This is a genomic window from Vibrio sp. 03_296 (genome assembly GCF_002265885.1).
This window is the reverse complement of sequence record NZ_NPKW01000102.1, coordinates 1-105,394: the sequence shown is the minus strand read 5'-3', so window position 1 is coordinate 105,394 and position 105,394 is coordinate 1. Positions and strand designations below refer to the sequence as shown.

Sequence of the window (105,394 nt, the reverse complement as noted above, 5' to 3'; positions counted from 1 at the left end):
GATAAAAATACGTTCGAAYACATCCGTGCCATTAAAGCGACGAATGCGGTTTTGGCTTAGAGTAGAAGCGTGGATGACTTTCTCTGTTAATGACATCCGTAAGAACCAACGGTAAGCGACATTCACTTCAATTTCTTTAACGAGCTGACGCTCACTTTTTATACCAAAGATATAACCAAGCAAGATGATTTTGAAGAGACGAACAGGGTCAACTGGTGGACGCCCATTATCTTTACAATAAAGATGAGCAACTTCATCACGAATGAATTCGAAGTCGATAGCATTATCGATTTTGCGCACTAAATGGTCTTTAGGAACTAACTGTTCCATCGTCACCATTTCCAGTTCGTATTGTTGCGGGGTGGGTTCTTGAAGCATATCGGAGTGTCCATATTTCGATACCCCTATTAGATCAAAGGTCTAGCTCGAAAGCTAGACCTTTGTCAGCAGTCTGAGGCAGAACCCAAGTTCTGCCTTTTGCTGTTTAGCCCAATCTCACTTTGAGTTTTGGTGAGTAGTTACCACTTCATTTCACCCATGCTCACCTTCGCCCCAATGGTAACGCCTTCATCTGCCGTCAGTAGTGGGTATTGCGCCGTGATCTTTTCAATCAATTGCGTCGAGTTGCTTGATTGCTCTACATAGCGCTGCCAATCCACCACATACTGTTTCGTGAAATCAACCGCCTCTACACGAGGGGGAACTTGCCCTAAGTAATGGCCTGGGATCACGCGCTTTGGCTTCAATTGCTTCATACGATCGAGTGATGCAACCCACTCAAGACGTTCCTCTTTGGTTTGACTATCAGCCATCCAGACATGAATGCCACTGTAAGTGGATACCCCACCCAATGCGGTTTTGAGAGACGGGATCCAGTAGTACGCGTTATGCGTACCCGCTTCTTTTAGCTCAATCTTTTCACCTTCAAGCACGATGTCGCCGTTGTAGACCTCTGGCACATAAAGCTGACTTGGCGCACCTTCGCCAAGAATTGGCCCCCAGTAACCGATCTTTTGATCTTTTGTGTGATTGATGTGATCAACGATGGTTGCCGTCGCTTTAATCTTTACTTGAGGAAAGGCTTCCACGATCGGCTGAAGACCAAAATAGAAATCTGGATCACCACCAGTAATGTACACCGTTGTGAGTTCTTTGCCCGATTGACGAATCAACTCCACCAGCGCTTTACCTTCGGTAGTACTGAATTGTGCATCGAACAAAATGGCTTCTTTTTTCCCCGAAATCAGCGTCGAGCTGACCGGAAAAATGGCCTTTTCTTGTGGGTTATAAGTGGTCAGTTTCAGTGCAGCCAATGCTGGCTGGCTCAGGGTTGCGAGTACCGCAACGGCAAGTATTTTCTTCATAGAGTTGGCCCTTTGAGTTATCGGTTATCAACGGGCTCTAATGTATTTCGTTTTATTTGCGCGAAATAGCCACACATACACACATCACTAGTGTGAATTATGCACTAATAGTTCACACTCACCGTTTATCGTTTATAACGCCTGCCACAGCGGATCGCTTGCCATTCGCTGACAAATAAAATCAATAAACTGCCGATGTAACGGCGTGATCTGCTTACGGCTTGAATAGACGAGGTAAACCCCTAGTTCATCAGGCTGCCAATCCGGTAAGACGGGCAATAGACGACCTTGTGCAAGATGTGGCGCCACCGCAGCATAGGGCTGCTGGCTAATGCCACTTCCATGCAGTGTTGCCGATAACACGATCGTAGAAATATTGGCGGTGATAGGGCCTTGAATATCGATACTTTCTCGGCGGTTATCTCGGGTTAAATACCAACGGTTTTTGCCAAAGTAACTGAAGCTTAAACAACGGTGTGCTGGCAAATCGCTGGGCTGCTGCGGATGACCAAACTGTTCAAGATACGCAGGTGTGGCAACAAGGGCACTACGACACACACCCATTTGCCTTGCAATAAGCCCTGGGGCCAAATCATTGGTAATTCGTACCGCCAGATCCACCCCCTCTTCAATTAAGTGGGTGCTGCTATCGGCCACCAGCAGTTCGATCTGAACCTCTGGCCATTGAGCACAAAACGCTTCCACGGCTTGCAACAAGAAATGCTCAATTAAAGAGTAGGCCGAAGCAATACGAAGCTTGCCAGAAAGCGTATTGTTTTGCCGATCTCGTATCGCGCTCACTTCATTAGAAAGGGACAGCATTTGATAGGCGAGTTCGAGCGTTTGCTCTCCAGCATCCGTGAGGCTTTGTTTACGGGTGGTACGGTGAAGCAAACGGCTTCCAACCCACTCTTCCAACTCACTAAGATAGCGGGATACCTTGGTCCTCTCGATTTCGAGCACGTTTGCAGCGCCAGACAAACTGCCTTGTTCTGCAATTGCAACAAAGGCCCTGAGAGCCTCTAATCTGTCCATTTCTCACCTCATCTCGAGAGTATCTACTCTAATTCATTACATTTCATTACATACAATCTTTTATCTCTATTAATCAACAATTTAATTAATAAAAAGTTACATCCACTCACAGACTCATAGATTGCATGAATTAATTGTTTCACTACACTGCCCACCGAACGACAACCAAGCATAGATAAAAATAATTTGCGTTAACAATGTCTTAACGCATCGATCTGAGCGATTGGCGCAGATTGGATTCTTTTTCTTGGCAACTTTTATATTGCTTACCCAACAATTTGGCTACACATGCGAACCATCCACATTTTGGTCGTGGTGACTTCTCACTCATACGCCCAGCGTTACGACTAGGCTGAGTATCGTCAAATGGGTATACCACAACACAACAAATATTATGATTACTATTACTTCGGATTCACTCAATATCGCTTTAGCGCTTCTTAAAGAAGCAAACTTTACTCGTGACCAGATTTTTTATAACGACGGGGTACGCAGCCATCAAGTTCTGGGACTGAATGTTAAATATGAAGATTTTGAAATCGGTGGAATGTATCTCAGACAAGAGACCCGTTACACGTTAGTTTTGCACGCAGCAGACTGCATCGAGTTCTGGTTTGATCGAGAGCAGGTTCGCTTCGAATCACGCAAAATCGTTCTGCCTCATTCTAATGTGGGTCTTCCTTCCGAGCTTGCTCAGCATAACTTTTAAGTCCTAATATCTTCTGCAGGATAGGCTCTGAGTTATTCTCACCTGTAGAAGCGATAACCCGAACTTCCAAGGAGAGGAAGAACGGGTTATCCATTACCCTCTCTCTAATCTGCTACGTAAGCGCGCAAGAAGATACGCACCATTTCATTGATGTGCGCCTGTTGATCTTGCTCGTTGGGCTGCGCAAGGTTTGCCACCAATTGCGGCCATAGAAATTGACCGTGGAACAGATTTAACAAGGTAGCCATGAACTGCTGGCTATCGCCAGAGATGAGCCTTCCGTCACTGATGGCATTTTCTATCCATTGTTTGAGTTCTACGTCTTTGCCCCCCATCAAGGCGAGGTATCGCTGTGCCAGCTCGGGCTCTCGAATGAACTCACCCACGATCATACGCACCACAGGCAAACCCACTTCACTGTAGAGACCGGTCACTTTGCGCTGCAAGTACGCTTTGAGCTGCGAGTCCAGCGCCACATGAGCTTGATAAACAAAAGTGGTGTGCTCTTTTTGCTTTTCCACCATGGCATTAATGGCTGCAGTGAACAGCAGCTCTTTGCTTTCAAAGTGTCGATACAAAGTGCGTTTTGAAGTGGATGCTTTTTCGCATACGCGATCCATGTTGGCGGCATTAAAACCAAATTCTATAAATTCATTTTTGGCGGCCTCAATCAGGGCAAGCCGTTTTTGCTCGGTAACTTTCATAGCCATCCTCTTTTAATGCCGTTTAGTATAGAGCAAAAATAACAAAAGTACACTTTCAAGTTTACTTGTAAAAAATTAGGTGTATGATCGTCACAAAATGGCGTTCAACGGATGAGAGACCATTGACAGGTGCCTAAGCCAAGGCGATGTACAACAATGGCTGAACCGCTTATGTCGGTTTTGCTCTATTTATTGATGTTTAACGAATGAAAAAAGCCGTTCTGCTCTCCTTACTGTTTGCTGCTTGCTCCACCCCAACCGTAGCAGACTCCTTTTCACTGCCTATCTGGAAAGAAGACGCAGAAGCGCTTGGTTACACCTTGCCAAAACCGATCGGCTTTAACTTGAGTTACATGACGATGGAGCAAGGCATCAATGTCGATTCCATCGATCTGCAAGGGTTGGACTTCATTCAACTCAACGCGGATCCTGGTAAACAGTACACCGAGGTGCTGACTCTACGTGCTGATGTTTGGCTGCTTCCCTTTTTAAACCTCTATGGCTTAGTCGGCAAACTCGATGGCTATTCAACAACCGATGTCAACTTAACTGTTGGCTCATTTCTCAGTACAAAAATCCAAGACTTTCGTTTGGATCTGGATGGCTACACCACGGGCTTTGGCGCGGTGCTAGTCGGCGGTTATGAAAACTGGTTTGCGTTGGTGGACGCGAGCTTCACGCAAAGTCGTTTGACCGTTATCGACGGCACCATTGACGCGATTGTTATCTCTCCCCGCGTCGGTTATGACTTCAATCGCCACGGGACACCGCTGCGTATTTGGGCTGGTGCCATGTATCAAGATGTTGAGCAAACACTCAAAGGTTCGCTTTCCGATCTTGGCTTGCCCTCGTCCTTAACCTCACTGCTGCCTAGTGATGCTCGTTTCGAAGTTCAGCAACACTTGCAAACCCCATGGAACCCCATTGTGGGTATGCAGTATCAAATTAATGAGAGTTGGTATCTGCTCGGTGAGTTTGGTTTTGGTGACCGCCAGAGCATGTTCTTCTCAGTCGATCGGAGATTCTAACCCATGGGCAAAGTTGGGTATTGCGCTCTGCTGGCTCTCACCAGTGTCAGTGCCTTTGCAAAACCACAAAGCAGTTGGGTAGATAACCTACTGGAGAAACTGGGTGCCAGCGACACGGTCGATACCAGCAAACTGATCGACTGGGGCGTGTTACCGGGCCCCTTTGTCAACCCAGAACAAGGGCTCGGCATCGGCATCGCGGCCGTGGGATTGTATACACCAACAGGCTGGCAATCTACAGATCCTTACTCCACCTTAACCCTGACCTCCTACGCCTCTACTTCAGGCTCTTACGGATTAGGGGTGGAAAATCGCACCTATCTTTGTGGCGATCGCATTCGCTTACTGATCGATGGTTGGCTGAGCCATACGCCCGGTTATTACTGGGGCCAAGGCGAAAGTGCGGCGCAGACCGACAGCAACAAAACTCAGTACAATGCGCAACGTTACCAGTTCAACCCGAAAATCGCTTATCAGATTGCGCCAAACGTCTATCTCAAAGCGGGATGGCACTGGCAAACCTACCAAGGGGTAACTGTTGACGATGAGACCCCTGTGGCCAAAGCGCTGAGTAACGGCAGAAGCAGCGGTATGGTGCTGGGTATGGAATACGACAGCCGCGATTTCGAGCCCAATCCGGCAATGGGCAGCTATTGGAATCTTGAATGGAGTGACTTTCGCCATCAGTACGGCAGTGATACCAACTACCAACAATGGTTGATGAATGTACGCCATTACCTGCAAGTTTCCTCACAAACCATTGTGGCGATGGAACTCTATAGCCAAGCGTTTACCGGTGACGTGCCTTGGTACGATCAAGCCATGCTGGGCGACGACCAACGGATGCGCGGCTATTATCAAGGCCAATATCGCGATCGCAATCAGCTTTCCACCCAAGTGGAGGTGCGCCATAGCTTTAATCAACGTCATGGGATGGTGGCTTGGGTCGGCGCAGGCACCATTGCCCCTCACTACAACGAGTTGCTCGAACAATCTTGGCTCCCCACCGTCGGCATCGGTTATCGTTTTGCCTTCAAAGCGCGTATCAATGTCCGCGTCGATATGGGATTTGGCAAAGAGAGCAGCGGTTTCTATTTTCATGTCAATGAGGCGTTTTAGAAAATCATGATGAAAATGAACAAAACAACTCTTCTTCTGTTGCTCGCCAGCTTCTCTTCCTCGGTGTTTGCCGAGGTCGGTGCCCCCGTGGGTGTGCGCCCATGTTGCGCCTTTGGTTACGACCTAAAAGCCCAGTTGGGAGGCATTCCCGTCCCGTTCTTTTCAGTGGGTAACGTGGTGGACGCCGACAAAATTGGCCAGCACCGCTACAACGATGGCTCACAATCCGTGTCGGGCAATTTGCTCGGACTGGGCGATGAAAGCAACGGCCTCATTTTTACCCAACACGCTGGCTTTATTGATACCGCCCACGTTCGAGACACCGCGGATTACACCTTCTATCTCTATCAAGAAAACCTCACCCATCTTGGTCAGGAATATCAGGTTGAGCTCAAACAAGAGCTGCGTGTGCGGCAGATCCATTGGCAGCCTCAGTTTCAGGCGGAGTCTCTGAGTCAAGCCGAAAAAGTACAACGTAGCGCTGACGCGGCCGCGTTCATCGCCTTTCAATTAGCGCAATGGCATGAAATTGCCCAATGGTTTGGTTTGATGTCCGTCGGCGGCTTCGACGAGTTAGCGTCGGCCTTCTCCCCAGAAGATCTCTACTCCAACATGCTTGGCGCACAACTGGCGAAACAGGTGATTCTTGCCACTCCTACCTTGGATAAGAAAACCTTCTCCAAAAACGTTGATCACGCCCTGCAACAACGCCTAAGCGAACTCAAAGCGCAATCGAAAAAGATCACTCAACAGAAGATTGAAGCGCTCGATGGGTTATGGTGGGACAGCGCACGTCGTTTGCCTGACAAATGGTTGCTGCTCAAGCGTGACTACCAGCTCGCTTACACCCTTCAGCCTAATTACCCGGGAAGCGAGCATACTCTGTCACTCAATGCGCACTTTTCTGATGGTAGTCCGATTTCCGATTGGGTCAATTTGAAACTGATTGCCAGCAACGAGGAGAAGCACTTTTCAGCCTTGCCTGACACCCTGAAAAAAGCGCAAGTCTGGACGCATCAGAACTTTGCGAGTTTGGCCGATTTTGCTTATCAACAAGATGCTCGTCATCACCCTAAGTCATTCTCTCCTCAGGTAGGTGAAGAGTAATCAAGTGCATAACTTTCGCTTGTTTATGCAAAATCAAGAGGCATATGCATAGCGATTATCATCTGGTAAGAATTGATGGGTTTGTTTATCTATCGATAAAAAAGATAAACAACCTAATTCAACAGATAAATATTCTAGCTTACTTTGTTATCACCTTGTGAATATACTAAAATTTCAGGTGATATAGATCACATCTATTAATCCAATTCATCAATTTACTTTTTTATTTTTAGTGGACACTGCTACCCTGCAGCTCCCCTTGAACTGAACTCAAGGTGCATAACTATAAGGAGTGTTCATATGAATACCAAGAAACCGATGTCGCTAACCGGCCGTGTAATTCTTGGCATGGTTGCGGGTATCTTGACAGGATTCGCGATTCGCGCGCTATTTGCTGACAATGGATTTGTTGACGCATACATCGTAAATGGACTTTTTGAAGTCGGCGGTAAAATCTTTATTGCCAGCTTAAAAATGCTTGTTGTACCACTGATTTTTGTTTCGCTTGTTTGTGGTACCAGCTCACTTAAAGATATCTCGACCCTAGGTCGTATGGGTGGTAAAACCCTGGCGTTTTACATCACTACCACCGCCGTTGCTATCACGCTCGCTCTGACCATGGGTACGGTATTCCAACCTGGGGCAGGTGCAGATCTCACCGCAGCAAGCTCGTTCAAATCGGCAGAGGCACCGTCATTGGGTCAAGTGATCATCGATATGTTCCCGACCAACCCAATCAGTGCGATGGCCGAAGGCAAAACGCTTCAAGTGATCGTCTTCGCCCTGTTGTTTGGTATTGCCATCAGTGCAGCCGGTAAACCGGGTGAGCGCATTGCGGCGATCTTCTCTGACCTTAACGAAGTGATCATGAAGCTGGTTGCGCTACTGATGAACCTAGCCCCTTACGGCGTGTTCTTCTTGATGGCGAAACTGTTTACTGGCCTAGGTTTGGGCGCAATCATTAATCTAGGTGAATACTTCCTAGTGTTGACGGCGACACTGCTCATCCATGGTTTGGTCACTTACAGCTTGATGCTAAAAGGCTTCACTGGCCTAAGTCCATTGACTTTCTTGAAGAAAATGGAAGATGCCATCATGTTTGCCTTTTCAACAGCCTCGTCTAACGCGACCATCCCTGCCACCATGGAAACGGTAAAAAACCGCCTAGGCGTAGACAACAAAATCGCCTCGTTTACGGTTCCGTTGGGCGCAACCGTCAACATGGATGGAACAGCCATCATGCAAGGTGTGGCGACTGCGTTTATCGCTCAAGCATTCAACATCGACCTTAGTATGGGTGACTATGTGATGGTGATTCTCACCGCAACATTGGCATCTATCGGTACCGCTGGTGTTCCGGGTGTTGGTCTGGTCATGCTGGCGATGGTACTCAACCAAGTGGGTCTACCACTGGAAGGTATCGCGCTGATCATGGGTGTCGACCGTCTACTGGATATGATCCGCACGGCTGTCAACATCACTGGTGATGCGTGTGTTTCGGTGATTGTTGCGAAATCAGAAGGTGCCTTAGATCTTGACCGCTTTGCCGATCCAAAAGCAGGCGAGAAAGAAGAAGAAGTACACCTAAAACGTGCAGACGCTTAATCAGCAATTGCATCGTTAATAGGCACGAACAAACAGCGAAAAATAAACCCCGTAGAGAGAACTCTCTGCGGGGTTTTTACTTGGGGTCACGCTGACCGTGATGCCATCCACAGGCTATGAAAGCACCATGCGTTGTTGAAGGTATTCTATAAAGGTTTTAATCTGCTGCGGCACGTACTTTGACTGCGCATATTGCGCCAAAATCTGCCCTTGATAATTGCCGCCAAGGTGCCAGTCACTGAGTAACTCGGTCAATGCTCCCGACTCAATATAAGGACGAATCGCAAACTCAGGAAACACCGAAATGCCAAATCCTCTCAGCACCGCTTCACGGCGAATTTCACTGTGATTGACCGCAAATGAGCCCTTCACATTCACCGAAATTTTTCGGCTGCCGATGGTAAAATCCCACACCCTATCCCGCGGATTTTCTCCCAAACACAAACAGTTGTGGCCCACTAAATCATCTGGATGATTCGGCGTGCCTTGCTGCTGCAAATACTCTGGGCTTGCACACAACACCAAACGGCAGCGACCTAAGCTACGAGCCACTAACCCTTCGGTTGGTTTGTCGGTGATTTGGATGATCACGTCCACCTCATCGCCTATCGGGTCGATATAGTGATCCGCGACTTTCAGTTGCAGCGCCACTTTGGGGTGATCAGCAATGAAATCGAGCACAAGCGGCATCAACACCTGACGAGATAACGCTTTCGGCGCGGCAATGCGCAGTGAGCCCGATGCTTCACTTTTGTCCGTTTGCGCGGCGGAAACCGCCATCTTCGCCGCATTCATCATATCACTGCACAGGCTATAGACCTCTTGCCCCGTCGCACTCAACCGCATTTGTCGCGTTGTGCGCTCAAGCAGTTTCTTTTCCAGCACATTTTCCAAACGAGTTATCGAGCGACTGACCGAAGACGGCGACACACCAAGCTTTTGCGCGGTTTTCGAAAAACTGCCAGATTCGACCACATTAACGAAAATTGCCATCTCAGAAAGCAGTGGAATTAGCCTATTTGTGTCCATGGCGCAATTATCCTTTGCATTTTCACTGTATTGTTCCGTTGAAGTTACTTATAGATACTAAATAAGTCAATTGACATTAGTCAGACAACATCAAGGACAGAGAGATGAAGAAAATCAGAAGTATTGAGGATGTACAAAACGTCGCGAGCCAAGCCAAACATGTGTTGACGCTCTTTAGCGGCGGCTTAGATAGCTCTTACTTGCTCGAAATTCTCAAGAACAGCCGCGCAAAAGTCACCGCGGTGGCCATTGATCTTGGCGATGACATCGAAGAATCCAAACTCAAGCTCATCACCGATCATTACGGCTTCAATTTAAAAATCCTCGATGCAAAACAGGAGTTTGTTGAACACAGCCTCTTTTGCGCCATACAAGCACAAGCGCTTTACCTAGGTGACTATCCGGTCAGTTCCTCACTCTCTCGACCAATCATTGTTAAAAAAGCGGTCGAGCTGGCGCAGAACCTCGGTTGTGACGCCATCATCCACACCGCAAATCAATCGCAAAATAGCTTACGCCGTCTCAATGGCGCGATTGAACGTTCAGGCTACCAAGGTTTCTACGGCTCGCCTTATGAGTATTCCGCCATCAGCCGCGAAGAAAAAGCTCAGACGCTGTTTCACTCCGGTTTGGTTGGCTTTAAATCTCGTAATGTCAGTGGCGATTCCAATTTATGGTGTCGCGAGTTTGAATCCGGCATCTTGGACGATCCGGAAAACTTCACCCTCACTGATTCGCTTTTTACCTGGTCGCGTTGGCAACCAGAGCACCATCTTGAAGGCAACAGCATCAAGATCGGTTTCAAACAAGGTTATCCGGTTACCTTAAATGACAAACCGATAACTCTACTCGAGTTAATAGCGTTTATTAACAACCACGTTGGCGCGTATGAGATAGGTCGTTATGTAGGGTTCGACCATCTCGATCAAGACGAAAAAGTGTTAGAGGTGCGCGAAGCACCCGCCGCAACTCTCTTGATGAAGGCTTATAAGTTGCTGGAAACGGCCACTTTACCTACCGATGTTCTCAAAGCCAAAGCATGGCACAACGAAACGTGGACTCAAGAAGCGGTCGAAGGTCGCTTCGGTAGCCTGTTGCAAAATGCCAGCTATGCGTTCATCGCTCACACTGCCGAGCATGTCTCTGGCAGTGTCCTCTTTCAACTTTCCCGAGGTAATGCAATCGCCACCAGTATTGTTGCAGATAATGCACGATACCTGCGTGATCGCGACAATTGGGAGATAAACGTGGCGCATACCCGCAGTATGCGCTCGGTTCAACTTGAACCGACATCTGATAAACAGCATCAAGTCGCGTAACGGAGGCGCAGATGACAATGACAGAAAGCACGACTCATAAAACCAAGCAGAGCGTTCTTCCCATTTCGCAACAGCTGAAAAAGTACAAATACGTCTTTATCAATGGACGACAAATGACGTTACTACTCAGCACTCATGTTGGCGAAGTGATTCGATTCAAAAACTGCTGGAACCAACTAGAACGTGATCGCTATATGGCTGACGGTGGAACATACCGTTATCGCCGCTATGGTCAGTTCACTAAACTTGCGCGTAGCAAAGAAATTGTAATGATGCCGCACGAGCCCTATGTTCAACCGTCTTACATCAACACACTCAATGGCGATATTGAACGTCACTTTGAACCGTTAACCGACCGCTTTGTGACCTCCCCTGTACTAGAAAAACTGCTCAAGATGATGAGCGAAATCTATGACGACGTCGAAGGCGAACCGCAAAACTGGAATATCCGTTTGCACCCCTATCGTATCACCGCAACGGAAGCGGAAGCAGGCGAACCAACGCCTGAAGGGTTGCATCGCGATGGCGTGACTTATATCGCCTCGATGATGATCAACAAGATCAATGTATCCGGTGGCGAAACCCGCATCACCGATGACAATCAAAATGAGCTCGAGCGCATCACGCTCGACAAGACTTTCGACATCGTCATGGCAGATGATGCCGCTACGATGCACGAAGTCTCCACTATTACCCCCGCGAGCAGTGAAACATCAGCATCTAGGGATGTACTCGTTATCGCTTTTACAAAAATGGAGAAATAACATGACAATAGCGACGAGTTCGTTAAAAAAAGGAAGTTTTAAGTTTCCCCTCACTGAAACACTGCTGCTGTTAGTGGCCGTGTTTTGGGGAACCAGTTACGGGCTCACCAAAAGCGCTCTTGTGTATACCAGCGTTTTGCTCTTTATCTCGATTCGTTTCTCGATCACTTTCCTGTGTATGCTACCTGTCGTGATTCGAGACTTTCGCCAAGGACTCAATAAAGACTGGAAGATTGCCATACCGACCGGCTTTATCCTCTCGGCGATTTTTTTCTGCGAAGTGTTTGGGGTTTCACAAACCTCTGCATCCAATGCCGCATTTTTGATCAGCCTCACCGTTATCCTAACGGCGTTTGCGGAACTGGTGATCAACAAAAAGCGCATTAGTAATACCTTGCTGGCTCTCACTGTGTGCAGTGTCATCGGTGTACTCTTGCTCACCAGCGAGCAAGGCATCGAGCTTTCACTCAACACTGGCGACTACTTTATTTTAACTGCGGCACTGCTGCGTGCCTTAATGGTCACCATGACCAAACGTTTCACCGAAGGCAAAGAGATCACCACCACCACCCTGACCTCTCTACAATCTTTTGTGGTGGCCAGTTGTGCAATCGTCGGCGTGTTGGTGTATGTGCCAGCTGCAGAGATCGTATTGCCCGTCTCGTTGGAGTTCTGGTTAACCGTCGCCTACTTAGTATTGTTTTGTACCCTGTTTGCTTTCTATGTACAAAACTACGCCGTGAGAAGAACCTCACCGACTCGCGTTTCACTCCTGATGGGCAGTGAGCCATTGTTTGGTGCTATTTTCGCCATGGTATGGCTACAAGAATCCCTCACCGCGCTGCAACTGCTCGGTGGCGCACTCATCCTGTTTAGTGTGATTGTTACCTCGACTCGGGATAACTGATCGGATTCCCCCTCTTTGAATCCATCACTTTAAGACAAACCAAAGCGAGCCTCGGCTCGCTTTGGTTTATTTGTCTTATTTGGCTTATTTGGCTTATTTGGCTTATTTGGCTTATTTGGCTTATTTGGCTCACTATGAGCCTAGACATTATCAACTTGCGCATAGCCAGGGAGCTAGGTGAAAGCAACAAACATCAGCTACTGAAAATGAAGTTCTCTTTGTAACCATTCCTTGAAAGCGTTAATCCTTAACACGCGTGATGACGAAGGATCACTGATCACGGAAATGCGAACGCCAGGTTTGAGCCCGATGTTAAATGGCTTGACCAACAAGCCGCGCTCAACGAAATCGGCGGTAATGCTCTCTGTCGCCAAGCATGCACCATGACCCGCAACAACGGCATTAATCGCCATATCGAACGTACTGACTTCCATCCATTGGATCCTTTCACGCTTGGCCAGAACATTGGCACAGTGAAACCATTGATCCCAGTTGAAGGAGGCCGAGTTAAAGTCAATCAGCCAACAGCGTAGCAGTTGTTCTGGCTCAGTAAACTTCATGGATTCTGCTAACTGTGGTGAGCAGTAGGGAAAAATGGCCTCTTCAAATAACGTCTCTTGCTCAAGCTCAAGATGCTCGACGGTGTCATCACCTTGCCAAATGAGCACATCCGTTTCTGTGTGGCGGATATCAATCCCCTTAGCGTTTTGCACACGAATAGGCACATGAGGGAATTCCATGGTGAATTTCCACAATCTAGGCATTAACCAGCGAGTCGAAAACGAGCGAGGGGCGCTGACATTCAACACGCCTTCAAGCGGTTCGTTTTGAATTCGATTGAGCCCTGTGACAATGTTTTTGAAGCCATCATTCACATGCTTTTGCAGGATCTGACCTTTATCCGTGAGATGCATTTCTCGCCCACGACGAACAAACAATTTGCACCCTAAACGATCTTCAAGCTGGCGTAATTTTTGGCTAATGGCGGCTTGGGTAACATGCAGCTCTTCGGCCGCTTTGCTGTAACTTTTTAGCCGCGAGGCCGATTCGAAAAAACGCAGTGCTGAGAGATAACGCAGTCGATTGTCCATAAGCTGAGATTATAGTTCCTTTAATAAATCGTTGTTCGTAACCCATTTTGTTTGCCTTGATAATAGCGCTATCTGATAAGTAATCAAGGACACCACAATGAAGCCAGCTAAATACATTCACATCAAGAAAATGTTTAATGTATTGAAATTTAGACTAATATTTTCAAGTTCAAGCAGAAAAGAAAAGTGTACGACCACCATGAGTGACCATCTCAAGAAAGACATCGGACTAGAGTGTGATGAGAAAGATAAATCACACCACTCTAGGTTTTTATAATGTGAACTAATTTACTAATGAAGATGAAATATTCATCCAATTAAAGAGAAGCGGTTTTGTATCCACTGCCCTTTTCAGCGGGAGCAAGTAAAAACTACTCACTGCTCTCAAGAAAACGTCTGAGCTGCTCTTCGTCGACAATCTCTAAACCGTTTTCTCCTTTGCTAACCAGGCCTTTGTCCATCAGTTCTTTGACGGCACGACGGTAAACGCGGCTTGAAGTGCCAAAACGCTCGGCTTCTTGGTTGACCTTATCAAACCCACCGAGCATGACTGGGTGCTGTTTTTGCTGCAATAAATCAAAAGCGATGTTGTACGCAATGGGGTGAAGCAAGCGGCTAGTGTAGATCTCCATCGAATCTTGATAATCTTCCGCCAGTGCAGAGGCAAAAAACACCATCATTTCCGGCTGCTGCTCTAATGCTTGAGCCAAACGATGAATGCAAATGAGGTCAACTTGCAGATGTTCGTCAGCCGTAACCGTCCATTGACAAGGCGTTTGCGTAAAGAACTCCATTTCACCGAAAATATGGTCATCGCAGTTCGCTTCTCCGAGCTGAAAGCGTCGACCATTAGCCGCTATGATGTTCATAGAAACGCGCCCCACTGGCACAACAAACAGTTGTTCTAGCTTTTCCCCCTGACGTAAGATCTCCGTCCCTGCATCAACGTAGTAACTGCTGACTTGGCAACGGTAGATCAGCTCTCGAAAAGCTTTGCTCTGCTCTGCTAGATAGGCAGAAAAACGGCCTGTTGAGGAAGGCGGGATTCTCATGTTTCACCTCTGTGATGCGTTATAGGAAGAGTACGTTTCCTTGGCCAAGATGTCATCCTTTTACAAAGAGTTTGACGCTCTAGCGCTATCACGATGCAACCAACGTCGAGATCATTTGGCTTCAATCGTGCCTAACGATGTTCCTTATAAAGGGCGATATCTTTTCTAAGGCGTGTTTTGTGATGAAATTTATATGCCAATGATTGCTTAAAGTGTTATAAGACAAATCCAAAGACATCACCATGGGATAGCGAAGGATGGCAATAAAAGGCCAAATAATAGAATGGAATGACGAAAAAGGTTACGGGTTCATTTCTGCCATTGGTGGAGAACTGAAAGTATTCTTTCATATTTCTTCGGTCACAAACCGTGGCTATCGCCCCAAAATAAAAGACAGTGTCACTTTCGACGTGGCTGAAGACAAAAAAGGGCGATTCAACGCTGAAAATGTTGTCGTTCTTGGTGTGCATGGTTTCCCTTTTACCGTTTTGTTTGGTTTTAGCTTTTTAGTTGCAGCAACCGCCTCCGTTGTCCTATTCGATGGGGCAAAAATTCTCATCCCATTGTATGTAGTGTTGAGTATGTTCACCTATCTGATGTTTGCTAAGGATAAACAAGCAGCACAGGAGAATAGTTGGAGAACGCCAGAAAACACCCTGCATCTACTCTCACTACTCGGTGGTTGGCCTGGGGCACTGTTGGCTCAATTTTCGTTGCGACACAAATCGAAAAAACAGCCTTTCAAACTCATTCTATGGCTGACTATCACTCTGAATATCGCCGGTTTTCTTTGGCTATTTACCGAGTCAGGTCGACACCTTGTTCAGTTTGTTTTTGACGCATTTTTACTTTAGGGTATTTTCACCCTAACGCCGTGAGTCAATCGATCTCAAACCATCGATTCCAAACACTGGTTCTCAGCAATAGCCGTTATTGGCTAACTATAAGCTTCACTGAAATTTGGCTCTGCACTCACACCCTTTTCCAAACAAAAAACGGCATCCGAAGATACCGTTTTCTATTGCAAGAAAAGACGCTTGCCTATTGGCAAGAAAGCGCGGTTAGAGCCGCCAATGACGCACGTTTTTCGCCCGCCATCATGGCGTCATCATCATTCACGTATTGGCTTACTCCTTCTTTCACATCTTGCTGGTAGCGTACGACATTATTCAGCACAGAAGCCACGTGCAAACCACGTAAACGACCCACTGTAAACAACGCCGAGGTTTCCATATCGGCTCCCAAGATGCCTTTTTTGTTCCAGTATTGGCACAAAGTTTCTTCATCATCGGTATAGAAGCTGTCGTGAGAACGCACTACGCCCATATGGTAGGGAACAGTTTGCATTTGCAAATAGCCATCCAACCCTTTGAGCAAGCTAAAGCTCGCATAAGCAGGGTAAGCCGCGTCAATGTAGGCTTTTGACCCCCCTTCATCGCGCACAGCCCCTTCCGCTACGATCAACTCACCCAGTGCGATATTCGGTTGCATCGCACCTGCAGAACCAACACGAATGATGTATTTCGCGCCGCATTGCTTGAGCTCTTCAACGGCAATAATCATTGAAGGTGCACCAATGCCCGTGCTGCAAACGGTGATGGCTTTACCTTGAAACTCACCGTTGAAAAGGCGGTATTCACGGTTCTCTGCTATCAGTTCGGCGTTTTCTAGTAACGCTGCAATTCGGTTCGCGCGATCCGGCTCGCCACACACGATCACTCGTTCTGCGACTTGCGTTTCATCAACACACAGATGAGGCTGTTTACTCATGCGACTGCCTCATCGGCCGATTTTTCTGACTTCTGTTGCGTCGATGCTTGGTTACGCTTCGCTGTACGTGCCCATTCACGCGTACCATTCGCAGCAATAAACATTAGGATCGCGTACTGCAGTGACATCGCATACACCCCTTGCATGGCGTAGATGCCGACACTAATGATGTTGATCACCACCCAAAGCACCCAGTTTTCAACATATTTTCTGGTCATGAGGATTTGCGCCACAATGGACAATACCGTCATCGTCGAATCCCAAAATGGGAAAGCGTCAGGCTCCAATACTGGCTCAGCAAGCCCAGCGCCGAACACATTCATGGTGTCCACTGCGATATTTGCCAATGCGAAGAAAAATGGATCGATGTACACGGTCAATAACGCAATCGCACACACGCAGAGGCCCGCCGTGATCACCATTTTCTTTTGGCTCAGCCAGCGCACTTCCAGCAAATCCCCTTCGGCATTCGGTCTTGTCCATGCATACCAGCCATAAACGTTAGCACAAAAGAAAAACAGCTGTAGCAAAAGCAATCCATATAATTGAATTTGGAAGAAGATCACCGCAAATAGCGTCACGTTAATCAAACCAAATAGATAGTTGATGGTTTTTTCCTGGCTGGCAAACCAAATGCAAAGCAAACCAAAAATGGTCCCAATGGCTTCAATCCAGCTCATCGCATAGCCATCACCAATCGGAATATTCACAAGCGTATTATTGATATCAAATAGGGAGAACAGCTCCATATTAGGTCCTTTTTATCGAGTGTTATTGGATAGAAAGATGGTATATCCCGCAACAAGCAAAAAGGGAGGACATTTGTCCCCCCTAACTGGTGTGCGATCATAATTTGAATCAATCGTTCTTTCTATGATTAATTCGGTTCTCTCTAATAGGTCATGCAGCAAAGAACTGTGTTCAGTTGATTTTGCTCCAGCTCGAGACTTTGGTGTTGATAAAGCCACATTCGATCAACGCCCGCTCAATGGTCCCCTTTTGTCTAAGGATCGCGATGCCTTGATTGAGCGCTTGAGCCAGTTTTTCGCTTTCAGGGAATTGTCGGGAGAGAATGAAATGGCGCGAACCAGTTAAGCCAATTTTCACTTTCGGAATAGGGTAAAGCTGAAAACCTCGGGTGGTAAACGAAAGATCATCAGACACCTGAAATGGTGCCAGCAGGAAATCGACTCGGTGGCGGCCCACCATATCAACCATATTGCCCCAATCGGCCACATTGAGTAAGTTACTCAGCGGCAAAGCTTTTAAAGTGTTCCAATCGCTCACCCATTGTGAACTACTGACGGCAGAGAGCTGATCAATATGAATGGGCTGCTGCTCGTTGAGCAAGTCCTCGCGGGTGCTAACGGTATACAGGCCCGCTTCAAACTCCCCTTGGCGAATCACCGCATCACTGACCCATAAACGATCGCCATCCCCACCCACTGCGGAATCCCAAATGGTGTTCGCTGCCATGGCATAATCGGGCAGCATCGACATACGGCGAATACGTTCAGCCACCGGGGCGGTATGAAACTCTAATATGACCGGCACCCCACCCAACATAAACGCTTGTTGAAGCAACACAATTTCTACCGTACTGCGCCGGGCTTTGGGGCCAGTAAAATCGTCGATCGTAAGCGGGTCACGATCATTGACGAAAGCTAGGTAATCTTTCAGCACCTTCTCTTCAACCACGACGGGCAGAACAAGTGCAAAACTCTGGCTAGAAAACAATAATAAAATCAGCAACAACCGCATCATTTTGCTCTACTCTTTCAATTGAGAAAAACCAGCCACTTAATTCTAAATTTATGATTAATGCTATTAAGCGTAGCACGCCCTACTAATCTAAAGGAGATTCGCCTAGATGACTGTCAAGTTGAAGCAAACTGCGGCCCAGTTTGCATTCCATTGCTTGCTTGAAGTGTTTGCTGCAAACCGGCTTGGAATACGCTACTTAATTTTACCTTCAACTCACCACCGCGTTTGCGTTGTGGTGCAGCCGAGTTCGGCACATTCGCTGAACTCGGTACGTTGGCTAAAGCGCAGTGTTAGCTGAGAAGGATTGGCATATGTGTTTTTGCGATGTAGAAAATCATCACAAATAAAATACACGTCACCGAGGTAAACACCATGCGCAGTTGGCGATTGAGCTGAGGTGTAAACGCCAACAGCGCAAACCCCACATAAGCCACCAGCAATAGCAATTTTTCTGTTAGCCAGGTATCGGCAAAGGGATACTGGCTGATCGTTAGGCACAGGGCGATAGCGGAGATCAACATCACCAAAGTAATGACTTTATGCACCTTCAAGGGCCATTCTTTCATAAGCCAAGTCGACGCTTTGAAGCCCCAATAGGCTCTCAGGGCAAAGCTGAAAAAACTTAATACGATCAATCCAATATGCGCTTTAAGCAGAAGTAAATACATCATCATCCCTAATTGATTTCATTTTCAAACGGATGTTTAAAGTAATTGCTCTTTTCAAGCCGCGTCTTGATGTAAATCAAATGATACCAAAATGTTTAATTTGTAAAACAAAAGGCATTTACAGCTCACCTTTCAATCAACTTCGCAGGCTGCCATCGTCTGTTTCTCGGTATCGCCATGATCCCCACTTCCAAACTCGACGAGAGCGTTGCCATCAGGGTTCTAAGATAAAATAAAGAATAAAATACTGAGTCAAGAAGTTTAAATATAAGTTAAAAATCAAGTTAGATATTTTTCATCAAAAATAAACAAATAAAGATAAATAAAATCTGCTTATTGGGTCATCAATATAAATAATTTAATTTGTAATGGCCCTATAGATATAGTTCGCGCGGACTTTATTTATGGATATTATAATGACATTACAACAAAATAAGCGATCCATCCTCGCTCTAGCCATTATTTTAGGCTTGAGTGGTTGTGGTGGCGACTCTGGTGGTAGTTCCTCTTCTCCAACCGTACAACCTGATAAGCCCGATACGCCAACGACCAATCCGGATGATCGTTTTACCAAATCCGGCCAATGCGCAGCAACTCAGCTTATCGCTGACACATCAAGCTTTGCATCTCAAATCGCGAATGCCGATTACGATTGCATGAGTTCATGGTTTAGCGCCAGTCAAATCGAAGCTGATGCCTTATTCTCTGAGAAAAACTTAACACTGGTTAATGAGGCGTTATTAGAGACCGTTAATCAATATCAAGGCGAAGAAAAAACTGCCAAACATATTTACTATTTGGCAGAGTTCATCAAAGCTGCCTATAAAAACCGTCACGATACGTATGCGAGAAAATTAGCTCCATTTAGTACAGAGTTAAGCCAGAATATCGCAACAACATCAGCTACCTTCCTACGTAATACCCATGCACTTGAAATGGGCGACGAACAGATGAAAGCATTGGGATCGATGTTGATCATCGTCGACAGTGTGCGTCAGTTGCATGTTGCAGCAAACGATGTTTTTGCTCTACTTAACCAATTTGAGCAGCGTTTGACGGAAAACTACTACTACCGCAAAGCCATCAATAACATTTTCGTTGCGATGGCAGGCCACTCACAGAGTGATGGTTTTTATCAACTCTTAGCCAATGATCACCGTTATATCGATACCTTGTCGACTTTTGTTAGCCAAAACCAATGGGCGCTAGGCACCGACAGCGAGTTTCTCATTGGCAATGCTGCGAGAGAGTTGGCGCGCTTAATCAAAACCGATGATGACAAGCTAAAAGAGAAAATGACGCAAACTTTGGCGGCGCTGCTTCAACAATTTCCTCTTGGCGGGCAATCGGATCGCGTCTGGGTCGGCATTGCGGAGATGGTCAACGCTTATGCCCCAGAGCGCGCAGCGGAACTTGGTCTGCAAGATGCCAAAGAGCGCCTTCGCCAACGTATCATGACCTTTAGCCACGATTGCCAAGGCCCAGCACAAATTCTGGCGCAAACTATGACACTCGCCCAAGCAGAACAAGTGTGTCGTACGCTGAATGACAAAGAAGTCGATTTCCACACCGTCGCAAAAACCAATCAACAACCCGTCCCCGACGACAATAGCGATAAAGTCGATGTCATCGTTTTCAAAACGAAAGACGACTACAGCACCTACTCTTCGTTTTTATTTGGCAACACCACCAACAACGGTGGCCAGTTTCTCGAACGCGATCCCTCCCAAGCCAACAACGTTCCCCGATTCGTTGCCTATCAAAACGGCTGGGATGACGATTTTTCGATTCTGAATCTCGAACATGAATACGTGCATTACTTAGATGGCCGCTTCAACCAGTATGGGGACTTCCATACAACGATGCGTGAAGGCCACATTGTTTGGTGGCTCGAAGGCTTCGCCGAATACATGTACTACAAAGAAGGCTATCACGCTGCATTGGTGTTGGGTAAAGAGAAAACCCACACCCTACCAGAGGTGTTTGCCACCAGTTACAACGATGGAGTGAACCGCATTTATCGTTGGGGTTATTTGGGCGTACGCTTCTTATTCGAAAAGCACCCTGAAGCTGTGGAACAATTGCTTCAGCATTCTCGTCTTGGTGAATACAAACAGTGGGTCGACTACCTTGATCAAATTGGCCCGATTTACGCCAACGAGTTTTCGCTGTGGTTAGACGACGTCACTAAAGATATTGATGACACCGTGACGCCGCCAAGCAAAGAAGAAAAACCGCAAGAATTGGCTATCAATACACCATTTTCCGTCAGTGGCGCGCAATTTGCTGAGAAGCTTTTCTTTGTCGATGTTGCCGCCAACACACGCGAACTTACGTTGACGATCCAAGGTAGCGGCGATGCCGATCTTTATGCCTGCTTTGATAAAGAGTGCCATTACCATGACTATCAATGGACAAACTTTGCCCAAGGCAGCAACGAAAGTATCCAGATTGAAAAAGAATCCGATGGCTATGTGAAAGCCGGACGTTACTATCTGAGCATCAGCGGGCGTGAAGCGTTCGATGTGCGCGTCACCGCGCAAGCGCAGTAAGTGATCCGAACCGCCAACGCCTCACTGAGGCTGGCGGTTCATTCTCCCCGGCTCTCTCTCCGACTGTTTCTCTCTCTTTTCTATCGCTTGCTTGAGCTCATCAATCATCCGCTTGATATTGCTCTGAGTCTCAGGATGATAAAGCGCATAAACACCTGCAGGAATGCGTTGTTTTAATGGAATAAAACGAACTTGAGGCCAAGATAAATTGGCATAACTCTGCGGCACAATCGACACGGCCTGACGCGCCGAAATCACCGCCAAAAGCGTATTCGGTTCCACCACTTCTTGCACGATGTTAGGCCGATAGCCAGCCTTGGCGCAGTACTCAACAATTAGACGCATGGACGAAGAATTCTCTTGCTTTAGCATCACAAAATCGGCCGATTTTAAGTCACTTAGCGTTAACTGCCCTCGTTGCGCTAATGGGTGCTCATTGGGTAATGCCACCACCATGAATTCTTGGTAGAGACACTCACTCATGAGTGGCGCCACATCACGGGTATCGGCAAAACGCACCAGTCCCAGATCAATTTGGTGCATCAACAACTGGCGGACCTGCTTCTCAGGAGAGATCTCAAGTAAGTTCAGCGTGGCATGCGGCATAAGCTGTTGCAGTGCATGAAAGGCGGGGCCAAAACCCGCCCAGAAGATCGAACTCATCAATCCGATATCGAGTTGCTGCTTCTCTTCGCGCGCGCACTGCTTTACCCGATGAACCGAGCGCTCAAACTGCGTAAACAAAGTGATGCATTCTGCCTGCAACTGCTCGCCTGCCTTAGTCAGTTGTACATTCCGCGTGTTTCTCTCAAACAGCGCCGTGCCCAACACCTCTTCCAACTCTTTGATTTGTGCACTTAAAGGAGACTTGGTGATATTGAGCTGCTCCGCCGCCCGACTAAACTGCCCCAACTGCGCCACTTTATCAAAGTAACGCAACATTTTAAGCGTGATCCTTTCTTCCACTTACCCACCTCACTTTGTGCCATTATTCAGCACAATCATGCCATTTTAAGCGATTTTTGCCATGCAACATTTGCGCTAAAGTGTTCATCAGATAACAAGAAAGAGGAAACACTATGACATTTGATCCAGTCAACAAAGCGCTTGAAACCATTTACAGCTACAAACCCAATTACCAACCTAAAGTCGCGTTTATTCTCGGCTCTGGCCTTGGCGTGATTGCTGATGAACTCGATGACAAAATTGTTATACCGTATCAAGAACTGGAGGGTTTTCCGGTTAGCACGGTTGAGGGGCACAGTGGCGAGTTGGTTCTGGGCAAACTGTTCGGTATCGATGTCATCTGCATGAAAGGCCGAGGCCATTACTACGAACATCAAACCATGAAAGTGATGACCAACCCTGTGCGCACCTTTAAGCGCTTAGGTTGTGAGTTTCTTCTGGTCACCAATGCCGCGGGTTCACTGCGTCCCGAACGCATCGATGTGGGCTCCTTGGTGGTCTTTAGCGATCACATCAACACCATGCCAGAATCCCCGATGACGGGCCCCAACGACGACGCCTACGGGCCAAGATTTTTCAGCCTTGCCAATGCCTACGATAAATCGCTGCGCAGCGAAGCACTGACCGTCGCCGAGGCCGAAGGCATTCATCTCAATCAAGGGGTCTTTGTCTCATACACTGGACCAAACTTTGAAACCGCCGCGGAAATTCGCATGATGCAAATCATCGGTGGTGATGTGGTGGGCATGTCGGTGGTTCCTGAGGTCATTTCAGCCGCTCACTGCGGCCTACCCGTATTGGCCTTGTGCGCCATCACCAACATGGCAGAAGGGCTCAGCGACGTTACTCTCTCTCACGCTCAAACCCTCGCCTGCGCAAAACTGGCCGAAGCGGATTTCATTAAACTGATTAAAGCGTTTATTAAGAGCCATTTTTCACTCTAGTTCGCTATAAGCGGATAAAACAATCTCAGATCCCCAGAACCGTAACCCGTTCTGGGGATGCAGAGAAAGCTCGCAACAGACCATTTTCTCCTATCTCAATCGTTGCTAGTTATAAGCCCGCGCTAACATTCCGTCACCCTGATATTGGTAGACTTTAGAGTCATTGGTGATGAAGACTGACTCCCCAGCTTTGAGTGTGATACTCGTTTCTGCTACCGTCACCGCCACACAACCTTCAACACAAAAAACGATCTCCGCACCTCGCACAAACTGCTGTTGAGTGTCTTGATTCGAGTACAAAATATCAAAACCAAAATCATCGACAGAAATCGGATAGCTGAGTTTATTCTCCTTGTGGATGGGGGCGAGTTTTATCTGCTCTGGTGGCGTAATATGGAACGAGGTATTTTCCACTAATTCTGCAACATCGATGTGCTTTGGCGTTAACCCAGCTCTCAGAACATTGTCCGAGTTTGCCATGATCTCTAGCGCCGTCCCTTGGACATAAGCATGGGGCGTTTCCGCTTGCAGGAACATCGCTTCGCCTGGTTCTAACTCAACAGTATTGAGGAATAGCGGTGACAGCAAACCAATATCGTTGGGGTAATGTACCTTAAAATCCGCGACATAGCTGAGCACTTCTCTTTCTAATGCGCTTTTGGGGCCTCGTGCCAATGCGAGGTCCAGTTCCAACAACGCTTGGTGCTGACGTTCCTCACAAAGTGACATAATCGAACTGAAGAAGGTGCGCAGGCCATTTGGGTTTGGTTGGGCTTCAAGGGCGTCCAGCTCTTTCTCTAGGCTGCAGATCGCCAAATGGCGAAACAACGAGAGCGTCTGTTCTATCGGGCGAAATCCGTTCATCGCTCGATAGAACGTTAATGCATAAACCAGTTCTGGCTTGTGGTTGGCATCTTTGTAATTACGATGAGGCGCATTTAACGCGATCCCCAGTTCATTTTCGCGCGCAAATCCCACTTCCGCTTTTCGCTTACTCGGATGCACCTGAATAGAAAGGGGGGAGTCAGCAGCAAGCACTTTGAATAAATACGGCAGCTCACCAAATCTCATCACTGTGTAGTCACCAAACATATTTTTTCTATCTTTGGCAATGACATCCGACAGCAACTCCCCCGTCGCGGCAACTCGTGAACAGCCATTCGGATGCGCACCCATCCAGATTTCAGCTTGTGGCTGAGCATGGGTGTTTTCAATACCAAACAGTTTTGAAATCGACTCTTTGCTTCCCCACGCATAATTTTGAATCACATTATCCAGCTTTAGCAGTGACATCTTAGATACCTCAAACGTCAGACTCGCGTAACAACTTAATCGCACCGATCAACGACTTCACTCCCAACTCGACTTTCGAGCGAGGACAGCCTAGGTTGAGCCTCAAATAGCCCTTCCCCACCTCGCCATACACGTCCCCAGACATAATGGCGACGTTAAAGTGGTCAATCAGCTCTCGATTCAACTTCACCATATCGAGATTGAGTGGAGAGAGGTCGATCCAAGCAAGATAGGTGGCCTCAGGGATGACGTAGTGAACCTCTGGAAAGGCCTGTTCGAGAGAGTCTCGGACAAACTGATGATTGGCTCGGACATAATCCTTCAATGCGTCAAGCCACACCTCACCTTCACGGTAAGCCGCCATCGTCGCTAACACGCCAAGTATGGAAGGAGAAGAAAGCCCATCCACCGCTTTCAGTTTGTGTAAATACTGCTCACGAGTTGATTGTTCGGAAATCAGCGCGTAAGCCCCGTTTAGCGCGGGAATATTAAAAGACTTCGAGGCGGAAGTGACCACCGCCCACGGCTGCCGCCCAAAGCCAACATAAGGGGTATGACATTGGAAGCTAACGTCCATGTGGATCTCATCAGAAATCACCTTAACATCATGTTTGTCACAGAGATCGGCTATGCGTTGGAGTTCTTGTTGGCTCCAAACTCGTCCTGTTGGATTGTGAGGGCTGCACAGTAAAAGCACCCTATTATTTGCATCAGCTAACTTGCTTTCCAAATCTTGCCAATCAATCTCAAAGCGATTTCGTTGCTTGATGAGAGGAGTGCGTACACACTGTCTCGCTTGCCCCTCAATCATGTTGTCAAATGCATCGTAAGCTGGGGTGTGAAACACCACGCCTTGACCAGGGGTCGTCCACAACTCTATCAACTTGGAGATAATGTAGATAACCGAAGGGCCATAAACCAGTTGCTCTTGGTCAATCGAACAATCAAATCGAGTCTGATACCAATGGCTGATCGCCGATTTAAAATCATCGTGATTCCAACGGCTATAGCCCAATACGGGATGTTCCAATCGTTGTTTCAACGCTTTCAAAACCACAGCTGGCGCTGCAAAATCCATATCTGAAATGGTAAAGGGCAGCAAGCCAGACTTACCAAATCTGTCTTGAACATAATCCCATTGCGTACAGTAGGTACCTGTGCGTTCAATCGGCGTATCAAAGTCAACATTCTGATTCATATGAAAAGTCCGAAGTTAGAGCCCCTCAGCACCCGGGGGTAAAGGCGGTGCCAAGGGGGAGCATCAAGAAAGGTGAGAATTAACTCGCAGACATGATGGCTTGCATCTCATTTTTCACTAGGTGAACTTGTGTGCCAATCACCACTTGTAAGTTGTGTTCATCAAGCTTCACGACACCCAATGCGCCATTCGCTTTCAACTTCGCATCATCGACCAAGCTCATGTCTTTCACTGACATGCGTAAACGAGTAATACAGTTGTCTAACGCGGTGATGTTTTCTTTTCCACCTAACGCCGCCAATACTGCCGCACCTTTACCAGATTCATTGATGAATGCGGCTTCTAGCTCTTTGTCTACTTCCGCAGTATCCACTTCACGACCAGGTGTTTTAAGGTTGAACCTTGTGATCGCAAACTTAAATACTGAGTAGTAAACCACAAACCAAATCCCCGCCACGACAGGCACCAAGTACCATTTCGTCGCTGTACCTTGCAAAATACCAAAGACGAGGAAGTCAATAAGGTTGCCATCGGTGTTTCCTATGGTGACATCCAACATACCCATCACCATAAAGCCTACGCCCGTCAAAACGGCATGCACGAGGTAAAGTGCTGGCGCAACAAACAGGAATAAGAATTCTAGCGGTTCGGTGATCCCACCCACCACACAAGCCACCACACCAGAAATGAGCAGCGCTTTGATTTTTGAGCGGTTTTCTGGACGAGCACAGTGATACATTGCAAGTGCCGCGCCCGGAAGGCCACCTAAGAAGGTCGGCATTTTTCCTTGAGACAAGAACGCCGTCACTTCTGGTGTGAAGTTGGTCACTTCAGGGCAAGAAAGCTCAGAATAGAAAATGTTCAACGCTCCGGACACGGTTTGTCCACACACTTCCATTGTGCCGCCTGCTTCCGTGAAACGGATCAGTGCAACGAGAATATGGTGCAAACCAATGGGCAGCAGCAAACGCTCACCAGTACCAAACAGCATTGGGCCAAAATCACCCGCACCTTCAATCACATGACCGATGCCATTGATACCTGCAGCGAAGTAAGGCCAAACGAAAGGAATAAAAACACCCACCACACCCAATACGATAGCAGAGATAATGGGAACAAAGCGCGCACCACCAAAGAAGGCAAGTGCATCTGGCATTTTGAAGGTGTAAAAGCGTTGATGCAGCTTGGCAACAATGACACCAACGATCACTGCGCCAAGAATACCGGTATCAATAGATTCAATACCAATGATGCTTTTTACGCCATACGCCGCGCGCTCAGCTTGGCTATCCAGCACACCAGCCACAGTGAGAAAGAAGTTAATCGCCAAATTAAAGGCTGCGTAGCCAACAAAACCGGCAAAACCAGCCACACCTTTTTCTTCACGAGCCAAGCCGAGCGGAATAGCGACAGCAAACATCACTGGCAAATAGATGAAAGCGACCAGACCAATTTTGGTCATCCACATAAAGAGGTATTGCAACAAGGTGTTGTCTAAAAGGGGGATCGCTTCTTTGATCGCTGCGCTAGAAAATGAGCTGCCGACACCAAGCAGAATACCTGAAAAGGCGAGCAGCGCGACAGGTAACATGAAGGTCTTGCCGAGGCTTTGCAAGAATTCCCACATTGTTGATTTGGTTGAATTAGACATAGTACGTCTCCGGGATTTGAGAACTTGTAGGGTTCATGCACATCACTTGCGTTGTGCATAACGTGTTTTTGTTATGCGCTCAATATACGCCGCTAAAAAAGTTGATAAAACGTTTTACCAACATATCTGTGATCAAGTTAAACAAGTTTTTCCATGTTCGGCGTAGGGCTTTTAAAATACGGCTAATGAGGTTAAAGTTTGGTGATAAAACGTTTTTCTAATCCATAAAGTGAATCTATGTCGTTAAAAAAAGTGACCATTACAGAAGTCGCTAAACACGCTGATGTCTCTGTTACCACGGTTTCGATGGTACTCGGGAATAAAGGGCGAATTTCACCTGATACCATCGAAAGGGTGAATGCGGCGGTAGAAGAACTGGGTTATATCCGCAATCGCGCGGCGGCAAACCTTAGATCTCATACCAGCGAAATCATCGGACTGATCTTAAAAGACATCAGTGATCCTTACTATGCTGAAGTCGCTGCAGGACTCAGCGAAGAGATAGAGCAGCAAGGCTACATGCTGTTCCTCGCTCAAAGTGGCGATAGCCAAGAGAAGTTTGAGAAATGTGTACTCACCATGGCGCGCCAAGGTGTGGGTGGTATTGCTTTTTGCCCAATAGGCGAGAGTCAGCAATTTAATGTCGAGAATCTGAAACAGCATAGCCTTCCGATGGTTTGTATCTCACGAGCATCGGTTGACAAACAAATCGACTACGTTGGGCCGGACAACATGTATGCAGCCAAACTGGCAACCGAGCACCTTATCAAGAATGGACACCGTCGAATCGCTTATGTGGGTGGAACGATCAGCTCATTATGTCGCGCTGAGCGCATCGGTGGCTACTGTTCAACACTGATGCAGTTTGGCCTCCCTTTTAAGCCAGAGTGGGTTGTTGAGTGCGGCAAAAGCCAAGCAGCTGCTGCGCAAGCGGTTCAGCAATTACTCATTGAGCATCCTCATGTCACTGCCATTCTATGCCATCACTCTTCAACCGCATTAGGGGCAGTCTACGGAATTCATCGAGCCGGGCGATCCATTGGAAAAGATCAATTCATTGGCGAACAAGTTTCTGTCATCGGCTTTGACGACGTCGAGGAAGCCGAACTCACAGAACCTTCTCTGACTTTCATTAACTCCAATGCTCGCGAAATGGGTAGGCAAGCCGCCAAAAGGCTGATTAATCAGTTAAAACAAGAAGACAGTGAACCATACAGTTTGATTCTGCCACCCAAGCTGATCGTTCGAGAATCCGCGTAATAATTCAGAGTTTGAAGACAAAAACACCAGCCATGTTCGTGGCTGGTGTTTTGTATCCTTATCTTGATCATTTTACTGCATCAAATGATGCACCTTGAGGGTGTTGACCATAGCCTCTGTGTCTTCACCGAGAAACTCAATGGTCACGGCTTGGTTTGCCAGTAAAGTGATGCTGGAATCACTGAATCGCCCCTCGGTATCGCATTCTAAATGGACATAAAAGGCCGGTTTGTCTGCGATCAAGGTGATGTGATTACCTTCAATCGTCACCTCAATGTCTGCTTTGGCCATAGGCAAGCTCTTGAGTTCGTGAGTGGAGAACCATGTGTTATTGAGTGGAGACAAGGTCGTAATGGTATCGCCATTCACACTGGCTTCAACGTAAAAGAATCCGTGTTTGAGGTGCGCTAAATCCAGCTCATGTTGCCACACCACTTGATTGCTATCTGCGCCCGCACTTTGCGTAAAACACCAGCTTTGCTCTACCTCACCTTGCCAATTGATCCAACTGACCCGTCCGCTCACTTCACAGGCTTGGCGGGTGTCGTTAAGCAAATGCAAGTTCAACGCTGCGCCGCGCGCTTCATTCTGCGACGTTTGGGGCTGAGAGAAGATCAGATGCACTGGCGCGAAGAAGCGTTTCGCTTGATAGTGAAGCTGTTTCCAGCGGCCACTGTATTCCAGACTCGACCACGAGCTCACTGGCCAGTTGTCGTTGAGTTGCCAGTAAAGAATGCCTCGACAAACTGGCGAGATGGCGCGCCAATGTTCGCTGGCGGTTTTTATTGCCATCGACTGCTGCACTTGGCTGAGATAGAGCATCTGTTCAAAACTCGTTGGGAAACGGAAGTAACGCGTGAACATCTCGGTGATGATGCTATTGCCTCTTGGGTTCTTTTGGTGCACTTCAAAAGTAGGCGAGGTGATGTTCCAATCCTCCTCTGGTACAAAGCTTTTGACTTCCGCCAAAGAAGGCCAAGACTGAAAACCAAATTCCGAGCAAAAACGGGGGTTAACGCTTTGATAAGCCGTAAACGGTTTGCCGGAATGCCACACATCCCAAAAGTGCATGTCGCCTTTGTTGTCGTCGTGCCACGCGTCACCAAAATCGAGTTCACCGTTACAGGGGGAGCTTGGCCAGAACGCTCGGCTGCTATCAATACTGGCAATGGTTTTTTCAATATGGCGATTGAGGCGATCGTAATTGACCGTGTATTTCACTTTGTTTTGTCGCGATTCGTCGTACCAACCAATCGCGCCAATGACTTCGTTATCACCGCACCAAAGCGCAACACTCGGATGCTCTCGTAACCTTGGGATTTGATACGCCAGTTCTTGGGAGACCTCGGCCAAGAAGGTGTCGTGACTGGGGTAAAGTGAGCACGCAAACATCATGTCTTGCCACACCAGCAAACCAAGCTCATCACAAAAACGGTAGAAAACGTCGCTTTCGTATTGCCCACCGCCCCACACGCGAATCATGTTCATATTGGCATCCACCGCACTTTGTAAGCGCTGGCGATAGCGCGCCGGTGTTTCTCGAGATGGCATCGCATCGACGGGGATCCAGTTCGCCCCTTTGGCAAAAATCGGCACGCCATTGACGACAAACTCCATTGCTGAACCAATATCGTCTTGTTGTGTATTCAGCGACAGTTGACGTAGGCCAATCCGTCGGCAGAGATGCTGTTCCTCACAACGCACAGAAGCGGTATAAAGTGGCTGTTCGCCATAGCCATTTGGCCACCATAATTGCGGTTTTTCGATCTCAAACTCGCACACAACAACGCCCGTTTTACTCACTTCTACTACCCGCTCTTGCTCTGCTAAACGGAACTGAAGTGACGTCGGCAACGTCGTTTCGATCTCGGCACTCAGCAACACCTTGACACTGCCATCGTCATGCCATTGCTGCTCAGTAGTGAATGATTTCAGCCAAGTGTGATTGACCACTTGCAGCTCTATGTCGTCGTAAATGCCAGACACCATCAAGCAGATACCCCAATCCCAGCCCGAGTGGCATTGGGTTTTGCGGATTAAGTTCATGTGCGGCAGTTGATTGTTGCCCATCGCAGAAGGAATCACAAAAGGCAGTGCTTTGGCACGCTGATTCGCCTCTTCGTCTACTCGGCGAAATTCTGCGCGCACTTGGTTTTCCCCTCGCTGCAAAAAGGGGCGAATATCGACTTGATGACGCGCAAACATGTTGCTGCATTCAAGCACTTTGTGTTCGTTAATAAACAGCGTCATCAAGGTATCAACACGCGTGAGGCTCATCCATATGGCTTGGGCCTGAAGGAGAGATTCATCAAGCCAAAGCGAGCGTTCAATGTGCCAATCAACCTCGGAAATCCATTGCGCTTGTTTTTCGTTTTCGCCCCAATAAGGGTCATCGATGATGCCCGCTTGCAAAAGTGCGGAGACGTTATCACCAGGAATGGGCATGGGCACGCAAATGTCAGGGCGCTGAGGAGAAGTGAGTCGCCACTCACCATTTAAGTTTATTTCGGCAGAATGTAAGCAATGGGAAGCAGATGTAGAATGCGAGGGCATAAGAAAACCTATTGTGTTGTTATCGGCTTTGCTCAGTTTAGCGGCGCATATCCCTGATTTTTTCATGGCATTGTTAACGACTGATAAATTGCGGCGCACTTCAAGAAATTAAAAAGGCTCACACTGGGTGAGCCATTAAGTATTGGGAGTTGCGAGTTAGCCGTGGCTTACTCCACCAGCGCAGTGTGCAGTTTCTCAATGCGTACCGCCGCCACTTTGAACTCTGGGATCTTCGCATGAGGATCGGTCGCCGTGGTGGTGAGTCGATTCACTGGCGACTCAACAAAGTGGAACGGGATGAACACCACGCCCGCTTGCATACGCTTAGTGACAAACGCCGCGATTTCAATTTCACCGCGACGGGTTGAGACTTTCAGCATGTCGCCATTGCCAATGCCGAGCGCCTCGGCATCTTGCACGCTGATCATCGCTCGTGGCCCCGCAAGATTGTTCAAACCCTGCGTTTTGCGCGTCATGGTACCGGTGTGGAACTGCTCAAGAACACGCCCTGTGGTCAGCACCAGTGGGTACTCTTCATCAGGCAGTTCTGCGGCATAGCGAAACGGGATCGCCTCCATCTGGCCTTTACCACGGGTAAACTGCGTTTGGTGCATGATGCGCGTACCAGCAGGGTTGTTTTTGTTGCTCGGCCACTGCACGCCCTCTGGCGTGATATTTTCCCATTTTAGCCCTGCGTATTGCGGCGTCACGCGAGTAATTTCGTTGGTGATGTCTGCCACCGAACGATAATGCCAATCGCTGCCCATCGCATTGGCGATCTCTTGAATGATTCGCCAATCTTCTTTTGCTTCACCAGGCGGATTCACCGCAGGAGAAATGCGCTGAACGCGGCGCTCCGTATTGGTAAAGTGACCCGATTTTTCAGCAAACGAGCAAGAAGGCAACACCACATCGGCGTATTGTGCGGTTTCCGTGAGGAAGATGTCTTGCACCACCAAGAAATCCAGCGCCTCCAATCCTTCAATCACATGCGCCTGATTAGGGTCGCTCAATACTGGGTTTTCGCCCATCACATAAAGCGCTCTTACATCACGGCGACACGCCCCATCGATGATTTCGGTTAAGGTCAATCCTGGCTCCGCAGAGAGATGAGGCGCATCCCATTCAATGACAAATTTCTCGCGCACCAATGGGTTATACACTTTTTGATAGCCCGGGTAGTTGTTCGGCAACGCGCCCATATCACACGCGCCCTGCACGTTAGACTGCCCGCGCAATGGGTTGATGCCCCCACCCTCGATACCAATGTTGCCACACAGCAATTGAAGATTGGCGATAGAGCGAACGTTGTCATGCCCCGTGGTGTGCTGGGTGATGCCCATTGAGTAGTAGACGGCGGTGCGCTTCGCGGTACCGATCATCCGAGCCATGGCAAAAATATCGTCGGCTTTTACGCCCGTCACCAGTTCGACTTTGTCGAGAGAATAGGCCGGCGACATCACCTCTTGCAGCATGGTATCAAAGCCATCGACACGTTCTTCGATGTACTCCATATCGTACCAGCCGTTTTTGATGATTTGCTGCATCACGCCATTAATCAACATCACATCCGTGCCGGGGCGATGCGCCAAATAGAGCTCTGCGTGGTCCGCCATGCCGATGCGTTTGGGGTCCGCCACGATCAAACGCGCGCCATGATGACGAACCGCTTGTTTGATATGAGACGCAATCACCGGATGCGCCGCCGAGGTGTCCGAACCAATGATGAAGATGACATCCGAGTGCTTAATGCTTGGAATGTCGTTGGTCATCGCGCCACTGCCCAGCGACGCTTCCAACCCCGTAACGGTCGATGCGTGACAAAGCCTTGCGCAGTGATCGACGTTGTTGGTACCCAGTTCACGACGCATGAATTTCTGGAAGGCGTAGTTATCTTCATTGGTGGTTTTCGCCGATGAGAATCCCGCCAATGCGCGGCCACCGAAATCTTGCTTGATGGTGCTGAACTTATCCGCAATTAAGCGGATGGCTTCTTGCCAGCTGGCCGGCTGCAACCAACCATCTTTACGGATCAGCGGCGTAGTGAGTCGCTCTTCACTGGCGACAAAATCGAAACCATAGCGCCCTTTGACACACAACATGCCTTCGTTGACTGGTGAATGCGCCCCTTCGACATAGCGAATTTGGTTAGCTGCTTCGTCAACATGCATGGTCAACTTACAACCGACCCCACAATAGGTACATATGGTGTCCACTTTCTTCAAGAGCGTTTCTCTGCCTTGCGAGCGATCGCGTCCATCACTCATCGCCCCCACAGGGCACGCTTGCACACAGGCACCACATTGCACGCAGCGTGAGTCGCCCATCATCACTCCCTGACCACCGAAGTTCGGACGGCAATCCGGACGCACCACAGGGCGGCCTTTTTCAAGGTTCATGAAACTCAATACACCTTGCACCGACTGTTCACGGCAAGCTTGAATGCACTGACCGCAACTAATGCAGCGGTTAGCATCAAATACAATAAACTCAGAGCTGTGGTCGATCGGGTATTTATGACGTGGGTCGTTTTGACGCAATGCTTGCCACTCATCATGGCTTTTGATGTTCACCGAATAGTGGAAGTGTTGTTCCGCGCCATACTCAGTGGCGTAATCGCGCAGGTCACACGACGTGTTGACTTGGCAACCACATTCTAAACAGCGTGCCGCTTCCGCCATCGCTTCGGCGTTATCAAAACCCAACTCGACTTCTTCAAAGCTTTGCTCGCGCTGCTGAGAGGTCAGCTCAGGCATGATGGTACGCGCCACTTTTTGCAGGTGAGAAAAATGAAGCGGGTCGACCTGTTTCAACTTCTGCTCTTTACGAGAATTGAAGGGCTTAAGGGGAATATTTTCCATGTCGCCATCGAAGAAACGATCAATGGCCTGCGCAGCGATGCGCCCATCCGCCACCGCTTCAACGGCGGTGGCTGGGCCACGGCGAAAATCGCCAATACTGAAGATATTGCCAGTGCCACTGTGCATGGTTTCTGGATTTGCATCAGCGGTATTCCAACGAGTCAGAGGTAGCGTTAACGCTTCCCCTTGCATAAAGCTCAAATCGGCTTGCTGAGAAACCGCAGCGATCACGGTATCAAAGGCTTCGGTGAAATACTCGCCCGTCGCTTCAGGTCGACGGCGGCCAGAAGCATCGGGCGCACCCAGCGCCATTTTTTCCAGCTTCACCGAGCACACTCGCCCATGTTCGTCGGCGATGTTCTCTGCAGGATTGGTCAGGAAGTGAAACTTGACGCCTTCATGCTCTGCTTCTTCGATTTCGTAATCTTCTGCGGGCATTTCATCGCGAGTGCGACGATAGATCAACGTGGTATCCGCCCCCGTTCTCACTGCCGTCCGTGCGCAGTCGATCGCCGTGTTACCACCCCCGATCACCGCCACTTTTTTTCCTGTGATAAAACGCTGCTCGGTGACGAAATCTTTCAGATAATCCACACCTAAATAACAACCATCAAGATCGCTACCCGGGTAATCCATCGCCACCGCTTTTGAAGCGCCTACCGCCAAACACACCGCATCATAGTCTTGGCTTAACTGCGACAAACTGATGTCTCGACCCAGTTTTTTGTCGGTATGAATCGCCATACCGTTGCGACACATCAACTCGATCTCTTTATCGAGAATGCTCTTAGGTAGACGATACTCGGGAATGCCATAACGCAGCCAACCACCCGCTTGTGGCATCGCTTCAAACACATCCACCTGGTAGCCTTGATTGGTGAGGTAATAGCCTGCAGTTAAACCACCTGGGCCACTGCCCACAATCGCAACACGTTTGTTTTTGTCCGCTTTTTTCTCGGGCGTGTAGGCTTCTTGCGCAGCAAGGTCGGCGTCCGCGGCGTGGCGTTTCAGTTGGCGGATGGCAATCGCATCATCCACCAGCGAGCGGCGGCATTCGGATTCACAAAACGCAGGACAAACACGGCCAATCGACAAAGGCATCGGCAGCGTACGTTTGATCACTTCAATCGCTTTTTGATGGTCGTTTTGCGCAATGTGGTAAAGATAGGATTGAATGTCCACGCCCGCAGGGCACGCGGTTTTGCACGGCGCTTCGCAGTCGGCATAGTGGTCACTCATGATGCGGTTGAGCGCTTGTTTACGATGCGCAGACAACGCTTCGGATTGCGTTTTTACCGTTAGGCCGTTGTAGACTTCAAGCTCACAAGCTCGGCGAGGGCCGCCACTTTCAACCTCAACAACACACAAATCGCATGGAATCTTCTCACCGGAACGATTCATGCCACACAGAGACGGAATCTCAACCCCACACACTTTGGCGGCTTGCAGAACGGTTTGCCCCGCCTCAACGATACGGTATTTACCGTCTATGACAATTTGGATCATACGTTACCCCTTAGGCCGGGATGTTTCACCGGACTTTGGCAGCAAAAAAGCAACGTCGTTACTTTAAACGAGGCCACTTTCCAGCCTCGTTGAGCTACTTCAATTGTTATCATTTTTAACCCTAGTAAATTTAGGGGAATCTCCGTGTGACATCATACTCAATATCCATAACTTTCCTAGGGAAATGTCATGCAGAATGTGAAGCGGATATAAGCAAAAAGGCGCCGCACAGCAGAGCCTTTACTCTAATTTATTCGAATGATAGACGAGGGAAATAGCAGAAGAATTGAGCATTAGTTGAGCGGTTGTTCACTTTCCTTGAAGCGCTGATCGGCCAAACCAAACTCACCGAGCACATAAACAACACTCCCAATCACGGCCAGCGTTTCATTCGGCTCGCGTGGCGGTGCATCGGCAGTAGGGACAGTGCTGCGCATCCCTTTTTCCAAACAAGCGTCGCTAAAACATTCCGGCGGAATGGGCGCCTCTTCAAGTAACTTGGACTCGGTTAATTGATGTAGAAAAATCTCTGACTCTTGCGCCCATACTGGCAAAGAAACAGCGCATAACACCGCAAATAGAGACTTCATATTCAACACCCTCAACTTATTGATGCAAGGAATGATAGCAGTTCAATTTAATTTTGCACGGCGTTTTTTATTTTTAGTGACCTCAACCAAACACTCAGAGGCGAGAGCCGTTTCTCCCGACGCACAATAACTCGCGCAATAACTGGCAAAAGCGCCTGACATAAACCTGCAATAGAAATGAAGTAATCTCATCACACCATGCTTGCTCCTCTCTCTGCGACAGTCGAGCCAGCCAACACCAACCCAAGAGATGTGATATGTCTTCACCCCTATATGTATTTGACCTTGATGAAACCTTAATTCAAGGCGATTGTGCGATGATCTGGAATGCGTTTCTAGTGGATAAAGACATTGCCACATCTGCGGATTTTATCGCCGAAGACCGACGCCTTATGGCGTTGTATGCACAGGGAAAAATGGACATGGAAGATTACCTGCGCTTCTCCATCGCTCCCCTTGCAAACCTGACCACCAGTGAGGTTGAGCAGTTAGTCAAAGAGTGCGTTGAAACGCGCATTATGGATAAGCTTTTCCCGCAAGCGAGCACGCTCATCAACCACTTGGCTAATGAGGGAATAGATATGCTGATCATCTCTGCCAGTGTCAGTTTTTTAGTGGCAGAAGTGGGGCGATGTATCGGGATCCGACAAACTTTGGGCATCAATATGCGCGAAGTTCATGGCCGCTATAGCGCAGAAATTGAGGGCGTGCCGAGCTACCGCCAGGGTAAAGTCACTCGGTTACAACAGTGGCAAGAAACTCAGCCAAAGCACTACAGCGAGATTCACTTCTATACTGACTCCATCAACGATTTACCCTTGTGCGAGTACGCCGATTTCGCCTATTTGGTGAATCCCTGTCCGCAACTTAAGCAACATGCCCATCGCCCAAACTGGACGGTACTGCATTGGGGTTAGTTTGTTCGTCCTCCTTTTTACTCACGAGTGTGATAGCTTGGTTGTGGTCACTGACTATCGCGCTATTTTTCAAGCGAAAATGACAAACAATATATAAAATCCACTTCAATTACGCTCAATTCCGATCATCTTTTACAGAATGACTTCCATCACACTTAATTACGTGTGGTACAAAAGTATAGTGAGTGAATTATTTTTGCTATTTCGGTAAAACTCTACATCCATTAATTTTAGCTCATCAGTTAAATACTTTATGAGCAAATAAATGATCACCGAACTCACCAACGTCAATTTAATTAAAGGCAACCTTCAAGCAAATAATAAAAATGAAGTCTTTGCTGAGCTAGCAAAAATGCTATTTGAAAATAATCGAATCAGCAGCAAAGAGGCGTTTTTAACCGACATTGAAGCACGCGAAGCATTAAGCATTACGTCAATGGACGGCATCGCTTACCCACACGCAAAAAGCAAAGCGGTTATCGAGCCTGCCATCGCTGTTGGCGTAAAGCGCGAAGGCATCGAGTATGGCGACGAAGAGGGCGTCAAACCGACCGTATTCTTCATGATTGCCTCACCCGATAACGGTGCCGACCACCATATTTATGTTCTTCAAGAATTATTCGGAAAATTTAGCGAAGAGTTTATTGAAGATATCCATAACGCAAAAGACGAACTTCAAATTCTTAATATTTTAATTCAATCATAAGGCGTGAAATTATGAGTACCCTAACCGCTCAAGCTACTAATAATAGTAGCGATTTCAAAAAAATTCTCAGTACCATGAAAGGTCACCTTTTATTCGGTACTTCTCACATGCTGCCATTTATCGTTGCGGGTGGTGTACTACTGGCGCTGGCGGTAATGGCATCAGGTAAAGGTGCGGTTCCTGCGGACGGTTTATTGGCTGATATTTCTAATATCGGTATTAAAGGTCTGGTGCTGTTCCCAATTATTCTTGGTGGCTTCATCGGTTATTCCATTGCAGACAAACCAGCACTCGCTCCAGCAATGATCTCTTCTGGCATCATGGCTGACATGGGCGGTGGTTTCCTTGGTTGTATCGTAGCGGGCTTCATCGCAGGTGGTGTGGTATTCCAACTTAAGAAGATCCCTCTTTCTGCTAACATGACTGCGTTGGGCGCTTACTTTATCTACCCTCTTATCGGCACGCTTATCTCTGCAGGTATCGTTCTATGGGGTATCGGTGAGCCAATCAAGATCTTCATGGCATCTATGAACGAGTTCCTAGCTTCTATGGCGGGCGCTTCTAAAGTGGTTCTAGGTACGATTCTTGGTGGTATGACGGCATTCGATATGGGCGGCCCTATCAACAAAGTCGCAACGCTATTCGCTCAAACTCAAGTGGACACTCAACCATGGTTAATGGGTGGTGTGGGCATCGCAATCTGTACGCCTCCTCTAGGTATGGCGCTAGCCACATTCCTATTCAAGAAGAAGTTCACTAAGCAAGAGCAAGAAGCAGGTAAAGCGGCAGCAATCATGGGCTCTATCGGTATCTCTGAAGGTGCTATCCCATTCGCAGCAAACGACCCAATGCGCGTTCTTCCTTCAATCGTTGCTGGTGGTATCGTTGGTTGTGTGTTCGGCTTCCTAACAGACGTACTACTACACGCACCATGGGGCGGTTTAATCACAGCGCCTGTATCAAGCAACATCCCAATGTACGTTGTAGGTATCGCACTAGGCTCGCTAACAACCGCTCTTATCGTTGGCTTCTGGAAACCAGTTGCTGAAGAAGAAGCAGAAGACGAAATCGCAGAAGCAGCACCAACGCAAGCTCAAGCGGCTCCAGCAGCAGGCGAAGGCGAGTACGACATCGTCGCCGTCACCTGTTGCCCATCTGGCGTAGCACACACATTCATGGCAGCGAAAGCACTAGAGAAAGCCGGTGCAGCAGCGGGAATCAAGATCAAAGTAGAAACTCAAGGTCAAAACGGTATCCAGAACCGCATCACTGATCTAGATGTCGCAAACGCAAAACTGGTGATTCTTGCTCACGATATCCAAGTGAAAGACGCTCACCGCTTTGCAAACGCGAAAGTCATCGAATGTTCAACCAAGGAGGCGATGAAAAAAGCCGCCGAACTTATCCAAGCTTAAACCTTAAGCTCCTCCCCCAGAGCCCTTTCCCCCAAAGGGCTCTTTTTATTTCCGGCATTAGGTTTTGCTGACTTGGTGAGAATAGCGTGACAACGTTTGCCCCTTGCCTGTCGGTTTAACAATCAGACCGATTCCGACAAAAAACAGGACACACGCGAAAATTTGCGCACTACCAAGCACTTCATCATACATAAAATAACCAGAGATTAAGGCAAACACAGGCACCAACAAAGTCAGTGGCGCCGTGGTGCTGAGTGGGTAGCGAATCAGTAGTCGGTTCCACACCCAATAGCCAAACAAGGTGGTGGGATAAGCTTGAAAAACCACCGCCACAGTGGTGCTAACATCCCAGACGTTCATGGCATGTTCAATTATCTCAGGGCCATAGAGAGCCACGGCAAACATCACCAGCGGAATGGGTGCAAAAAGCATCCCCCATACATTGAAAGCAAACGCTTGAGTGGTTTTAGAGGCTTTGACGATCATTCCCATCACCGTCCAGCACGTGGCTGCGATCATAATAAACATCAGCCCCTGCATGGTAATGTTGCCATTCGTCGCGGAAACCAGTATCAGCAGAGCGACCAACGCCATGCCCGCACCAAGTACTTTGCGCTTGGACGCCGACTCTTTATGAACCAAGATACCAACGGCCATACTAATCAACGCATTTGATGACAGTAAAACCGAAGACATACCCGATGAGAGGCCAGCCGTGATCGACCAAGAAGCCATGCCCCATATGCCCACGCCAAACACCACGCCATAAGCCAGTAGATAACGCCAAGCAACGTTAGGACGGGCAATAAAAAATATCGCAGGGATCACCGCCAAGCTAAATCGCGCCGCCGTCGCCAATAGTGGATGCACGTCCGTAATCCCCAACTTGATCATCGAGAAGTTAAATCCCCATATCGCCATAACAAAAATGGCTAAAAATAAATCGCTTCGACTCATCACTGTCCTCCTTTTAGTTGAAAAAGAGTATTACTTGGGTACAGTTAACGGTACAGATACAATTTTTTACGCAAAAACCAGTACAGTTGAAGGCAATGAGCATTTACAGAACGTTGGCCAATCAGTTTATTCGTGAAATCGAAACAGGAAAACTTGCAGAAGGAAACCGAATGCCTTCGCTCCGTCAGCTGTCTAAGCAGCAGGGCGTAAGTATGTCGACTGCCGTCAGTTGCTATCAGGAATTAGAATCCCAAGGATGGATTCATGCTCGCCCGCAAGCGGGCTATTACGTATCTCCGCAGCGCAGCAAACACAAAACGCCAGAATGGGCTCAATTTGTCAGCCAGATCTCAACCGTCAATCAAAGCTTCGCGATTCACTCTCCACATAATGGGCCGCTCGGCATTTCCAGCACCAATATCGATGAAACTGCGTTAAACGAGCTGGAGCGTAGTTTTCGACGTGCGAGTAAACGGATAGGAAAACGCCTCAACCAATATCCGAACACCCGCGGGGAGCCATCTCTGCGTCATGCGCTGAGCGATCATTTCGCCAAACTCGGACTGCATATCAATCCGGATGAATTGATCATCACCTCAGGCTGCATGCCAGCCATCAAGGCAGCACTGGAAGCCTGCACCCAAGTGGGTGATGCCATCGCGATTAGCTCACCTTGCTTTAGTGGAATTTTGGATTTGCTCGGGCAAATGGGACGACAGATCGTGGAGATCCCCTCTTTGGACGATGGGATCGATCTGCCACAGTTGGAAGCGCATTTGCAGCAAGGCATCGTAAAAGCGGGCGTATTTTGCACCTCGCACATGAACCCTCAGGGGATCACCATGTCGGCGCAGCAAAAACAAAAGCTGGCCGAGCTCGCCAATCACTATCAAGTGCCGATGATTGAGGATGATGTCTACTTAGAACTATCCTATTCTGAGCACACACCTCTGCCAGCGAAATGCTATGATCAAGATGGTTTCATCCTTTGGTGTGGCTCTGTATCTAAGAGTTTGTCGCCCAGTTATCGTCTCGGCTGGTGTCTACCCGGACGGTTCATGGAGCGCTATCAGCAACAGCACAGCGCAGCCTGTTTTGGTGTCTCTTTACCAATCCAACTGGCCATTGCCGACTTTATCGAAACGGGTCACTACGCTAAGCAGTTAAAGCGCCGTCGCAGCAAACTGTTGGCCTTACGACAAGCCTATCTCGCCTTTTTATCAGAGCGGCTACCAAGCAAAGTGAATATCAGTCACCCACAAGGGGGCATGGTGCTCTGGCTGCAAGTTCCTGGTTTGAATCTGAACCAGTTCGCTGCGTTGATCGAAGAGAACCGTATCGATATCCGCTTAGGGCAACTGTTCAGTACGTTGTCGCTCTACAACGACTGCCTGCGCATCAACATTGGGTTTGAATTAACCCAAGAAGTGCAAGATGAGCTGAGCCTGCTTGCTGCAGCAATAGTCCAATCTCAATAATAAACACCATTTTTCCAAACATAACAATTACATTAAAATAAGATAAAAGTCACAAGAAAGGAGCGAATTTATATTTAAGAGGCGGTAAACAGACATCTAAAACCATTAAACCCTATGTTTTACGCATGTAATTAACATCCTATTTAATTACAAAAAAATTGTTATATTTGTCTAGGCACGAACATTATTGTGTAGAGATTTAATTTTCATTTGATAGTTTACAGATTTTAAATTAGCGAGATCATTTTATGACTTGGAAACTGATAAACCAAAATCCAACTGTTAGCAATGCTAGAGATGTAATACCTATCAATGAAAGCTGTTCACATTTAGCAAAGCTAGGAATAAATCCAAAAATACTAGGTGATGGAGAAATTAATTTAACTAGGCAAGCTCTGATGGCTTTTAAATTAATGACTGATTTTGATAAAAAGAACGTTATTAAAGATATTAAATATGTAATAAAAAATCCAAATAGTGCATGCCTTGTAAAACATAAAGCAAACCCATTTTGGCGCATAGCAAGAAATATCAACCCTTTCAAAAATTATCATTTCATGATAATTTACAGGTTGACAGATTCTGGAAAAATAGTAATTGAAGATATTGTTTTAGATACATCATTACATGGTCGACGTGTTGAATCTAAGCATCAACGTACTTTGTTATACGATATTGAAAAAGTAGGAAAAGCTAGATATAGCGAAGAAAATTGTCTCAAAAAAGATGTACAAAATGCTTTAGAGGCTTGGAATACAAATGGATCAAGGATTGTTCCAAAAATAAACCGAGAACATGTGGCCGTTAATGGTATGAACAATGATTATAATACAGCAGCTAAGTTGATGGGTGTTCATACTGATATCGCATATCAAGATGATAACGTAGCTAGATACAACCTATTTCATAATCCTACAGATGGAGCTGGATATGATTTAGTTGAATGTCTTTTCGATAAGACTAGAATATTTAAAAGTAGAAATTCTCAACAACTAGCATCTCTAATATTAAAAGCACAATCCGAAAAAAGAAAAGTAAAATGGACCGTACACAGTCAAGGGGCAATAATATTTCGTTCAGCTCTAGAGCAAGTACTACTAAAGAGGCCAGGTTTATCGCTTGAAGGACATGAGCTTGCAGTGCATGCCCCAGGGAGTCATTACTCAATTTTGTCTATATTAGCAAAAAGTCTTAGAATGAATGTTCAAAAGTTACGCGCAAATCCGGGTGACTTCGTACCAAATATAATAGCTTTCAATGGAATTACAAGCTTAACTAAGTTAAAGCTAAGTTCAAATCCGGACTTGATCCGTGCGTGTCTCCACTCAACAACAGAAGGAGGAAGTCCACACACGCTTCCTTATCTTGGCCTTAGGACCTACGAGAGGCAACTAAGAGAATTGGGGCTTGAAAAAAGAGCCAACTTAATCTCAAAATACGAGAAAAAAGGCAAATACTAAATGAGCATACTTTCATTTTTAAAAAAGAAATATCGATTTGGTGCTAACATATTGCAATCCAAAAGTAAACTATATCGCCTTGGGGATTTAATTTGCGAAATTGAAATACCATTAGGATTTCATGAAGGGATTAGTAATGAAAAATACTTACAAAATAAAATAGAATTCGATGTACTTAACAATGAACTAAACTCTTTCAAGCATGAAGACTATATATTAATCGACTTTTTAGATTGGCAATATCATACATTATTTCCTTACCCTATGGGTTACAGTTTTTTAGGAAAGCTAATATTCAATTTAAAGCTAGTTCCTTATGTTGATAATGCTAAAAAGCATAGAGTGTTAGAGGATATAAAACAAGACATTGAACATAGATATAATAAATTTTATCATGCTGATAATTATGACCCCGATACTGGAAGAGGGTATAATAAACACCAATTACGTCAAATACATGAGCAATATAATGAATCATCCGTCGCAAATGAAGACGTTAGAAATGCTTTTATTCAAGAAGAAATAGATCTTTCATTGGTAAAAACACCTGATACAAAAATATCTACTCATTATGTAAAATATGAATCCTCACGTAACTTGACATCGTTAAAAAATCATTATTGTTTTTTGTTCAATAATGACTACTACTTAGTCATTGACTTTACTCACGACGGATGGAATGACTCATATATGGCGTTGTGCTTAGATGATGCTTTGAGAGCAGAAGAAATCGTCATTTCATCATTCCATCTCACTGATTATTTAGAGCAGGGAGCTTAAGCTCCCCTTCTCCCCCATCAACGTTTCATCTGCATCAATGCCGCGGCATTTAAAATCGCGTCTTTGGTGGTGACGTCGATGACCTTGATGTGCTTGAAACGCTCGGGTTCTTTGATGGCGACGTCGTGGGCAAAGATCACAAACTTAGCCCTTTGAACATCTTTGGCCGTAATTCGATTAATGATGCCGTTGGCACCTTGCGTTTCCACTTTGATTTTCACCCCAAGTAGGCATGCCGCCTTTTCCAGCGATTTCGCCGCCAAGAAAGTATGCGCCACACCAGAAGGACACGAAGTGACGGCAAGAATATCGGCTTGACCTTCCCCCACTACCGAAGAGTACGCCAGTGTATCGCCTTGCGAATTCTCATCTTCATTGACGGTTTTCTTTAGAGCAATCGCAATCAGCGCCGTGGTAATGGCACCAGCAAGCGTGCCGACAATATAGCCAATTTTTCCATCGACGACAGGAAGCACAATCCAGCCGCCCCAAGGCGCGTGATTGAGTACTTGGAAGAGAAAACCAATTACATTGCCGACAATACCGCCAGCAACAATCGCCGGCAGCACACGTGCGGGATCCGCCGCGGCAAATGGAATCGCCCCTTCACTGATACCAATCATGCCCATAATGCCGGCCGCTTTGCCCGCTTCACGCTCATCACGCTTGAATTTGCTTGGTGACAACAGCGTGGCCAGCGCCATCCCCAATGGAGGGGTACAAATTGCAATACCGACTCCGCCCATCAACCAAGGTTGGGTGTTCACTTGCGTTTGGGCAAACAGCGTGGCGACTTTGTTGATAGGCCCGCCCATATCAAATGCGGTCATCGCCCCCAGCACCGCGCCTAAAGCAACTTTGCCAGAATCGGCCATCGAGGCCAGAAACTGATTAAGCCACAACATGCTGCTGGCGATAGGAGAACCAATCACCCACATGATCGCCCCACAGGTAATAAACGTTCCGAGCAGAGGATAGATAAAAATAGAACCGAGCGAGCTCATGCTGTCGGGAAGCTCGATCTTTTTCAGCTGACGCACCACAAAGCCCGCCCAAAAGCCCACAATGATCGCGCCTAAAAAGCCCGTATGGTATTGATTGACCGCAATCCAAGTGCCAATCATCCCCGGCGCTAAACCCGGTTTGTCTGCCATGGAATAGGCAATGTAGCCGCCGAGCACCACGGTAAACAAAGTCAGGCCAGCAATGCCCATTTGCGCTATGTCCGCCAATACTCCCTGCTCTGGCACCGCGCCATGGCCAGAGCTCATCACAGAAAGCGACAATAGCACCCCGCCCGCGACAATAAACGGCATCATATGAGAGGTGCCAAACAGCAAATGCTCCTTAATACGCGCGACGCGTTGTGCCATTGGGCTAAGCGGCTGATGAACAAACTCACCCATGCCATGCTCTTGCAGGGTATCGACACCATTGTGACCCACAAACAACGCTCGCGCCTGATCGATATCTTCCGCGGCTTTGAGCTTCTCGACAAAACCCTCTTCAATCAATTTACTGGAGATTTGTGCCAACACTTCAATGTGGTGATGATCTTCGCCATCGGGGGATGCGAGCATAAAAAACACATCGGAAAGCTGACCATCTTCCGCTCCGTAATCAATCCCTTGGCGGCTGATCCCCACCACCACAGCAGGTAAGGCAACGGCGTGACTTTTGGCGTGGGGAATGGCAATCCCCTCTTCAAAACCGGTATTGCCAATCTCTTCTCTTAGCCAAATATCCCTTAAAAATTGCTGTTTATCGGTCAATTTTCCTGCTTTATCCAGCATCTCCACCAATTCGATCAGCACGTCTTCTTTGCTGTTGGCTTTCAGATCTAAGCAGATGACTTCGGGTTCGATCAGGTTGGTCATATCCACGATGGCTTTACCTTGCGTTGTCCATACTATCCATACTTACTCATTGAGGCGTGTATTGGTTCGCGCACGCGCGCGTAGGCTAGAGTAACCAGCCAAGCGGTTTCAAAACATAGGACGAAAGATGCAATAACTGGATTTTTGTAACATCAAAAGCGAACTGTGAACTGGGTCTGCTGTGAAAAAGCCGCATTTGCCTTACGCTGTGCTAATATCCTGCCAAACGTTACCACGAGATAGTCCGATGAAAGTTGTTGCGGTCACCGCTTGCCCAACGGGCATTGCCCACACCTACATGGCGGCCGATGCATTAACCAAAGCCGCACCAAAGTACAATGTGCAGATCAAAGTTGAAACCCAAGGTGCGATGGGGATCGAAAACCAACTGACGCCTTATGATGTGGCCCATGCAGATAAGGTATTGATTGTCTCGGATATCGAAATCGAACAGCCAGGACGTTTTGAAGGCATGAACGTGGTGAAACTCGCCATCGAAGATGTGCTGCTCAACGTCGACAAAGTGTTTCTTGTCCACTGTCGCTGAACATCAGCATGATGCATGAATATCAAGTCACCTTCTTGGTGAACGATGTTAACGCCAGTGCCCATGTGGCCCAACCATTGTCTCGTGTTGCGCGAAAGTTCAAAAGCACCCTACATATCATCAACATCACGCAAAATCGCAGCGCAGAGTTGGCAAAGTCACTCTCGGTACTGCAAGTAGGGTTGCAAGAAGGGGATTTTTGCCAAATCACCGCCATTGGCATTGATGCCGAACTCGCCTGCTTTGTGATTAAAGATATGCTGTCGGATCACTTCACCGTGGTCGGTTCAAAGATCAACTATGAGTTCTCCAGCCATCTGGCCGAGCGGCTACCGCAAATTTGCCCACCAGCCGAGGTCAAATGGCACTATGCCAAAGCACACACCGAACTCACCAAATTCGAGTGTTTGAAAGGGTTAGCGCAACTGATCTACCCCGTTTCGCCCGATGAGCTGATTTTGGCGTTTATTAAGCGAGAAGAGCGCTCTTCCACCTGCGTCGCTCCCGGCATCGCGATTCCTCATGTGATGTTTGAAGGCATTGAACACATTGCTGTGGCGGTGATCAAAAACGATGAATCGATGGATTGGGCTTCCAAAATGGGCGACGTGCATTTAGCCATTGCTTTGGTGATGCCAAGCAAGCCCAATCGAGAACAGATCATCGCTGCGACCAATTTAACGCGCAATTTACTGTGTGATCAAATGGTTGAGCGCCTACTGCTGACTCACAGTGGCGTTGATCTGCAAGCACTGCTGATGTACGCCATGTCGCGCCTACTAAATTGAGGCGCGATAATCGCTTGGTGTGCGCCCTGTGCGATTTTTAAACACGCGGCAGAAGTAGTTCACATCCTTAAACCCGCAGCGCAGCGCCACTTCATTGAGCTTAAAGTTATACTTCTTGAGCATAAACTTGGCGCGGTCTACCCTTACCCAAGTGATGTAGTCAGCCAACGTCATATGCCCTTGCTGACGAAACAGCCGCGATAAATGATTGGCGGAGATGCTAAAACGCGATGCAATGCTTTCACGGGTAATTGGCCGATGGAAGTTCTCTTGGATATAAATGCAGATCCCTTGATAGAGATCTTGCACACGGTTATGCGACTGTTCAACCGGTGCATTGAGCATGGTTTTGGCGTATTGCAGCAAGGCTTGCAGCAACAACTCGTCCATCGGCTTTTTGTGATTTTCACGCGCCAATGAGCTCAGAGCTTCTAAGATGTTATCGATGGCAAAACCTGAACGGGTTTGGATACTGTGCTTTTGGATATCGTAAAAGTTGGCTTCGCCTTTACGTTTGCTCACCAAACTGAGCCCCAACTGGCGGCGACCAAACAACATACTCAGCACCGAACAATCGGTATCCCAATTCGGCTTATTCCAACAGTTAGAAGGTATAAAAATCGCATCACCCGCTTTGGCGACAATTTTGCTTACTTTGCGATCGTGGCTTTCCATTTCATTAATGTATTCCCCATCCAATACTAACTCCAAACGGGGAAAGTTAACCTGATAGCTAAATTCAGGTGGCGTATGAAAATCACCAGCGAACCAAATATGATGAAAGGATTCACGTTCATTTAGTACCGATGAAATCAAATCATCAAACATCATCTCTAGGCTCTCATCGCATTGCTCAATTTCGTTTCGGCGTAAGGTATACAACGATTCTTACCAGCGCTCCTTGAACAAAATCACACTCTCGCCCAAATGATACAAAAATCCAGTATCAGCACCAATTCTCTAGTACTCATCCTGTTATTTAAAAACAATAAACACACTTTAACTTAATGAAATAACAGCAACTTAACATCAATAATGGCCATTTATTCGTCCAAAATGTTTACAGAATCTCATAGCGATCCAAATCACATTCAACTCATACCGATACAATTGTCCAGTAAATGTTCTATTTCTTCACTACTCGCTCGATCCGCAAAATTAAACAATATCTCTGACAAATACCCAGGCCACTTAGCGCAGCTGCGTGAGACCGGCGCGGGATAAAAAAGACAAAACACAGAGGTTTCTATGATCAACCAACTGATTAATGCCAATTTAATTCAGCTTGATCTGCAAGCAAATAACAAACAAGCCGTTTTTGAAGAGCTGATTGATATCCTGCATTCGCAAGGACGTATTTCAGATAAAGCGGCCTTCCTACAGGACATCCAAGCGCGTGAAGAGTTAGGCAACACCGGATTTGAAGACGGCGTCGCGATCCCTCATGCGAAAAGTGCCGCCGTTACCCAACCTGCCGTCGCCATTGGCGTGTGCAAACAGGGCATTGAGTACGGCGCAGAAGACGGTTTGCCTTCCAAACTCTTTTTCATGATCGCGTCACCCGATGGAGGCGATAACCACCATATTGAAGTGTTGGCTGAACTCTCTTCCAAGCTGATCGAAGAAGGTTTCATCGACACATTCCTCAATGCCGAAAACGCCGAGCAAGCACTCCAGTTATTGCTGAAAAAGGCCGAACCTGCGCCAGACACTACCCCATCAGAGAGCAAAGGGTTGATCATTGGTGTGACGGGTTGCCCTGCAGGCATCGCCCACACTTACCTCGCGGCGGAAGCACTGGAAAAAGGCGCGGCGGCGTTGGGCTACGAAATCAAAGTGGAAACCAACGGCTCGATTGGGGTGAAAAACAGCCCAACCGCAGAAGAAATTGAACGTGCAGAGGCGATCGTTGTGGCGTGCGATAAGCAAGTCGACATGGCGCGCTTTGCCGGCAAACGTGTCGTCAAAACCAACGTCAAAGCCCCCATTCGCGACGCTCAGAAGCTGATTAATGAAGCGTTAAACTCGCCAAGCTACCAAGCCGAAAGCGCCAACACGCAGTCGGTGGCGAACAAAGCGTCCCAAGCGCGCTCTGATCTCTATCGTTTCTTGATGAACGGCGTGTCTCACATGATCCCATTCGTGGTCACGGGGGGCCTTCTAATTGCCTTAGCCCTTGCGGTCGGTGGCGAGCCAACCGAAGCCGGCATGGCGATTCCTCCAGGCAGTATGTGGAACCAAATTCTAGAAGTGGGCGTGGTCGCCTTCACGTTGATGATCCCGATTTTGGCAGGTTACATTGCCTACGCGATTGCAGACCGACCAGCACTGGCTCCGGGTTTAATCGGTGGTTGGATTGCCAACAACGGTTCTTTCTACGGCGCTGAAGCAGGAACAGGCTTTATTGGTGCCATCATCGCAGGCTTGCTTGTTGGCTACTTCGTTAAGTGGATCACCTCAATCAACTACCACAAGTTTATTCAACCACTTGTTCCGATCATGATCGCACCCATCACCGCATCGCTTTTCATTGCTGGTCTGTTCATCTTCGTCATCGGTGCACCCATCGCCAGCCTAATGGACGGTTTAACCGCACTGCTCACCAGCATGAGTACAGGTAACGTGATTCTACTGGGCATTGTGCTGGGTGGTATGGCCGGCTTTGATATGGGTGGCCCATTCAACAAAGTGGCGTTCTTATTCTCTGTCGGCATGATTGCCAGTGGCCAAACCCAATTTATGGGCGCGATGGCGTGTGCCATTCCGGTTGCACCACTTGGCATGGCGCTCGCCACCGCGATGGGTCGCAAGTTCGATTTGTTTGAATCGTCAGAAATTGAAGCGGGTAAAGCGGCAGGCGCAATGGGCTTAGTCGGTATCTCGGAAGGGGCGATTCCATTTGCGGCGCAAGATCCGATGTCGGTGATTCCTGCCAACGTATTGGGCTCTATGGTTGCAGCGGTAATGGCGTTTTCTTTCGGCATCACTAACAGCGTGGCGCACGGTGGCCCTGTTGTGGCGCTACTTGGCGCGATGAACTACCCGTTATTGGCGCTAATTTGCATGGCTTCAGGCGCTGCGGTTACAGCAATCACTTGTGTGACGCTGAAGAAAATCCGCGCACAAAAGCTAGCGGCCGCAACCGCCTAACTTCCCCCTCTTTTCACCGTATGGCTTGGGCGCACGCTCAAGCCATCTTTCCGATGGTGACTTTTCTGAAGGTCACTTTTCTAAAGGTAACTTTTCTGAAGGCAAGAAAGATGTCTGAGATCCTAGCTTCGCAAGCAACCCTGCCGCTGGCGGTGTTCTTCCCTATGACCAACCCGATACAAAACTATGCGTGGGGCAGCAAAACCGCCATGCAGCAACTGTTTGCCATCGAAAATCCAACCAATGAACCCCAAGCCGAACTGTGGATGGGCGCGCATCCCAATGGTTGTTCATGTGTCACGATGGCAGGCCAAGAAGTTAAATTGTCTGACTTTATTGCGCAAAATCCATCGCTAGTTTTAGGTGAGCAGACCGCCGCACAGTTTGGTGAGCTGCCTTATCTATTTAAAATTCTCGCCGCTGAAAATGCGCTGTCGATTCAGGTGCATCCCAACAAGCAGCAAGCAGAATTTGGCTTTGCCCGAGAAGAGCAGCAAGGTATTGCGTTGAGCGCAGCCAACCGCAATTACAAAGACCCAAACCACAAGCCAGAGCTGGTTTACGCACTAACAGAATACCAAGCGATGAACGGTTTTCGCGCTATCGGCGAAATTCTCAATGTCTTTGTCGAGCTGGCCATTGACGAGTTGAGCCCATTTGTTGATGCCCTCTCAAGTGACCCAACCGAACAAGGGTTGAGTGACTTTTTCTCCGGCTTACTTTCATTGCAAGGTGAAACGAAAAACAACGCCGTAGCGGCTTTGATCCACCAAGCAAAACAGATTGATTTGCCGCTCTTTGCCTTGATTGTTGAATTGGAAAAGCAGTATCCCAACGACATCGGCCTCTTCGCACCATTGATGCTCAATGTGATTACCTTACAACCAGGTGAAGCGATGTTCTTGCAAGCCGAGACGCCGCACGCCTATTTGCATGGCACGGGCTTGGAAATCATGGCCAACTCCGACAACGTGTTGCGCGCGGGTTTAACGCCAAAATACATGGATATTGATGAATTGGTGGCATGCACTCAATTCAAACACAAGCCGTTTGAACAACTGCGCCTTGAGCCAAACCTGAGTGACGGCAGTCTGCACTACCCCATTCCTGTCGACGACTTTAAATTTGCGATTTTACCGCCCGCAGAGAAGCTGACGATCAACGTAGCCAGTGCGGAAATTTTGCTGCCTTTGGATGGCGTTCTCGAACTGAACCACGCCAATGGCGAACGTTTTTTAGTCCAAAAGGGCGAATCGGTTTTCATCCCCGCTTACAGTGAACAGTACACCATCACCAGCCAAGGCCGAGTCGCAAGAGCGTTTAGTTAAGCACATTCAAGGGGCGCACCTCGCCCCTATTTTGGATGCGAAAAAGGGCTGGGTTGCTGAACTCAGCTCACTTGAGCGCTCTAGTTCAGAGTAAAACTCCGAATGACTTTAGCAACCAGTTCAGCCTGATTACGGGTTGCAGTCTTCGCCAAACAGGCTTTAATCTGCTGTCTAATGGTGTTGCTCGTTGCATCACGTAGCACGGCAATTTCATCAACCAAAGAGCCTGAACAAAGTAAACTGGTCACTTCCGCTTCCGCTAAGGTCAATGAAAACAAAGACATTATTTCTTGAGGATGAATTTTAAATCGGCTCGCGCAAGCTTGCACCATCACTAAACAACAAGCGACATTGTGTGGCCCAATCGGCGTCACGACTTGGTAAAACCAAGGCTTTAATGTCACTCGATAAACCATATGCGCATCCCAAGCATAAAAACGCTTATCAAACTCTGCGCCAAGGATAGCCGCGGATTGATTCAAACCGAGTTTAAATTGAGCATCTGTCTCCGCTAAAGCGAAGCTTAATCGGCGTGAAAAGAAAGCCGACGATTGAAACAACGTGCTGTCAGACAATAAGCGTTGAGCCGATGCATTTAAGTAACGCAGCTCTGCATGGTAGTCACAAACAAAAATGGCCTCAGGTAACACATCCAGTAACGCATGCTGTGCGCCTGCCGCGTTGCTCTGCTGCATACGCAGTGACATCCCTAGAGCGTGATCAATGTGAGGAAGAAACGCATTGGCCGCCGCCACCTGCTGCTGAGAATAGTAAGCCGTGTCAGGCCCTGACATAAACGCAATTTCGGTGATCAATTGGCTATCCGGTTTAGCGAGTAAACAGCCAATTGAATTTCTGATCGCCGCGGGCTTCGCAAAATCCGAGTAAATTTCGGAATCAACAAAATCCTTATCATTGCAAACCAAATGGCTAGCATGAAACTGGTTGGCATCATGTCGTGCCAATCCCTGCGTCCACAAATCTACTTTATAAAAATGCTCTTGATAGGTTTCAAAATGGCCTGATTCAAAGCCATGAGCAACAAATCGAGATGGCGAATGATCGACACTCGATCGGCTAGCAATAAATGCGTGCGAAGACCCTAATACTTCACTCAGGCGGACCAACACCTCTTGCCATAATTCAGGTTTCTCAATGGTGCTGTAAATCTGTTTTACAATATCCACCTTATCAACTTGACTCATATCCACCCATCAATCAGAAGCCGTCAACTGCGCAAAAAGTATTAAACCTCCACTCCGCATTGTCAAATAAATGTGAAAAATGTTAATAGCATTACCCATATGGGTATTGTTGGGCAAAATGCTCGATGAAATACTCGGCTTCGATGACAAGACAAGGGTTGCCTTGTGCAAAATAATAAAATCGATTGGAGCACATATGAAAATACGACTACTAACAGGATGTGTAGCACTTGCTTTGGCAGGGTGCGGCGGCAGTAGCGATTCATCTACCCCGACACCACAAACCAAAACGGGTGTCTTTTTAGATAGTCCCGTCATAGGCATGAATTATCGCACTGCAACCATCAGTGACGGTATGACAACGGAAGACGGAGAATTCACCTATTTAGAAGGTGAAACGGTCACCTTTTACCTTGGCGATCTCACCTTTCCAGACGTCAAAGCTGGTGCTCAGGTCACGCCGGCTGATATCGGTGGAGGGCTAGCCACCACCACCACGGTTAACATTTTGCAATTGCTGCAAAGCTTGGACGATCACGGCGATCTCTCGGATGGTATCACCATTATCGATACCAGTAAGGATGCTTTTGTCGGCACAGGATTAGATCTCAGAAGTGATACTTTTGACGCGTCTGTTAGCGCCATTTTAACCAGCATAGGCAAAACCTTAGTCACTGAAGAGGCCGCTCAAACTCACTTTACCGAAACCTTAAAAGGCCAGTTGACCGGTAGTTGGTTATTTAGTGAAGGCGCAGGCAAGCGCAATATACTTACCTTCTTCAACGACAATAACTACATCATTGTGCATGAACATTCCGACATCCCTGACGATGGCGACCAACCTGCTGGCTCGGCTGAATACGGCACTTATACCTACGATCCTGCCACCCAAATGTTGGCGCTTAACGTGATCCGCGAATCGGATAATTCCGGCGGATTAGCAGACGACTTTGGCTCAATCACTCTCGAAGTTCAGGCCACACAAACGACTCTAGACATCACTTTCGCTGATGAAGCCGGTGAACAGGTTCGGTTTAGCAAAATCACCGACAGCAGTAATGCTATGGTGGGTGCTTGGTACTTGAGAGAAGATGACATCAGCAGCGATAACATCTTGACCATACTGCCGAATAATCAATATGTGATTGTGCACACCAATAACCAAGAAGCCTACAATGGCGCAGAGATTATGGCCACATCTGGCGAATTTGGTAGCTTTAGCCTCAATGGTGGTGTGTTCACCGTCACCAGCATCACTAGCGAAGCAGACGGTCCGGGTGGGTTATATGATAAAGATAGCCCCATGTTTAGCGCGACTATCACGGTAACAGACAATGAAAGCCTCAACTTTACTAACTCGGATGAGAATTTCACCTTCAGCCGTATCAAGTAAGCTTCTGAGAGAGAGTTTCTGGCTGGCAACCGATGCCTTTCAAAAACAACTGATCTTGCGAGCATTAGAGTCGAACCAAGGTAACTGGGCCGCCACCGCAAGGCAATTAGAGCTCGACAGTGGCAACCTCCATCGTCTAGCCAAGCGATTAGGTATTAAGTCACAAAAGGGGCTCAATGAGCCCCGAAACATAACGATGTAACGAATCTACTGCTCACCTTGGCTTGAGATGAACACGATCTCGTGCTCAGTAGAGGCATCCACCAAACGAGAAATATCCAATGTTTCGAGTATTTTATGCTCGAAGGTTTCATCCGAAGAAAGCAGCCACTTACGGAATTTTTTCTTAGACGCTTCGCCTTCTAAGCGATATTTAAACAAAAAGCTCAACATATAGTTATCTTTGAGCGGAAGGTTGTACACGCGTTGGAAAATATGTTTGTAGTTAATATCACCTTCAACGTACTTAGAATATGTCTGTTTACCTATTGTTACCGTTTCACAGCTGATAGGTGGAAAGGACCTAAAATAATCGTCCAACAAGAACTCTTCTCTTTCTTTTTTATCTTCCTTACTATCCGGAAACTCTCCCCATACTTTATTTGCATATTCAAAGGCGTGATTCATATCCTCTGTATGCCGACCACGCAACGTTCTTTCTACTGGCACAGGATCATGATAAAAATCTAGATATTCTTTTTCTATCACTGCGTTCAGCGATTCAACACCATCAAATGATTGTGGCACTTTTTTAAGTCTCACGATCACTAGCAATAAGCCTTGACTATTATAGGGATCGATAGGGTTGATAATGACGTTGTGAAATCGATATGAGAAGAAACCCAGATCAACTTTATGCTCAAAAAAGTTGGGATCAGCACTGCCATTAAGTACGTCTAAGTTCGTTTCCTGAAGATAGTATTTAAAACTAGAGCAATTATCAGGAAATGAGAATTCATAGAGATGATCATCTATTCGATATCGAGCATGAGCTCTGCTTACAAAATTTGGTTTTCCTCTAAATCCATCTCTAAAGCTTTTGATAAACATCACTTCACTCCAAATTCCTTTATATATTTATCAATATCTTTTACCCTTTTTAAAGCTTTAGCATTACCCGACATAACAAGTTGCTTGCGATATAGCTCCAATCCAAAATAGGGCAAAGTATGAGGACTAGCTGTCATAATATTTCCTTTGACCAATCCGACAAATTTAATACACCGCATCAAACTACTTGTTGTTAGCTTATCCTCTCTCGCAGCTAAGTTTGGTACCAAATCAAAAGGATTCGTCCTGGTTTTGTGACGATTGACTTTTAATCCCAGTAATTTTGCATTGCGATCAATTTTACTTGTTCTTGTACCCCCTGCATGAACTACGACTTCTTGATTAGCCAATCTCAGCGAAGGATTTTTTGTGTAGACAAACTCTAAAGCTGCGTTAAAAATGATCGCCCCTTGACTATGAACAGTCCATTTTACCTTCTTGCCACTCTGCGCACATTGCTTCATAACAGCGGCTAAGTGCTGAGCATTGTGCGAGGTAAAAATAGTTTTATCAAAAGAACACTCTATTAAATCTAATACACCACCATCACTTGGATTGTGAAAGAGCGTATATTCTTTGGGAGCATCTTCCTTATAAGCAACTTCTGTATGTACTCCCATTAATCCGACAGCTTTAGCATAAGGATTTAACATACCATTTACTGCTGCATGCATTGTTCTTATACTGGTTGCTGGCTTGACGCTACCACTTTCCCATTCACCTAACATTGCAGCAACCGTTGCTTCATCTTGAGTTCCATCATAAACACCATAACTTTCAATACCCTTCTTTACATGATACATTTGGGTTCGTTGATGAGATACTGTATCAATTTTTCTTCCATGCAATTTTGTATCAAATGAAATATCATGAATAACAACTTTACCACTCTTGAACGTAATCGTTAGTAAGTAATGATAATTTTTAAATGGATAAGTAGTACGAAAAACTCTCCAAAGAGGGTTTCTTTTATGTCGAACGATTGACTTAGCACTCGGATTAGCCGTAACGAAATACATTTCTCTTACAACCTGCCTTTGATCGTACTCATTCAATGATGCCAACATGAGCAGAGCTTGACGAGAAATACAAATTTTCTTCTCACTGAATAACGAAGCACATAACATTTTACCAACTACTTGATCCAGCTGAACTCCTGAACGATTATTTACTTCAATGTAATCAAAAGCCTCTTCTCGGCCTGCGAATTTCCAAGTCATTTTTCCATCCCTATTAACTATGTTGGATGGAATACTAAACCAACGAAGATGTAGTAAATTAGTGAGAAAAACACTCAATTTAATTAACTTAGAAATATGCCTATTTTTATGATAATTAACAAACATATAAATTTCATTTGAAGTTATATGCCTCGCAATTATTATTATATTGGGGTCGTCATTTAAGGTGAAGAGCCCAACTGAACGAGTATTGTAAAACTTAAATTCATCGCACCTTTTCTTGATGATCTACGGGGCCCTTTATTGCTTGCAAGTTAGACATATCCCCCAGCTCACAAGCCTTTAATGTTTGTTCGTGGAAAGCCTGGGGCAATCCTGGCAAAGGGTTCCGTTGCGGCACTTGTATGCTAAACAACAGCTCATCCTAATGTGTTTGAGCCCGCTTTCAGTGTCTTCTTTGATTAGACTCGCTAAGTGTTTGTCAGATAAATGAAATGCATCCAACCAAAGTTTCGCTTGCTGCTCGATATAGCTATTGTCGAGTTCAGGTCTCATGGATTGAAGCTTGATCAGACAACTTAAAATCAGATCGGCGAGCAAGTGGTTGGTAAATCCGGGGCGAATTCGTGTCCATTGGTTGATTTGTTGACGGTATTGTTCGAACAAACGTAATAACTGCTCACCAGCTCTCGGGACCAATACCTCCGGCTCGCCATGCCAGTGCATTTCAGAGGCAAAGCGGTATCCTGCAATAAAACCACGATGCTGGAACTGGGCAAAGTTCGCAAAATCTGGCAACGACTTTAGCCCATAGATAGAGAGAAAACTGAGATAGATAGGTTGCCAGCAGAGCAAGTCCCAGGTGCGTGTTAACCAATAACCGCTGCCCGCTTCTGGATTGGCCTGTGCAAGTTGGTGATAAATGCTCTGTATGATGGCAGTGCTGTTTGGATTTCCGACCAAGATGCACGCTTTCGGCAACTCACCGAACGAGCCTTTTAAATAGGGGGAAACCTGCTTCGAATGCGTGAAAATTAATTGATAAATAGCGGGTGGAGGCGGACGAAACCAAAAACGTTTGAGCCATTCTGGGCGCATAGACAACAAATATCGAGTGTGAGTTGGTCAATACCTTAACGCAGCGGGAATTGTAAAACTTAACAATACGGTGCAAAATGATAACCATTCTCTTTTGATTGACTTAACAGTTGTACACTGAGGCCACCCTCATGGTTGAGGTACAATTCAATCCGCATGGTTGGTATTCATTGTGGCAACAGCACAAAGTAAAAACAGATCGATCTCGACATTCAATCGCATCAGCAAGGTGTTGTCGTTTATTCATAACAACCTGGATGCTTCACTGTCACTGGAAGAAATTGCGGAGCAAAGTTGCTGGTCACGCTGGCAATTGCAACGCGTCTTCCAATCGGAAACGGGCTTAACCGTCGCGCACTATGTACGTGAGTTGAAACTGAGCACTGCCGCTGAAATGCTGTTGGACACGGATCAGCGAGTCATTGATATCGCCCTTTCCCTTGGCTTTAATTCCGAGATCGCCTTTAGCCGCGCATTCAAGCAGTTGTTTGGCGATAGCCCTCGCCTCTATCGCAAGCAAGCGCAACGCTTTGGCCTAAAGAAACCCATCGAAATATCAGAAGTTAATCACGCTGGCATCAATACAAGCTCGTTTGTTGAAGTGAAAGTCGACACCAAAGAAGCGTTTTTGCTGAAAGGGGTTCATGGGGAAATTAATGGCTTATTTTCTCTTAAGCCCAATTTCGCGCAAGTCGTCCCTCTGCTTTGGAAAAGCCTTGAAGAGGCGGCTACAAACCTTCCGCCATTAACGAACCGAAGGCTTGGTGTCGTGGATGTGACCCAAGCGAGTTTCGATGGTAGCCGCATCAAGTATTGGGCGGGTATCGAACTTGATTCGAACATCTCCCTTCCTGAACGACCCAGTTTGATTTCTGATCAACTCGAAACGCTGGCAGTGCCCGAACAAACTTACGCGATCGTAAAACACAAAGGCCCGATTGAGCGACTCCCAAGAACGCTAGAATGGTTCATTATTCATTGGCTGCCAAATTCTGGCTATCGCGGTATAGATGGTTATGAACTGGAAGTCTACCCCTCTGACTATCAACTCAACTCACTCAATGCTGAAATGGAGTACTGGGTACCGATCCAAAAAGTATGAGGTTATCCAAGACCATGCGTATCCCAAGTGACTTTAAGTTTGTGTTGAAGTTGCACCAAATTGTTAACTATCTTTTGAGTCGCCCAATACAATGCAAATGAGAATTACTACCATTAAGTATGCATTGGTATTTAGGGACAATATGAACACAACAACTCCATTTAAAACTTCCTCTATCGCGCTTGCGATCATGGCGACGTTTACCACTCCTCTTGTTGCTGGCGCGCAAAGCAGCGTCGAAAACACTCAGCCTGAAAACACTCAGCTTGAAACTACCCAACTTGAAACCATTACGGTTCTTGGCAAGGTCTATCGCAATACGGCGACCAAAACGGCGTTAGAGCCCGAGGAGACGCCACAAGGTGTGACGATCATTGATAAAGAGCTGCTGGATCAGCGCGGTGTTAAATCGGTCAATGAAGCCCTACGCTACGCTCCGGGCGTAGTGACGGAACAAAAAGGTGCTGCGGTCACCATGTACGACAACTTTTCTATCCGCGGCTTTGAGACCAACAACCAGAACTATTACGATGGTTTGATCCTGCCTTACTTAGCGGGATGGAACTTGCATCCGCAAATTGACCCAGTCGCGATTCAGCAAATTGAAGTGTTTAAAGGCCCAACCTCGGTGCTCTACGGAACCATGCCTCCGGGCGGCATGGTCAACATCATTGCCAAATCACCTCAACAGGAGCAAAGCACATCGGTAGGGCTGGCAACGGGCTCACGTCATCTTGTGCAAGCGTCTCTGGACTCTGCTGGGCAAATCGGTGACAGCAACCTATCCTACCGACTGGTGGCCATGGCACGTAAGCAAGATAGCCAAGTCAATGGTGCAGAAGAAGAGCGTTATCTCATCGCGCCATCTCTCGACTGGCAAGTGACCGATCGCACTCTGATCAACGTGAATCTTTACTATCAGAACGATCCCGCCATGGGCATCAACTCTTCCATGCCTGTTGAAGTGGTGAAAAGACAATCACCTTCGGTCTCGATGGGGGATATCAATTGGAGTACCTTCGAGCGCGACGTACTCATGCTTGGCTATAAACTCAATCACGAGTTCAATGACAACTGGTCATTTCTACAAAATGCCCGTTATACCGATGCCTCGTTGTACCAAGAGAACACTTATCACCTCGATACCGGCTTTACAGCGGCGACGGGTGCGCTGTCTCGAAATATCTATACTACCGATGAAAGCTATAAGAGTGTGGTGATAGACAACCAGCTTTCTGGTCTAGTGACGATGGGCAATTGGCAACACAACTTGCTGGTTGGCGTCGATTACCAAGATCTCGATGGGGATTCTTCATACAAAGAGTTCGCTGGCAACGCTGCTTTTTATACCTTCAACGCCTATCAGCCAAACAACCATCTGTTAGACAAAAGCCAACTCAACGAAGTCTATTCAGAGCGCCACGACATTGGCTTTGAACAGCTGGGCGTCTATTTCCAAGATCAAATACGCCACGGCCAACTGATTTTGCTGGCGGGTGGACGTTACGATCTGTTCAAATCCCACGATGATAAGACAAGTACTGCGCCAACGTATGATGGCAAAGAGACGTCCGATCATAACCAGTTCTCCTACCGTGTTGGTGCTTTATATGAGCTTGGCAATGGCCTGTCACCCTTTGCCAACTATGCCACCAGCTTTGAACCCGCGGCAGGCACCGACATCAATGGTAAGAGCTTGAAACCGCAAACGGGTGAGCAGATCGAAGTCGGCTTTAAGTACATGTCTGCCGACATGGCCAACACGCTGACCGCGTCTTACTTCCACATTACCAAATTTGACTCCATTGCCGCCGACCCTAACGACCCGACATTCCGTGCAAAAATCCAATTGGGCGAAGTGACGTCTCAAGGTGTCGAGCTTGAAGGGCAGGCCTATCTTGCTGATAACTGGGATGTACTGGCCTCTTACACCTACCTTGATATGGAAGTGAAAAAAGCCACCGATGCCACGCTTGTCGGGACGACCCCAATTTATGTGCCAAAACACAGCGCAAATCTTTGGACCAACTACTACCTCACTTCCGGCGCTTTAAGTGGTGTGCGCATTGGTGGTGGTGTACGTTATGTGGGCGAAATGGAAATGGACGCGACCAACACCCAAGGCAAGGTGCCATCGTACACGGTTGCTGACCTCTCGCTTGGTTACGACCTGGGCAACGCGAGTGATTCGCTCAATGGCGCGCAAGTCAACTTGGTGGTGAACAACCTGTTCAATGAGCAATATTACTCATGTTACAACCAGACCAACTGCTGGTTTGGTGCGGAGCAAACCGTCGAGCTCAACGTGAATTACGGCTTCTAACCAAATAGAATCGCCAACAAGTAGGGTGAGGCATTGGCCACCTCACCCATCTATACAGAGCAACATGTGCTAATTTTTATACTGTTAATGCGCTTTCCATTCCACATGGCGGCGAGCATATGCTCTCCTGCCACCAAGTAACATTCTCACTCTTTCCGTTAGATTTCTGCCTGACTGGCTTGTCAGCTTTGCTGCAAAAAAAAGCCGCTTTGTTACAGCGACTGGTCAAAAAAGGAGCATAACTTAAAGACCGAAAATAATCTGAACCGTAGATAGCAGTATTAGTTCAGACAGGGTTTAGTTAAAAGCCCGAGCAAGTCTACCTTCACCAAAGTATTCGTAAACTTTTGTAGAATTACAGACAAAAACTGATTCTCCGGCAGCAACAGTAACGACATCGGAACCATGACGAATAGCACAGTTGCCTTCAATGCAAAAAAGAATTTCAGCACTCCGCACATATTGCCGACGTTCAGTCGTTTCTACGTTGACGATCTCAAAGCTGAAATCTTCGACTGGGATAGGATACGCAGTTTTGTTTTCAATATTGAAAGGCTTGAGTATTAGCTTATCGCGGTCTGTCGAAATAAAGTTGGTATTGGCAATCAGTTCAGCGATATCCATATGTTTTGGCGTTAAACCCGCTCGCAGCACATTGTCAGAGTTGGCCATAATTTCTAAGCCCGTTCCTTTGACATACGCGTGAGGTGTTTCTGCATGCAGAAACATCGCTTCGCCAGGTTCAAGCTCAACAATGTTGAGCAACAATGGAGAGAACAAACCAATGTCATCTCGATAATCTTGGCGAAACTCTTTTATCAGCTCAAACGCTTCACGTGCTTTCGCTGTTTTTGCTGGTTGATCAACTGCTTGTAACAACTCAGCAAGAGCGCGTTGTTTACGCTCAGCAGAGAGATTCATCACAACATCAAAGAAGGCTTTCAACCCCGTTGAGGTAGGCTGAAGAATGAGCTTTTCAAGGTCTACACGGAGTGTTTCAACCTTAGCTTGGTCAAATAGGCTGACGATTTCTTCTATGGTACGAAAGCCGTTCATCGCTTTGTAGAAGGTCAGCGCATAAACCAGTTCTGGCTTATGGTTGTCATCTTTGTAGTTACGACTGCTATCGGTTAGTTGGAGGCCTTGCAAATTCTCTTTCTGATAACCCTCTATCGCTTTTTCTCTACTAGGATGAACTTGAATAGAAAGTGGCTTTTCGGCTGACAGCACTTTAAAGAGAAATGGCAAATCCCCAAATCGTTCAACGGTGTAATCACCAAGCACGTTCGCGGGATCAGATTGGATGAAATCGGACAACAGCATACCTGTATGAGCCAATTTTGAGCATCCATTTGGATGTGTGCCCATCCAAATTTCAGCTTGAGGTACTTGCTCTGGGTTATCGATGCCAAAAAGTTCAGTGATGGCGGTTTGGCTACCCCAAACATAATTCTGAATGACATTTTCAAGTTTAAAGATAGAGTTATTCATTTGACACTTCCACACTGGCAAAGCACATCCCCAAACGAATCGCTGAGGCGATATTTCTTGAGGTTCTAGTTACATTTTTCTCAGCTTCTTCTAAAACGTTTTCTAGCGTTTGAGGCGCGCGAACGGTCCCAAATAGCGGATCGATTCGGCTGTAAAGTTCGTCCACTTCTTGACCGAGAGATCCCGCCACACCAATGACAGGAATGCCTCTCGCGTGTGCACGTTTTGCAATGCCAAATGGCGTTTTACCTTGCAAGGTTTGGTTGTCCATTTGTCCTTCGCCAGTGATGATCAGATCGGCATCTTTGATGAGTTCATCGGCATTAAGTGTATCGAGTACCATTTCAATACCCGATTTCATTTCCATATTGAACAACAAAGAGAGCCCTAATGGTGTTCCTCCCGCAGCGCCAAAACCAGGTTGAGATATGGGATCTGCGCTCTGATACGAGGAAGAAACATTAGCGAAATTTTCCAATGCTTTATCGAGACTGACGATCATTTCGTCACTTGCCCCTTTCTGCGGACCGTAGACATGGCTAGCGCCAGCTTTACCACATAAAGGGTTGCTCACATCACAAGCAACAATAAGTTGTACCGATTTACATCTCGGATGGATTTTTTCAAGATTGATCGACGCCAGATGTTCTAACGCGGCGCCTCCTTTGTCGAGTTCATCTCCATTGCTATCGAGTAACATTCCGCCAAGCGCTTGCACTATCCCAGCACCGCCATCGTTTGTTGCACTGCCCCCTAAACCAAGAAGAATTTTATCAACACCGGCATCCAGTGCGAGCCTCAACAACTCTCCGGTTCCGTAGGTTGACGTTATCATTGGGTTTCGTTCGCTTGGCAGCAGCAAATCCAACCCTGATGCGGCAGCTACCTCAATAAGTGCTGTTTTTCCTTCATCCAAGAGCGACCACTTGGCATAGGTTTTTACTCCAGTTGGCCCATCTACTAGGGAGACTTTCCATGAACCGTTGAGGCCAAGCGTCAAAACATCCACCGTCCCTTCGCCACCATCGGCTAACGGCAAATGCTCGTAGCTGGCCATCGGAAAAATATCGCGAAAACCCCGTTCAATCGCGACGCACACTTGCTTCGCTGTAAGCGATTCTTTAAACGAGTCGGGAGCAATAACAATTTTCATGTGATTAACCTTAATACGAGACAGAGAGGTCAGGTCAAACACCCCATATTTTTATGAGGCGGAGACTGCTCTAGAACTTCACTTGGAAAGATTTAACCTGACACGGTTTCAGCGTGCCAAACGATGCCATTTCTACCTCATTTGGTAGTACTTTCTCGTCTAGCTGTGTTTCTTTCCATGACGTTACTTCTGAAGTAAACGTCACTGCATCGTTAATCACTTCGCTCTCTGATGGGTTATAGACGCGCAGGATGAGTGCATCCTCGTCTTCCGCTTTCTTCAGTACGCTCAGTACCGCGCCTTCAAGCGTTTTGTTTAGCAAGCTGTGCGTTAGTGGTAGGTTTTGCTCGCCTACGTTCAGCTTCATCGCGTTGTAAGGGATCTTGTTGTAGCACTGGATTGGAGTCACGTTGTCACGAGCCGCTGCCATTACGTTTGCTTCGATGTGGTTGCCCGCGAAGCCGAATAGCGCAAACTCACAAACGATCTTGCCGCGCACTTGTGAATCTGGCGTCGGGATCTTGATACCAGATGGACGACCTGGACGAAGCAACAACTCTTCTTTACCCAGTACGCCAATACCACGTAGAAGGGTTAGGGCGAATGTGTCACGCTCTTCATTGCCTTGGCTTGAAATCACTTCAAACTCACGCAGACCGTTGCTCATCAGTGCCATACCACCTTGTGCGTTTTCAACCGCGGCAAAGTTCATTAACTGGTAAACCGGCACCGGTGCTTCTTTCCAGCCATCTGTTTCCCAATTCGCCATTTCTGGATCGTTCGTTGGGCGAGTGATCAAACCAAACTGGTTGTCTGCTACTACGGTCTCAGACACAAACGGCGTTGGTATCAATACGCGAACGCGGTGGTCGTCAGCTTGGTTATCCAACTCCATGCGAACTTCAATACGGCGTGTACCTTGTTTTAGAATCACTTGGCAGTTCACGTCTAGGTAACCGTTTTGACCTGTGCGCTCTTCACGTTGTTGTAGGTTCTCTGGCAAATTCATGCGCAGCTTGATGGTTGCCACAGATTGGAAACCTTCGTGCTTCACATTCACTTGTGCATCAAATTCGTCTGAGTAGAGTCGCCACTCTTTACGAGAAGGTGAGTAGTCGTATTCGTCGCCATCGTCAGAGCCGTCTTCAATGCGCAGTGCTTGTTCGTAAAGGTGCTCTGTCTCTTTGTCGAAGATGTTCAGAGTGCCGTTTGCATTTACGTTGATGCGGTAGAATTCGTTCTCCAGCTGGCTATTTTCATATGAGAAAGCTTTCTGCTCAGCCACTTTTTGCGTGCCTTTCTCATTCGCTTGAATGTGTAGGGTAGTGAAGCCCATCGCTGGCACAGTGTGCTTGATTTGAATGTCGTATTCGATGAACGGGTCGTAGTTACCGTAGTGAACGATTTGACGGTCAATCTTACCTGGATCGATTACGCGTTGATCTTGGATGAAGTACTCAACTGGCGTGCCGTTTTCATCAAACAGGTTGAACTGTTCTGCACGGATAGTGATGGTGGTGTTTATCACTTCTTCACGAGCATATGGCGATAGGTTGAATAGTGCTAGCTTGTCGCAACCTTCGCGCGCTGGCATGTGGTCAACAATCTTACGTTTGTAGAAGTTGATCAGGTTGGTCGCCATGTCGTCCGCAAGGATGTAACGATTCAAGATCTCTGCGTGTACTTTGTCTGAGCAGCAGCAGCCAATCGAGTCGTGAGCATGGTTCTTCATGCTCTCTTTCCACATCTTCTCGATTAGACCGTGGTGGTATTCAAAGCCCAGTGTCCATGCGATAGACGCTAATGGCTCAAGGATATTGACGATCTTGTTTTCTACTTCGGCGTGGATCAGTTTAATGTCCATACGCGTTGAAGAAATAGTACGGTGAACACGCATGTATTTACCGTCGTTGAACTCGCCTTTGATGGTATCAAGCTGATCGCGCTCGGCTTCAATACGCTCAAACACTTCTTCAAAGCGGCTCATTTTGAATTCTTTGTCTGGGTAGATTTCACGTAGCTTATCCATCACCTCGAAGATGTCTTTTTGGATAGGCATTTGGTCGTGACCGTTTGGTAGCAGGATGTCTTTGGTTACCGACGGTTTTTCTAGCACTGGGAAGTACTTATCTAGACGTGCGCGCAGACCTTCTTCGTCTTGCGGTAGGTATTTACCAATCGCGTAGCCCAGTGGCAATACTTGCGCAGAGACTTCGCTGCCATCGTTTGATTGCCACAAGAACTCGGTTTTATCTGTGCCGTGACGCTCTGAACAACCACGCCAGAACATGGCGCGATTGATGCCAAAACCGTTGTAGATAGCAGGTAACTGAGAGCTCATAGAGAATGAATCTGGCAGGTAACCAATCTTCATTGGCTCGCCTAGCGCTAGACAATCGCGCAATCCGTAAAGCATGTTACGTACGATAGATTCGCCAGATACTTGCATTGTATCCGTTTGAGAGTACCAAGGGCCAACAATCAGCTTGCCTGCTTGTACTAGCTCACGTACGCGCTCTTTGTTTTCTGGCTTGATTGCGAAGTAATCTTCCAGAACTGCGGTTTGACCGTCTAGAACGTAGTATTTGTAGTCTGGATCGTTTTCCAGACGAGTCATGATTTCTTCCATGTTGTTCACTAGCAGAATGCGAGACTCTTCTGTAGTGAAATACCATTCACGATCCCAGTGCATGTGAGGAGTTATATGAACGCGAGATGTTGTCATAACTGTATTACCTATTGAGCGATTTACCAATTAAGTAAAGAGGCCCGAAATTTGAAAATATGGGGATTAAATCTTGTTACTAACTTGTTCAGGGCACAGTCAACCTGTGCCCTGTGCTATTTAGCGTTAGTTTGAAGTCGCAGCCTGAGCGTCAAATTGACCCTTTTTAACTGCGTGAGCTCGCCAACCGATAAGCATCGTGGTTGAAATTGCAGTACCAATGAGAGCAGCACCCAGCCAGATTGCACCGGCACCGAATGCACCAATTTCTGCGCTGTAATCGAGTAGGAATAGCGATACGATACCCGCACCCGGCGCTTGTAGACCGATACCCGCGGCACCTACGATGGCACCACAAACTGCCGAGCCGACTAGGAATGAACCGATTACGCGTACTGGATCCTCAATCGCCATAGGAATCGCACCTTCAGTGATACCTGCAAGACCCAACAACCAAGTTGACTTACCCGTCTCAATCTCGAAGTCTTTAAACAGACGTGGACGAAGCATAGTCGAGAATGTCACTGTAAATGCCGACACCATTTTCACGGAGGCAAAGATTGCATAGGGCGCAAAGTTACCGTTCGCCATTGCACCCACACAGAACAGGTATGCAGCTTTGTTGATTGGACCACCAAGGTCAGACGATACAAACAGACCGATTACCGCACCTAGGATGATGGCATTGGTACCAGATAGACCATTAAGGAAATCTGTCAGCCCTTGGTTAAGCCATGCGACAGGTTTACCCACCACAAACAGCATCAAAGAACCAACAATCAAGGTGCCGAGTACTGGGTAGAGGTAGAAGGTCAAGAAACCATTAAAGGCAGGGCTAACACGAACATTCTCTTTCACCCAACGCATGAAGTAGCCCGCTAGCAAACCACCAGCAACACCACCGAGGAAACCAGCGCCGATTAAGTTCGCCGCAAGACCTGCTGCGAAACCTGGTCCTAATGCCGGTTTATCAGCCAATGAGTAAGCCGTGTATGCAGCCAACACTGGCACCATTAGCACGCCAAGAAGACCGCCACCCAGCTTACGGTACATGTTCAACCAACTGCCCGCCTCGTTATAAAGCGCAAGCATTTCTGGGTTAATACGTGAAAGCAAAACCGCAATCGCCAGCACCGTACCACCAGCCACGATCAGTGGCACTGCAAACGAAATACCAGAAAGCAACGCTTGTTTTACATCCGTTTTCCAAGAGTTACGTTTCTTCGGCGCATCCGTCGCCACGGCACGCTCTGCACCAGAACCATTTTTTGCCGCTTCTAACGCTTCATTAAGAATGCGTTCAGCGTGTTTAATCGGCTCTGCAACTGGCACTTCAACGCGAGGAATACCGTTAAATCGCTCTAGCTCTTTGATGGCGACTTCTGCCGCAAATACGCAAGCATCTGCTTTATTAAGTTGCTCAGCCGTTAAGCGAGCTTCAATACCATTCGCACCTTGTTTTTCAACATGAACATTGATTCCAAGCTTCTTACCCGCTTTTTCTAGGTATTCTGCAGCCATATAAGTGTGAGCGATACCAGCAGGACATGCCGTCACACAAACAACCGTTGGCGCACTTGTATCTAAGTTGTCTTGTTCAACAACAACTTCGTCAGGCTTATTGAACAGCGCCAGAAGTTCATCTGTGGTAGTCGCATTCAGCACCGCTTCACGAACATCGTCATCAACCAACGTTGTTGTTAGCTCGGTAAGCAGGTGCATGTGAGTAGAACCTGCTTCAGCATTTGGAATAGCAATCAGGAAGATCAGATTCACATCTTCATCTTCATCTAAGCCTTTCCACTTTAAATCTTGTTTTAGTGTCGCCACCGCGAAGGCAGCTTCTTTTACTGCATCTGTTTTACCATGAGGTACCGCCAGGCCTTCGCCTAAAGCGGTTGGTCCTTGTTCTTCACGGGCAAATACCGCATCTAGGTATTGTTGTTTATCGTGCAGCTTGCCTTGTTGTTCTAATTGTTCAGCCAGCGCACGGATCGCTTCGTCACGACTAGCAAAAGTCGTCTGTAGGTTAATCAGCGATGGGTGGGTTAGAGAAGTCAGATTCATAACGTTTGTCCCATTGTCACATTATTCATTGTTGTCCGTACAACAATGAGACCAATAATACCTATTAAATACAAATTATCCGCGATCTGGATCTCATTTGAATCAAAATATGTATTATTGTTGTATTGCTTTATTTAAAGCTATATCAAACAACCGCTTGTCATATTGAATCGAATTCGTATGATACGATTAACTATAGCGTATATAAGTGTTGTTCCATCAAATTGAGTCGTATCGGAACAGTGTAAGAGAGGTAGCCATGGCAAGATTGCCTATGTATCGACAAATCGCAGATGCCATTCGTGGCAAGATCAGCTCAGGTGAATATAAAGTCGGTGACGCCCTTCCCACTGAGGCACAATTACGAGAAGAGTTTTCCGTTAGCCGCGTGACCGTTCGCCAAGCGATTAAATTGCTCGTTGAAAGCGGCGAGCTAGAAAGCAAGCAAGGCAGCGGCACTTACGTAAAAGAAAACAAAGTTAACTATGATATCTACCAGCAAAGCAGTTTTGCTGAAAAATGGTCTCATTTGGATTCAATCATTCGTAGTGATGTTCTAGCCTTTGAGATTCGCAGTGCCTCGATATCCATGGCTGAAATACTACAGATCAATGAAGGAGACAGAGTTTTTTATGTAAAGCGTGTCCGTTATGTCGATGATAACCCCATTACAGTAGAAGAAACTTGGTTACCGACAGAAATGTTTCCTGACTTGACGTATCAAGTCATGAAGGGGTCAAAGTACGATTACATAGAGAAGCATAAAGGGTTAATTATCGATCGCAGTGAACAAGAGATCATTCCAGTACTCCCTCCACAAGAGATCGCCATTTTACTTGGCATTGATGCATCACAACCCATTATAGAAAAACGTACTCGTAGCCATCTCCAAGACGATACTGTGTTTGAATACAGTCGTAATTACTTTAAATCCAGTGAATATAAGTTCACCTTAATTGCCAAGAGAAATCGTCATTAATGGTCTATCGAGATCAAATAACATGTTAATCGTTGCCCCTAGAAACGTGTGAACAACACAAAAAACCGCGCCGAAAAGTGAGATCTAGCGATGCGTGAGGATCAAAAAAGGGCTCTTGCGAGCCCTTGTTCAATGTTCTTTTTATTTAGGCATTTTCTAGCTGAGCAACCATGCTACGCGCCACCGCTTCGGCCACTTTGATGCCGTCGATACCCGCAGAGAGGATACCGCCTGCATAACCTGCACCCTCACCCGCTGGGTAGAAACCTTTGAGGTTAACGCTTTGGTATTCTTTGTCGCGCTTGATGCACACAGGAGAAGAGGTACGCGTTTCCACACCAGTCAGCAAACCGTCTTCAGAGGCAAAACCTTTGATCTTGCGATCAAACGCGGGAATCGCTTCACGGATCGCTTCAATCGCGAAGGGTGGCAACGCCTTCTCAAGGTCTGTCAGTTTGATACCAGGCGTGAACGATGGCTCCACGTCACCAAGGGCACTTGGATCGCGACCTTTTAAGAAGTCACCAATTTTCTGTGCTGGTGCGTCGTAGTTTTCACCACCAAGACGGTAAGCATTAGATTCAAGCTCGCGTTGGAAACGGATACCCGCCAGCGGATCGCCCGGGTAATCAATCTCAGGAGAGATGCCCACCACAATCGCACTGTTGGCGTTGCGCTCAGCACGCGAATATTGGCTCATGCCGTTTGTCACAACGCGGCCTTCTTCAGAGGTCGCCGCTACTACCGTGCCACCCGGACACATACAGAAGCTGTAAACCGTGCGGCCATTCTTACAGTGGTGCACCAGTTTGTAATCTGCCGCGCCGAGAATTGGATTGCCTGCGTTTGAACCAAAACGCGCTTCGTCGATCATCGACTGTTTGTGCTCGATACGGAAACCGACAGAGAACGGCTTCGCTTCCATATAAACGCCGCGATCGTGCAGCATTTCAAAGGTATCGCGCGCACTGTGACCCACGGCCAGTACCACATGGCGAGATTTCAGCTCTTCACCGTTAGACAGCGTCACACCCGTGATTTGGCCATCTTCCATATGGATATCGTCAACACGCGTGCTAAAGCGGATCTCACCGCCGAGCTCAAGAATTTTCGCGCGCATTTTTTCGATCATCGTAACCAGCTTAAAGGTACCGATGTGCGGCTTACTCACGTAGAGGATCTCTTCTGGTGCGCCTGCGGCAACAAACTCGGTGATCACTTTGCGGCCGTAGAAATTAGGATCTTTCACTTGGCTGTAAAGTTTACCGTCAGAAAAGGTGCCCGCACCGCCTTCACCAAACTGTACGTTTGACTCCGGATTCAGCGTGCGCTTACGCCAAAAACCGAAGGTATCTTTGGTACGCTCACGCACCTCTTTACCACGTTCAACAATGATTGGGTTGAAACCCATTTGCGCCAACACAAGGCCCGCAAACAAGCCACAAGGGCCAAAACCAATCACGATTGGGCGCTCAGTGAGGTTCGCTGGCGCTTGAGCAACATACTTGTATTCCATGTCCGGCGTTTCACGAACATGGGGATCTTTACTGAACTTCGCCAACAACTTATCTTGGTTCGCCACTTCAATATCCAGCGTGTAGATCAACTGGATATTGGTCTTTTTACGCGCATCGTAACCACGTCTAAACATGGAAAAAGAAAGAACCTGCTCTGCGGGAATGCCGAGCTTGGCGGTAATGGCTTCGAGAAGCGCGCCTTCCTCATGGTCGAGAGGAAGTCGAAGTTCAGTTAAACGTATCATGGGATGTCTCGTTACAGTTGGTGTCTTAGCCTTGCTAAGTCATTTCCTTTTAGGGAAAGCAACCAGCGCAGCTCACAATGGCGCGCATTTTACGAGAAATTGCTTTCTATGTCATACAAAAAGCAGAACTGGGTCATACTAAAAACCAGAACGAGGCAAAGTTCACCATAACAATCGCCGTCACCAATGTTGAATTTTGCCTTGGGATCAGTATCATCCCCCTTCTTCATTTTTGACCGCAACGTGTCATTGAAGAATGTGTTTCACAGAACTAAAGAGCGCTATGTCATGGCATTTGTGGTAACTGATAACTGTATCCAATGTAAATACACGGATTGTGTCGCCGTTTGCCCGGCGGATGCCTTTCACGAAGGGCCGAACTTCATGGTGATCAACCCCATCGAGTGCATCGATTGTGGTTTGTGTGTGGACGAGTGTGCCGCAGCGGCAATCTTCCAAGAAGATGAGCTGCCAGAAGATCAAGTGATCTACAAAGAGCTGAACGCGGAATTGGCAGAGCTCTGGCCTGTACAAACTGAAGTGAAGCCAGCAATGGATGAAGCGGAAAAGTGGAATGGCGTGCCAAACAAGTTGGACATGCTCGAAAGATAAATTTCCCCACCGAGTCGATGGGTTAAGCAGATTCGAGAAAAACGGATTCAATAAAAAAGCGTCGTATTCCACGACGCTTTTTTGCTATTTCACAGCAGCAAAACAATACGCTTAACTGTGCTGACGGCGAATATTGTCGAGAATAATGCCCGTTGCCATCGCCACATTGAGCGACTCTGCCCCACCAAACGCCGGAATGGTGATCTTGTCGGTGACGAACTTTGACGCTTGTTCACGAACACCGTGAGATTCGCTGCCCATCAGCAAAATGCCTTGCGCTGAAAACGTCGTTTTGTGAACACTTTCCCCTTCGAGAAACGCACCGTAAATTGGCAAGTTTGCCTGCTCTAAGTAACTGGGCAAATCAACCAAGCTCACCTGCACACGGCCAAAGCTGCCCATGGTGGCACTGATGGTTTTCGGGTTGTATGGATCAGCGCAATCGCTGCTGGCAATAATGTGTTTGATGCCGTACCAATCCGCCACGCGGATGATGGTGCCAAGGTTGCCGGGGTCAGACACGCCATCAAGGGCGATCATCAAACCTTGTGCTTTTGGCGTTTCAATCGCTGGGATCTCCACCACCGCAATCGCCGCGTTGTTGCTCACCAGCGTGCTCGCCTTCGTCAAATCATCCAGCGATGCTTCAATGCATTCATAACCAGCCAGCTCAACCGCATGTTGCTGTAGAAACTCTGCCGTGGCAAAAACCTGTTTCACCTTGAGCGTGCTGTTGGCCAACTCAAGGACATTTTTTTCACCTTGAACCAGAAATAAGCCAAGCGCTTTGCGCTGTTTCTTTTGCCCCAAAGCTCGAAGCAGTTTTAGTTGGTTTTTTGAAATCATTGCATTGTCCCAGATAAAAGCGTGCGAATTATAGAGCAAAGCCGCGATGAGCTAAAGGGGATTGGCATGTTGTCCTCATACACAAAACAGGAGATGGGGCGATGAATGATGGCGCTTATGGCTATTATCCAGCGATTTCGGCGCATTTGATTACCAACGGTTGCTCGATTTTTGACTTTTAGTTGGAACAAACCGAGAGTGGCAGATTCACGGGGAGTTGGCCTGCATCGCTTTCTAATCGCTAAATGAGACGAGAGCCATTGCTATACCCTTTCAACTTGAAGATGCAGATTTCAAAATCTGAAAATTATCCGTAATTCTGGATACCAGTGAGCCTGCAACTTCTGGCAGCGTTACATTGAAAAATTAATTAATAGCCGTTGTAAATTCTGCCTTCGAGGAGAAGTAAATATTGTTCCTCACATACTCATTCATCACTTTCCATAACCGCTCGATTGGATTTAAGTTTGGGCTGTATGGGGGTAAGTAATGAAGCTCGATATTGAGCACTTTTGCCGCATTTCTTACCATTTCTGACTGATGATAGGCGGCACCATCAAGTACTAGGTGTACTTTTTGCTCCAACGGGTAATGCTCCTTTTTGAGCTTCCAGAAGAAACGCACAATGCTCTCGCTGTTTATCGTGTCATACGTTTCTGTCACCGTTGCGCCAATATTTTGGAGCGGTAACGCACCAATAATATTAAGACGAGTTCGGCTGCCAGTTGTCTCAAGCACTTTGTCTTGGCCTTTTCGTATCCAGCCATAACTGAGTTTGGTTGACTGCGTAGGATGAACGGAGTCCATGAACAACACTGGGTCTTCGCTGTTTCTTAGCGTCTCGTTGTAATGTTCGATAAAGGCTTGCTGCATCTCTGGGTTAAACTTATGCGGTACACCTTTCGGCTTCTTATATGAGAAGCCGTGATGATGTAGCCACTTGTTCATTCCAGCAACGGTATAACGAACACCAAACTCAGCTTGTACATAAGCGACAATTTGGTGAGTATGAAAGTACGTTTTCTCAGCCAGATGTTCGATAAGTTGCATGGTTTGCCCAGCAGAAAGTCGGCTTTGGCTACCACCATTTTCAGGCTTAAGTTTTTCAGAGAGCACATAATCACTGAGATGACGAGCAACGGTCGATTCGTGAATACGAAGAGCTTGAGAAATCATCGCCTGACTCCAACCTTCAGACGCGAGTAAAACCGCTTTGATGCGGTCACGCACTCGACCATCACGAGTTGAATCGTGCATATCTTCGAGTTGTTGTTTCTGTTGAGGAGTCTGTATTATTTTCATGGTGCGTAGCATGATCCTGATTTTATGAGAAATCAATCATCTTCAATGATCACAGGTATATTTAGGACAATTAACTTACTTAGCCGATCAGATCGTAGGTGTCTGATTTAGTTCCCTCGAATTACGCAACAAAGCCAAGAAAGTCGTGTAAAATATCAAGTTCGCACATCTTGTTGTCTGATTATTGATTTTTATCAAAATCATTAGGGGATTTCTCAGCACAAAGCCTATGCAAATTAGTAATATCAATTATCAGTATTAATCACTTCAATAAAATTAAAAAATAAAATAATGTTAACTCGTCTTATTTAGTCCATTTTAAAATCCAATAATTATTAGGAATCAACATGAAAAAGATAGTAATTTCCGTCGCGGCTGGACTCAGCCTTCTATCACTTCCAACATTTTCTGCGGAAGTAACTACTGTAAGTGATTACTTCGATCAGGATGGCATTATAACGACACCAGAAAACTACCCAACCCTCGAATCAGCTCGTCAGTTTTTAAAAAACCAAGAAGTTGTAGGGGTAAACAATTTTCGCCACAAGCGTGAACTAACCCCTCTAGACGAGCAAGATGTGGTGCGAATGAATAGAGACACTTATTACTCCTTAGCGGTAATAGATGTATCGAAGGGAGCAACGATTTCCCTACCGGAGATACCAACAGGCAAATACATGTCTTTTCAAGGTATCACTGAAGACCATCGTATTTTACCAATGCAATATGGCTCAGGCACGTTTGAGCTTAGCACGACGAAAGGCGACCACCTCTACGTTGCTGTTCGCCTAGACTCTACGTTTACAAAAGCTGAAGCCAACGCCATACAAGACAAGATGGTCATCTCGGCGCGATCAGATAAAGAATTCACTGCAGAACAGGTGAATAAAGCCTCTTTTGAACAAACAGAGAATGCTCTTAAAGCTAAAATGCCCGCCATTTTCAAACGCGAAGGGGCATCGGCAATCGTAGGCATGTTTACCGCTCCAAACGATGCATCAAAGGAGCTCTTTACCAAAGAAAAATATACGGTTGGAGCCGCTATTGGTTGGGGTGGTGCACAAATGGTTGATAACATTTATGAAGTATCAGGCAACTACCCAACCAACAAGTGTTATCAAGCAACATTTGAAGACCCTCAAAACCAAGCGTTTTGGTCTGTAACTGTCTATGACAAACAAGGCTTCATGTTCAATGACGTAGCCAACATCAACTCTAATACTGCAGAGCGCAACGCGGATGGCACTTACACGGTCAGCTTTGGATGTGGCTCTGATGAACTAAATAACTTGGAAACTGAAAATAAATCGAATGAATTTAATTTAGCATTCCGCCATTATATCCCTAGTAAAAAGGTCAGGGATGGTTATCGAATTTTACCATTCGTAAAAGAAAAATAATAAAATCTTAAAGGTCACTAAAAGTGACCTTTAATTTTAACGGTAGCCACATCACATAAAAAATATTAACCGCTAAAGTAACCCATCTGACTTCAAACTCTTTAACCCAAAAACTACCTTAAATAACTAGGGTCTGTTGATCTTTCGTGATGATTTTTTGAACGGCATGGTGAAGGTTATAATCATTTCGCCAAAAACAAACACAACTGAGTTCACCATGCCAAGACAATGCTAACTGATAAACGATGGGAAAAGCTACTTCAAGTGATGACGAATACTGGCCGATTTTATAATAAACCTGAGCATCGGATGACTTTCGAAGGGGTACTGTTTCGAATGAGAACTGACGTGCCATGGAGAGATTTACATCCTGAATTCGGTGAGTGGAGTACTGTTTATAGACGCCTCAATCTTTGGGCTAGAAAAGGCATTTTAAAAATACTTTTCAATCACTTATCTAACATGGCTGATTTTGAATGGGTCTTTCTAGACGGTTCAATTGTCCGTGCTCATCAGCATAGTACTGGTGCGGCAACACCAGATAGCGAGTGCATTGGAAAGAGTCGCGGCGGTAATTTAACTAAGATCGACCTAGCTGTAGACAGTGGTGGATTACCTATCTTTTTTGACCTTTCTGAGGGTCAACGACACGATATTGTTCATGCTGAAAGCCTTGTAGGACAGTTAGATGAAGTGAATACCATTGTTTGTGACAAAGGCTATGATAGTGACCCCATACGACATTTTGTCCAATTAAAAGGTGGAACAACCGTCATAGCTAAACGCAACTATGGGCAAGATATAGACAAGGAAAGTATGGATTGGTGTCTATATAAGTATCGTCATTTAGTGGAAAATGCGTTTGCTAAAATCAAGTCTTATCGATCAATATCAACCAGATATGACAAGTTAAAAAGGAACTATGCTAGCATGGTATCGCTGGCATTTATGTCAATGTGGCTACCGATGTATTTCTGAGCGTAAACGTACAGCAAAGTTCAACACGCGCTAAGCTATTCTACAATATCTTTATCGACTTTCCGAATATGAACGTTTTCTAAGGATGCTATGAAAACTATCGAACAAGAGTTATCTCGCATTGATCTCAATCTTTTGGTCTCTTTAAGTGTTCTATTAAAAGAGAGAAATGTAACACGAGCTGCCTCAGCCCTTTATATCTCCCAGCCGGCAATGAGTCGAATTTTAGGAAAATTAAGAGACGTGTTTCATGACCCCTTATTCTATCGGGAATCAAGTGGCTTGGTTCCAACACAAAAAGCAATAGAGCTTGAGAGGGCAATAAGTGAAGTACTCTCAAACATCAAAGACATTGTCGACTCTAGTTCATTCAGCCCTAAAAACTGCAAGCATACTTTTGCGATCTCTGTTCCTCCTCTAATGAGCGAATTGATATGCGGAAAACTTAGTATTGCGCTCTTTAATCAAGCTCCTAAAGCAAGTTTGGTCGAATACCCTCCGACAAAAAAACCAACACAACAATTAGTAGAGAGAACGATAGATTTTACGTTGCATCTAGAGAAGCCAACGAATGAAGTTGATTTTCTCTGTACTGATCTAGGTAAAATCTATCCTGTGTTTTACGCGTGCAGACAGCATCCTTTAACACAAAAAGACTCGGTGACCCTCGAGGATTGTCTAAACTACCGCTTTGTTGATCTAACCTTGGATATTCGTTCCATGTCGGCAACGCATAACCCGGTGGATCAATATTTAGAAAGGCAGGGTATATGCAGAGATATTGTATTTAAAAGCGGTCAACTTAGCACGTTGATAAAAGTGATGAAAGAAACACCAACAATATTGGTCTCCTCCAACTTGCTCGGACAAGTGAGTGATGAACTCATTCCCATTCCATTGACGCAGCAGAGTATCGATTTAGATCTAAACGTCTACTTAATCGAGCATAAAAGGACATTAAACAGCCAAGCTCATCAATGGTTCCGAGAGCTTGTCCTTGAACAAACCAAGTCCATACTGAGCTGTTAATGGGCTAACCGTGTATCGCTAATGCTGAATTAAGAGCATGTGTTTAGTGGGATTGAGAGAAAGAGCATATCTCGCCATCAATGAATCTATAGACAGAGAAACGATTGGGAGACGGTTTATTTCTTCCAACCGTTTTGCTCTTGTTGAAGTAGGCAGAGCTATACCCGTTCAACTTGAAGATGCAGGTTTCAAAATCTGAAAATTATCCGTAATTCTGGATACCAGTGAGCCTGCAACTTTTGGCAGCGTTACATTGAAAAATTCATTAATAGCCGTTGTAAATTCGTAAGCGTATCATAAACCCCGCATTCCAATCACCTAACACGAAGAATTAAGATCAAGTCTCCAACTATGAGGAGATTTGAAATGGTAAAAAGACGCACCAATCAAGAATGGCAAACGCTTATCGAGCTATCTGAATCGAGTTCATTGTCAACGCTTGCATTTTGTAAGCTCAATGAACTCAATCCCTCAACGTTCTATGCCAAGCGCCAGCAACTCAAAAAAACTGATATATCTTTTGGCTTTGTCCGAGCTGAAGTCATTGAAAAGACGACGTAAATTCAGCCTTCGAGGAGAAGTAGATATTGTTCCTCGCATACTCATTCATTACTTTCTACTTTAAAGTAGACATTAAATAGTGACGTGTCGGAATCCCCCATAACAACTTAAAATTCGATGAACTAGAAATTTGGCACGACTGGTATCAAATAGTGATACTAAATAGCTGTGCTTAGATGTGGAACGATAACCTGTAAAAGGAAGTGAACTCGGTACTGTTTGAGCAATCGCAAACTGACAGCAGCAACGACAATGCAATAACACCGAGTCACATCACTTGTCGTCATTCTCGCACAAGCGAGAATCCATTCATCCGCGTCCACCGCATGAAGCTTTTGCCGGTGCACTTACCGCAACATAGACCAAACCGACAGCAACACGTAAACACAGTCGTAACACTGAGCCAAGGTAGTCACTGTACGATGGGTCCCCGCGTTCGCGAGGATGACGAGCGAAGAGGCTATTTGAGCAAAGTGAGTTGAAAAACGTTAACGGTAACATGGAATCATCAATGCAAACCAATGACATCAGTCTGGCGCAGCGCCAGACTGATGCTTGTTCGGGTTAGGCTTGAGCCAAAGAAGCCGTTCCTTTTACCTCGGATTCAACTGCAGACTTATCAAACCCTTCATGCAGATGGTAGTAACGTTGGTAAATCACAGCACTGATGGTCATCATGATGGCAGGTAAACCAATCATCATAAATTCAAGCCCCATGATAGTGCTTGCCGATTGCTCTACGTTGGGTACGTAACCGACAACCGACAGACCCACACCTACAATGAAGCCACCTGCTGCGCCTGCGAATTTCACAAGCATGGTTTGTACTGAGAAGATAACACTCTCGCTACGACGACCGGTTTTGTGCTCACCGTAGTCCACAACGTCCGCCAGCATTACCGTTTGCAGCGCGTTCGCAATACCTACACCGAATTTAATTGCCGCACCAGCCATACCAATCATCAGTGCGTTGGCTGGTGCAACGAAGCCCATCAGTAGCAGAAGCACACAAGACAGAATTGGGAAGCCACAAGCGATAGGCCATAGCAACTTGCGTGGTAGTAGAGCAGCAATGCGAGGGAACAAGAACACACCCGCTACTTCTGCCGCGCCTGCCACCGCCATGTAAACTGGGAATAGCTCTGCGTTGCCCAGAGCGTAAGAGAAGTAGTAAATCGCAAAGCCGCCCACCAATAGGTTCGCAATTTGGAAAGAGAGAACCGTGCCAATCAGCGCTTTAAGCTGGTCGTTTTTGCCAATGATGGTCAATACGTCTTTGAAGCTGAATTTCTCTGCGGGTTTCGCGTTAGCTGGCGCCGCTTTCTCTTTGACGTTACGAGCAATCAAAAATGCGCTCATCACAAAAAGAACCGCAATCAACATCGCAACATTAAAGAAACCGTCACCTTGGTTGCCGTTACCCAACTCGCCGACAATGTGCAGACCGTAAGTCCCCGTAATGAACCATGCAAGGCTTGCAAACAGGCGCGGCCATACCACCAGCTTCTCACGCTCTTGGCGAGAACTTGATAGCGCCGGAATCATTGACCAATAAGGAATATCCATAATGGTGTAGGTTAAACCCCAAAGGATATAAGCCGCGGCCGCGTAGATGTAAAGCGTCGTCCCTTCAAACATGTGCGTACTAAAAAGGCCAACTAAAACGAGCGCATTTAACAGCGTACCAATCACAATCCAAGGGCGGAACTTACCGAACTTAGAACGTGTATTGTCGACGATCACCCCCATCATTGGGTCTGTAATCGCATCGATAATACGTGCAGCTAAAAAGATGGTACCGACGAAAGCGGCAGACAAGCCGGCCACGTCCGTAAAGTAGAACATTAAGAAGATATAGATTGGGGCACAGGCAAAGTCTTTACCCAGTGCGCCAAGACCGTAGGACAGCTTGGTTTGTAGCGTAATTTTTTCAGACATAATCATTCCTTAGTATCGTATCGCGCAGCACTCCCTAACGAGAAGCCATCACGTCGACGTCTTTTATTTAGTTTTCGATGCTCATGCTACTCACCGACAGGATCCCTTACTGTGATCCATTACCACTTTATGGAAACGTTTACAGTTCAGTTTTCAAAATGAGACATTGAACAATTTTATTATGACCAACTTCCAGAAAATAACGTTCAATTCCCTAACTTTAGCATCAAAGTTCATCAATAAGTCATGATAACGATTTCATAAAAAACAAAAAACAACGCAAAAAGCCGTACAGATCGGGCCTCTGTACGGCAATAAAAACAAAGAAGAAACAACGAAGGCGTCTTAGTGAATACGTTCGAACATCAACAACATCGCACTTTCTGCATCAAGAATTGGCATGGTTAAACCGACCTCTTCACACCATGCGCCGGACAGTTCGCAGCCCGATTCTGTCCAAGGTGGTTGGTAATTCACGATGTCATCGTAGTTAGACGGCTTATCCAATACCGTCACTCGATATGTGGCTTGTGGATCTAAACCCGGTATGCGCAAATGCCCACTGAGAGAGTTCGTCGGCATCGCGAGCTGAGCAATCATCACCACCGCTTGCGATTGATCGTTTGCTACCACCGCATGAATTTGATGCGCTTTATCATCGGTTGGTACACGCCAAGTTCTGCCACTGTGTAGCAGTGGACGCAGCATTTTGTGCAGTTTGATATAGCGCTCAAAGCCTTCTTTCTCGGCTTGCGCTTCTTTGACCGGATCAAGTTCAATCCCCATATGGCCGAACAGTGCCGTAAGCCCACGGAACTCGATACTATGGCGACGGCGCGTGCTATGACAATGGCTGGCACCAATATGGCTGCCCATCACCTCCGGCGGGAAAAAGTAGCTCATACCACGTTGAATCGTTTGGCGCTCAAGTGCGTCATTGTTGTCTGAAGCCCAGAATCGATGCGTGCGTTTCAGCACTTCAAAATCAATACGACCACCACCTGCCGCGCAAGATTCAATCTCGACTTTCGGGTGCTTTGCGCGAACTTTATCGACTAACTGATAGTAACGTTGTGTTTGATTGTGCCCTGCCGCTTGGCCTAAATGCGCTGGCTGCACCACTTCACGGTTCATATCCCATTTGATGTAGGCGATATTGTAAGTCGAGAGGAAATGATCCAACCGCTCAAACAGGAAGTTAAACGCATCATCGTTTTGTAGGTTAATCACATACTGGTTGCGACCGGTTGGCTGTTGGTAACCCTCAACGGCCAATAACCAATCAGGGTGCGCGCGATACAAATCTGAATCTTTGTTGATCATCTCCGGTTCGAACCACAAACCAAACTCCATGCCCAGTTTGTTGACGTGCTCGACGATCGGTTGCAAACCATTTGGGTACTTGGTTTCACATAAGAACCAGTCCCCTAGCCCAGCTTTGTCGCCGTTGCGTCCTTTGAACCAGCCATCATCAATGATAAAGCGTTCTACACCCATCTCTGCCGACTGAGTTGCCATTGACATGATGTACTCTGGATCGTGATCGAAGTAGATGCCTTCCCACGTATTGAGATGAATAGGGCGCAGCTTGTTGGTGAAATCCTTAGGCAAAATGGAATCACGAACGTGCGAGTGAAAATGGTGGCTCATGCCATTCAAACCACAATTGCTGTAGCTCGCGTACAACCACGGCGTGGTCAGGCTTTCGCCTTCTTTTAGTGTTACTTCACCTGGAAGATAAATCACCTCTGCTTGCATGTAACGGCGACCATCGGCTTTGACGTCCACACGAAGCCTATGATTACCACTCCATGCGAAATGGAATCCCCATACATCGCCACTCATTTCGTCAAAATGCGCGCTGCCAGCAACCAACGCAGGATAATGTTCATGGGAAGTGCGTCCACGACGGTTCTCTTGTTGGTAGCCGCCTTGTAGCAATGGCTGGCGCACCGTTTGGAACTCATGAACCCAACGGCCGTAGTAAGTCATCAACTCATTCGCACGGGAAGGCAAAGGCAAAGTGTTCGCTAAGCGGTTCACTTGGTATAGACCCGCTTTAATGTTGGTGAGTGTGTGGCGCGTTTTGACCACATCATGCAGATCCAGCATCAGCTCGGTTGTCAGGCGAAGGCCCGCAATCGCATCTTCGCTTTGAATGATGATGGAACCTTGGCCATGTTCAATATGGGAGATGACAAACACGGGAGCCCAATCTTGGCCATCACGATGCCCTTCCACACCCGGGCTACTGAACACACCACGGCCAAGTTCAGGATGCAGTGTCATCGCAACATCAGTATCAAGGCGACCATATGGCACAGGGCGATGCAGTGCAATGCGAGCACTTTCAAGCTTCCCTTGAATCTTGTTTCCCCAGTGCAGAATCTCCGCGTATTCGCCGAGCTCGACCATCAACTGAGTTTCCCGACCGCTTAACTCAATCACTGTTTTGTTCGTCATCATGCCTTACCTAAAAACGAGAAATTACGCCGCATCATAATGAAACGGGCAAAATAATCTGTGAGCCACTGCAAAATCATGAAAACGTTTCCAGATTTATTCAAACTCAGTGCCATCGTCACCTTTAAAACCAAGACCGAGGCTCTTATCCAATATTTTAAGCACTCACACGCATCACCATGTCTGGTGGCAAAACAACGATCATTCTCACATTGCTATGGATTTATCTTGTGCGAGTGGAAAAATGCCACACGCATCATGAAAACGTTTCCAGATCTTCATTACACTCAGGCTCAATTAAGAACTTGTTACTTGCTCTCGCAGCTCTAAAACACGCTGACTTATCCGCCTGCAGGTAACATCAATCATATAGGCACCACATGACTGCATTTTCAGAAATTCTCCAACGACGCGACTGGGAAAACCCGCAATCCGTGAACATTCACTGCCTAAAGGCACACAGTCCGCTCGCCAGTTTTCGCGATATGGCCCACGCTCGCGATGGTATTCACGCCCAGCGCCAATCGCTAAATGGACAATGGAAATTCAAACTGTTTGATGCGCCAGAGCAGGTGGAGGGCCAGTTCACGCAGGCCGATTTCAATGACGCTGAATGGGATGAGATCCCCGTGCCGTCCAACTGGCAACTGCACGGTTACGACAAACCCATTTACGCCAATATTAAATATCCATTTGACGTGAACCCGCCGTTCGTGCCCCGTGAAAACCCAACCGGTTGTTATCGCACTAGGGTATCGTTGTCGCCAGAAGATTTGCTCAACACCCAACGCATCATCTTCGACGGTGTGAACTCGGCGTTCCATCTTTGGTGTAACGGCACTTGGGTTGGCTACAGCCAAGACAGCCGTTTACCTGCCGAATTTGATCTCACATCACACCTAGTTGCGGGGGAAAACACACTTGCGGTCATGGTGATGCGTTGGTGCGATGGCAGCTATTTAGAAGACCAAGATATGTGGTGGTTAAGTGGTATCTTCCGCGACGTGACTTTGCTGTCTAAACCACAACACTGCATCGAAGATGTGTTCATCACGCCGGATCTCGACGCCTGCTATCGCGACGGCTCACTCTCCGTTGTCACCACCATTACGGCACCAGAAACCTATCAAGTACAGGTTCAATTGTTTGAGGGTAAGCAAGCGGTCACTGAGCCAAACATCGCTCGCCCACACAACCGTCGCATCGACGAGCGTGGTACTTGGAATGATGTGGTATTCCAAACCTTGCACCTGCGCGAACCTAAAAAATGGAGCGCAGAAACGCCGAACCTCTACCGCTTAGTCGTTTCACTGTTGGATGAAAACGGCACGCATCTCGAGAGCGAAGCGTACCCAGTGGGTTTCCGTAAAGTGGAAATCAGCGAGGGTCAGTTGAAGCTCAACGGCAAGCCGCTGCTGATCCGCGGGGTCAATCGCCACGAGCATCACCCAGAGCTGGGCCATGTGATGACCGAAGAGGATATGATCCGCGACATCTGCCTGATGAAACAATACAACTTCAACGCGGTGCGCACCGCTCATTATCCAAACCATCCTCGTTGGTACGAGCTGTGTGACCAATACGGCTTGTACGTGTGCGATGAAGCGAACATTGAAACCCACGGCATGCAGCCAATGAGCCGCTTATCGAGCGATCCGCAATGGGCACATGCATACATGAGTCGCTACACCCAAATGGTCCTGCGCGATAAAAACCACCCCTCAATCATCATCTGGTCTTTAGGTAATGAATCGGGCCACGGCAGTAACCACAACGCCATGTACGCGTGGTCGAAAAACTTTGACCCGTCACGTCCTGTGCAATACGAAGGCGGCGGTTCAAACACCAGCGCCACCGACATCATTGCGCCGATGTACGCTCGCGTGAATACCCTTGTTGCCGATGAAGCAGTGCCAAAATGGCCAATCAAAAAATGGATTTCGCTGCCTAACGAAACGCGCCCATTGATCTTGTGCGAATACGCCCATGCGATGGGCAACAGCCTGGGCAGTTTTAATGACTACTGGACGGCATTTCGTGAGTTCCCACGCCTACAGGGCGGCTTTATTTGGGATTGGGTCGACCAAGGCTTGAGCCAATGGGATGAAAATGGCCAACACTTTTGGGCCTACGGCGGCGACTTTGGTGATGAAATCAATGACCGTCAATTCTGTATCAACGGTTTGATCTTCCCCGATCGCACCGTGCACCCCACGTTGGAAGAAGCCAAATATTGCCAACGTATGCTCACCGTATCGCTGCAAGCACAAACCCAAGCAGCCTGCGCACTGTTGGTGACCAACGAGAACCTATTCCGAGCCACCGATAACGAGCAACTCAACTGGTCCCTATTGGAAAATGGCCAAGTCATCCAAACGGGTTCGCAAGTGCTTAATGTAGAGGCAGACAGCCAAACAAGCCTTGAGATTGCACTGAATTTCACGCCAAAAGCGCAGGCGCAATACCACTTAAATATCGACATCTGCCTTATTGAATCGACGTCATGGGCTCCCGAAGGCCATGTGGTGGCGACAGAACAAATAGCGCTGCGCAATCACGCTGGCCTTGCCATGCCAACCTTGCGCACACAGCCGGCACCCAAGCTGACCCAAAACGGCCACGCCATTGTGGTCCGCAGTCTGGATGAAAAGCATCAATGGCGCTGGGATAGCCAAAGCGGCTTGCTGGTGGAATGGAACGTGGATGGCAAAGCGCAAATGCTGGCCGCGCCGCAAGACAACTTCTTCCGCGCCCCGCTGGACAACGACATCGGCATCAGTGAAGTGGATAACGTAGATCCCAACGCTTGGGTATGCCGTTGGGAGATGGCGGGCATTGGTCAGTGGCAGCGTCACTGTGTTCATTGCGAGAGCGAAACGCTCGCTCACGCCGTAGTCGTGACCAGCACGTTTGCCTACCACTTTGGCGGCGAAGTGCAAGCCATTACCAAGTGGACGCACACACTCAGCAACGATGGCGAGATGCAATGGGATGTTGATGTCACACTGGCAGACGCTCTGCCGCCAATGCCGCGTATTGGCTTGGAGTTGCAACTGCCTCTTAACCAAACCGACACGCCGATCACATGGCAAGGCTTAGGCCCATTTGAAAACTACCCAGATCGCTTAGCCGCAGCACGTTTTGGCTTGCATACACAAACGCTGACGCAGATGCACACACCGTACATCTTCCCAACCGACAGCGGCCTGCGTTGTGGCACGCAATGGTTGCAAGTGAACGAATTGGCCATCTCGGGTGACTTCCAGTTCAGTGTTAGCCAATACGCTCAGCAACAATTGGCAGAAGCGAAACATACCCATGATTTGGTAGCACAAGAGCAGATTTACCTGCGCCTAGACCACCAGCACATGGGGGTTGGCGGTGACGATTCTTGGAGCCCAAGTGTGCACAAAGAATTCCAACTAACCGAGAAACACTACCGCTACCAGTTGCGATTTAGCCCGGCTTCGCGCTAGCGCTCACTCGCCTCCAGGCTTTCCTTCTAAGCCAAATCCTATAAGCCAAGCCTTTGATTTTTCGTCCAAGGCTTGGCTTTGTCGTTTTAGTGCGTTTTCTTGCACTCGATTACTACTTTTCTGACCAACGTTTACACACAAGATAAAACCACACTCAAATCACAAAACCCTTACAAACATTAACATTCGATTACAAATCTGGTGAAATTTTTATCTAGTTCACATTAATTGATTCGTTTGTCACTATACTCAAAGGGTAAACGTTTTCACCAATTATAAAATTAATTGCAGATTACGAATTACCCCTACAGCAAACCAATAACAAACAATCAGGATTTTTCTATGAGAAAGGTTACTCTACTTGCTCTGCTCACTGCTGGTGTAGGCTTTGGAACACAAGCTCTAGCGGATACCACCCTTGGATTTACTATCTACAAGTACGACGACAACTTCATGTCGGTTGTGCGCCAAGCCATTGAAAAAGAAGCGGCATCAGACAAAAGCACTCGTATTTTGATGAACGATTCGCAAAACAGCCAGTCGATGCAAAACGACCAAGTGGACGTCATGCTGGCTCGTGGCGTGCAAGCGCTGGCCATTAACCTGGTTGACCCTGCGGCTGCCCCAACCATCATCCAAAAAGCGAAAATGGATGATGTGCCTATCGTGTTCTACAACAAAGAACCCAGCCCACAAGCGCTAGCGAGCTACGACAAAGCTTACTACGTCGGTACCGACTCAAAAGAATCGGGCATCATTCAAGGTGATCTCATCGCGCAAGCGTGGAAAGCCAACCCAGCATGGGACAAAAACGGCGATGGCGTATTGCAATACGTGATGCTAAAAGGCGAACCCGGCCACCCAGATGCAGAAGCTCGCACCACGTATTCTGTACAAACCATCAATGAAAACGGCATCAAAACCGAAGAGTTGCACATGGATACCGGCATGTGGGATACCGCGATGGCGAAAGACAAAATGGACGCTTGGCTCTCTGGCCCTAACGGCAGCAAAATCGAAGTGGTGATTGCCAACAACGACGGCATGGCGATGGGCGCAGTAGAAGCACTACGCGGCGCGGGCGTGAAATTGCCTGTGTACGGTGTTGATGCTCTAGCTGAAGCGTTGGCGCTGGTCAAATCTGGCGACATGGCCGGTACCGTACTCAACGATGCCGAATCTCAAGCGAAAGCGACCTTTGAACTGTCACGTAACCTAGCCGATGGCAAACAGCCTGCAGAAGGCACTCGCTGGCAAGTCGTGAACAAAATTGTTCGCGTGCCTTATGTTGGCGTTGATAAAGATACCTTGAACTAATTTAGTGCCCGGGGGAGCACGCTCCCCCTATGCGCTTTCTTCATTGTCACACTGTCGTTAGAGAACATTTCTGTTGTCCGCCCATTGACGAAATAAAGAGAGACCATGGTAAATCAAACACATGAATTCCTGTTGGAAATGACAGGAGTAAGTAAAGAGTTTCCTGGGGTAAAGGCATTAGATAAGGTTAATTTAAAAGTTCGCCCTCATTCTATTCATGCATTAATGGGAGAAAATGGGGCCGGCAAATCAACACTATTAAAATGTCTATTTGGTATTTACGAGAAGAATGAAGGAAATATTCTCTTTCTCGGCAAGGAAGTGAATTTCACCTCGTCAAAAGAAGCATTGGAATCCGGTGTTTCTATGGTTCACCAAGAATTGAACCAAGTAAAACAATGCTCCGTTATGGACAATATTTGGCTCGGTCGTTACCCAAAGAAAGGGTTCTTTGTTGATCACGATAAAATGTATCGCGATACCAAAGAAATCTTTGCCGAACTGGATATCGATATCGATCCTAAAGTCAAAGTCGCGACCTTATCCGTGTCCCAAATGCAGATGGTTGAGATCGCCAAAGCGTTCTCCTATGACGCCAAAATCGTCATCATGGATGAACCCACCTCATCGCTGACGGAAAAAGAAGTCGGCCACCTGTTTACCATCATCAACAAGCTGAAAGAGAAAGGCTGTGGCGTGGTGTACATCTCGCACAAGATGGAAGAAATCTTTGCTATCTGCGATGAAATCACCATTTTGCGTGATGGACAATGGGTCGACACTCGCCCTCTCAAAGGGCTCGATATGGACCAGATCATCGCCATGATGGTTGGCCGCGAGTTGACGCATCGTTTCCCTGAAAAAACCAACACACCGAAAGATGTGATTTTGCAAGTGGAAAACCTCACCGCGCTCAACCAGCCGTCGATTCAAGATGTCTCCTTTGAACTGAAAGCAGGCGAAATCTTAGGCGTTGCGGGCCTTGTGGGTTCACGCAGAACCGACATCGTCGAAACGATTTTCGGTGTACGCGAACGCAGCGAAGGGCACATTCGCTTGCATGGTCGTGAGATGAAAAACCGCGATGCGCACGAAGCGATCAACAACGGTTTTGCCCTCGTAACCGAGGAGCGTCGCTCCACCGGCATCTACGGCAACCTCGATATCACCTTCAATGCGTTGGTGGCCAACGTTGATGAGTACAAAACCAAAATGGGCCTACTCAGCGACAAAAAGATGAAGAGTGACACGCAGTGGGTGATTGATTCCATGCGCGTGAAAACCCCCTCTCATCAAACCCACATCAGCTCTTTGTCGGGTGGTAATCAGCAGAAAGTCATCATTGGCCGCTGGCTGCTCACGCAACCGGAAATCCTCATGCTGGATGAACCGACACGCGGGATCGACGTTGGCGCGAAGTTTGAGATTTACCAATTGATTCTCGAATTAGCCAAGAAAAACAAAGGCATCATTATTATTTCTTCGGAAATGCCGGAATTACTGGGTATTACAGACCGAATATTAGTCATGAGTAATGGCCGCGCAGCGGGCATCGTTAATACCAAAGAAACTTCACAGAATGAAATATTAGAACTGGCTTCTCGCTATCTCTAGGGAATGAATTATGGACGCTGTTAAATCTTTCGCATTAAAGCATTTAAAAGAGAGCGCAATATACGCGGTTCTCCTTATTCTACTGGCTGTTATTGTTATTCAAGAGCCATCGTTTCTTAGCTTGAGAAACTTAAGTAACATCCTGACTCAATCTTCCGTGCGTGTCATCATCGCTCTCGGTGTCGCTGGCCTGATTGTCACCCAAGGCACCGACCTTTCCGCCGGTCGCCAAGTGGGTTTGGCGGCGGTGATTTCGGCCACCTTGTTGCAGTCGATCGATAACGTCAACAAAGTGTTCCCAGGCATTGGCGAAGTGCCCATCGTCGCGGTGATCATTTGCGTGTGCTTGATCGGTGCCATCATCGGTTTGGTCAACGGCGTTATCGTTGCTTACCTGAAAGTAACACCTTTTATCGCCACATTAGGCACCATGATCATCGTTTACGGCATCAACTCGCTTTACTACGATGCGGTAGGCGCCTCTCCGATTGCGGGCTTTGATGAGCGTTTCACTACCTTTACGCAAGGCTTTATCAACCTCGGGGGTTTCCGTTTCTCCTACATCACCTTCTACGCCATCATCGCCATTGTCTTTATGTGGGTGCTGTGGAACAAAACCGTGTTTGGCAAAAACATTTTCGCCGTGGGTGGTAACCCAGAAGCGGCCAAAGTGTCTGGTGTGAACGTGCCACTGACCTTGTTGAAAGTGTATGCCCTTTCTGGCGTGCTTTACGCCTTTGGCGGTATGTTGGAAGCTGGCCGTATCGGCAGTGCCACCAATAACTTAGGTTTCTTATACGAGCTTGATGCCATCGCCGCGTGTGTGGTCGGCGGTGTTTCATTTGCCGGTGGTGTCGGCAGTATTGCTGGCGTTGTCACGGGTGTGTTGATCTTCACCGTCATCAACTATGGTATGACCTACATTGGCGTCAGCCCATATTGGCAATACATTATTAAAGGCTCCATCATCGTCTTCGCGGTCGCGCTCGATTCGATGAAATACGCCAACAAAAAATAACCCCCAACTGCGCCTAGCGCCCGCCCTGCCCTTACCGGCAGGGCTTTTTTAACGCCGTTCGGAGAAAAATCCTCTCGAAACTTGAGCTTATCCGACATTTATTCGGTTGCCATTTGAGTTATCGCCGTGGGCGGTGTTAAATGGCGGCGTAAACGAACAATAACAACAAAAGTAATCCCTTATGGCGACCATCAAAGACGTGGCAAAACTGGCTGGCGTATCCATAGCCACCGCCTCACGCGTTATCAATAACGCCCCTCACACCAGCGAAGCGGCAATCGTCGCGGTTAAAGAAGCAATGCAGTCTTTGGGGTATCGTCCCAACGCCAACGCGCGCGCACTGGTGAGCAAATCTTCCCACACCATTGGCGTTTTGGTGAATGACGTCTCTGCGCCTTTTTTTGGCACCATGGTCAAAGCCATCGACACCGTGGCCTGCGAACAAGGCAAACAGTTGTTGATTGGCAGCGGCTATCACGACGCCAACAAAGAGCGCAACGCCATCGAGTTGTTGATCAACAGTCGTTGTGAATCCTTGGTGGTGCACAGCAAAGGCATGAGCGACCAAGAACTTGTCTCACTGGCGGATGAAATTCCCGCCATGGTGGTGATCAATCGGGTCGTCAAGGGCATCGAATCACGCTGCATTGCGCTCGACAACCATCGCGGATCCTACCTTGCGACGGAGTTTTTGATTCGCAGTGGTCACAAACACATTGGCTACATTTGTTCCAGCCACAACATCGACGACGCCAAAGATCGCCTCGCGGGTTATCGAGATGCTTTGCGCGACAACGGCATCGCGATCCGTGAAGAATACATTGAATATGGCGAGCCAGACGAAACCGGCGGTGAGCAAGCGATGATCAGCATCATGGCGAAGAATCTCCCCATCACTGCGCTGGCAACATACAACGACTACATGGCCGCAGGGTGCCTTTCATTGCTGCTGGAAAACGGTATTCGCATTCCTGAAGAAATGTCACTCATCGGCTTTGATGATGGCCACGTAGCACGCTATATCTACCCACGCTTAACCACGGTTCGCTATCCGATTCAGGTGATGGCCAGTGAAGCGGTAAAACTGTCGCTGCAATTGGCCAATGGTGAAGCACCGGATCGCAAAGAGCACAAACTCTTTATGCCCATGCTGATCCGCCGAGCCTCCGTCGGCGCGCCTGCAAAATAGCCGCCATTCAACACTATTTTTGTGTAATTAATCACTTGATGAAATATTGATTAATTATTCGCGTATCACCGCCAAATTTAGCCGCCTATAATTAATCACACGTTTAATTTTGAAGGGCGGCTGATGACGGAACTCAACCCACGCCGAGGACGGCCAACGCACAACATCGACACGAGACAACTGCTGATTCACCACGCACGCGAGTTGTTCACCGTCATGGAATACAACAACGTTTCTACCCGCTTAGTGGCGCAAAAAGCAGGCGTGAATGTGGCCATGATCCGTTACTACTTTGGCAGTAAAGAAGGGCTGTTCGAGACCATGCTGCGAGAAACCCTCGCGCCGATGCAAAAACAAATGCAAGCACTGGTGCTCGAAAGTTCAGAGAAAAACCTGCTCGATATCATGCGCACTTATTACCGAGAAATGGTCAAAGTACCTCAGTTTCCCCGCTTGATTGCGCAAGTGATGCGCATGGCCCCCTCCGATACCCAACGCAAATTGATGGAAAAAGTGATGAACGACATCACCCAACCGATGCAAGGGTTGATCTTCGATCGCTTGTTAGAAGGAGGCATATTGCGCCAAGGCGTCGATGCCAAATTAGCGCGCATCACCTTCATCAGCTTGATGGTGTTTCCTTTTATGGCGCCACCAGCGCTCTTGTCAATTCACGGCATCGAACTGAATGAAGCTTTTCTCAACCGCTTGTTTGAACACAATATTCAACTGATGAAACACGGATTTTTGGACTCAGGAGCAGCCCATGACCCTCAATAAAAAATGGCTCTTTTTCCCCGCATTAGCGGTGGGCGTGCTGGTGTTGGTACTGGCGGTCAAACTCAAACCCGAACTGCCGGTGAAACCTGCCGATGATCGTGCTCGCTTGGTGGAAACACTGCCGCTGGAACTCAAAGCCGTTGCCCCTTTAGCGATTGGTTTTGGCAAAGTGGCCCCCAAAGTGGAGTGGAAGGCGATTGCCGAAGTCTCTGGCAAAGTGATCTATCGCCACCCACGCTTAGAGAAAGGGCAATTACTCAAAGCCGGCACAGAGATTTTGCGCATCGACCCGCTCGATTACCAACTCAAACTGGTGCAAGCTCAAGCCGACCTCAAATCTTCCCAAACCTCTTTGGCTAAGCTCAATCAAGAAGAACAAAACCTCAAAAGCAGTTTGAAGATCGAATCCAACCGCCTCGCGATTGCCAATAAAGAGCTCGAACGCAAACAGAACCTGCGTAAAAAAGGGCTGAATTCGCAATCGGATGTCGATCAACAAGAACAAACCACCCTTTCACAGCGCAATCTGGTACTCGACATTGAAAACCAAATCGCCCTCATGCCCGATGAAAAACGCGTGGCAGATGCGCTGATCAAGGTCAACAACGCCAAGGTGGATGAAGCCAAGCGTGCGCTGGAAAAAACCATCATCACCCTGCCATACGATCTGCGTATCGCGCAGGTGGACATCGAGCAAGATCAGGTGGTTAACCAACAGCAAACCATGGTTACCGCGCACGGTATTGATGTGATGGAAGTGGAAGCGCAGCTCTCAATTCATGACATGCAAACCCTCGCCGCCAGCTTGGGCGAGTTCGCGCGCGATGAATCGGGCATTCCACAACCGGATATGACCTTCATTCAAGCTTACATTGAACTGAGCAGTGGCAATTTAAGCGCCAGTTGGCCGGCCAAAGTGGCGCGAGTGAGTGAAACAGTGGATGCCAACCAAGCCACTGCTGGGGTGATTTTGGAGATAGAACAAGACTACCGTGAGCTCAATCCAACCTCATTACCGCCGCTGGTCAATGGCATGTTTGTCCGCGCTTACATTGAAGGCCAAGCCAACCCCAATTGGGTCATCCCTGAGCGTGCGCTGCACGGTGGTAAAATCTATCTGATGGACGAGCAAAACCGCTTGCGCATCGTGCCAGTCACCGTCTTATTCCGCCGCGACAACCATGTGGTGATCGATGGCGAGATCAGCCACGGGCAGAAACTGATCGTCAACGACCTATTGCCCGCCATTGAAGGCATGTTGTTGAAAGAGGCCAACAGCGAGGCGAATCCAGAGGAGAGTGGCTCATGATTCGTTTTTTCGCCAAACACCCGACGGCGGCCAACTTGTTGATGTTAACGCTGCTGATCCTCGGGATCTCCTCACTCTCCACCATCAAACGGGAAACCTTTCCCGAGTTTGATCCGCCTTACATTATGGCGGCGGTGGTCTATCCAGGTGCTTCGCCCCAAGAAGTGGAAGAGAGCATTTGCGTACGCATGGAAGATGCCGTGGATGGCCTTGCCAATATTGTCGAAACCCAATGTGAAGCGATTGAAGGCTCGGCGCGCTTAATCCTCAAGCTCAACGAGAAGGCCGACATCAGCCGCATGCTGGTGGATGTGCAAACGCAAATCAACGCCATCAACGATTTCCCTAAAGAGATCGAATCTCCGGTGGTGCAAGAGCTTGATTGGAACGAACCCGTGGTGGATGTGGCGATTACCGCCGACACCACATGGCCGGAACTCAAAGCGTATGCAGAACAGCTTAAGCGGACGTTAAAGCTCGATTATGGCGTCTCTTTGGTGAGCGTGGCAGGCTTTTCCGATCACCAATATCGCGTCGAACTCGATACCCAAGCGATGCGTCAGCTCGGTTTAAGCGTTGGCGATATTGCCGATCAAATTGGCCGCCAAAACGTCAAGCTCCCCAGTGGCAATGTGGAAACGCCCGACAAACATTTTCTGATCCGCTTCGATGAACGTCGCGTCACGCCACAAGAGCTCAGCACCATAGTCGTAGGCTCTGGGCCCAATGGTTCGTTAATCCGCTTGGGCGATATTGCCACCATTAGCGACCGCTTCGAGCTCGATGAGCAAAAAGTGCTGTTTGATGGCCACCCTTCAGCCCTGCTGAAAATCAGCAAGAACAAAGAAGATGACGCCCTGCGCATCAAAGATCGCGTTACCCAATTTGTTGCCGACCAACAGGCGATCGCCCCCGATGGCGTGCAACTGGAAATGACCAACGATCTCTCGTCTGTCTTGTGGGATCGCCTCACCATGATGGTGAGAAATGGCTGGCAAGGGATCGTGCTGGTGTTTGCCACCATGTGGCTGTTCTTCAGTCTGCGCTATTCCTTTTGGGTGGCGGCCGGTTTGCCGGTGGCTTTTCTTGGCGGGCTGTTTTTGATGGCGCAACTTGGCCTCTCCATCAACATCATGTCGCTGGTTGGGCTGCTGATGGCGATCGGCATCATGATGGACGATGCCATCGTGATCGCCGAGTCGATTGCGGCGCACCTTGATCGCGGAGAGAAGATCGACGATGCGGTGATCAAAGGGGTCAACAAAGTGCTGCCGGGGGTAATTTCCTCCTTCCTCACCACCGTGTGTATCTTTGGTAGCTTGCTGTTTTTGCAAGGAGAAATGGGGGCGGTGCTCAAAGCGGTGCCACAAGTGCTGATTTTGGTGCTCACCCTAAGCTTAGTGGAAGCCTTCCTCATTCTGCCCAACCATTTGGCGCATTCCCTGCACAAGCAAAAACAGGAAAAACCGGACCTCAAGTTCAAACAAACCTTACTTGACCACTTTGAGCACTTTCGCAACACCACCTTGGTCAATGCAGTGGAAAAAGTGGTGGAATTTCGCTACGCCTTTATGGGTGGCGTATTAGCGTTGCTGCTGATTTCTGCTGCGACCTTGGCGGGCGGGCTATTGAAGTTTCAACCCTTCCCCGAGCTTGATGGCGATATCGCCGAGGCGCGCATCATTTTGCCGCCGGGTGCCTCTTTGGCACAAACCGAAGCCGTGGTGGATAAAATCGTCGCCTCTGCGCAAAGGCTGGATCGCCAGTGGAGTGAAGAGAAAGAAAATGGTACGCCTTTGGTGCGTCATATCACCAGCCAATTTAATGCCAATGCCGATGCCAATGAATCGGGCCCGCACATTGCCACTGTGCGGTTGGATCTGCTCGGCGCTGAAAGCCGCAACACGGTGATTGACGAGTTTATTACCGCTTGGCGTGACGATGTCGGTGAACTGGCCGACCCGATATCACTGGTGTTTAAGCAGCCGACCATGGGGCCGGGTGGGCGCGCAATTGAGATCCGCGCCAAACACGACGATCTCGATGCACTCAAAGCCGCGTCTATCGACATTCAGCAGTACCTCAACCAGTTCGCAGGCGTGCATGGGGTGCTCGATGACATGCGCATGGGCAAAGAAGAAGTGTTGGTCAAACTGCGCCCCGGCGCGGAAGTGTATGGCATCAATGGCCAGTTGATCGCCAACCAGTTGCGCGCGGCTTTCTTTGGACAAACCGCCGATGAAATTCAGCTCGGCGTCGAGAATATTTCGATAGAAGTGCGGCTGGATAAAGTGCAAGCGGGCGATTTGCAGCAGTTAGCCAACTTCCCGATCATGATGGCCGATGGCAGCCAGATCCCACTCGCCACCATTGCCACGCTCGATTTTCAGCGTAACTACGTGCGCATTCAACGCATCGACGGGCTAAGAACCATCAGCGTGTTTGGCGATGTGGACAACACACAAGCCAACTCCACCGCGATCATTCGCCAGTTCCAACAGCAAGAAGCGCCGAAGCTGATGCAAAAATACCCCGGCTTACGCTTTGATTTTGAAGGCGAAGCCAAAGACACCGCCGAAACCGGATCTTCAATGGGCAAAGGCTTTTTGCTGGGTCTGTTCGGGGTGTTCGCCATTTTGAGTTACCAGTTCCGCAGCTACTTAGAACCCTTTGTGGTGATGCTTGCCATTCCTCTTGCCTTTATTGGCGTGGTTTGGGGGCACATTCTGCTCGGCCATTCGCTGAGCATGCCAAGCATGATGGGCTTTGTTTCGCTGGCGGGGATTGTGGTCAACGACTCGATTTTGCTGGTGCAATACATTCGCCATCATGTCGATGAAGGCGACAGCGTACATGACTCTGTAGTGAAAGCGAGCCGTGAGCGTTTTCGCGCGGTGTTTCTCACCTCCATGACCACCGCAGCGGGTTTGTTGCCGCTGCTCACCGAAACCAGCTTGCAAGCGCAGGTTATCCAACCTTTGGTCATCTCCATTGTGTTTGGCATCCTTGCTTCGACTTTGTTGGTGTTGTTTATGATCCCAGCCGCTTACGCCATTTTGGCCGATTTTGGTTTGGTGCATAAACACCAAGAGATATGAAGCAAAACGAGTAAATAATCGGCAAACGAGCGAGGCCCAGCGCCTCGCTCCCTCGCTTTGTGACCTTGCTGGCAACCCCATATGGCGCTTTGAACTATAGTTAATGCAATCCTCATTCACTGGCCGACTCAATGCAAACACCTGAAAAACCGGACAACGAACCGCAGCGAATCGCGGATCTCCATTCGCTCTACATTTTAGACACCGCCGCGGAAGAGCGTTTTGATCGCGTCACTCGCATCGCACGTCGGCTGTTTGATGTGCCGATAGCCTTGGTCAGTTTGGTGGATGAGGATCGCCAGTGGTTTAAATCCTGCTTTGGTCTGAATGCCAGTGAAACGCCACGCGATATCTCCTTCTGCGGCCACGCCATTCTCGGCACTGACACCTTGATTGTGGAAGACGCCAGCCTAGATGCGCGCTTTGCCGACAACCCATTAGTGACTGGTGAGCCACACATTCGCTTTTACGCTGGCGTTCCGTTGATGTTTGAACACAGCTCCTGCTTAGGTACCTTGTGCATCATCGACAGCAAACCGCGCACACTTAACGAAGACGAGCGTTTGGATTTGATCGATCTGGCCAAAATGGCCGAGAGAGAACTCGCCGCCACGCACAGCGCCGCCATTGATGACCTCACGCAGATTTCCAACCGCCGTGGCTTTATAACCTTGGCGAAAAAGAGCATGGCCTATTGCGAAGTGGGGGATTACCCCTACTCCATTGCCTATTTAGACCTCAACGGTTTTAAACCGATCAATGACCGATTTGGCCACCAAGAGGGCGATCGCGCACTCAAAGCGTTTGCCGATACCATGAAAAAGAGCTTCCGCGAGTCTGATGTCTTTGCCCGTCTGGGTGGAGATGAGTTTGTGGTGTTTATGTCTGGTGCCTCTCGCTCTGTGGCACAAGTGGCCATTAAGCGTTTTTCCGAGGCGATAGAGCAGTACAATCATGCTGCCAACCGTGGCTATGATTTGTCCTTCTGCGCGGGGATTGTTTCCGTCGAACCCGATGCCAATATCAGTTTGGACGAGCTTCTTTCTCAAGCAGATAAAGCCATGTACCAGCAAAAAGACAACAAAACGCCACGCAGTTGATGTGACTCAACACCCTCGAGCGATGGAAATCCTAAGCAAAATAGGTACAATCCTCGCTCGATTTTTTGACTTGCGCGGACTCCCTCATGCACACGCCGGACCCTTGCTTTACCTCATTCACCACCGCTATCGACGGCTACGCCCTGCCCGAGCGCTTTACCTTCCCGTTTTACTACACTCCGCACCCGTTGTGTGTGTTGGCAGCAGAGCAGTTGCAACAACATTTGCTCACTCAGCAAGAGTGGCAACACAACTTTGGCTTGTTGAACGGCGAAGTAGTGAGTGACGATGAGAGCGCGATTGGCAAAATGTTTGGCGTGCTGCTGGTTGAAAATGCACAAGGCGACATCGGTTTTGTGAGCTCATTCTCAGGCAAAATTGCCGACCAAAATCTATTGCCCGGCTTTGTGCCACCGGTGTTTGACATGCTGGCAGAAGAGAGCTTTTTCCGCCGCGAGTTATCGGAAATCACCGACATCAACCACCAGGTAAAACAGTTGTCGCAAAGCGCAGAGCTGGCACAACTGCGTCAGCAAATTGAGGCAGACCGCCAAGCTTACCAAGCGCAAGAACAAGCCCAGCGCCAAGCCATGATTGAAGGGCGCGCCGCACGCAAGCAACAGCGCGAGCAAGCGGAAGCAACGCTCACTGGCGATGCGCTCAAAGCGGTGTTGGATGATCTCGCCAAACAAAGCGTGGCTGAGAAAAACGTACTCAAATACCTCAAACTGGAGTGGGATGAAAAACTCGCCAGTGAAGAGGCACGTTTGCAAGTGCTGCTCACTCAACTCGACACACTCAAAGAGCAGCGCAAAACCTTATCGAACGCCTTGCAACACAAATTGTTTGCTCAGTATCGCTTCCTCAATGTGCGCGGGGAGCAGAGCGATCTCAACGCGATTTTCGCACCCACCACCAGCCCCGTGCCACCAGCCGGCTCTGGCGAATGTGCCGCGCCAAAACTGCTGCAATACGCTTTTACCCACGGCTTGAAGCCACTGGCAATGGCGGAATTTTGGTGGGGCGTGTCACCGAAATCGGAAGTGCGCCAACACAAAAAGTTTTACCCATCCTGCCACAGCAAATGCCACCCCATTTTGGGCCATATGCTGCAAGGGCTGAACATGGACCCAAACCCGCTGGAAGAAAACTGGGCAGAAGACAAAGAGCTGGAAATCGTCTATCAAGATGAGGCGATGGTCGTCGTCAACAAACCCTCAGGGTTGTTATCGGTGCCGGGCAAAACCATTACCGATTCCGCTTATACCCGTTTGCAAGCGCTATTCCCTGATGTGGAAGGGCCGTTTGTGATTCACCGCTTAGACATGGCGACATCGGGACTGTTAGTGTTTGCCCTCACCCGCCGCGCCAACAAGAGCCTGCAAAAGCAATTTATTTCTCGTGGCGTGCAAAAGCGTTATGTGGCGATGCTGGAAGGTGAGGTGTCGCAAAGCCAAGGGGAAATCACCCTGCCGATGCGAGGCGACCCAGACGACAGGCCGCGTCAGTTGGTCTGCTTTGAACACGGTAAACCCGCGCATACCGATTGGCAGTTAATTGAGATCCGCGATGGCCGCAGCAAGCTTTACCTCTACCCAAGAACGGGGCGCACTCACCAACTTCGTGTTCATTGTGCCCATCACCTTGGTTTGAACATGCCGATGGTCGGCGATGGGTTGTATGGTGAGAAAGCCAACCGACTGCACTTGCACGCCGAGTCGCTTGAGCTTGACCACCCTTACAGCAAAGAGCGCATGCATTTTCAAGTGGATGCCGAATTCTAGTTCGTGCCTTTCAGCGTGTGGCGCTGGCCGTACAAGCTCCCCACCGAACCAATCTCGAATCAACATTTTCGCTCTATTTACCGTGCCACTGGCCACTGAGTAAATAGAGCGATATATCGCCAATCGGTTTGAGCCGTTAGCAACTCACCCGCAGCTACATCCACTGGTTCAGTAAGGTAACGAACTTCGGATGAATCAAATAGCCAATCGCAGAATGAGGGTTGGACTGCCCATTTCTCACACACAAATTGTAGATGGGGTAAATGTCTTTCATCCCGCCTTTGACTAAGCCAAGTTGCAGCATCTCTTTGAAATCGTTTTTGATGCGATTGTCGTGAGAAATGTAATCGTCTTCCGCTGAAATATTGCACCATTGATGAAGGTTGAGTGGGTAGCGTTTTTTACCGCTTAAGCTGCTGCCTTTCAAACGCCCCTTCACGTTTTCATCCCCCAGCGGCGAGCCTAAGGTAACTAAGAGATCGACTTTCTTTTCAGCGCCGTAGTCGTGGCGATATTCGCCATAATGAGAGAGCTTCCACAAACAATCGTAACTGATCATGCTGCCCAAGCTGTGCGCGACCATCATAACCTCATCGCCACTATCGAGCGCTTCTTTCAGTTCTTTGGTCAGGCGCGAGCGCAAGTCACTGCCGTAATAACTGTCTTCGTTCCAGTAATGCGCCATATCGGGGGCAACACTGGTGATCAGCGGCTCTGCCAGTTTTAAGTGGCCTAATACGGCTGAGAAAGTATCGGCCAAGGCTTCCGCTAAGAAGCCCGCTTTAGAGACTTTTTTGTAGTTCGTTTTGGTAAAACCATTACGCGGGTATTGCTTGAGTTTATCCAGCGCATCGATACGGCTTTGCGGATGCTCGGTTGGCGCTTCGAGCAGCTCGTTGGAAAGATCGCCATAGTAGATAAACCGCTTTTCTATTTGCTTAAACGCCTGAACACGGCTTTCACCGTAATCTCGCTGTAAACCATGTTCAATGGCGTTGAACCACAATGTTTGTAAATCGTTTTTGTCTGGTTTCGGCGCTCGGCCATGAATAAAGAGTATTCGCTTTGCCATAGTTCCTCCTGACGTGAAATGACGCGTTGCTCCAAGATCGGATCACGCATTCTCAGGTTAGGAGTGGGAAACTACCACGAAAGTGATACCCATTGCATAAACAGCGCAACCCTTGCGAGCTGACGCTGTTTTCGTTCTGAGTCTTAAAGATGGAGCAAGAGGCTAAGAAGTGAAACGCCACTCGGGGGACGAGGAGTACTTTCTGGAATGTGGACGTTAGTAGTTTATTTAGGCAACAAAGAAATACAGTTCATCTAAAAATTTCCTAACAAAAACACTCCCAGAAACAAAAGTTAAACACTGATATCAAGAGGCTCCAAAATATAATTGGACAACTCGCTACTTCATTTCTGGTGATGTATGAGTTAATTCTCATCTTTTGTATCTGAATATCAAAATGGACTTTGTGAGGCTTAGTAAAGTATGTGAAAATGACAGTAAAATCAGTTGCATACAAACCATATGCATTTATAAATCACATCAACATAAATTAGAATTTACAAACAACATGAGCACAGAGAACAATCAAGAAATCAGATACGTCATCGGTACATTGGGCGAAAGCTGGGTTGACCCAGTAGAAGGTAAGACTAGAGGTAAATTAAATGTATGTATGGAGGAGTTTTCAGAACCCGACAGTAGAAAAAGTTATGAACAGGTAAATAAACGAGAACATTTTTGCGATACAGAAAAGGTTTTTATAACAGGCCCCTTTGATGAACTTGAAAGAAAATACGAAAAATACCAACTGCTGAAAGCAGAAACGACACGAGCCAATAAGTCAGAAGGAAATCAGCAAAGTCACGTCTCATATTATCGCTCAGTTCAACCAGTTAAAAATCATGAATTGCTAGAAGTTATCTTTGCAAACATTGATTTTTCTAAAGATGAAACATCGATATACCTTTCTCATGTGCCATCAACAAATCTTGTAATGATAGCTACACACTATAATGACGAGGACGTGATTGTAGGACCTTTTACTCATACACATTCTCTTCAAGGTGATGATGAAGTAAAGCTAACACTGCAGTTTCCAAAAACACCACTTCCAGGCAGAAAACTTTCAGATCATATTGTGGGCAAACTCGATAGAGAGCAATGTCAAGATCAATTAATTGAGGTCACTATAAATCAAAGACCGACTACTTTCCTAGCTGATGTAGCTTCTTTTACCAGCAAACTAAGTAATAAGGACTTTGTCGACATAATCGATGCCGAAACGCTTCTCAAAGAGTATGTTGAACCACTTCTCAAGGATGCTAGTTTTCGTTCGACTGGAGGAAAGTTAACAAAAAAAGGCCTAGAGCTTCTAAAAAACAACGTTAAGAATGGAAAACAGTTTTCACAAGATCGTCCTAGATATCTAAAGACTGTAGACCTACTTTCAGATGCAGCTGAATTCGACTCAAATATGATGAAATTGAAGGAAGAGCTATTGAGGCTTCCGGAAGGTCAAAACTTTTTAGAGTCATACTTAGAAAAGAATCAGATAGAGTTTTACAAACGTTATCGAGCCAATGAGCTAGAAAACATTGAGACAGAAGTGAGTAAAACTCGAAGCGAAGTCGAGCGATTAGAAGAAAAAAGAGATAGCTTGTTGGATGAGTTAAAGTCTATAGCTCAGCAAAAAAGTGAAAAGGAAGACGAACTGAGACTATTAGCAGAGAAAAAACGAAAGCAGCTTCAAGAAGAAGTGATGCAAGAGCATAAAAAGCGTAATGCTGAGCTACAAAAGCAGATTTTAGATGGGGAAAACAAGCTCCAAGAGATCAAGCAAGAATATTCCCAATACAAAAGTTTAGATGAATTACTTAGCCAGATTAATACTAAGAGAGGAGAATATGGTGCTTTAAATGGAATGATCGACGATCATAAAAAATCTCTGACTAACCTCCAATCTCAGATTAAAGACGCTTCAGCAGAGTTGACCGAAAACTTTGTAAAAATTAAAGCGGGCTTCGAAGCAATGACAACCGCAAAAAAAGTATCTAAATCAAACTGGGACTTTACTAGCCAACCAGTTGATAAACTAGATCTATCTAATCGTGTAAAAGCTCAACAAGAATACCTTGAGCAGTTAGACAATGCCTTAACAAGCCACGATAGACATTTAGATAAAGAACAACTAGTCAACTTAATTACTACTATAGCTCAGACACAATTTACGATTTGTTCGGGACTTCCTGGCACTGGTAAAACTAGCTTAATTAAACGGTTAGGTCTAGCAATGGGGCTAGGCAACAGACAACATACAATCTCGGTATCAAGGGGCTGGATGTCTTCAAAGGATATTCTAGGTTATTACAATGGATTGTCTGAATCATATCATCCAGCTGCAACCGGTCTGTGGGAAATGCTTCTGACGATGCAAGGTGAATCAGACCAAGAAGTAAACCCTGCCATCTTACTGCTAGATGAAATGAACTTGAGTTCACCAGAACATTATTTCAGTAATTTTCTGGATCTAGCCGATGGAGAAAGTCGCCGAGAAATATTCACTGGGCATCCTGAAATGGAGCGACTATTTGTACCAAATTACATGAAATTTGTCGGTACTATAAACAGTGATGAAACCGTACAACCGTTGTCTCCACGAATGTTAGATCGCGCTGCTGTTATTCCGTTCGATGATATGATTTCTGACTTCTCCATCATCCCTATAGACAACAAGCATATAACAGCACCTATTAACGCAAGCGATTGGATCGCATTATTTGAAGGAAAGGGAACTCCTCTCTCGGGGCTATCTCAAACTATCTTTAATGAAATCATTTCTGTTCTAGAAGAAGATAAGGAAGGATTGGGGCAACGAGTTCTACTGTCTTACCGTAAGAGGAAATTAGTTGCTGACTTTGTTGATGTCGCAGGAGCTCTACTAGTCGAATATGAAGGCGCTGTGACAGCATTGGATCGGGCTGTATTACAACATGTTCTACCAATTTTAAGTGGTTATGGCGAAGGTTTTGCAGAAAGATTGAAAAAACTGTATCAAGTTCTCAATAAGAACGGTCTTGTAATGTCAGCAAAACGCTTACGTAAAATGATTACTGAAGGTGAATCATCGCTCAATAGCTACAGATATATAGCTTAGGGGAAATAGCGATGTTGGATTTAACCATAGAGGTCAGTCCTGGTCGAACATATAGTGCCTTCGATTGTGAATTGATATCACAAGGAGAAGCTGTACATGGAGTATGGTCAATTCCAGAAGATGCAAGAGTGTCTATTCTGCTAGAAACAAGTGACCGCGCAAATGATTTTGGCACTCCTATAATTTACATTGGGGATGTTACCTATGAGCTAAGCTTGCAATCATCGGTAAATAGAAAAAAGTCATGGGTATTATTATTTGATGACGACCAATTTTCAGGAATGCCATTCTTCAATTATGTCGGCAGGAGTGAAATAATATTAGCCTTCTCTAAATCTGATTTGAGAATAAAGAATCTTGTAGATATTCAGGCCAGCTTGATAAATGCAGAGCTTGCAGAAAGTATGCTCTCTTATTTACATACTCATTACGATAGTATAGTTGCCTTGTGTTTCTCCCGCTCGCGCATAGCTTGTAGTAGTGGAGACGGTTGTGAAGATAGTCTCAATCGATTAATAAATGAAGCTCAAAGCGGTATTGAGTTATGCGAGCTAGTTTGGGAAGACCTTCTCAGAAAAGTAAGAGAAACCTGGGAGAGCAAACTTGAGGTTAGGGATGGAGTCATCCCTAATTCTCCAGATGGCATAAACTGGCTATCTCAGCATCCTGAATATATTCAATTTTGCCCTCAACCAGAGCAAGATTTTAAGTGTAAAGGATATCCAGCCAAAATACTGCAAGGAGCTAATGAAATTGTTGTTTCAAATACTGATCTCATAGAGAACAGGATTATTCATGGCTACCTAGCCCATATGGAGAAGCGTTTATCTGACGCAAAAAAATACCTTTTGAATAATGGACTTGACGGAAGTAACTGTCAGGCAGAAGGGCATTATTTTAATGAATACATTAGTTTAGATCACATTATATGTCGGTACAAAGCTCCAATCTTAGATGGTTTATTAAGAAAAGTTGATGACTTGAGTCTTCGTACAAAGCGTTTGGCAATGCGCTTTACCCGTGTGTCGCCTAAACCGAAGGTTATAAAGCCTATCCCTCCTAAAGTTACAGCTTTTGTATCTAGAACACCTTCCTATCTTCATGTCTACCACAAGATAGCTAAATGGTATAAATCGGGAAATATTCAGATTGATATGGGCGATATGCTCTTTGGACTTAGACATTTGAGTACGCTCTACGAATTTACAGTTCTTATGCAAATTGTCTCTGCTTTGGAGAAGTGTGGCTGCGTATTAGTTCAGCAAGGTTGGAAAGACTATTCTGAGCAAGTATTTGGGGGAGTTGAAAAGGCTCGACCAACAAATACTCTGAATAACTACTTTGAGTTCACCGACTCACAGCGAAAAATGAATATAGAGCTATTTTATGAACCTAGAATTTGGACTTCAGAGAGAGCTCAACCCGGAGACCCAGTAGATGTATGTATTGAGCATCAAGATCGGAAACACAGATATCGCTCTCCAGACTATGTAATTCGCTTGAGACTCCAAGGATTGGAAGAACCTATTCTGCTAATTTTCGACGCTAAGTTTTCATCCGCTTATCGGGTAAAAACTCAGAAACTACCAGACTTGGTAAATAAATACCTACTTGGGCTCCATCAGAAAAAAGCAAATGGTGAATTTGGGAAGTTACCTATACAAGCAGTTTGGGCTATTTACCCTAAAGGCAATGAACCAACAGTTAATTTCTATGCAAAGCAGCATTCTATTGGTGGCCCAGAACGTATTTTACCATCATTGGGGGGGATTCGAGTAAAACCGAACGAAGATGAACGACTACCTCTACTGTTGGGAGAACTATTTGATCATGTTACAAATGAACATCAAGTCAAAGAGGTTTTGCTAGAGAAAACTGCATTAAGTAACTCGATAACCTCTCTACTTAAAACACATCAGGAGATATGGTCAAATTAAGTAATAAGTACAATCTCAATAGAGATAGTTTACCTCAACTAAAATCCGAGTGTTCTACACACTCGGATGTTTTAGCATATTTCTAGCCCTAAATATTGTGAGTATATTACTCTTGGGTTAGCATGTTAAAAGGAAA

At 47.2% G+C, this 105,394-nt stretch carries 76 protein-coding genes and 3 pseudogenes; 43 read left to right on the top strand and 36 right to left on the bottom strand.

Annotated elements, in window-relative coordinates; genetic code table 11:
- The 3 genes from CIK04_RS12725 to CIK04_RS12715 all read right to left on the bottom strand — a co-directional run.
- The coding region (locus tag CIK04_RS12725) for a transposase (protein WP_142994992.1) at window positions 1-378 on the bottom strand (378 nt) is incomplete at its 3' end.
- A 140-nt stretch (window positions 379-518) separates the two neighbouring features.
- Entirely contained in the window at window positions 519-1,364 is an 846-nt protein-coding gene (gene vmh / locus CIK04_RS12720; protein ID WP_097352528.1) for an MBL-fold metallo-hydrolase Vmh, read from the bottom strand.
- 132 nt (window positions 1,365-1,496) lie between these two features.
- Window positions 1,497-2,399: a LysR family transcriptional regulator gene (locus tag CIK04_RS12715; RefSeq protein WP_017421852.1), complete on the bottom strand. Its 903-nt coding sequence runs from the start codon at window positions 2,397-2,399 to the stop codon at window positions 1,497-1,499.
- 394 nt (window positions 2,400-2,793) lie between these two features.
- On the opposite strand from CIK04_RS12715, the gene CIK04_RS12710 reads away from it, so the two are divergent.
- Window positions 2,794-3,108 (top strand): hypothetical protein, encoded by a 315-nt coding sequence (locus CIK04_RS12710; RefSeq protein ID WP_017421851.1) that lies wholly within the window; start codon window positions 2,794-2,796, stop codon window positions 3,106-3,108.
- 104 nt (window positions 3,109-3,212) lie between these two features.
- On the opposite strand, the gene CIK04_RS12705 is transcribed toward CIK04_RS12710, so the two are convergent.
- A complete protein-coding gene (locus CIK04_RS12705; protein ID WP_175546255.1) occupies window positions 3,213-3,812 on the bottom strand; it encodes a TetR/AcrR family transcriptional regulator in 600 nt (199 codons plus the stop codon).
- A 206-nt stretch (window positions 3,813-4,018) separates the two neighbouring features.
- Between CIK04_RS12705 and CIK04_RS12700 the strand changes: the two genes are divergently transcribed.
- From CIK04_RS12700 to CIK04_RS12685, 4 genes are all read left to right on the top strand, one after another.
- Entirely contained in the window at window positions 4,019-4,840 is an 822-nt protein-coding gene (locus CIK04_RS12700; RefSeq protein ID WP_097352527.1) for a hypothetical protein, read from the top strand.
- Between the two features lie 3 nt (window positions 4,841-4,843).
- Window positions 4,844-5,959, top strand: a complete 1,116-nt coding sequence (locus tag CIK04_RS12695) for a BamA/TamA family outer membrane protein (RefSeq protein WP_097352526.1) — start codon at window positions 4,844-4,846, stop codon at window positions 5,957-5,959.
- 6 nt (window positions 5,960-5,965) lie between these two features.
- Entirely contained in the window at window positions 5,966-7,066 is a 1,101-nt protein-coding gene (locus CIK04_RS12690) for a DUF4056 domain-containing protein (protein WP_097352525.1), read from the top strand.
- A gap of 300 nt (window positions 7,067-7,366) precedes the next feature.
- Window positions 7,367-8,671, top strand: coding sequence for a dicarboxylate/amino acid:cation symporter (locus CIK04_RS12685; protein WP_017791478.1), 1,305 nt, complete (start codon window positions 7,367-7,369; stop codon window positions 8,669-8,671).
- Window positions 8,672-8,785: 114 nt separating this feature from the next.
- Here the strand turns inward: CIK04_RS12685 and CIK04_RS12680 are convergent, their stop codons facing one another.
- A complete protein-coding gene (locus CIK04_RS12680; RefSeq protein ID WP_039452571.1) occupies window positions 8,786-9,700 on the bottom strand; it encodes a LysR family transcriptional regulator in 915 nt (304 codons plus the stop codon).
- A gap of 104 nt (window positions 9,701-9,804) precedes the next feature.
- Between CIK04_RS12680 and CIK04_RS12675 the strand changes: the two genes are divergently transcribed.
- Genes CIK04_RS12675 through CIK04_RS12665 form a run of 3 tightly spaced genes read left to right on the top strand, consistent with a single transcriptional unit; the run spans window position 9,805 to window position 12,690 of the window.
- Entirely contained in the window at window positions 9,805-11,019 is a 1,215-nt protein-coding gene (locus tag CIK04_RS12675; protein ID WP_038964878.1) for an argininosuccinate synthase-related protein, read from the top strand.
- Window positions 11,020-11,030: 11 nt separating this feature from the next.
- Window positions 11,031-11,783: a 2OG-Fe dioxygenase family protein gene (locus CIK04_RS12670; protein WP_038939138.1), complete on the top strand. Its 753-nt coding sequence runs from the start codon at window positions 11,031-11,033 to the stop codon at window positions 11,781-11,783.
- A gap of 1 nt (window position 11,784) precedes the next feature.
- On the top strand, window positions 11,785-12,690 hold the full coding sequence (locus CIK04_RS12665; protein ID WP_045593847.1) for a DMT family transporter: 906 nt from the start codon (window positions 11,785-11,787) through the stop codon (window positions 12,688-12,690).
- A gap of 197 nt (window positions 12,691-12,887) precedes the next feature.
- On the opposite strand, the gene CIK04_RS12660 is transcribed toward CIK04_RS12665, so the two are convergent.
- Entirely contained in the window at window positions 12,888-13,781 is an 894-nt protein-coding gene (locus CIK04_RS12660; protein WP_038939140.1) for a LysR substrate-binding domain-containing protein, read from the bottom strand.
- A 371-nt stretch (window positions 13,782-14,152) separates the two neighbouring features.
- On the bottom strand, window positions 14,153-14,833 hold the full coding sequence (locus tag CIK04_RS12650) for a Crp/Fnr family transcriptional regulator (RefSeq protein ID WP_097352524.1): 681 nt from the start codon (window positions 14,831-14,833) through the stop codon (window positions 14,153-14,155).
- A 257-nt stretch (window positions 14,834-15,090) separates the two neighbouring features.
- Here CIK04_RS12650 and CIK04_RS12645 point away from each other — a divergent pair, with 257 nt between their 5' ends.
- Window positions 15,091-15,687, top strand: a complete 597-nt coding sequence (locus CIK04_RS12645; protein ID WP_017421839.1) for a cold shock and DUF1294 domain-containing protein — start codon at window positions 15,091-15,093, stop codon at window positions 15,685-15,687.
- Window positions 15,688-15,874: 187 nt separating this feature from the next.
- Here the strand turns inward: CIK04_RS12645 and CIK04_RS12640 are convergent, their stop codons facing one another.
- From CIK04_RS12640 to CIK04_RS12620, 4 genes are all read right to left on the bottom strand, one after another.
- A complete protein-coding gene (locus CIK04_RS12640; protein WP_017421838.1) occupies window positions 15,875-16,603 on the bottom strand; it encodes a nucleoside phosphorylase in 729 nt (242 codons plus the stop codon).
- Window positions 16,600-17,352, bottom strand: a complete 753-nt coding sequence (gene pnuC / locus CIK04_RS12635; RefSeq protein WP_011082253.1) for a nicotinamide riboside transporter PnuC — start codon at window positions 17,350-17,352, stop codon at window positions 16,600-16,602. Before pnuC ends, CIK04_RS12640 begins: the two co-directional genes overlap by 4 nt.
- 172 nt (window positions 17,353-17,524) lie before the next feature.
- Window positions 17,525-18,367 carry a hypothetical protein gene (locus CIK04_RS12630; protein WP_097352523.1) on the bottom strand — a complete coding sequence of 281 codons (843 nt, stop codon included), beginning with the start codon at window positions 18,365-18,367 and terminating at the stop codon, window positions 17,525-17,527.
- Window positions 18,368-18,657: 290 nt separating this feature from the next.
- Window positions 18,658-19,035 carry a SirB2 family protein gene (locus CIK04_RS12620; RefSeq protein WP_232708644.1) on the bottom strand — a complete coding sequence of 126 codons (378 nt, stop codon included), beginning with the start codon at window positions 19,033-19,035 and terminating at the stop codon, window positions 18,658-18,660.
- 404 nt (window positions 19,036-19,439) lie between these two features.
- On the opposite strand from CIK04_RS12620, the gene CIK04_RS12615 reads away from it, so the two are divergent.
- Window positions 19,440-21,587, top strand: coding sequence for a M9 family metallopeptidase (locus CIK04_RS12615; protein ID WP_097352520.1), 2,148 nt, complete (start codon window positions 19,440-19,442; stop codon window positions 21,585-21,587).
- A gap of 21 nt (window positions 21,588-21,608) precedes the next feature.
- Here the strand turns inward: CIK04_RS12615 and CIK04_RS12610 are convergent, their stop codons facing one another.
- On the bottom strand, window positions 21,609-22,553 hold the full coding sequence (locus tag CIK04_RS12610) for a LysR family transcriptional regulator (RefSeq protein ID WP_097352519.1): 945 nt from the start codon (window positions 22,551-22,553) through the stop codon (window positions 21,609-21,611).
- A gap of 113 nt (window positions 22,554-22,666) precedes the next feature.
- On the opposite strand from CIK04_RS12610, the gene xapA reads away from it, so the two are divergent.
- Complete coding sequence (gene xapA, locus CIK04_RS12605; protein WP_097352518.1) at window positions 22,667-23,497, top strand: xanthosine phosphorylase; 831 nt, start codon at window positions 22,667-22,669, stop codon at window positions 23,495-23,497.
- Window positions 23,498-23,602: 105 nt separating this feature from the next.
- Here xapA and manA (CIK04_RS12600) read toward each other — a convergent pair whose 3' ends face one another.
- The 3 genes from manA (CIK04_RS12600) to malX all read right to left on the bottom strand — a co-directional run bounded on the left by manA (CIK04_RS12600) (window position 23,603) and on the right by malX (window position 27,639).
- A complete protein-coding gene (manA, locus tag CIK04_RS12600) occupies window positions 23,603-24,790 on the bottom strand; it encodes a mannose-6-phosphate isomerase, class I (protein ID WP_097352517.1) in 1,188 nt (395 codons plus the stop codon).
- A 10-nt stretch (window positions 24,791-24,800) separates the two neighbouring features.
- A complete protein-coding gene (locus CIK04_RS12595) occupies window positions 24,801-25,988 on the bottom strand; it encodes a MalY/PatB family protein (protein ID WP_097352516.1) in 1,188 nt (395 codons plus the stop codon).
- Window positions 25,989-26,067: 79 nt separating this feature from the next.
- Window positions 26,068-27,639 carry a maltose/glucose-specific PTS transporter subunit IIBC gene (malX, locus tag CIK04_RS12590; RefSeq protein ID WP_080527020.1) on the bottom strand — a complete coding sequence of 524 codons (1,572 nt, stop codon included), beginning with the start codon at window positions 27,637-27,639 and terminating at the stop codon, window positions 26,068-26,070.
- Between the two features lie 237 nt (window positions 27,640-27,876).
- On the opposite strand from malX, the gene malI reads away from it, so the two are divergent.
- Window positions 27,877-28,899: a Mal regulon transcriptional regulator MalI gene (gene malI / locus CIK04_RS12585; RefSeq protein WP_080541242.1), complete on the top strand. Its 1,023-nt coding sequence runs from the start codon at window positions 27,877-27,879 to the stop codon at window positions 28,897-28,899.
- A gap of 72 nt (window positions 28,900-28,971) precedes the next feature.
- Here malI and CIK04_RS12580 read toward each other — a convergent pair whose 3' ends face one another.
- From CIK04_RS12580 to CIK04_RS12570, 3 genes are all read right to left on the bottom strand, one after another.
- On the bottom strand, window positions 28,972-31,452 hold the full coding sequence (locus CIK04_RS12580) for a glycoside hydrolase family 2 protein (protein ID WP_176463332.1): 2,481 nt from the start codon (window positions 31,450-31,452) through the stop codon (window positions 28,972-28,974).
- A gap of 167 nt (window positions 31,453-31,619) precedes the next feature.
- The gene (gene fdhF, locus CIK04_RS12575; protein WP_097352514.1) at window positions 31,620-35,819 is read right to left on the bottom strand and encodes a formate dehydrogenase subunit alpha; all 4,200 of its coding nucleotides are present in this window, start codon (window positions 35,817-35,819) and stop codon (window positions 31,620-31,622) included.
- Between the two features lie 293 nt (window positions 35,820-36,112).
- A complete protein-coding gene (locus CIK04_RS12570) occupies window positions 36,113-36,409 on the bottom strand; it encodes a hypothetical protein (protein WP_017421824.1) in 297 nt (98 codons plus the stop codon).
- A gap of 257 nt (window positions 36,410-36,666) precedes the next feature.
- Here CIK04_RS12570 and CIK04_RS12565 point away from each other — a divergent pair, with 257 nt between their 5' ends.
- The 3 genes from CIK04_RS12565 to CIK04_RS12555 all read left to right on the top strand — a co-directional run bounded on the left by CIK04_RS12565 (window position 36,667) and on the right by CIK04_RS12555 (window position 39,447).
- Entirely contained in the window at window positions 36,667-37,326 is a 660-nt protein-coding gene (locus CIK04_RS12565) for an HAD family phosphatase (RefSeq protein WP_097352513.1), read from the top strand.
- A 265-nt stretch (window positions 37,327-37,591) separates the two neighbouring features.
- Window positions 37,592-38,032: a PTS sugar transporter subunit IIA gene (locus CIK04_RS12560; protein WP_039548029.1), complete on the top strand. Its 441-nt coding sequence runs from the start codon at window positions 37,592-37,594 to the stop codon at window positions 38,030-38,032.
- Between the two features lie 11 nt (window positions 38,033-38,043).
- Window positions 38,044-39,447 (top strand): fructose-specific PTS transporter subunit EIIC, encoded by a 1,404-nt coding sequence (locus CIK04_RS12555; protein WP_045628635.1) that lies wholly within the window; start codon window positions 38,044-38,046, stop codon window positions 39,445-39,447.
- Window positions 39,448-39,504: 57 nt separating this feature from the next.
- Here CIK04_RS12555 and CIK04_RS12550 read toward each other — a convergent pair whose 3' ends face one another.
- Complete coding sequence (locus tag CIK04_RS12550; RefSeq protein ID WP_072609265.1) at window positions 39,505-40,404, bottom strand: EamA family transporter; 900 nt, start codon at window positions 40,402-40,404, stop codon at window positions 39,505-39,507.
- A gap of 95 nt (window positions 40,405-40,499) precedes the next feature.
- Here CIK04_RS12550 and CIK04_RS12545 point away from each other — a divergent pair, with 95 nt between their 5' ends.
- From CIK04_RS12545 to CIK04_RS12535, 3 genes are all read left to right on the top strand, one after another.
- Window positions 40,500-41,882 (top strand): PLP-dependent aminotransferase family protein, encoded by a 1,383-nt coding sequence (locus CIK04_RS12545; protein WP_176463331.1) that lies wholly within the window; start codon window positions 40,500-40,502, stop codon window positions 41,880-41,882.
- A gap of 248 nt (window positions 41,883-42,130) precedes the next feature.
- Complete coding sequence (locus CIK04_RS12540) at window positions 42,131-43,342, top strand: hypothetical protein (RefSeq protein ID WP_097352512.1); 1,212 nt, start codon at window positions 42,131-42,133, stop codon at window positions 43,340-43,342.
- Window positions 43,343-44,122, top strand: coding sequence for a hypothetical protein (locus CIK04_RS12535; RefSeq protein ID WP_045612672.1), 780 nt, complete (start codon window positions 43,343-43,345; stop codon window positions 44,120-44,122).
- A gap of 17 nt (window positions 44,123-44,139) precedes the next feature.
- Here CIK04_RS12535 and CIK04_RS12530 read toward each other — a convergent pair whose 3' ends face one another.
- Window positions 44,140-46,005: a fructose-specific PTS transporter subunit EIIC gene (locus CIK04_RS12530; RefSeq protein ID WP_097352511.1), complete on the bottom strand. Its 1,866-nt coding sequence runs from the start codon at window positions 46,003-46,005 to the stop codon at window positions 44,140-44,142.
- A 241-nt stretch (window positions 46,006-46,246) separates the two neighbouring features.
- Between CIK04_RS12530 and CIK04_RS12525 the strand changes: the two genes are divergently transcribed.
- Window positions 46,247-46,546 carry a PTS fructose transporter subunit IIB gene (locus CIK04_RS12525; RefSeq protein WP_026050582.1) on the top strand — a complete coding sequence of 100 codons (300 nt, stop codon included), beginning with the start codon at window positions 46,247-46,249 and terminating at the stop codon, window positions 46,544-46,546.
- An 8-nt stretch (window positions 46,547-46,554) separates the two neighbouring features.
- Window positions 46,555-47,334, top strand: coding sequence for a PTS sugar transporter subunit IIA (locus CIK04_RS12520; RefSeq protein WP_017421816.1), 780 nt, complete (start codon window positions 46,555-46,557; stop codon window positions 47,332-47,334).
- Here the strand turns inward: CIK04_RS12520 and CIK04_RS12515 are convergent.
- Entirely contained in the window at window positions 47,326-48,165 is an 840-nt protein-coding gene (locus tag CIK04_RS12515) for a helix-turn-helix transcriptional regulator (protein WP_017421815.1), read from the bottom strand. The genes CIK04_RS12520 and CIK04_RS12515 overlap by 9 nt on opposite strands.
- Window positions 48,166-48,582: 417 nt before the next feature.
- Between CIK04_RS12515 and CIK04_RS12510 the strand changes: the two genes are divergently transcribed.
- Together CIK04_RS12510 and manA (CIK04_RS12505) are read left to right on the top strand one after the other, a co-directional pair.
- Complete coding sequence (locus CIK04_RS12510; protein ID WP_097352510.1) at window positions 48,583-50,484, top strand: fructose-specific PTS transporter subunit EIIC; 1,902 nt, start codon at window positions 48,583-48,585, stop codon at window positions 50,482-50,484.
- A gap of 110 nt (window positions 50,485-50,594) precedes the next feature.
- Entirely contained in the window at window positions 50,595-51,812 is a 1,218-nt protein-coding gene (manA, locus tag CIK04_RS12505; protein WP_176463330.1) for a mannose-6-phosphate isomerase, class I, read from the top strand.
- An 80-nt stretch (window positions 51,813-51,892) separates the two neighbouring features.
- Here the strand turns inward: manA (CIK04_RS12505) and CIK04_RS12500 are convergent, their stop codons facing one another.
- Window positions 51,893-53,017 (bottom strand): helix-turn-helix transcriptional regulator, encoded by a 1,125-nt coding sequence (locus CIK04_RS12500; RefSeq protein WP_038939162.1) that lies wholly within the window; start codon window positions 53,015-53,017, stop codon window positions 51,893-51,895.
- A gap of 196 nt (window positions 53,018-53,213) precedes the next feature.
- On the opposite strand from CIK04_RS12500, the gene CIK04_RS12495 reads away from it, so the two are divergent.
- Entirely contained in the window at window positions 53,214-54,410 is a 1,197-nt protein-coding gene (locus tag CIK04_RS12495; protein WP_232708641.1) for an adhesin, read from the top strand.
- A gap of 207 nt (window positions 54,411-54,617) precedes the next feature.
- Here the strand turns inward: CIK04_RS12495 and CIK04_RS12485 are convergent, their stop codons facing one another.
- The 3 genes from CIK04_RS12485 to CIK04_RS12475 form a co-directional block, all read right to left on the bottom strand.
- On the bottom strand, window positions 54,618-55,460 hold the full coding sequence (locus CIK04_RS12485) for an Mg-dependent DNase (RefSeq protein ID WP_232708639.1): 843 nt from the start codon (window positions 55,458-55,460) through the stop codon (window positions 54,618-54,620).
- Window positions 55,460-56,680, bottom strand: coding sequence for a hypothetical protein (locus tag CIK04_RS12480; protein WP_097352530.1), 1,221 nt, complete (start codon window positions 56,678-56,680; stop codon window positions 55,460-55,462). Before CIK04_RS12480 ends, CIK04_RS12485 begins: the two co-directional genes overlap by 1 nt.
- A gap of 303 nt (window positions 56,681-56,983) precedes the next feature.
- The gene (locus CIK04_RS12475; RefSeq protein ID WP_045612684.1) at window positions 56,984-57,739 is read right to left on the bottom strand and encodes a siderophore ferric iron reductase; all 756 of its coding nucleotides are present in this window, start codon (window positions 57,737-57,739) and stop codon (window positions 56,984-56,986) included.
- Between the two features lie 172 nt (window positions 57,740-57,911).
- Between CIK04_RS12475 and CIK04_RS12470 the strand changes: the two genes are divergently transcribed.
- Window positions 57,912-58,841, top strand: coding sequence for an AraC family transcriptional regulator (locus CIK04_RS12470; RefSeq protein WP_097352507.1), 930 nt, complete (start codon window positions 57,912-57,914; stop codon window positions 58,839-58,841).
- 142 nt (window positions 58,842-58,983) lie between these two features.
- Window positions 58,984-61,164, top strand: coding sequence for a TonB-dependent siderophore receptor (locus tag CIK04_RS12465; protein WP_097352506.1), 2,181 nt, complete (start codon window positions 58,984-58,986; stop codon window positions 61,162-61,164).
- A gap of 297 nt (window positions 61,165-61,461) precedes the next feature.
- Here CIK04_RS12465 and manA (CIK04_RS12460) read toward each other — a convergent pair whose 3' ends face one another.
- The 4 genes from manA (CIK04_RS12460) to mngA form a co-directional block, all read right to left on the bottom strand.
- Window positions 61,462-62,655, bottom strand: a complete 1,194-nt coding sequence (manA, locus tag CIK04_RS12460) for a mannose-6-phosphate isomerase, class I (protein WP_046029548.1) — start codon at window positions 62,653-62,655, stop codon at window positions 61,462-61,464.
- On the bottom strand, window positions 62,648-63,808 hold the full coding sequence (locus CIK04_RS12455) for a glycerate kinase (RefSeq protein WP_080533553.1): 1,161 nt from the start codon (window positions 63,806-63,808) through the stop codon (window positions 62,648-62,650). Before CIK04_RS12455 ends, manA (CIK04_RS12460) begins: the two co-directional genes overlap by 8 nt.
- Window positions 63,809-63,878: 70 nt before the next feature.
- The gene (mngB, locus tag CIK04_RS12450; protein ID WP_097352505.1) at window positions 63,879-66,533 is read right to left on the bottom strand and encodes a mannosylglycerate hydrolase; all 2,655 of its coding nucleotides are present in this window, start codon (window positions 66,531-66,533) and stop codon (window positions 63,879-63,881) included.
- A gap of 126 nt (window positions 66,534-66,659) precedes the next feature.
- Window positions 66,660-68,600, bottom strand: coding sequence for a PTS 2-O-a-mannosyl-D-glycerate transporter subunit IIABC (mngA, locus tag CIK04_RS12445; protein ID WP_038939173.1), 1,941 nt, complete (start codon window positions 68,598-68,600; stop codon window positions 66,660-66,662).
- Window positions 68,601-68,859: 259 nt separating this feature from the next.
- On the opposite strand from mngA, the gene CIK04_RS12440 reads away from it, so the two are divergent.
- The gene (locus tag CIK04_RS12440) at window positions 68,860-69,579 is read left to right on the top strand and encodes a GntR family transcriptional regulator (protein WP_165387740.1); all 720 of its coding nucleotides are present in this window, start codon (window positions 68,860-68,862) and stop codon (window positions 69,577-69,579) included.
- 145 nt (window positions 69,580-69,724) lie between these two features.
- Here CIK04_RS12440 and CIK04_RS12435 read toward each other — a convergent pair whose 3' ends face one another.
- On the bottom strand, window positions 69,725-71,341 hold the full coding sequence (locus CIK04_RS12435) for an NAD(P)/FAD-dependent oxidoreductase (protein WP_097352504.1): 1,617 nt from the start codon (window positions 71,339-71,341) through the stop codon (window positions 69,725-69,727).
- Between the two features lie 288 nt (window positions 71,342-71,629).
- Here CIK04_RS12435 and fdxA point away from each other — a divergent pair, with 288 nt between their 5' ends.
- Complete coding sequence (fdxA, locus tag CIK04_RS12430) at window positions 71,630-71,953, top strand: ferredoxin FdxA (RefSeq protein WP_011082218.1); 324 nt, start codon at window positions 71,630-71,632, stop codon at window positions 71,951-71,953.
- A 111-nt stretch (window positions 71,954-72,064) separates the two neighbouring features.
- Here fdxA and CIK04_RS12425 read toward each other — a convergent pair whose 3' ends face one another.
- Entirely contained in the window at window positions 72,065-72,799 is a 735-nt protein-coding gene (locus tag CIK04_RS12425) for an RNA methyltransferase (RefSeq protein WP_011151593.1), read from the bottom strand.
- Window positions 72,800-73,072: 273 nt separating this feature from the next.
- Window positions 73,073-74,101: pseudogene (locus tag CIK04_RS12420) on the bottom strand (IS630 family transposase).
- Between the two features lie 347 nt (window positions 74,102-74,448).
- Between CIK04_RS12420 and CIK04_RS12415 the strand changes: the two are divergent.
- From CIK04_RS12415 to CIK04_RS12405, 3 genes are all read left to right on the top strand, one after another.
- Window positions 74,449-75,501, top strand: a complete 1,053-nt coding sequence (locus CIK04_RS12415) for a DUF1214 domain-containing protein (RefSeq protein WP_097352503.1) — start codon at window positions 74,449-74,451, stop codon at window positions 75,499-75,501.
- A gap of 228 nt (window positions 75,502-75,729) precedes the next feature.
- Window positions 75,730-76,479, top strand: a complete 750-nt coding sequence (locus CIK04_RS12410; RefSeq protein WP_097352502.1) for an IS5 family transposase — start codon at window positions 75,730-75,732, stop codon at window positions 76,477-76,479.
- Between the two features lie 90 nt (window positions 76,480-76,569).
- Complete coding sequence (locus CIK04_RS12405) at window positions 76,570-77,508, top strand: LysR family transcriptional regulator (protein WP_097352501.1); 939 nt, start codon at window positions 76,570-76,572, stop codon at window positions 77,506-77,508.
- Between the two features lie 168 nt (window positions 77,509-77,676).
- Here the strand turns inward: CIK04_RS12405 and CIK04_RS12400 are convergent.
- Window positions 77,677-77,790 (bottom strand): annotated as a pseudogene (locus CIK04_RS12400) (IS630 family transposase); the annotation flags it as partial.
- An 84-nt stretch (window positions 77,791-77,874) separates the two neighbouring features.
- On the opposite strand from CIK04_RS12400, the pseudogene CIK04_RS12395 reads away from it, so the two are divergent.
- Window positions 77,875-78,138 (top strand): annotated as a pseudogene (locus tag CIK04_RS12395) (hypothetical protein).
- 495 nt (window positions 78,139-78,633) lie between these two features.
- On the opposite strand, the gene melB reads toward CIK04_RS12395, so the two are convergent.
- On the bottom strand, window positions 78,634-80,007 hold the full coding sequence (gene melB / locus CIK04_RS12390) for a melibiose:sodium transporter MelB (protein ID WP_038964342.1): 1,374 nt from the start codon (window positions 80,005-80,007) through the stop codon (window positions 78,634-78,636).
- Window positions 80,008-80,352: 345 nt separating this feature from the next.
- A complete protein-coding gene (locus CIK04_RS12385; RefSeq protein WP_176463329.1) occupies window positions 80,353-82,470 on the bottom strand; it encodes an alpha-galactosidase in 2,118 nt (705 codons plus the stop codon).
- A gap of 380 nt (window positions 82,471-82,850) precedes the next feature.
- On the opposite strand from CIK04_RS12385, the gene CIK04_RS12375 reads away from it, so the two are divergent.
- The 10 genes from CIK04_RS12375 (at window position 82,851) to CIK04_RS12330 (ending at window position 99,155) form a co-directional block, all read left to right on the top strand.
- Entirely contained in the window at window positions 82,851-85,946 is a 3,096-nt protein-coding gene (locus CIK04_RS12375) for a beta-galactosidase (protein WP_097352498.1), read from the top strand.
- Between the two features lie 342 nt (window positions 85,947-86,288).
- Entirely contained in the window at window positions 86,289-87,263 is a 975-nt protein-coding gene (gene mglB, locus CIK04_RS12370; RefSeq protein ID WP_011082209.1) for a galactose/glucose ABC transporter substrate-binding protein MglB, read from the top strand.
- 105 nt (window positions 87,264-87,368) lie between these two features.
- Entirely contained in the window at window positions 87,369-88,877 is a 1,509-nt protein-coding gene (gene mglA, locus CIK04_RS12365; RefSeq protein ID WP_017421794.1) for a galactose/methyl galactoside ABC transporter ATP-binding protein MglA, read from the top strand.
- A gap of 10 nt (window positions 88,878-88,887) precedes the next feature.
- A complete protein-coding gene (gene mglC / locus CIK04_RS12360) occupies window positions 88,888-89,895 on the top strand; it encodes a galactose/methyl galactoside ABC transporter permease MglC (RefSeq protein ID WP_011082207.1) in 1,008 nt (335 codons plus the stop codon).
- Window positions 89,896-90,076: 181 nt separating this feature from the next.
- The gene (locus CIK04_RS12355; protein ID WP_097352497.1) at window positions 90,077-91,084 is read left to right on the top strand and encodes a substrate-binding domain-containing protein; all 1,008 of its coding nucleotides are present in this window, start codon (window positions 90,077-90,079) and stop codon (window positions 91,082-91,084) included.
- Between the two features lie 123 nt (window positions 91,085-91,207).
- Window positions 91,208-91,864 (top strand): TetR/AcrR family transcriptional regulator, encoded by a 657-nt coding sequence (locus tag CIK04_RS12350; protein ID WP_038939180.1) that lies wholly within the window; start codon window positions 91,208-91,210, stop codon window positions 91,862-91,864.
- On the top strand, window positions 91,851-93,173 hold the full coding sequence (locus CIK04_RS12345; protein ID WP_097352496.1) for an efflux RND transporter periplasmic adaptor subunit: 1,323 nt from the start codon (window positions 91,851-91,853) through the stop codon (window positions 93,171-93,173). Before CIK04_RS12350 ends, CIK04_RS12345 begins: the two co-directional genes overlap by 14 nt.
- Complete coding sequence (locus CIK04_RS12340; RefSeq protein ID WP_097352495.1) at window positions 93,170-96,271, top strand: efflux RND transporter permease subunit; 3,102 nt, start codon at window positions 93,170-93,172, stop codon at window positions 96,269-96,271. Before CIK04_RS12345 ends, CIK04_RS12340 begins: the two co-directional genes overlap by 4 nt.
- Before the next feature lie 131 nt (window positions 96,272-96,402).
- The gene (locus tag CIK04_RS12335; RefSeq protein WP_097352494.1) at window positions 96,403-97,371 is read left to right on the top strand and encodes a diguanylate cyclase; all 969 of its coding nucleotides are present in this window, start codon (window positions 96,403-96,405) and stop codon (window positions 97,369-97,371) included.
- 86 nt (window positions 97,372-97,457) lie between these two features.
- The gene (locus tag CIK04_RS12330; protein WP_097352493.1) at window positions 97,458-99,155 is read left to right on the top strand and encodes an RluA family pseudouridine synthase; all 1,698 of its coding nucleotides are present in this window, start codon (window positions 97,458-97,460) and stop codon (window positions 99,153-99,155) included.
- 154 nt (window positions 99,156-99,309) lie between these two features.
- On the opposite strand, the gene CIK04_RS12325 is transcribed toward CIK04_RS12330, so the two are convergent.
- A complete protein-coding gene (locus CIK04_RS12325) occupies window positions 99,310-100,227 on the bottom strand; it encodes a hypothetical protein (RefSeq protein ID WP_097352492.1) in 918 nt (305 codons plus the stop codon).
- A 508-nt stretch (window positions 100,228-100,735) separates the two neighbouring features.
- Between CIK04_RS12325 and CIK04_RS12320 the strand changes: the two genes are divergently transcribed.
- Window positions 100,736-103,321, top strand: a complete 2,586-nt coding sequence (locus CIK04_RS12320; RefSeq protein ID WP_130198907.1) for a PhoH family protein — start codon at window positions 100,736-100,738, stop codon at window positions 103,319-103,321.
- An 11-nt stretch (window positions 103,322-103,332) separates the two neighbouring features.
- Window positions 103,333-105,258 (top strand): nuclease domain-containing protein, encoded by a 1,926-nt coding sequence (locus tag CIK04_RS12315; RefSeq protein WP_097352490.1) that lies wholly within the window; start codon window positions 103,333-103,335, stop codon window positions 105,256-105,258.
- Window positions 105,259-105,394: the final 136 nt, after the last annotated feature.

Coding starts and splice junctions, on each gene's coding strand:
- vmh (WP_097352528.1), bottom strand. CDS start 1,364: ATGAAGAAAATACTTGCCGTTGCGGTACTCGCAACCCTGAGCCAGCCA.
- CIK04_RS12715 (WP_017421852.1), bottom strand. CDS start 2,399: ATGGACAGATTAGAGGCTCTCAGGGCCTTTGTTGCAATTGCAGAACAA.
- CIK04_RS12710 (WP_017421851.1), top strand. CDS start 2,794: ATGATTACTATTACTTCGGATTCACTCAATATCGCTTTAGCGCTTCTT.
- CIK04_RS12705 (WP_175546255.1), bottom strand. CDS start 3,812: ATGAAAGTTACCGAGCAAAAACGGCTTGCCCTGATTGAGGCCGCCAAA.
- CIK04_RS12700 (WP_097352527.1), top strand. CDS start 4,019: ATGAAAAAAGCCGTTCTGCTCTCCTTACTGTTTGCTGCTTGCTCCACC.
- CIK04_RS12695 (WP_097352526.1), top strand. CDS start 4,844: ATGGGCAAAGTTGGGTATTGCGCTCTGCTGGCTCTCACCAGTGTCAGT.
- CIK04_RS12690 (WP_097352525.1), top strand. CDS start 5,966: ATGATGAAAATGAACAAAACAACTCTTCTTCTGTTGCTCGCCAGCTTC.
- CIK04_RS12685 (WP_017791478.1), top strand. CDS start 7,367: ATGAATACCAAGAAACCGATGTCGCTAACCGGCCGTGTAATTCTTGGC.
- CIK04_RS12680 (WP_039452571.1), bottom strand. CDS start 9,700: ATGGACACAAATAGGCTAATTCCACTGCTTTCTGAGATGGCAATTTTC.
- CIK04_RS12675 (WP_038964878.1), top strand. CDS start 9,805: ATGAAGAAAATCAGAAGTATTGAGGATGTACAAAACGTCGCGAGCCAA.
- CIK04_RS12670 (WP_038939138.1), top strand. CDS start 11,031: ATGACAATGACAGAAAGCACGACTCATAAAACCAAGCAGAGCGTTCTT.
- CIK04_RS12665 (WP_045593847.1), top strand. CDS start 11,785: ATGACAATAGCGACGAGTTCGTTAAAAAAAGGAAGTTTTAAGTTTCCC.
- CIK04_RS12660 (WP_038939140.1), bottom strand. CDS start 13,781: ATGGACAATCGACTGCGTTATCTCTCAGCACTGCGTTTTTTCGAATCG.
- CIK04_RS12650 (WP_097352524.1), bottom strand. CDS start 14,833: ATGAGAATCCCGCCTTCCTCAACAGGCCGTTTTTCTGCCTATCTAGCA.
- CIK04_RS12645 (WP_017421839.1), top strand. CDS start 15,091: ATGGCAATAAAAGGCCAAATAATAGAATGGAATGACGAAAAAGGTTAC.
- CIK04_RS12640 (WP_017421838.1), bottom strand. CDS start 16,603: ATGAGTAAACAGCCTCATCTGTGTGTTGATGAAACGCAAGTCGCAGAA.
- pnuC (WP_011082253.1), bottom strand. CDS start 17,352: ATGGAGCTGTTCTCCCTATTTGATATCAATAATACGCTTGTGAATATT.
- CIK04_RS12630 (WP_097352523.1), bottom strand. CDS start 18,367: ATGATGCGGTTGTTGCTGATTTTATTATTGTTTTCTAGCCAGAGTTTT.
- CIK04_RS12620 (WP_232708644.1), bottom strand. CDS start 19,035: ATGTATTTACTTCTGCTTAAAGCGCATATTGGATTGATCGTATTAAGT.
- CIK04_RS12615 (WP_097352520.1), top strand. CDS start 19,440: ATGGATATTATAATGACATTACAACAAAATAAGCGATCCATCCTCGCT.
- xapA (WP_097352518.1), top strand. CDS start 22,667: ATGACATTTGATCCAGTCAACAAAGCGCTTGAAACCATTTACAGCTAC.
- manA (WP_097352517.1), bottom strand. CDS start 24,790: ATGTCACTGCTAAAGCTGGATAATGTGATTCAAAATTATGCGTGGGGA.
- CIK04_RS12595 (WP_097352516.1), bottom strand. CDS start 25,988: ATGAATCAGAATGTTGACTTTGATACGCCGATTGAACGCACAGGTACC.
- malX (WP_080527020.1), bottom strand. CDS start 27,639: ATGTCTAATTCAACCAAATCAACAATGTGGGAATTCTTGCAAAGCCTC.
- malI (WP_080541242.1), top strand. CDS start 27,877: ATGTCGTTAAAAAAAGTGACCATTACAGAAGTCGCTAAACACGCTGAT.
- CIK04_RS12580 (WP_176463332.1), bottom strand. CDS start 31,452: ATGCCCTCGCATTCTACATCTGCTTCCCATTGCTTACATTCTGCCGAA.
- fdhF (WP_097352514.1), bottom strand. CDS start 35,819: ATGATCCAAATTGTCATAGACGGTAAATACCGTATCGTTGAGGCGGGG.
- CIK04_RS12570 (WP_017421824.1), bottom strand. CDS start 36,409: ATGAAGTCTCTATTTGCGGTGTTATGCGCTGTTTCTTTGCCAGTATGG.
- CIK04_RS12565 (WP_097352513.1), top strand. CDS start 36,667: ATGTCTTCACCCCTATATGTATTTGACCTTGATGAAACCTTAATTCAA.
- CIK04_RS12560 (WP_039548029.1), top strand. CDS start 37,592: ATGATCACCGAACTCACCAACGTCAATTTAATTAAAGGCAACCTTCAA.
- CIK04_RS12555 (WP_045628635.1), top strand. CDS start 38,044: ATGAGTACCCTAACCGCTCAAGCTACTAATAATAGTAGCGATTTCAAA.
- CIK04_RS12550 (WP_072609265.1), bottom strand. CDS start 40,404: ATGAGTCGAAGCGATTTATTTTTAGCCATTTTTGTTATGGCGATATGG.
- CIK04_RS12545 (WP_176463331.1), top strand. CDS start 40,500: ATGAGCATTTACAGAACGTTGGCCAATCAGTTTATTCGTGAAATCGAA.
- CIK04_RS12540 (WP_097352512.1), top strand. CDS start 42,131: ATGACTTGGAAACTGATAAACCAAAATCCAACTGTTAGCAATGCTAGA.
- CIK04_RS12535 (WP_045612672.1), top strand. CDS start 43,343: ATGAGCATACTTTCATTTTTAAAAAAGAAATATCGATTTGGTGCTAAC.
- CIK04_RS12525 (WP_026050582.1), top strand. CDS start 46,247: ATGAAAGTTGTTGCGGTCACCGCTTGCCCAACGGGCATTGCCCACACC.
- CIK04_RS12520 (WP_017421816.1), top strand. CDS start 46,555: ATGATGCATGAATATCAAGTCACCTTCTTGGTGAACGATGTTAACGCC.
- CIK04_RS12515 (WP_017421815.1), bottom strand. CDS start 48,165: ATGATGTTTGATGATTTGATTTCATCGGTACTAAATGAACGTGAATCC.
- CIK04_RS12510 (WP_097352510.1), top strand. CDS start 48,583: ATGATCAACCAACTGATTAATGCCAATTTAATTCAGCTTGATCTGCAA.
- manA (WP_176463330.1), top strand. CDS start 50,595: ATGTCTGAGATCCTAGCTTCGCAAGCAACCCTGCCGCTGGCGGTGTTC.
- CIK04_RS12500 (WP_038939162.1), bottom strand. CDS start 53,017: ATGAGTCAAGTTGATAAGGTGGATATTGTAAAACAGATTTACAGCACC.
- CIK04_RS12495 (WP_232708641.1), top strand. CDS start 53,214: ATGAAAATACGACTACTAACAGGATGTGTAGCACTTGCTTTGGCAGGG.
- CIK04_RS12485 (WP_232708639.1), bottom strand. CDS start 55,460: ATGTTTATCAAAAGCTTTAGAGATGGATTTAGAGGAAAACCAAATTTT.
- CIK04_RS12480 (WP_097352530.1), bottom strand. CDS start 56,680: ATGACTTGGAAATTCGCAGGCCGAGAAGAGGCTTTTGATTACATTGAA.
- CIK04_RS12475 (WP_045612684.1), bottom strand. CDS start 57,739: ATGCGCCCAGAATGGCTCAAACGTTTTTGGTTTCGTCCGCCTCCACCC.
- CIK04_RS12465 (WP_097352506.1), top strand. CDS start 58,984: ATGAACACAACAACTCCATTTAAAACTTCCTCTATCGCGCTTGCGATC.
- manA (WP_046029548.1), bottom strand. CDS start 62,655: ATGAATAACTCTATCTTTAAACTTGAAAATGTCATTCAGAATTATGTT.
- CIK04_RS12455 (WP_080533553.1), bottom strand. CDS start 63,808: ATGAAAATTGTTATTGCTCCCGACTCGTTTAAAGAATCGCTTACAGCG.
- mngB (WP_097352505.1), bottom strand. CDS start 66,533: ATGACAACATCTCGCGTTCATATAACTCCTCACATGCACTGGGATCGT.
- mngA (WP_038939173.1), bottom strand. CDS start 68,600: ATGAATCTGACTTCTCTAACCCACCCATCGCTGATTAACCTACAGACG.
- CIK04_RS12440 (WP_165387740.1), top strand. CDS start 68,860: ATGGCAAGATTGCCTATGTATCGACAAATCGCAGATGCCATTCGTGGC.
- CIK04_RS12435 (WP_097352504.1), bottom strand. CDS start 71,341: ATGATACGTTTAACTGAACTTCGACTTCCTCTCGACCATGAGGAAGGC.
- fdxA (WP_011082218.1), top strand. CDS start 71,630: ATGGCATTTGTGGTAACTGATAACTGTATCCAATGTAAATACACGGAT.
- CIK04_RS12425 (WP_011151593.1), bottom strand. CDS start 72,799: ATGATTTCAAAAAACCAACTAAAACTGCTTCGAGCTTTGGGGCAAAAG.
- CIK04_RS12415 (WP_097352503.1), top strand. CDS start 74,449: ATGAAAAAGATAGTAATTTCCGTCGCGGCTGGACTCAGCCTTCTATCA.
- CIK04_RS12410 (WP_097352502.1), top strand. CDS start 75,730: ATGCTAACTGATAAACGATGGGAAAAGCTACTTCAAGTGATGACGAAT.
- CIK04_RS12405 (WP_097352501.1), top strand. CDS start 76,570: ATGAAAACTATCGAACAAGAGTTATCTCGCATTGATCTCAATCTTTTG.
- melB (WP_038964342.1), bottom strand. CDS start 80,007: ATGTCTGAAAAAATTACGCTACAAACCAAGCTGTCCTACGGTCTTGGC.
- CIK04_RS12385 (WP_176463329.1), bottom strand. CDS start 82,470: ATGACGAACAAAACAGTGATTGAGTTAAGCGGTCGGGAAACTCAGTTG.
- CIK04_RS12375 (WP_097352498.1), top strand. CDS start 82,851: ATGACTGCATTTTCAGAAATTCTCCAACGACGCGACTGGGAAAACCCG.
- mglB (WP_011082209.1), top strand. CDS start 86,289: ATGAGAAAGGTTACTCTACTTGCTCTGCTCACTGCTGGTGTAGGCTTT.
- mglA (WP_017421794.1), top strand. CDS start 87,369: ATGGTAAATCAAACACATGAATTCCTGTTGGAAATGACAGGAGTAAGT.
- mglC (WP_011082207.1), top strand. CDS start 88,888: ATGGACGCTGTTAAATCTTTCGCATTAAAGCATTTAAAAGAGAGCGCA.
- CIK04_RS12355 (WP_097352497.1), top strand. CDS start 90,077: ATGGCGACCATCAAAGACGTGGCAAAACTGGCTGGCGTATCCATAGCC.
- CIK04_RS12350 (WP_038939180.1), top strand. CDS start 91,208: ATGACGGAACTCAACCCACGCCGAGGACGGCCAACGCACAACATCGAC.
- CIK04_RS12345 (WP_097352496.1), top strand. CDS start 91,851: ATGACCCTCAATAAAAAATGGCTCTTTTTCCCCGCATTAGCGGTGGGC.
- CIK04_RS12340 (WP_097352495.1), top strand. CDS start 93,170: ATGATTCGTTTTTTCGCCAAACACCCGACGGCGGCCAACTTGTTGATG.
- CIK04_RS12335 (WP_097352494.1), top strand. CDS start 96,403: ATGCAAACACCTGAAAAACCGGACAACGAACCGCAGCGAATCGCGGAT.
- CIK04_RS12330 (WP_097352493.1), top strand. CDS start 97,458: ATGCACACGCCGGACCCTTGCTTTACCTCATTCACCACCGCTATCGAC.
- CIK04_RS12325 (WP_097352492.1), bottom strand. CDS start 100,227: ATGGCAAAGCGAATACTCTTTATTCATGGCCGAGCGCCGAAACCAGAC.
- CIK04_RS12320 (WP_130198907.1), top strand. CDS start 100,736: ATGAGCACAGAGAACAATCAAGAAATCAGATACGTCATCGGTACATTG.
- CIK04_RS12315 (WP_097352490.1), top strand. CDS start 103,333: ATGTTGGATTTAACCATAGAGGTCAGTCCTGGTCGAACATATAGTGCC.